Origin of the sequence: Mycobacterium parmense (assembly GCF_010730575.1) — a bacterium.
GTDB classification, from domain to species: domain Bacteria; phylum Actinomycetota; class Actinomycetes; order Mycobacteriales; family Mycobacteriaceae; genus Mycobacterium; species Mycobacterium parmense.
The window spans coordinates 1,776,611-1,891,953 of sequence record NZ_AP022614.1; the positions used below are offsets into that span (position 1 = coordinate 1,776,611).

At 70.8% G+C, this 115,343-nt stretch carries 88 protein-coding genes, 1 tRNA gene and 1 pseudogene (2 of these 90 running past the window's edge); 32 read left to right on the forward strand and 58 right to left on the reverse strand.

Going from position 1 to position 115,343, the window contains the following annotated elements:
- From G6N48_RS28625 to G6N48_RS08140, 4 genes are all read left to right on the forward strand, one after another.
- Nucleotides 1-1,016: the end of a PE family protein gene (locus G6N48_RS28625; protein ID WP_139826003.1), read on the forward strand. 1,816 nt of this gene lie to the left of the window's left edge; the window shows 1,016 of its 2,832 coding nt (coding positions 1,817-2,832); the start codon falls outside the window, past its left edge; it ends in the stop codon at nucleotides 1,014-1,016.
- 178 nt (nucleotides 1,017-1,194) lie between these two features.
- Nucleotides 1,195-2,979: a glycoside hydrolase family 15 protein gene (locus G6N48_RS08130; protein WP_085271621.1), complete on the forward strand. Its 1,785-nt coding sequence runs from the start codon at nucleotides 1,195-1,197 to the stop codon at nucleotides 2,977-2,979.
- Between the two features lie 115 nt (nucleotides 2,980-3,094).
- On the forward strand, nucleotides 3,095-4,201 hold the full coding sequence (locus G6N48_RS08135) for an enolase C-terminal domain-like protein (protein ID WP_085271622.1): 1,107 nt from the start codon (nucleotides 3,095-3,097) through the stop codon (nucleotides 4,199-4,201).
- 42 nt (nucleotides 4,202-4,243) lie between these two features.
- A complete protein-coding gene (locus tag G6N48_RS08140) occupies nucleotides 4,244-6,034 on the forward strand; it encodes an ABC-F family ATP-binding cassette domain-containing protein (RefSeq protein WP_085271623.1) in 1,791 nt (596 codons plus the stop codon).
- Nucleotides 6,035-6,316: 282 nt separating this feature from the next.
- Here the strand turns inward: G6N48_RS08140 and G6N48_RS08145 are convergent, their stop codons facing one another.
- Nucleotides 6,317-7,384, reverse strand: coding sequence for a type III polyketide synthase (locus G6N48_RS08145; RefSeq protein WP_085271624.1), 1,068 nt, complete (start codon nucleotides 7,382-7,384; stop codon nucleotides 6,317-6,319).
- A 585-nt stretch (nucleotides 7,385-7,969) separates the two neighbouring features.
- Between G6N48_RS08145 and G6N48_RS27825 the strand changes: the two genes are divergently transcribed.
- Together G6N48_RS27825 and G6N48_RS28630 are read left to right on the forward strand one after the other, a co-directional pair.
- Nucleotides 7,970-10,642 (forward strand): PE family protein, encoded by a 2,673-nt coding sequence (locus G6N48_RS27825; protein WP_179969859.1) that lies wholly within the window; start codon nucleotides 7,970-7,972, stop codon nucleotides 10,640-10,642.
- A gap of 498 nt (nucleotides 10,643-11,140) precedes the next feature.
- Nucleotides 11,141-13,255, forward strand: coding sequence for a hypothetical protein (locus G6N48_RS28630; RefSeq protein WP_163670807.1), 2,115 nt, complete (start codon nucleotides 11,141-11,143; stop codon nucleotides 13,253-13,255).
- 190 nt (nucleotides 13,256-13,445) lie between these two features.
- Here the strand turns inward: G6N48_RS28630 and argH are convergent, their stop codons facing one another.
- From argH to G6N48_RS08240, 17 genes and pseudogenes are all read right to left on the reverse strand, one after another.
- On the reverse strand, nucleotides 13,446-14,861 hold the full coding sequence (gene argH / locus G6N48_RS08160; protein WP_085271626.1) for an argininosuccinate lyase: 1,416 nt from the start codon (nucleotides 14,859-14,861) through the stop codon (nucleotides 13,446-13,448).
- Complete coding sequence (locus tag G6N48_RS08165; protein WP_085271627.1) at nucleotides 14,858-16,078, reverse strand: argininosuccinate synthase; 1,221 nt, start codon at nucleotides 16,076-16,078, stop codon at nucleotides 14,858-14,860. The genes argH and G6N48_RS08165 overlap by 4 nt, the downstream gene beginning before the upstream one ends.
- Nucleotides 16,079-16,094: 16 nt before the next feature.
- Nucleotides 16,095-16,589, reverse strand: a complete 495-nt coding sequence (locus G6N48_RS08170; protein ID WP_085271628.1) for an arginine repressor — start codon at nucleotides 16,587-16,589, stop codon at nucleotides 16,095-16,097.
- Complete coding sequence (gene argF / locus G6N48_RS08175) at nucleotides 16,586-17,512, reverse strand: ornithine carbamoyltransferase (RefSeq protein ID WP_085271629.1); 927 nt, start codon at nucleotides 17,510-17,512, stop codon at nucleotides 16,586-16,588. The genes G6N48_RS08170 and argF overlap by 4 nt, the downstream gene beginning before the upstream one ends.
- Nucleotides 17,509-18,699 (reverse strand): acetylornithine transaminase, encoded by a 1,191-nt coding sequence (locus tag G6N48_RS08180; RefSeq protein ID WP_085271630.1) that lies wholly within the window; start codon nucleotides 18,697-18,699, stop codon nucleotides 17,509-17,511. The genes argF and G6N48_RS08180 overlap by 4 nt, the downstream gene beginning before the upstream one ends.
- Entirely contained in the window at nucleotides 18,696-19,583 is an 888-nt protein-coding gene (gene argB / locus G6N48_RS08185) for an acetylglutamate kinase (RefSeq protein WP_085271631.1), read from the reverse strand. Before argB ends, G6N48_RS08180 begins: the two co-directional genes overlap by 4 nt.
- Nucleotides 19,580-20,797 (reverse strand): bifunctional glutamate N-acetyltransferase/amino-acid acetyltransferase ArgJ, encoded by a 1,218-nt coding sequence (gene argJ, locus G6N48_RS08190; RefSeq protein WP_085271632.1) that lies wholly within the window; start codon nucleotides 20,795-20,797, stop codon nucleotides 19,580-19,582. Before argJ ends, argB begins: the two co-directional genes overlap by 4 nt.
- Nucleotides 20,794-21,853 (reverse strand): annotated as a pseudogene (argC, locus tag G6N48_RS08195) (N-acetyl-gamma-glutamyl-phosphate reductase). The gene argJ and the pseudogene argC overlap by 4 nt, the downstream one beginning before the upstream one ends.
- A 121-nt stretch (nucleotides 21,854-21,974) precedes the next feature.
- On the reverse strand, nucleotides 21,975-27,488 hold the full coding sequence (locus tag G6N48_RS08200) for a PE family protein (RefSeq protein ID WP_163670744.1): 5,514 nt from the start codon (nucleotides 27,486-27,488) through the stop codon (nucleotides 21,975-21,977).
- Nucleotides 27,489-27,748: 260 nt separating this feature from the next.
- Complete coding sequence (locus tag G6N48_RS28150) at nucleotides 27,749-29,488, reverse strand: PE family protein (RefSeq protein ID WP_085270768.1); 1,740 nt, start codon at nucleotides 29,486-29,488, stop codon at nucleotides 27,749-27,751.
- A 209-nt stretch (nucleotides 29,489-29,697) separates the two neighbouring features.
- Nucleotides 29,698-30,795: a PE family protein gene (locus G6N48_RS08210; RefSeq protein ID WP_085270767.1), complete on the reverse strand. Its 1,098-nt coding sequence runs from the start codon at nucleotides 30,793-30,795 to the stop codon at nucleotides 29,698-29,700.
- 272 nt (nucleotides 30,796-31,067) lie between these two features.
- A complete protein-coding gene (locus tag G6N48_RS28635; RefSeq protein ID WP_197745588.1) occupies nucleotides 31,068-32,840 on the reverse strand; it encodes a PE family protein in 1,773 nt (590 codons plus the stop codon).
- Between the two features lie 181 nt (nucleotides 32,841-33,021).
- A complete protein-coding gene (locus G6N48_RS08220; protein WP_161494238.1) occupies nucleotides 33,022-34,764 on the reverse strand; it encodes a PE family protein in 1,743 nt (580 codons plus the stop codon).
- 369 nt (nucleotides 34,765-35,133) lie between these two features.
- A complete protein-coding gene (pheT, locus tag G6N48_RS08225; protein WP_085270764.1) occupies nucleotides 35,134-37,620 on the reverse strand; it encodes a phenylalanine--tRNA ligase subunit beta in 2,487 nt (828 codons plus the stop codon).
- Nucleotides 37,620-38,663, reverse strand: a complete 1,044-nt coding sequence (gene pheS / locus G6N48_RS08230; protein WP_085270763.1) for a phenylalanine--tRNA ligase subunit alpha — start codon at nucleotides 38,661-38,663, stop codon at nucleotides 37,620-37,622. Before pheS ends, pheT begins: the two co-directional genes overlap by 1 nt.
- 147 nt (nucleotides 38,664-38,810) lie before the next feature.
- Complete coding sequence (locus G6N48_RS08235) at nucleotides 38,811-39,632, reverse strand: rhomboid-like protein (RefSeq protein WP_085270762.1); 822 nt, start codon at nucleotides 39,630-39,632, stop codon at nucleotides 38,811-38,813.
- 9 nt (nucleotides 39,633-39,641) lie between these two features.
- A complete protein-coding gene (locus G6N48_RS08240; RefSeq protein WP_085270761.1) occupies nucleotides 39,642-40,568 on the reverse strand; it encodes an adenylate/guanylate cyclase domain-containing protein in 927 nt (308 codons plus the stop codon).
- 193 nt (nucleotides 40,569-40,761) lie between these two features.
- Between G6N48_RS08240 and G6N48_RS08245 the strand changes: the two genes are divergently transcribed.
- Nucleotides 40,762-41,829 carry an oxygenase MpaB family protein gene (locus G6N48_RS08245; protein ID WP_085270760.1) on the forward strand — a complete coding sequence of 356 codons (1,068 nt, stop codon included), beginning with the start codon at nucleotides 40,762-40,764 and terminating at the stop codon, nucleotides 41,827-41,829.
- Here G6N48_RS08245 and G6N48_RS08250 read toward each other — a convergent pair.
- From G6N48_RS08250 to infC, 4 genes are all read right to left on the reverse strand, one after another.
- Entirely contained in the window at nucleotides 41,826-42,611 is a 786-nt protein-coding gene (locus G6N48_RS08250) for a TrmH family RNA methyltransferase (RefSeq protein WP_085270759.1), read from the reverse strand. The genes G6N48_RS08245 and G6N48_RS08250 overlap by 4 nt on opposite strands.
- An 8-nt stretch (nucleotides 42,612-42,619) precedes the next feature.
- Nucleotides 42,620-43,015, reverse strand: coding sequence for a 50S ribosomal protein L20 (gene rplT, locus G6N48_RS08255; protein WP_085270758.1), 396 nt, complete (start codon nucleotides 43,013-43,015; stop codon nucleotides 42,620-42,622).
- A gap of 81 nt (nucleotides 43,016-43,096) precedes the next feature.
- A complete protein-coding gene (gene rpmI / locus G6N48_RS08260; RefSeq protein ID WP_085270757.1) occupies nucleotides 43,097-43,291 on the reverse strand; it encodes a 50S ribosomal protein L35 in 195 nt (64 codons plus the stop codon).
- Nucleotides 43,292-43,340: 49 nt separating this feature from the next.
- Nucleotides 43,341-43,928 carry a translation initiation factor IF-3 gene (infC, locus tag G6N48_RS08265; RefSeq protein WP_085270756.1) on the reverse strand — a complete coding sequence of 196 codons (588 nt, stop codon included), beginning with the start codon at nucleotides 43,926-43,928 and terminating at the stop codon, nucleotides 43,341-43,343.
- A 462-nt stretch (nucleotides 43,929-44,390) separates the two neighbouring features.
- Between infC and lysX the strand changes: the two genes are divergently transcribed.
- From lysX to G6N48_RS08285, 4 genes are all read left to right on the forward strand, one after another.
- Nucleotides 44,391-47,720 carry a bifunctional lysylphosphatidylglycerol synthetase/lysine--tRNA ligase LysX gene (gene lysX / locus G6N48_RS08270; RefSeq protein ID WP_085270755.1) on the forward strand — a complete coding sequence of 1,110 codons (3,330 nt, stop codon included), beginning with the start codon at nucleotides 44,391-44,393 and terminating at the stop codon, nucleotides 47,718-47,720.
- Between the two features lie 77 nt (nucleotides 47,721-47,797).
- Nucleotides 47,798-49,270, forward strand: a complete 1,473-nt coding sequence (locus tag G6N48_RS08275; protein WP_179969860.1) for an alpha/beta hydrolase-fold protein — start codon at nucleotides 47,798-47,800, stop codon at nucleotides 49,268-49,270.
- Between the two features lie 23 nt (nucleotides 49,271-49,293).
- Nucleotides 49,294-49,533 (forward strand): PspA/IM30 family protein, encoded by a 240-nt coding sequence (locus tag G6N48_RS08280; RefSeq protein ID WP_085270781.1) that lies wholly within the window; start codon nucleotides 49,294-49,296, stop codon nucleotides 49,531-49,533.
- Between the two features lie 2 nt (nucleotides 49,534-49,535).
- Nucleotides 49,536-50,723, forward strand: coding sequence for a winged helix DNA-binding domain-containing protein (locus G6N48_RS08285; protein ID WP_085270754.1), 1,188 nt, complete (start codon nucleotides 49,536-49,538; stop codon nucleotides 50,721-50,723).
- 25 nt (nucleotides 50,724-50,748) lie between these two features.
- On the opposite strand, the gene uvrA is transcribed toward G6N48_RS08285, so the two are convergent.
- The gene (gene uvrA, locus G6N48_RS08290) at nucleotides 50,749-53,670 is read right to left on the reverse strand and encodes an excinuclease ABC subunit UvrA (RefSeq protein WP_085270753.1); all 2,922 of its coding nucleotides are present in this window, start codon (nucleotides 53,668-53,670) and stop codon (nucleotides 50,749-50,751) included.
- Between the two features lie 147 nt (nucleotides 53,671-53,817).
- Here uvrA and G6N48_RS08295 point away from each other — a divergent pair, with 147 nt between their 5' ends.
- Nucleotides 53,818-54,495: an MBL fold metallo-hydrolase gene (locus G6N48_RS08295; RefSeq protein ID WP_161494237.1), complete on the forward strand. Its 678-nt coding sequence runs from the start codon at nucleotides 53,818-53,820 to the stop codon at nucleotides 54,493-54,495.
- A 29-nt stretch (nucleotides 54,496-54,524) separates the two neighbouring features.
- Here G6N48_RS08295 and G6N48_RS08300 read toward each other — a convergent pair whose 3' ends face one another.
- Nucleotides 54,525-54,968, reverse strand: a complete 444-nt coding sequence (locus G6N48_RS08300) for a universal stress protein (RefSeq protein ID WP_085270751.1) — start codon at nucleotides 54,966-54,968, stop codon at nucleotides 54,525-54,527.
- A gap of 284 nt (nucleotides 54,969-55,252) precedes the next feature.
- On the opposite strand from G6N48_RS08300, the gene G6N48_RS08305 reads away from it, so the two are divergent.
- Nucleotides 55,253-56,836 carry a mannosyltransferase gene (locus G6N48_RS08305; protein ID WP_085270750.1) on the forward strand — a complete coding sequence of 528 codons (1,584 nt, stop codon included), beginning with the start codon at nucleotides 55,253-55,255 and terminating at the stop codon, nucleotides 56,834-56,836.
- Nucleotides 56,837-56,864: 28 nt separating this feature from the next.
- On the opposite strand, the gene G6N48_RS08310 is transcribed toward G6N48_RS08305, so the two are convergent.
- The 3 genes from G6N48_RS08310 to G6N48_RS08320 form a co-directional block, all read right to left on the reverse strand.
- Nucleotides 56,865-58,289, reverse strand: coding sequence for an MFS transporter (locus G6N48_RS08310; RefSeq protein ID WP_085270749.1), 1,425 nt, complete (start codon nucleotides 58,287-58,289; stop codon nucleotides 56,865-56,867).
- Nucleotides 58,290-58,326: 37 nt separating this feature from the next.
- Entirely contained in the window at nucleotides 58,327-60,483 is a 2,157-nt protein-coding gene (gene uvrB, locus G6N48_RS08315) for an excinuclease ABC subunit UvrB (RefSeq protein WP_085270748.1), read from the reverse strand.
- 146 nt (nucleotides 60,484-60,629) lie between these two features.
- Entirely contained in the window at nucleotides 60,630-62,723 is a 2,094-nt protein-coding gene (locus tag G6N48_RS08320) for a serine/threonine-protein kinase (protein WP_085270779.1), read from the reverse strand.
- Nucleotides 62,724-62,972: 249 nt separating this feature from the next.
- Here G6N48_RS08320 and G6N48_RS08325 point away from each other — a divergent pair, with 249 nt between their 5' ends.
- Together G6N48_RS08325 and G6N48_RS08330 are read left to right on the forward strand one after the other, a co-directional pair.
- Nucleotides 62,973-65,735, forward strand: a complete 2,763-nt coding sequence (locus tag G6N48_RS08325; protein WP_085270747.1) for an ATP-binding cassette domain-containing protein — start codon at nucleotides 62,973-62,975, stop codon at nucleotides 65,733-65,735.
- Nucleotides 65,736-65,829: 94 nt separating this feature from the next.
- Complete coding sequence (locus tag G6N48_RS08330; protein WP_163670948.1) at nucleotides 65,830-66,273, forward strand: DUF402 domain-containing protein; 444 nt, start codon at nucleotides 65,830-65,832, stop codon at nucleotides 66,271-66,273.
- 25 nt (nucleotides 66,274-66,298) lie between these two features.
- Here G6N48_RS08330 and G6N48_RS08335 read toward each other — a convergent pair whose 3' ends face one another.
- Both G6N48_RS08335 and sigK read right to left on the reverse strand, forming a co-directional pair.
- Nucleotides 66,299-66,997, reverse strand: a complete 699-nt coding sequence (locus G6N48_RS08335) for an anti-sigma factor (RefSeq protein WP_085270745.1) — start codon at nucleotides 66,995-66,997, stop codon at nucleotides 66,299-66,301.
- Entirely contained in the window at nucleotides 66,994-67,557 is a 564-nt protein-coding gene (gene sigK, locus G6N48_RS08340; RefSeq protein WP_085270744.1) for an ECF RNA polymerase sigma factor SigK, read from the reverse strand. The genes G6N48_RS08335 and sigK overlap by 4 nt, the downstream gene beginning before the upstream one ends.
- Before the next feature lie 322 nt (nucleotides 67,558-67,879).
- On the opposite strand from sigK, the gene G6N48_RS08345 reads away from it, so the two are divergent.
- The 4 genes from G6N48_RS08345 (at nucleotide 67,880) to G6N48_RS08360 (ending at nucleotide 71,445) form a co-directional block, all read left to right on the forward strand.
- Entirely contained in the window at nucleotides 67,880-68,431 is a 552-nt protein-coding gene (locus G6N48_RS08345; RefSeq protein WP_139825914.1) for a fasciclin domain-containing protein, read from the forward strand.
- Between the two features lie 114 nt (nucleotides 68,432-68,545).
- Nucleotides 68,546-70,246, forward strand: coding sequence for a cytochrome c biogenesis protein DipZ (locus G6N48_RS08350; protein WP_085270742.1), 1,701 nt, complete (start codon nucleotides 68,546-68,548; stop codon nucleotides 70,244-70,246).
- Nucleotides 70,247-70,357: 111 nt separating this feature from the next.
- Nucleotides 70,358-70,942 carry a fasciclin domain-containing protein gene (locus G6N48_RS08355; RefSeq protein ID WP_085270778.1) on the forward strand — a complete coding sequence of 195 codons (585 nt, stop codon included), beginning with the start codon at nucleotides 70,358-70,360 and terminating at the stop codon, nucleotides 70,940-70,942.
- 89 nt (nucleotides 70,943-71,031) lie between these two features.
- Complete coding sequence (locus G6N48_RS08360) at nucleotides 71,032-71,445, forward strand: hypothetical protein (protein WP_085270741.1); 414 nt, start codon at nucleotides 71,032-71,034, stop codon at nucleotides 71,443-71,445.
- On the opposite strand, the gene coaE is transcribed toward G6N48_RS08360, so the two are convergent.
- From coaE to polA, 4 genes are all read right to left on the reverse strand, one after another.
- Nucleotides 71,434-72,672, reverse strand: a complete 1,239-nt coding sequence (gene coaE / locus G6N48_RS08365) for a dephospho-CoA kinase (protein WP_085270740.1) — start codon at nucleotides 72,670-72,672, stop codon at nucleotides 71,434-71,436. The two genes, G6N48_RS08360 and coaE, sit on opposite strands and share 12 nt — an antisense overlap.
- Nucleotides 72,673-72,684: 12 nt before the next feature.
- Nucleotides 72,685-74,130, reverse strand: coding sequence for a 30S ribosomal protein S1 (gene rpsA / locus G6N48_RS08370; RefSeq protein ID WP_085270739.1), 1,446 nt, complete (start codon nucleotides 74,128-74,130; stop codon nucleotides 72,685-72,687).
- Nucleotides 74,131-74,429: 299 nt separating this feature from the next.
- The gene (locus tag G6N48_RS08375; protein WP_085270737.1) at nucleotides 74,430-74,876 is read right to left on the reverse strand and encodes a DMT family transporter; all 447 of its coding nucleotides are present in this window, start codon (nucleotides 74,874-74,876) and stop codon (nucleotides 74,430-74,432) included.
- 16 nt (nucleotides 74,877-74,892) lie between these two features.
- A complete protein-coding gene (polA, locus tag G6N48_RS08380; protein ID WP_085270736.1) occupies nucleotides 74,893-77,643 on the reverse strand; it encodes a DNA polymerase I in 2,751 nt (916 codons plus the stop codon).
- A gap of 88 nt (nucleotides 77,644-77,731) precedes the next feature.
- On the opposite strand from polA, the gene G6N48_RS08385 reads away from it, so the two are divergent.
- Together G6N48_RS08385 and G6N48_RS08390 are read left to right on the forward strand one after the other, a co-directional pair.
- A complete protein-coding gene (locus tag G6N48_RS08385) occupies nucleotides 77,732-78,175 on the forward strand; it encodes a Zn-ribbon domain-containing OB-fold protein (RefSeq protein ID WP_085270735.1) in 444 nt (147 codons plus the stop codon).
- Nucleotides 78,172-79,374, forward strand: a complete 1,203-nt coding sequence (locus G6N48_RS08390; protein ID WP_085270734.1) for a lipid-transfer protein — start codon at nucleotides 78,172-78,174, stop codon at nucleotides 79,372-79,374. Before G6N48_RS08385 ends, G6N48_RS08390 begins: the two co-directional genes overlap by 4 nt.
- Nucleotides 79,375-79,726: 352 nt before the next feature.
- Here G6N48_RS08390 and G6N48_RS08395 read toward each other — a convergent pair whose 3' ends face one another.
- Nucleotides 79,727-80,341, reverse strand: a complete 615-nt coding sequence (locus G6N48_RS08395; RefSeq protein ID WP_163670808.1) for an ANTAR domain-containing response regulator — start codon at nucleotides 80,339-80,341, stop codon at nucleotides 79,727-79,729.
- Between the two features lie 114 nt (nucleotides 80,342-80,455).
- Between G6N48_RS08395 and G6N48_RS08400 the strand changes: the two genes are divergently transcribed.
- From G6N48_RS08400 to cydC, 8 genes are all read left to right on the forward strand, one after another.
- Nucleotides 80,456-80,532 (forward strand) — tRNA-Leu (locus G6N48_RS08400).
- A gap of 137 nt (nucleotides 80,533-80,669) precedes the next feature.
- Nucleotides 80,670-81,212 (forward strand): PE family protein, encoded by a 543-nt coding sequence (locus G6N48_RS28640; RefSeq protein ID WP_085270732.1) that lies wholly within the window; start codon nucleotides 80,670-80,672, stop codon nucleotides 81,210-81,212.
- A 91-nt stretch (nucleotides 81,213-81,303) separates the two neighbouring features.
- A complete protein-coding gene (locus G6N48_RS08410) occupies nucleotides 81,304-82,632 on the forward strand; it encodes an adenylate/guanylate cyclase domain-containing protein (protein ID WP_085270731.1) in 1,329 nt (442 codons plus the stop codon).
- Between the two features lie 30 nt (nucleotides 82,633-82,662).
- A complete protein-coding gene (locus G6N48_RS08415) occupies nucleotides 82,663-83,265 on the forward strand; it encodes an HdeD family acid-resistance protein (RefSeq protein ID WP_139825913.1) in 603 nt (200 codons plus the stop codon).
- 87 nt (nucleotides 83,266-83,352) lie between these two features.
- On the forward strand, nucleotides 83,353-84,822 hold the full coding sequence (locus tag G6N48_RS08420; RefSeq protein ID WP_085270730.1) for a cytochrome ubiquinol oxidase subunit I: 1,470 nt from the start codon (nucleotides 83,353-83,355) through the stop codon (nucleotides 84,820-84,822).
- Nucleotides 84,823-84,835: 13 nt separating this feature from the next.
- Nucleotides 84,836-85,876, forward strand: a complete 1,041-nt coding sequence (gene cydB / locus G6N48_RS08425; RefSeq protein WP_085270729.1) for a cytochrome d ubiquinol oxidase subunit II — start codon at nucleotides 84,836-84,838, stop codon at nucleotides 85,874-85,876.
- A gap of 74 nt (nucleotides 85,877-85,950) precedes the next feature.
- Nucleotides 85,951-87,564 carry a thiol reductant ABC exporter subunit CydD gene (gene cydD, locus G6N48_RS08430; RefSeq protein WP_085270776.1) on the forward strand — a complete coding sequence of 538 codons (1,614 nt, stop codon included), beginning with the start codon at nucleotides 85,951-85,953 and terminating at the stop codon, nucleotides 87,562-87,564.
- On the forward strand, nucleotides 87,551-89,200 hold the full coding sequence (cydC, locus tag G6N48_RS08435; RefSeq protein WP_085270728.1) for a thiol reductant ABC exporter subunit CydC: 1,650 nt from the start codon (nucleotides 87,551-87,553) through the stop codon (nucleotides 89,198-89,200). Before cydD ends, cydC begins: the two co-directional genes overlap by 14 nt.
- On the opposite strand, the gene G6N48_RS28165 is transcribed toward cydC, so the two are convergent.
- The 11 genes from G6N48_RS28165 to G6N48_RS08490 form a co-directional block, all read right to left on the reverse strand.
- Nucleotides 89,197-90,600: a bifunctional lysylphosphatidylglycerol flippase/synthetase MprF gene (locus tag G6N48_RS28165; RefSeq protein WP_372511153.1), complete on the reverse strand. Its 1,404-nt coding sequence runs from the start codon at nucleotides 90,598-90,600 to the stop codon at nucleotides 89,197-89,199. The two genes, cydC and G6N48_RS28165, sit on opposite strands and share 4 nt — an antisense overlap.
- A gap of 134 nt (nucleotides 90,601-90,734) precedes the next feature.
- A complete protein-coding gene (locus G6N48_RS08445) occupies nucleotides 90,735-91,646 on the reverse strand; it encodes an acyl-CoA thioesterase II (protein WP_085270727.1) in 912 nt (303 codons plus the stop codon).
- 26 nt (nucleotides 91,647-91,672) lie between these two features.
- The gene (gene pyk / locus G6N48_RS08450) at nucleotides 91,673-93,091 is read right to left on the reverse strand and encodes a pyruvate kinase (protein ID WP_085270726.1); all 1,419 of its coding nucleotides are present in this window, start codon (nucleotides 93,089-93,091) and stop codon (nucleotides 91,673-91,675) included.
- A gap of 54 nt (nucleotides 93,092-93,145) precedes the next feature.
- Complete coding sequence (locus G6N48_RS08455) at nucleotides 93,146-93,583, reverse strand: DUF2752 domain-containing protein (RefSeq protein ID WP_085270725.1); 438 nt, start codon at nucleotides 93,581-93,583, stop codon at nucleotides 93,146-93,148.
- Complete coding sequence (locus G6N48_RS08460; RefSeq protein ID WP_085270724.1) at nucleotides 93,573-93,968, reverse strand: TM2 domain-containing protein; 396 nt, start codon at nucleotides 93,966-93,968, stop codon at nucleotides 93,573-93,575. The genes G6N48_RS08455 and G6N48_RS08460 overlap by 11 nt, the downstream gene beginning before the upstream one ends.
- A gap of 54 nt (nucleotides 93,969-94,022) precedes the next feature.
- Nucleotides 94,023-95,264 (reverse strand): prolipoprotein diacylglyceryl transferase, encoded by a 1,242-nt coding sequence (gene lgt / locus G6N48_RS08465; protein ID WP_085270723.1) that lies wholly within the window; start codon nucleotides 95,262-95,264, stop codon nucleotides 94,023-94,025.
- The gene (gene trpA, locus G6N48_RS08470; RefSeq protein ID WP_085270722.1) at nucleotides 95,261-96,076 is read right to left on the reverse strand and encodes a tryptophan synthase subunit alpha; all 816 of its coding nucleotides are present in this window, start codon (nucleotides 96,074-96,076) and stop codon (nucleotides 95,261-95,263) included. The genes lgt and trpA overlap by 4 nt, the downstream gene beginning before the upstream one ends.
- Nucleotides 96,073-97,344 carry a tryptophan synthase subunit beta gene (gene trpB, locus G6N48_RS08475; RefSeq protein WP_085270721.1) on the reverse strand — a complete coding sequence of 424 codons (1,272 nt, stop codon included), beginning with the start codon at nucleotides 97,342-97,344 and terminating at the stop codon, nucleotides 96,073-96,075. The genes trpA and trpB overlap by 4 nt, the downstream gene beginning before the upstream one ends.
- A gap of 69 nt (nucleotides 97,345-97,413) precedes the next feature.
- Nucleotides 97,414-98,232: an indole-3-glycerol phosphate synthase TrpC gene (gene trpC / locus G6N48_RS08480; protein ID WP_085270720.1), complete on the reverse strand. Its 819-nt coding sequence runs from the start codon at nucleotides 98,230-98,232 to the stop codon at nucleotides 97,414-97,416.
- 122 nt (nucleotides 98,233-98,354) lie between these two features.
- On the reverse strand, nucleotides 98,355-99,002 hold the full coding sequence (locus G6N48_RS08485) for a TIGR02234 family membrane protein (protein WP_085270719.1): 648 nt from the start codon (nucleotides 99,000-99,002) through the stop codon (nucleotides 98,355-98,357).
- Between the two features lie 34 nt (nucleotides 99,003-99,036).
- Nucleotides 99,037-100,575, reverse strand: a complete 1,539-nt coding sequence (locus G6N48_RS08490; RefSeq protein WP_085270718.1) for an anthranilate synthase component I — start codon at nucleotides 100,573-100,575, stop codon at nucleotides 99,037-99,039.
- A gap of 124 nt (nucleotides 100,576-100,699) precedes the next feature.
- On the opposite strand from G6N48_RS08490, the gene G6N48_RS08495 reads away from it, so the two are divergent.
- Nucleotides 100,700-101,158, forward strand: a complete 459-nt coding sequence (locus G6N48_RS08495) for a peroxiredoxin (RefSeq protein WP_085270717.1) — start codon at nucleotides 100,700-100,702, stop codon at nucleotides 101,156-101,158.
- 16 nt (nucleotides 101,159-101,174) lie between these two features.
- On the opposite strand, the gene G6N48_RS08500 is transcribed toward G6N48_RS08495, so the two are convergent.
- Both G6N48_RS08500 and G6N48_RS08505 read right to left on the reverse strand, forming a co-directional pair.
- On the reverse strand, nucleotides 101,175-101,609 hold the full coding sequence (locus tag G6N48_RS08500; RefSeq protein ID WP_085270774.1) for a DUF5994 family protein: 435 nt from the start codon (nucleotides 101,607-101,609) through the stop codon (nucleotides 101,175-101,177).
- Nucleotides 101,610-101,843: 234 nt separating this feature from the next.
- Nucleotides 101,844-102,935, reverse strand: a complete 1,092-nt coding sequence (locus G6N48_RS08505) for a calcium:proton antiporter (RefSeq protein WP_085270716.1) — start codon at nucleotides 102,933-102,935, stop codon at nucleotides 101,844-101,846.
- A gap of 97 nt (nucleotides 102,936-103,032) precedes the next feature.
- Between G6N48_RS08505 and G6N48_RS08510 the strand changes: the two genes are divergently transcribed.
- Nucleotides 103,033-104,532: a serine/threonine-protein kinase gene (locus G6N48_RS08510; RefSeq protein WP_085270715.1), complete on the forward strand. Its 1,500-nt coding sequence runs from the start codon at nucleotides 103,033-103,035 to the stop codon at nucleotides 104,530-104,532.
- Here the strand turns inward: G6N48_RS08510 and hisI are convergent.
- The 8 genes from hisI to hisD all read right to left on the reverse strand — a co-directional run bounded on the left by hisI (nucleotide 104,529) and on the right by hisD (nucleotide 111,065).
- On the reverse strand, nucleotides 104,529-104,876 hold the full coding sequence (gene hisI / locus G6N48_RS08515) for a phosphoribosyl-AMP cyclohydrolase (RefSeq protein WP_085270714.1): 348 nt from the start codon (nucleotides 104,874-104,876) through the stop codon (nucleotides 104,529-104,531). The two genes, G6N48_RS08510 and hisI, sit on opposite strands and share 4 nt — an antisense overlap.
- A complete protein-coding gene (gene hisF / locus G6N48_RS08520; protein ID WP_085270713.1) occupies nucleotides 104,873-105,685 on the reverse strand; it encodes an imidazole glycerol phosphate synthase subunit HisF in 813 nt (270 codons plus the stop codon). Before hisF ends, hisI begins: the two co-directional genes overlap by 4 nt.
- A 1-nt stretch (nucleotide 105,686) precedes the next feature.
- Entirely contained in the window at nucleotides 105,687-106,487 is an 801-nt protein-coding gene (locus tag G6N48_RS08525; protein ID WP_085270712.1) for an inositol monophosphatase family protein, read from the reverse strand.
- A gap of 8 nt (nucleotides 106,488-106,495) precedes the next feature.
- On the reverse strand, nucleotides 106,496-107,248 hold the full coding sequence (gene priA, locus G6N48_RS08530) for a bifunctional 1-(5-phosphoribosyl)-5-((5-phosphoribosylamino)methylideneamino)imidazole-4-carboxamide isomerase/phosphoribosylanthranilate isomerase PriA (protein WP_085270711.1): 753 nt from the start codon (nucleotides 107,246-107,248) through the stop codon (nucleotides 106,496-106,498).
- Between the two features lie 82 nt (nucleotides 107,249-107,330).
- Complete coding sequence (gene hisH / locus G6N48_RS08535; protein WP_085270710.1) at nucleotides 107,331-107,951, reverse strand: imidazole glycerol phosphate synthase subunit HisH; 621 nt, start codon at nucleotides 107,949-107,951, stop codon at nucleotides 107,331-107,333.
- A complete protein-coding gene (gene hisB / locus G6N48_RS08540) occupies nucleotides 107,948-108,580 on the reverse strand; it encodes an imidazoleglycerol-phosphate dehydratase HisB (RefSeq protein WP_085270709.1) in 633 nt (210 codons plus the stop codon). The genes hisH and hisB overlap by 4 nt, the downstream gene beginning before the upstream one ends.
- Nucleotides 108,577-109,710 carry a histidinol-phosphate transaminase gene (locus tag G6N48_RS08545; RefSeq protein WP_085270708.1) on the reverse strand — a complete coding sequence of 378 codons (1,134 nt, stop codon included), beginning with the start codon at nucleotides 109,708-109,710 and terminating at the stop codon, nucleotides 108,577-108,579. Before G6N48_RS08545 ends, hisB begins: the two co-directional genes overlap by 4 nt.
- Nucleotides 109,707-111,065, reverse strand: coding sequence for a histidinol dehydrogenase (hisD, locus tag G6N48_RS08550; protein WP_085270707.1), 1,359 nt, complete (start codon nucleotides 111,063-111,065; stop codon nucleotides 109,707-109,709). Before hisD ends, G6N48_RS08545 begins: the two co-directional genes overlap by 4 nt.
- Nucleotides 111,066-111,148: 83 nt before the next feature.
- On the opposite strand from hisD, the gene G6N48_RS08555 reads away from it, so the two are divergent.
- A complete protein-coding gene (locus G6N48_RS08555) occupies nucleotides 111,149-111,571 on the forward strand; it encodes a nitroreductase family deazaflavin-dependent oxidoreductase (RefSeq protein ID WP_085270706.1) in 423 nt (140 codons plus the stop codon).
- A 752-nt stretch (nucleotides 111,572-112,323) separates the two neighbouring features.
- On the opposite strand, the gene nadC is transcribed toward G6N48_RS08555, so the two are convergent.
- The 3 genes in view from nadC to nadA are tightly spaced (at most 2 nt apart) and all read right to left on the reverse strand, a layout consistent with a single transcriptional unit that may run on beyond the window.
- Nucleotides 112,324-113,178 carry a carboxylating nicotinate-nucleotide diphosphorylase gene (gene nadC / locus G6N48_RS08560; protein ID WP_139825917.1) on the reverse strand — a complete coding sequence of 285 codons (855 nt, stop codon included), beginning with the start codon at nucleotides 113,176-113,178 and terminating at the stop codon, nucleotides 112,324-112,326.
- 2 nt (nucleotides 113,179-113,180) lie between these two features.
- Complete coding sequence (locus G6N48_RS08565) at nucleotides 113,181-114,764, reverse strand: L-aspartate oxidase (RefSeq protein ID WP_085270704.1); 1,584 nt, start codon at nucleotides 114,762-114,764, stop codon at nucleotides 113,181-113,183.
- Nucleotides 114,761-115,343 carry the 3' portion of a quinolinate synthase NadA gene (nadA, locus tag G6N48_RS08570; RefSeq protein WP_179969932.1) on the reverse strand. 458 nt of this gene lie beyond the right edge of the window, so only the last 583 of its 1,041 coding nucleotides appear in the window; its start codon lies beyond the right edge, outside the window; it ends in the stop codon at nucleotides 114,761-114,763. The genes G6N48_RS08565 and nadA overlap by 4 nt, the downstream gene beginning before the upstream one ends.

Here is a 115,343-nt window from a genome sequence, read left to right on the forward strand (position 1 = left end):
GCCAAGGCACCGGAAACGCCACCGGCGGCGTCGGCGCCGACGGCACGAGCGGCGGCAGCACCGGAACCGGCGGGGCGGGCGGCACCGGCGGCGCGGCGTCGATCCAGAACACCACCTCGTCGGCGACCGCCACCGGCGGTCACGGCGGCGCCGGCGGCAGCGGGACCACGGGCGGCACCGGCGGCGACGGCGGGGCCGCGGGCACCCTCGGGGCCGGCAACGCCACGGGCGGCGCGGCGGGCGTCGGCGGCACCAGCAGCGCGGACACCGGCGGCGGCGGCGGCACCGGCGGCGCGGCAACCATCTCCAACCCGGCTTCCCCGGCAACGGCGACGGCGACCGGCGGCGCCGGAGCGGCGGGCGGCGCCGGCACCACCGGCGGCACCGGCGGCGACGGCGGGGCCGCGACCACCGCGGGCCTCGGAGCGGCGACCGGCGGCGCGGCCGGCAACGGCGGCACCGGCACCGCCGGCATCGGCGGTGGCGGCGGCACCGGCGGCATCGCGCAAGTCACCAACCTCAACGCGCTGGGCAACGCCGCGGGCGGTCAGGGCGGTAGCGGCGGCAACGGCCTCGTCGGCGGTGACGCCGGCACCGGCGGCGAAGCCGACAACGCCGGGGCCGGACTCGCCACCGGCGGGTTGGGCGGCAACGGCGGCGCGGGCAGCGCCGGCAACGGCGGGACCGGTGGCGGTGGCGGCCTCGCCCAGACAGCGGGAGCCGGAAACGCACAAGGCGGCTTCGGCGGCAACGGCGGTGGTGGTACCGGCACCGGCGGCACCGGCGGTACCGGCGGCAACGCGGGCGCCTTCGGCAGCGGTAACGCCACGGCCGGCAACGGCGGCACCGGCGGCAACGGCACCACAGCCGGGGCCAACGCCGGCGACGGCGGCCCCGGCGGCAACGCCTTCGTCACGTCGGGCACCGCCACCGCCGCGGGCGGCCAGGGCGGACAGCCCGGGACGGCCGGGGCGGGCGGCAACGCCGGCAACGCCGGCAACAACGGGACGCCGTAACCGCGGCGTCCCGCATGGACTGGACCGGCGACCTCTCCCCCACACCGAGGTCGCCGGTCCTTTTTGCCCCGACGGCCTAAGGCCGAAGTCCGAACGATTAAGCCGCCGAAATTCGGGTAACCCCGCCTTGTTTGGGCGGTGACCGGCATGAGCAGCGACAAGAATTGGGTGTAAAGCGTTGGCGGACAAGACCATTGACCTCGAGTCGGCCTTTCCGCCGCGGGTGCTGCGCGAGTACGCGTTGCTGGCCGACGGGGAGCGCGGCGCGCTGATCGGGCCGCAGGGCGAGGTCACCTGGATGTGCGCGCCCCGCTGGGACTCCGACGCCGTCTTCTCCAGCCTCATCGGCGGCGGCGGCATGTACGCGGTCACTCCCACCGACACGCGCCACGTGTGGGGCGGCTTTTACGAGCCGGGGTCCTTGATATGGCACAGCCGCTGGATCACCCACGCGGGAACCGTGGAATGCCGCGAGGCACTGGCGTTTCCGGGCGATTCGGATCGGGTGGTGCTGTTGCGGCGAATCCTCGGCTGCCGTGGGACGGCGCGGGTGCGGGTGCTGCTGCAACCCTGCGCCGGGTTCGGCCGCCACGGTCCGGGGCGGCCGGCGCTTGACGACGGCGTCTGGACCGGCCGCTCGGGATCGTTGCATTGGCGATGGTCGGGCGGGTGCGACGCGAAGACCGCGCGCTCCTCAGGCGGAGAGGACGTGCTCACCTGCGAGGTCACCATCGACGAAGGCCGGCATCACGACCTGGTGCTGGAGTTGTCCGAACGCCCACTTCCCGAGCGACCGCCGGATCCCGACGTCGCCTGGGACGCGACCAGCGCCGCCTGGCGCCGCAGCATGCCGGAACTGAAGTGCACGATCGCCCCGCGCGACGGGGAACACGCCTATGCGGTGCTGCGCGGGCTGACCAGCTCCGCCGGCGGCATGGTGGCCGCAGCCACGATGAGCCTGCCCGAACGCGCCCACACCAACCAGAATTACGACTACCGCTACGCGTGGATCCGGGACCAGGCCTACGCCGGAATGGGTGCGGCGGCCGCCGGCGCGATGGACCTGCTCGACAGCGCCGTCGCGTTCGTCGGCGCGCGTCTGCTCGAGGACGGGCCGGACCTCAAACCCGCCTACACCATCGCCGGGGACCGCGTGCCCGCCGAGGAAACCCTCGACCTGCCTGGCTATCCCGGCGGTGCCGACAAGATCGGCAACTGGGTCAACCGCCAATTTCAGCTCGACGCCTTCGGCGAGGGGTTGCAGCTGCTGGCTACGGCCGGGCGGGTCGACCGGCTCGACGCCGAAGGCTGGGGCGCCGCGCGAGCCGCCATCGGCGCGATCGAAAAGCGTTGGAAAGAACCAGAAGCCGGGATGTGGGAGATCGACGATCAGCGGTGGACACACTCCCGGCTGTCCTGCGTCGCGGGGCTGCGCCGTATCGCCGAGGTGGCCGGCGCCGGTCCCGAGATCTCCGCCTGCTCGTCCCTGGCGGACGCGATCCTCGCCGACACCGCCGCGAGCAGCCTGCACCCGCAGGGGGGTTACTGGCAACGCAGCCCACAACTGACCGACGTGGACGCCTCGCTGCTGCTCCCACCGGTGCGCGGCGCACTGCCCGCCACCGACCCGCGGACACGCGCCACCCTCGACGCCGTCCGCAGCCGGCTCACCGACGACGGCTTCGTCTACCGCTTCCGTCACGACGAGCGTGACCTCGGCGACGCCGAGGGCGCGTTCGTGCTCTGCGGATTCATGATGGCACTGGCCGAACATCAACTGGGGCACGGCCATTGCGCCATGCGCTGGTTCGAGCGCAACCGCGCGGCCTGCGGACCGCCCGGCCTGTTCTGCGAGGAATACGACGTGAGGCAACGCCAGTTGCGCGGCAACCTTCCGCAGGCGTTCGCGCACGCGTTGCTGCTCGAATGCACGGCCACCCTGGCCGACGACGCGCTGCACTGAGCGAACGGAGAACGCACATGACGCAAAACGTGGTGAGCACCGGGGCAAGTGCCGGCGCGCTGACCGGCGGGCCCGGGGCGCTGGCCGCCCCGCGCGCGACCCGGCGGCGGGCGCGATGAACCTCGACGCCCCCATCGACGACGTCACCGCGCAGGTCTACCAGATCCCCACGGACGCACCCGAAGCCGACGGTACGCTGGCGTGGTCGTCGACCACCCTGGTGCTCGCCGAGGTCACGGCCGCCGGCCGGCGCGGGCTCGGCTACACCTACGCCGACGGCGCGTGCAGCCGGCTGATCGCGGGCCCGCTGGCCGCCGCCGCGACCGGGCGCAGCGCGCTCGACATCACCGGCACATGGCAGGCGATGGTCGTCGCGATGCGCAACAACGGCCGCCCCGGCCTGGTGGCGTGCGCGATTTCGGCGATCGACACCGCGCTGTGGGACCTCAAGGGCAAGCTGCTGGACCTCCCGGTGTGCCGACTGCTCGGCGTGGCCCACGCCGAGGTTCCCATCTACGGCAGCGGCGGCTTCACCACCTACGACGACCCGACCGCCCGCGCACAGCTCGAACGCTGGGTCGGCGACTGGCAGATACCGCGCGTCAAGATCAAGATCGGCGAGTCATGGGGTTCGGAGGTTCGTCGCGATCTGGGGCGAATTGCGTTCGCACGCAGGGTAATTGGTCCGAACACCGAACTCTACGTCGACGCCAACGGTGGCTATCGCCGCAAGCAGGCGATCCGGGTCGCCCGCGCCATGGCCGATTTGGACGTCAGCTGGTTCGAAGAACCCGTCTCCTCCGACGACCTCACCGGGCTGCGCGAGGTGCGGGATCAGGTGACGCTCGACGTCACGGCCGGCGAGTACGGCTACGACTTGGCCTATTTCCAGCGCATGCTGGCCGCCGGGGCGGTGGATTGCCTGCAGATCGATGTCACCCGCTGTGGCGGCATCACCGACTGGCTGCGGGCCGCGGCGGTCGCGGCGGCCAACAACGTCGACGTGTCCGGACACTGCGCCCCCAACCTGCACGCCCACGTCGCCGCCGCCGTCCCGAATCTGCGGCACCTCGAATACTTCCACGACCACCATCGCATCGAGCAGATGTTCTTCGACGGCGCCCTCTGTCCCGACGGCGGTGTGCTGCGGCCCGACCGGCAGCGCCCGGGTCTGGGTCTGGAGGTCAAATTCGGCGACGCCGAGCCCTACCGGGTGGCCTGACCGAACGCGGGCGCCGGCGCGCGCTCGTTTAGGGTCGGGCCAATGGCGCACCTCATGGGGGCCGAGGCCGTGCACCTCGAATACCCGAATCAAGTGGTGTTCGAGTCCGTCACGCTCGGCGTGAACGACGGCGCGCGCATCGGCATCGTCGGGCGCAACGGCGACGGCAAGTCCAGCCTGCTGGGCCTGCTGACCGGCCAATTGCAGCCCGACTCGGGCCGCGTCACCCGCCGCAGCGGGCTTCGCGTCGGCGCGCTCAGCCAGGCGGACACGCTGGACCCCGACCACACCGTCGGCTGGACGCTGGTCGGCGACCGGGCCGAACACGAGTGGGCATCCGACGCGCGGGTCCGCGACATGGTGGGGGGCCTGGTCAACGACATCGACTGGGAGGCAACGATTGCCACGCTTAGCGGCGGCCAGCGGCGGCGGGTGCAGCTGGCCCGGCTGCTGATCGGCGACTGGGACGTGATCGCGCTCGACGAACCGACCAACCATCTCGACATCGAGGGCATCACGTGGCTGGCGGGTCACCTGAGGCAGCGTTGGGCGCGCAACGCCGGAGGCCTGCTGCTGGTCACACACGACCGCTGGTTCCTCGACGAAGTCGCCGACACCACGTGGGAGGTACACGACGGGATGGTCGAGCCCTTCGAGGGCGGGTACGCGGCCTACGTGCTGCAGCGCGTCGAACGCGACCGGTTGGCCGCCTCGGCCGAAGCCAAGCGGCAGAACCTGATGCGCAAGGAGTTGGCCTGGTTGCGCCGCGGCCCGCCGGCCCGCACCTCCAAGCCCCGGTTCCGCATCGAAGCGGCCAACCAGCTGATCGCCGACGTCCCGCCGCTGCGCAACAGCGTCGAGCTGGCGAAGCTGGCGACGGCGCGGCTGGGCAACGTCGTCATCGACCTGCTCGACGTGTCGGTCGCCTACGGGGGCCACCAGGTGCTGCGCGACGTCGAGTGGCGGATCGCGCCGGGCGAACGCACCGGCATCGTCGGGGCCAACGGCGCGGGGAAATCGACACTGCTGGGGTTGATCTCCGGCGCCGTCACACCCGACTCCGGGCGGGTCAAGCGCGGCAAGACCGTGCGGCTGGCGGTGCTCGACCAGCAGGGCGAGCGGCTCGCGGCGCGCAGCGGCGACCGCATTGCCGACGTGCTGGGCGAGCTGCGCAGCGGGTACGAGGTCGAGGGCCGGGAGGTGACCCCGACCCAGTTGCTGGAGCGGCTCGGGTTCGCCCGCGGGCAGCTGTCCGCGCGCGTGGGCGAGCTCTCCGGCGGCCAGCGCCGGCGGCTGCAGCTGATGCTCACGCTGCTGGCCGAGCCCAACGTGTTGCTGCTCGACGAGCCGACCAACGACGTGGACACCGACATGCTGACCGCCATGGAGGACCTGCTCGACTCGTGGGCGGGCACGCTGATCGTCGTCTCGCACGACCGCTACCTGCTCGAACGGATCACCGACCAGCAGTACGCGATCCTCGACGGCCGCCTGCGGCACCTGCCGGGCGGCGTCGACGAGTACCTGCGGCTGGCCGCGGACCGGCGGGCGGCCGGGCCGGCCGCCGAGCGCGCCCCGGGCCCGGCACCGTCCGACGGGGCACCGGCGATGTCGGGGGCCGAGCGTCGCGCCGCCGAGAAGGAGCTGGCCGCGATCGACCGCCGGCTGGCACGCCTGGCCGACCGGATCGCGGCCAAACACCAGGAGATCGCCGAGTTCGACCAGTCCGACCACGTCGGCATCGCCCGGCTGAGCCGCGAGTTGCGCGCGCTCGAGGACGAGGTGGCCACGACGGAGGGCCGATGGCTCGAGCTCTCGGAGACGCTCGAGTAGGCGCCCGGTCCGGCGACGCGCCGGCGCGGCCGACGGTTGCGTCGGGTCCTGCGGTAGTGCGGCGCCCGACCCGTCTACGTTGCTGTGGCCGTACCGGCGCCGGCGCCCGCGGCTCAGGTCGCCGGCCCGCGGGCCGATTGCATTCATTCCACCGCCGGCTCGGCAAACTCCCGCGCGTTCGCTTGCGCAGCGCCGACCGCTTCGGCCAAGCCGCGGCGTCAAGCGGCGGGAGCAACGGTGCCGTCGAACGCGGGCGCGCGCCGGCGGTCGCGTAGCCGGCGGTCAGTGCCAGCGCAGCAGGACCAGCTCGGAGCAGAACCCCGGACCCATCGCGAGCATCAGCCCGGGGCTGCCGCTGGGCGGCGGCTTGGCGAGGGTGTCGCGCAGGATGTGCAGCACCGAGGCGGACGAGAGATTCGCGATCTCGCCCAGCGAGCGCCACGTCAATTCCAGTGCCTCCGCAGGCAATTCGAGACTCTTGGTGATCGCTTCGATGACCTTGGGACCGCCGGGATGGCTGACCCAGGCCCCGATGTCGTCCCTCGCGAGACCGTGCTCGGCGAGGAATCCGTCGACGTCGTCGCTCAGATAGCGCTCGATGACGTCGGTGAGGTCGCGCGACAGCAGAAGCTCCAACCCGTGCGCGCCGACGTCCCATCCCATGATGTGCAGCGAATCGGGATAAAGGCGGCTGCAGGAGGCCACGATGTCGGGGCCGCCGGCATGGACCTTCTCGGCGCGCCGGTCGCCAACGGCGACCACCGCGGCCGCGCCGTCGCCGAACAGCGCGGTTCCGACCAGCCCCGACGGCGTCGGATTGGCCGCCACCGCGGGGTAAGTCAGCGAGCAGAGTTCGACGGCGATCAGGACGGCGACGTCGTCGGGCGCACCGCGCAGGTAATCGTGCAGCCGGGCCACGCCGGCCGCGCCGGCGACGCAGCCCAGGCCGTACAGCGGCACTCGCCGCACGTCCGGGCGCAGTCCGATGCGGCCGGCGATCCGGGCGTCCAGCGAGGGCACCGCGATGCCGGTGACCGTCGTGGTGGCGATCATGTCGATGTCCTGGGGCTGCAGGCCCGCCTCGTCGAGAGCGCCGAGCAGCGCTTCGCAGCCGAGGTTCACGGCGTTTTCGATGAAGATGTCGTTGGCTTGCCCGAAATCCGTCAGCTCCGGGTATTTCTCCAGCGGTATCACCAGGTGGCGGCCGTTGACCTTGGCGCTGGCGTGCAGGCGCCGAATGATGTCTTCGTGCGGCTTGAGCCCCGGGAACTCGACGAACTGGTCGGTGACCTCGCGCTGGCTGTACCGGTACGGCGGCAAAGCACCGAAAACACCTGCGATAACGCTCATGCCCTAACCCTCTTCAGGTGCAGACCAGCGAGTCATCACGTCGTCGTCTGGCGGTCTTGCTGTGAAAGTGACAGTGCTGGAATTTTAGCGGTCGCGCAACTTAGCGCAAAGTGGCTTGTATTCAACACATGTCGCATAAGGACACGCTCAGGCCTTCGAGTGCTCTCCCCGTCGATGAGCGGCGCCGAGAGTGTCGCGACCCATCCCTCCGCCCACCCAATTCGCCGCGTCACGCGTCGCCCTGATCCGAAATCGTTTCCCGCAGTGCCGTATTCAGCACATTCCGGCTAGCTGGGAGCCCGGTTCACCGGTGCGCACGAAGCGGCCTGTCGCGTTGCCTGACCGGTGGTCAGCAAATTCTCAACACGGCCGAGGCTCCGGAAATTGCAGGCAAAATCCTTTAGCGGAACACTCCTTTGCGTTGATTTGCCAAAATGCGACTTACGTTTCATTTGTGGCCCGGCGCGCCATTGTTGACCCAACAGGAAAAGACGGAAAAGAGCCGGTACATCACGGGAGCGCCATATAATATCGAGCAGTTATCCAATTACAGTCCGGCGATATCCGTAAAACGCAGGGAGTCACGTGTCTTTTGTATTTATATCGCCGGAGATGGTCGCGGCAGCGGCCTCGCAATTGGAAGGCATCGGTTCGACGCTGATGGCGGCCAATGCCGCGGCGGCCCCGTCGACCACGACGATGCTCGCCGCCGCCGAGGACGAGGTCTCGACCGCGATCGCCGAACTATTCGGCAGCCAAGCCCGGCAATTCCAGGCGATGAACGCCACTGCGGCGGCGTTTCATTCGCAATTCGTCCGGGCACTGGGCGGCGCCGGCAGCGTCTATGCCGCCACCGAAGCGGCCGGCGTCTCGCCGCTGCAGACCATTCAGCAGGACGTCCTTGCCGTCATCAACGCGCCCACCGAATTCCTGCTGGGCCGCCCGCTGATCGGGAACGGAGCGAACGGCCTGCCGGACACCGGCCAACCCGGGGGCGCCGGCGGGATCCTCTGGGGTAACGGAGGCGCGGGCGGGTCCGGTGTGCCGGGCACGGGCCTCACCGCCGCCGGGACCGGCGGGGCCGGCGGGGCGGCGGGCCTGTTCGGTCACGGCGGAGCGGGCGGGACCGGCGGAACGGGGGCGATCGGCCAGGCGGGCGGCACCGGCGGGGCCGGCGGCGCCGGCGGACTCCTGGTCGGGACGGGTGGCACCGGTGGGAGTGGCGGGGCGGGCGGCGTCGCCGGCCTCGGAGTCAACGGCGGCAACGGCGGCACGGGCGGCGTCGGGGGCACCGAGGGCCTGTTCGGGTGGGGTGGTGCGGGCGGCGCCGGCGGGAAAGGCGGGGATGCCGCGGCCGGGCTCTCCGCCGGCAACGGCGGATCGGGTGGTGCAGGCGGATTTGAAGGTGTGCTGGGCGCTGCCGGAGGGGGCGGCTCGGGCGGTGCCGGTGGCGTTGGCGCTGCCGGTTCGATCGGCGGCAACGGCGGCTCAGGCGGAGCCGGAGGCAGCGAGGGGTCCTTCGGCTTCGCCGGGGCCGGCGGGGCCGGGGGGATCGGCGGCACCGGCGAGAACGGGCTCCTGGGCTCCGGCGGTGGTGGCGGCGGCAACGGCGGCGCCGGCGGCGTCGGGGGCAACGACGGCATGATCGGCGTCGCCGGGGCCGGCGGAGTCGGCGGGTCCGGCGGCACTGGCGGGACCGGCAGCACCAGTCTGCTCACGACCGGCGCCGGCGGTAATGGCGGCGGCGGCGGCAACGGCGGTTTCGGTGGAGCCGGCGGCGCCAGCGAGTTCATCGGCCTCGGTGGCGCAGGCGGCAACGGTGGCGCGGGCGGCGTCGGCGGAGTCGGCGGAGCGGGGGCCACCGGCCTGGGGCTGGGGCTGGCCGGCGGCGCCGGCGGCAACGGCGGAGTCGGGGGCAGCGCCGGTGGCGGCGGCGCTGCCGGCGGCGGCGGTCTGCTGAACCTTGCGGGCCACGCCGGCAGCTCCGGCGGGGCGGGCACCGGCGGCAACGGCGGAGCGGGCGGTGCCGGCGACAACGGCGCGACAATCGGCGGCACCCTGAACGGCGGCAGCGGTTTGGACGGCGGTGCCGGCGGTAACGGCGGGGCAGGCGGCAACGGCGCGGCGGGGGTGGCGAACGGCAGCGGCGGCGCCGGTGGCGCCGGCGGGGCCGGTGGGAACGGCTCGGCCGGACTGCTGGGCGCGGGAGGGCTCGTCGCCGGCAACGGCGGCGACGGCGGCGATGGCGGCGGCGGCGGCATCGGTGGGGCCGCGGGCACGGGTGGCCTGACGGGCACGGGAACTGCCGGCACCGGCGGGGCGGGCGGGCTGGGCGGCAATGGCGCCTCCGGCGGGGGCGGAGTGGCGCTGGCCGGGCTGCTCAACAGTGCCGACGGCGGCACCGCCGGCAACGGCGGAACGGGTGGTGCCGGCGGCGCCGGCGGCAACAGTTTCAGCGGTCAGGTCGACGGCAGCGGCGGGGTCGGAGGCAACGGCGGCGCCGGCGGATCCGGCGGGGCCGGTGCCTCGGCATCGACGTTAGGGCTGCTGAGCACCGCCGGCGGCAACGGCGGCAACGGCGGGGCCGGCGGGGCCGCCGGGGCCGGTGGCGCCGTCGGCACCGGTGGTGTGGCAGCGGCAGCAGGGGCCGGGCCCGGCGGCGGGCGGGGGTGGTCGCCAACGGGGGCGGGCAACGGCGGTGGGCTCGGCGGCCGGGGTGAGCGGCGACGGCGGGCACACGGCGGCTGGGCGGAAACGCCGGAGGGGCCGGCGCCACCGACGGCGCCGGCGGGCACGGCGGCTCCGGCGGCACCGGCGGCAACGGCGCCAACGCCGGGTCGAGCCTGGGCCTTGGCGTCGCCGGCTCGGACGGTGGCGCCGGCGGCAACGGCGGCAACGCGGGCGCCGGGGGCGCCGCGGGCAGCATCGGCACGGGCGGGACCGTCGGCGCGTCGGGCACCGCGGGCAACGGCGGCACCGGCGGCAATGGCGGTGCCGGCGACAGCGGCGCCACCGTCGTCGGCACCCTCAACGGCGGCGCCGGCTTCGACGGCGGCGCGGGCGGCACCGGCGGGGCGGGCGGCAACGGTGCCGTCGGGGTGGCCAACGGCAACGGCGGCGCGGGCGGTACCGGCGGGGCGGGCGGAGCCGGCTCCGCCGGCCTGCTGGCCTCCTCCGGCCTGGTCAGCGGCAGCGGCGGCGACGGTGGGACCGGTGGCACCGGCGGCGCCGGCGGGGCGTCGGGCAGCGGCGGGCTGACCGACACCGGAGTCGCGGGCAGCGGCGGCGCCGGCGGCGGCGGCGGACTCGGCGGCAACGGCGGCGACGGCGCCGCCCTCACGGGCCTGCTGGGCAGCCTGAACGGCGGTAACGCCGGCGCCGGCGGCCAGGGCGGCGCCGGCGGCGCGGGCGGAGCCAGCTTCAACGGCGGCACCAACGGCACCGGTGGGGCGGGCGGTCTCGGCGGCAACGGCGGGGGCGGCAACGGCATCTCGGCGGCGCCGCTGAACCTGTCCGGCACCGCGGGCGGCACCGGCGGCAGCGGCGGCGCGGGTGGTCAGGGCGGCACGGGCGGAATCGCCGGAACCGGCGGCAACAACACCGGTAACGCGGGCACCGGTTGGGCGGCAGCGGCGGCGAACCGGCACCGGCACCTCCGGCCACGGCGGCGTCGGCGGCAACGGCGGCACCGGCGGCAACGGCGGCGCGGGCGACAACGGCGCGAACGGCACCGCGGTCATCGGCGGCCTCAACGGCGTGGACGGCTACACCGGCGGTGCGGGGGGCGCCGGCGGAGCCGGCGGCAACAGCTATGACGGCGGCGTCGGCGGCGTCGGCGGCGCGGGCGGAACCGGCGGCGCCGGGGGTTCGGGCGGTTCCGGCGCCTCGGCGCTGAGCCTCGGCCTGGCCGACACCGCCGGTGGAAATGGTGGCAACGGTGCCACCGGCGGCAGCGGCGGTGCCGGTGGGGCTGCGGGGACCATCACCACCGGCACCGGCACCGCAGGTACCGCGGGCGCCGGCGGTCTCGGTGGGGCCGGCGGCGGCGGGGGCAACGGCGCCGACGGCACCGCCGGCGTCAACACGCTGGGCAGCACGGCGGGCGGGGCCGGCGGCGCGGGCGGCAACGGCGGCACCGGCGGGGCCGGTGGTGACGCCGGCGGGCTCGGCGCAGCCAACGGAAGCGGCGGCCGCGGCGGCTCCGGCGGCACCGGCGGCAACGGCGCCAACGCCGGGTCGAGCCTGGGGCTGGGCATCGACGGCTCGGCCGGCGGCGCGGGCGGCAGCGGCGGCAACGCCGGTGCCGGCGGCGCCGCCGGGAGCGGGGGAAGCGGCGGCACCACCGGCGCGTCGGGTATCGCCGGCTCCGGCGGTTCCGGTGGCAACGGTGGCGCCGGCGACGGCGGCGCCACCGTCGGCGGCACGCTCAACGGCGGCGCCGGATTCAACGGCGGCGCGGGCGGCGCCGGCGGTGCCGGCGGCGACGGCGCCCTGGGCGTGGCCAACGGCAACGGCGGCGCCGGCGGCAGCGGCGGCGCGGGCGGGGCCGGTTCCAGCGGCCTGCTCGGTACGGGTGGCCTGCTCGGCGGTACCGGCGGCAACGGTGGGGTCGGCGGCACCGGCGGTGCCGGCGGGGCGTCGGGCAGCGGCGGACTGACCGGCACCGGGGTCGCGGGCAATGGCGGTGCCGGCGGCGGCGGCGGCGACGCGGGCAACGGCGGCAACGGCACGGCGATCGCGGGCCTGTTGGGCAGCCTCGGCGGTGGCGACGCGGGCTCCGGTGGCCAGGGCGGCACCGGCGGCGCGGGCGGGGCCAGCTTCAACGGCGGCGCCAACGGCACCGGCGGGGGCGGCGGCACCGGCGGGGACGGCGGTACCGGCGGCAGCGGCGTCTCGGCCACCACCCTCGGCCTGGCCAGCACCGCCGGCGGCACGGGCGGAGACGGCGGCGCAGGCGGCCAGGGCGGCACCGGCGGGGCGGCCGGCACCGGCGGCAGCGCCGGCAGCGGAGCGGCCGGGGCCGGTGGCCTGGGCGGCAACGGCGGGCTCGGCGGCAACGGCGCCGACGGCACTGCCGGTACCAACGTGCTGGGCAGCCAGGCCGGCGGCGCCGGCGGCGACGCCGGTACGGGCGGTGCCGGCGGCCAGGGCGGCAACGCGGGGGCCGCAGGCGCCGCCAACGGCAACGGCGGCAACGGCGGCAACGGCGGTACCGGCGGCAACGGTGCCGCCGGCGGCACCGGCATCCTGTCGGGCTCCGGAACCACCGGTGGGACCGGCGGGGCGGGCGGGACGGGCGGCGCCGGCGGCGCGGCGGGGGCCGCCGGCTCGACCGGCAATGGGACCGGGGTGGTGGGGACCGGCGGCAATGGCGGCACCGGCGGCACCGGGGGCAGCGGTAGCACCGGGGGCACCGGCAGCGTGGGAGTCCTCGACGCGGGCGACGGGCTTCCTGACTGGTGGCGGAGGGTGGGCAGGAATAGGCGGGAGGGGCGGCGGAATGGCGGTGGTGGCGGCGCTGAGCCCAGGAGGTGGCGGCGGCGGCAATGGCGGCGCGGGCACGGCCGGCGGCACCGGCGGCGGAGCGCTGCTGGGTGCCGGCGGCTCGGGCGGAACCGGTGGGGTCGGCGGAAACGGCGGCACAGGCGGCGACGCCAGCGGTGGAGGCGCCGGCGGGCACGGCGGCAACGGCGCCAACGGCGGCCCGGGCGGCGGGGGCGGCACCGGCGGTTCCAGCGGCGGCGGCGGAGCGGGCGGCACTCACGGCTCGGGCGGCACCGGCACGCCCCCCGGAAATCCCGGCACCGACGGCACCAGCGGTTCGTAAGCGCCATTCGCACGGCCCAATCCCGGCGCGCGGTCTCCTTATGAATTCAAGTGACCGCCAGAATGGCGCGGCAACTGTCGCTCATTCGCACCGGGTTAATGCGTTTATCTTGGACCGCGCCCGCTATCGATCACGCATAATTCGTCGCCGGGGTATGCAAATTCGGGCAGAGCGATACCGGCGGGGCACTGCGGTGGGACGAAGGTGAATCACGGCGCCTTTTGGCAGGTCGGGTCAGCCGCCACGCAGCCAATCCCTGAGCACCTCGCAGCGGGCCACCACCGCATCGAGCTGCTCGGCCACCCGGACCGGCGCGGTTCCACCCCTGGCATCCCGCGCGGACACCGAACCCTCGATCGTGAGCACCTCGCGCACCCGGGGCGTCAGCTCGGGGCTGATCGCCGCGAGCTCGTCGTCGGTCAGCTCGCGCAGACCGACGCCGCGCCCCTCGGCGACGCGGACCGCGGCACCGGCGGCCTCGTGCGCGGATCGAAACGGGACACCCTGTCGCACAAGCCATTCCGCGATATCGGTGGCCAGCGTGTAGCCGGCCGGGGCCAGCGACGCCATCCGGTCGACGTCGAAGGTCAGGCTGCCGACCAGGCCCGCCATCGCCGGCAGCAGCAGCTCGAGCTGGGCCACCGAGTCGAACACCGGTTCCTTGTCCTCCTGCAGATCGCGGTTGTAGGCCAGCGGCTGGGCCTTGAGCGTGGCCAGCAGCCCGGCCAGGTTGCCGATCAGCCGCCCGCTCTTGCCGCGGGCCAGCTCGGCGATGTCGGGGTTCTTCTTCTGCGGCATGATCGAGCTTCCGGTCGACCAGGAGTCGTGCAGCGTGACGTAGCCGAACTCCGTCGAGCTCCAGATGATGATGTCCTCGGCGAGCCGCGACAGGTCAACGCCGATCATCGCCAGGACGAACGCGGCCTCTGCGGCGAAGTCGCGGGCGGCCGTCGCGTCGATGGAGTTGTCGGCGGCGGCCGCGAACCCCAGGTCCGCGGCGATCGCGTCCGGGTCCAGCCCCAGCGACGAGCCGGCCAGCGCGCCCGAGCCGTACGGGGACACCGCCGCCCGCTTGTCGAAGTCGATGATGCGATCCACGTCACGCAGCAGCGGATGGGCGTGGGCGAGCAGGTGGTGCGCCAGCAGCACCGGCTGGGCCGACTGCATGTGGGTCTTGCCCGGCATGATGGCCGTCGGGTGCGCGCCGGCCTGCGCGGCCAGCGCGCCGACGACGTCCAGGGCGCCGTCGGCCACCCGACGCACCGCGTCGCGCAACCACATCCGAAACAGCGTCGCCACCTGGTCGTTGCGCGACCGGCCCGCCCGCAGCCGGCCGCCGAGCTCGGGCCCCACCCGATCGATCAGACCCCGCTCCAGCGCGGCGTGCACGTCCTCGTCGGTGACCAGGGGGGTGAAACTCCCGTCGGCGACGTCGGCGGCCAGGCTGTCCAGCCCGGCCAGCAGGCCGTCGCGCTGTTCCTCGGTGAGCAGCCCGGCGCGGAACAGGACGATGGCGTGGGCCCGCGAGGCGACGATGTCGTAGGGGGCCAGCACCCAGTCGAAGTGCGTGGACTTGCTCAGCGCGGCCAGCGCGGCGGACGGGCCGTCGGCGAAACGCCCGCCCCACAGCGATCCCTCGCGGGTGCTCACGCTTCGGCCGGGCCCGTTTCGGAAGCCCGATCCCGGCGGGACGCGATCTTCGACGACAGCCCGTGAACGTAGACGAAACCCTTGGCCGCCGACTGGTCGAAGCTGTCGCCCTCGTCGTAGGTGGCGAGGTTGAAGTCGTAGAGCGACTCCGCGCTGCGCCGCCCGTTCACCGAGATGTGCCCGCCGTGCAACACCATTCGGATCTCACCGCAGACGTGCTCCTGGGTCTTGGCGACGAAGCTCTCCAGCGCGGACTTCAGCGGCGAGAACCACAGCCCGTCGTAAACCAGCTCCCCCCACCGCTGGTCGGTGTGGCGCTTGAACCGGCCCATCTCGCGCTCCAGCGTGACGTGTTCGAGTTCGGTGTGCGCGGTGATCAGCACCATCGCGCCCGGGGCCTCGTAGATCTCGCGGCTCTTGATGCCCACCAGCCGGTCCTCGACGACGTCGAGCCGACCGACCCCCTGCGCGCCGGCGCGCCGGTTCAGCTCCTCGATGGCCTGCAGCATCGACACCGGCCTGCCGTCGATGGACACCGGCACGCCGCGCTCGAACCCGACGATCACCTCGTCGGGCGTGCTCCAGTTGAGGGTGGGGTCTTCGGTGTAGGCGTAGACGTCCTTGGTGGGGGCGTTCCAAAGGTGTTCCAGGAAACCGGTTTCCACCGCCCGGCCCCACACGTTCTGGTCGATCGAGAACGGCGAGCGTTTGGTGACGTTGATGGGAATGCCATTCTCTTCGGCGAACGCGATCGCCTTCTCCCGCGTCCACGCGTAGTCACGTACGGGCGCGAGCACCTCCAAATCGGGTGCGAGCGAGGCGAATCCGACCTCGAACCGGACCTGGTCGTTGCCCTTGCCGGTGCACCCGTGCGCGACCGTGCTGCCGCCGTGCTCGCGCGCGGCCGCCACCAGATGCTTGGCGATCAGCGGCCGGCTGATCGCGGACACCAGCGGGTAGCGGTCCATGTAGAGCGCGTTGTTCAGGATGGTCGGCAGGCAGTACTGCTCGGCGAACTCGTCGCGGGCGTCGACGACGACGGCTTCCACGGCGCCGCAGTCCAGCGCTCGCTGCCGCACGACCTCCATGTCCTCGCCGCCCTGACCGAGGTCAATCGCAACCGCCACGACCTCCCGGCCGGTCTCCTTGCCGATCCAGCTGATGGCCACCGAGGTGTCCAGACCGCCGGAATACGCCAGGATGACGCGCTCTGACATGAACCAATCTCCTTTGTTAAGTGAGGCTTTCCAGCGCGCTGGCCAGCTCCGCGCCCGTCATCGGCTCGCGGGCTGCCACGAAGACGGTGTCGTCACCGGCGATGGTGCCGACGACGTACGGTAGCGCCGCGCGGTCGATCGCGCTGGCCAGATAGTTGGCACCACCGGGCGGCGTGCGCAGCACCGCGAGGTTCGCGCTGGCGTCGGCCGACACCAGCAGCTCGCCCAGCAGCCGGGACAACCTGGCGGTGCCGCCGGACACCCCGCGCACCGGGCTGCCGTCTTCCGGGACGATGTAGACCCCGACGCCGCCGTCGGCGCCGCGCAGCTTCACCGCGCCCAGCTCCTCGAGGTCGCGCGACAGGGTGGCCTGGGTGACGTCGATGCCCTCGCCGGCCAACCGTGCCGCCAGCTCGCTCTGGCTGCTGATCGACGCCGACGACAGGATCGCCACGATGCGGTCCTGCCGGCCGGCGCGGGTGGTTTCCGCCGCGGCCTTCGAGCGCGTCATCGGGCGCGCTCCAGCAGCCAGACCAGCAGCGCCTTTTGGGCGTGCAACCGGTTCTCGGCCTCGTCCCATGCCACGCTGGCCGGCCCGTCCAGCACGCCGTCGGTGATCTCGTGCCCGCGGTGGGCCGGAAGGCAGTGCAGCACAATGGCTTCGGGATCGGCCAGGCCCAGCAACCGCTCGTTGACCTGGAACGGGCGGAACGGGCCGATGCGGTCGCGCCCGTCGTCCTCCTGACCCATCGACGTCCAGGTGTCGGTCACCAGGATGTCGGCGCCGGCCGCGGCCGCGTCGGCGTCCGCCGTCAGGCTGACCGACGCCCCGGTCTCCTCGGCGCGCCGCCGGGCCGCGGCCACGAAATCCGGGTCGGGCGCGAAGCCGTCGGGCGCGGCGACGGTGACGTGGATGCCGGCCGTCACCCCGCCCAGCATCAGCGAATGCGCCATGTTGTTGGCGCCGTCGCCGAAGTAGGACAGGCGCAACCCGGTCAGCGAGCCTTTGCGTTCGGCGACGGTCTGCAGGTCGGCGAGCACCTGGCAGGGATGGAAGTCGTCGGACAGCGCGTTGACCACGGGCACGGTCGCGGCCTCGGCCATCGCCTCGAGCCGCTCCTGGCCGAACGTGCGCCAGACGATCGCCTCGACGTAGCGCGACAACACCTGCGCGGTGTCCTGCAGGGTCTCGTCGCGTCCCAGCTGGGTGCTGTGGCTGTCGACCACCACGGCGTGCCCGCCGAGCTGCGCGATGCCCACCTCGAACGAGAACCGGGTCCGGGTGCTGTTCTTGTCGAAGATGACGGCGACACCGCGCGGCCCTTCCAGCGGGCGGCAGCACAGCGGGTCTTTCTTGAGGGTCGCCGCCAGCGCCAGCACCTCGGCCTGCTCGTCGGGCGAGAGGTCGTCGTCGCGCAGAAAGTGCCGAATCATGCTGCGGCCGCGGCGGTGTCGAGAATATCCGGCAGCGCGGCGACGAACCCGTCGAGCTGAGCCTCGGTGATGATCAGCGGCGGCGCCAGCCGGATGACGTCGGGGGCGGGCGCGTTGACGAGATATCCGGCGTCGCGCGCGGCGGCTTCGGCCTCCTTGGCCCGCGGCGCGGTCAGCACCACGCCCCACAGCAGCCCCCGTCCGCGCAGGTGGTCGACGAGGGGGTGGTCGAGGGACTCGACGCCGTGGCGCAACGACTTGCCCAGCACTTCGGCCTGCCGGACCAGGTCGTCGGCCGCCAGCGTGCGCAGCACCGCCAGCGCCGCCGCGGCGCAGATCGGGTTGCCGCCGAAGGTGCTGCCGTGCAGTCCGGGGGTGAGCAGGTCGGCGGCCGGCCCGACGGCCAGGCACGCACCGATGGGCAACCCGCCGCCGAGCCCCTTGGCCAGGGTCACGACGTCCGGGGTGATCCCGTCGTGCTGGTGGGCGAAAAACGCTCCGGTGCGGCCCATCCCGGTCTGCACCTCGTCGAGCACCAGCAGCGCGCCGTGCCGGGAGGTGATGTCCCGCGCGGCGGCCAGGTAGCCCTGGGGCGGGACGACGACGCCGCCCTCGCCCATGATGGGTTCGAGGAACACCGCGGCGGTGCCCTCGTCGACCGCGGCGGACAGAGCGTCGACGTCGCCGTAGGGCACGTGCGTGACGTAACCGGGCAGCGGCTCGAACGGCGCCCGCTTGCCGGGCTGGCCGGTCAGGGCCAGCGAACCCATGGTCCGGCCGTGGAATCCGCCTTCTGCGGCAACGATTTTCGTGCGGCCCGTGAGCCGGGACAGCTTGAACGCCATCTCGTTGGCCTCCGTCCCGGAGTTGCAGAAGAACACCCGCGCCGTTGATTCGGCCGCGAGCAGGGCGACCAGCTCCTCGGCCAGCGCGACACCCGGTTCGTTGGCATACAGGTTGGAGGTGTGTCCCAGCGTCGCCGTCTGCCGGGTGACGGCCTCGATGATCGCGGGGTGGCGGTGGCCGAGCACGTTGACCGCGATGCCGCCGAGCAGATCGAGATACGTCCTGCCGTCCACGTCGGTGACGACGGCGCCATCGCCACTGGCGAGCGCCACCGGCGGGGTGCCGTAGTTGTCCATCATCACGGCTTCCCAGCGCTGCCTCAAGGCATCCGTGTTGGTCACGCCCTCACCACCTTCGTTCCGGTGCCCGCATCGGTGAAAAGCTCGACCAGCACACAGTGTTTGACCCTTCCGTCGATGACGTGCGCGCTCGGCACTCCCCCGGTGACGGCCCGCAGGCACGCCTCCACCTTCGGAATCATGCCCGCCTCCAGCGCGGGAAGCAGTTGCGCCAACGTGGCGGTGTCGATCTCGCTGACCAGCGACTCGCGGTTGGGCCAGCTGGTGTAGAGCCCTTCGACATCGGTCAGCATCAACAGTTTTTCGGCGCCCAGCGCTTCGGCCAGCGCCGCTGCGGCGGTGTCGGCGTTGATGTTGTGCACCACCCCTTCGGCGTCCGGGGCCAGCGTCGACACCACCGGAATACGCCCTGCCGCAATCAGATCCAGGACCGCGGCGGTGTTGACCAGCTCGACGTCGCCCACCAGGCCGATGTCGGTGGCCACCCCGTCCACGGTGACGCTGCGCCGTATCGCGGTGAACAGCTGCGCGTCCTCGCCGGTGATGCCGACGGCGTAGGGCCCGTGCGCGTTGATCAGGTTGACCAGTTCGCGCCCCACCTGACCGAACAGCACCATCCGCGCCACGTCGAGCACTTCGGGTGTGGTGACACGGAATCCGCCCTTGAAGTCGCCCTCGATGCCGAGCCGGCGCAGCATCGCGGTGATCTGCGGGCCCCCACCGTGCACGACGACGGGATGGATGCCGCAGTTGCGCAGGAAGGCCATGTCGGCCGCGAAGGCGTGCCGCAGGGCGTCGTCGGTCATGGCGTTGCCGCCGTACTTGATGACGACGATCCTGCCGTGCAACTGCTTGAGCCACGGCAGGGCCTCGGCCAACACCTCGGCCTTGACCCCGGTGGGCAGCGTCTCTGTGTCGGCGGTCATGAGCTGTAGGCCGAGTTCTCTTCGACGTAGCCGTGCGACAGGTCGGTGGTCCGCACCGCCGCGCTCCCCTCACCGACGCGAAGGTCGACGGTGATGTCGATGTCGGCCGCCGACAGGTCCACCTCGCGCGCGCCCGGGGCGCCGACGCCGTCGATACACACGGCGGAACCGTTGAACGACACGGCGATTCGATCGGGATCGAGCGTCACCGGTGCCATGCCCACGGCCGCGAGGACCCGGCCCCAATTCGGGTCCGACCCGAACACCGCGGTCTTGACCAGGCTGTCGCGGGCCACCGCCCGCGCGGCGACCAGCGCGTCGTCGTCGGAGGCGGCGCCCGTGACCGTGACGGTGACGCGTTTGGTGACGCCCTCGGCGTCGGCTTGCAGCTGGGCGCACAGGTCGTCGCAGACCCGCAGCACGGCGTCGTCGAGGTCGGCCTGCGACGGGGTGATCTCGCTGGCCCCCGACGCCAGCAACAGCACGGTGTCGTTGGTCGAACAGCAGCCGTCGATGTCGAGCCGGTCGAAGGTGAGCGCGGTGGCGCGCCGCAGCGCCTTGTCGAGGGCCGCGGGTTCGGCGGCGGCGTCGGTGCTCAGGACGCACAGCATGGTGGCCAGCGACGGGGCCAGCATGCCGGCGCCTTTGGCCATCCCGCCGACGGTCCAGTCGTTCTGGTGATGCAGTGCGGCCTGTTTGGGCACGGTGTCGGTGGTCATGATGGCCCGTGCCGCGTCGTCCCCGCCGCTCAGCCCACCGGCCATGTCCTGCACGATCGCCCGCACCCCGGCGAGCACCTTGTCCATCGGCAGCCGGTCACCGATCAGCCCGGTGGAGCACACCCCGACCTCGATGGCCCCCGTCTCGGTACCCCAGTCGGACAGCGCCGCCGCGACGGCCTCCGCCGTGGCGTGTGCGTCCTGGAAACCGCCCGGCCCGGTGCAGGCGTTGGCGCCGCCGGAGTTGAGGATGACGGCGCGCAGCCGGCCCGTGGTCAGCACCTGCCGGGTCCACAGCACCGGCGCGGCCTTGACCTTGTTGCGGGTGAACACCCCGGCCGCGGCGTAGTCGGGCCCTTCGTTGAACACCAGCGCGAGGTCGCGGGCGCCGGAGGCTTTGATGCCGGCGGCGATCCCGGCAGCCCGGAACCCGGCCGGGGCGGTGACGCCCTGCTCGCGCAGCAGCCGCGCCGACGCGGCGTCCAGATCCGTCACGGCGCCACCCCGACCACCGAGAGTCCCTCCGTCTCCGGCCACCCCAGCGCCAGGTTCATCGACTGCACGGCCGCGCCGCCGGTCCCCTTGACCAGGTTGTCGATGGCGGCGATCGCCACGAACGTCTCGGCCGCCTCGTCCACCGCGACGGCGACGTGCGCCGCGTTGCTGCCGATCACCGCCCCCGTGCGCGGCAGCTGACCTTCTGGCATCAGGTAGACGAACGGCTCTGCGTCGTAGGCCTTTTCGTAGGCGGCCCGCAGCTGGGACAGCGGCGCGCGGGTGCGCGCCGTGCACGTCGCCAGGATGCCCCGGGACGCCGGTATGAGAACCGGGGTGAACGACACGGTCACGTCGCGGTCGGTGACTGCACCGAGGCCCTGGGCGATCTCGGGGGTGTGACGGTGGGCCCCGGCGATGTTGTAGGCCCGCGCGGACCCGATGACTTCCGATCCGAGCAGGTCGGTTTTGGCCGCGCGACCCGCTCCGGACGTTCCGCTGACGGCGACGACGGTGACGGCGGGCTCCACGAGGTCTTCGGCCACCGCCGGCAGCAGGGCCAGCAGGGCCGCCGTCGGGTAGCAGCCCGGGACGGCGATGCGCCGTGCGCCCCGCAGGGACTGGCGCCCGCCGGGCAGCTCCGGCAGCCCGTACGGCCAGCTGCCGGCGTGCGGGGAACCGTAGAAGCGCTCCCAGGCCGCCGCGTCGGTGAGCCGGAAGTCGGCGCCGCAGTCGACGATCACGGTCTCGGGGCCCAGCTGCTCGGCCAGGGCGGCCGAGTTGCCGTGCGGCAGAGCCAGGAACACGACGTGGTGGCCGGCCAGCACCGCCGGCTCGGTGGGCTCGACGAGGCGCTGCGCGAGCGGCGTCAGGTGGGGATGATGCTCGCCCAGCGTGCTGCCGGCGCTGGCTGCGGCGGTGAGGGAGCCGATGGTGAGGCGGCCGTCGGCAAGTGCGGGATGGCCCAGCAGCAGCCGTAGGATCTCACCGCCGGCGTAGCCGGTGGCACCGGCTACCGCCACCTTCAACTCGTCGGCCATTTCGACGATTCTGCATGGTTATGCAACAGTTTGCAAATTCATTCCGGGCGTTCGAACGCGGAGGCAGAAAAGGCCGCGGTGCTGGGCTCCGCACGGGAGCCCAGCACCGACGAGAGCGCTCGTAGGCGATGTCCGGACTAGACGGACACCCCGATGCCGAGGCTGGCGTTGATGGCGGCCTCGAGGGACAGTCCCAGGTCCCGCAGGGCCGTCACCACGGAGGTCACCAGGGTGTTGCCGGTCTGCGCGAGGCCGAAGGTGACCGCGGCCAGGCCGGACGCCAAGGTGGCACCCGCGCCGATCAGGCCCGGGAACGCGACGCCGAGGCTTCCGGAGAAGGCCCCGCTGAGCGCCGAGCCGATCTGAGCCGCTGCGTTGCCCCAGATGCTGGCCAGCGCCGCGCCGGTGCCACCGAGGCCGGCCAGGCTGCTACCCAGCGTCCCCAGCAGCAGTTCGCCGGTGTTGACCAGGCCGGCGAAGCCGCCGGTCAGGCCGCCGGTCAGGGCCGCCAGCGACGCACCCAGGCCGTTGAGGCCGGCCGCCAGGTTGACGCCCAGGTTGAGCATCAGGTTGGCGTTCAGGCCGGCCAACGCCGCACCCAGGTCGGCGCCCAGGGTGGCGCCGAGGTTGAGCAGCCCGTTGAGCCCGCCGCCGAGATCGGCCGCGATCGTGGCGCCGAGGTTGCCCAACCCGTTCAGTCCGGCTCCCAGCTCGGCGGCCAGCGTGGCGCCCAGGCCCGTCAGGTTGCCCAGCCCGGTCAGGCCGGCCCCAAGGCTGGCCTGCAGGGCCGCACCGAGCGTGCCGCCCAGCCCGCCCAGCGCGGCGCCGAGGTTGCCCGCCAGGTTCAGGCCGCCGTTGAGCAGGCCGGTCAGGCCGGCGCCGAGGTCGGCGGCCAGGGTGTTGCCCAGGTTGACCAGGCCGCCCAGGCCGCCGGTGAGGCCGGCCTGAATCGCCGCGCCCAGCGGGCCCAGGCCCGCCAGCGAACCGGACAGCCCCAGAGCGAGCGCGGCGCTCAGCGACCCGCCGAGGCCGTTCAGCGCCCCGGCAATGTCGGCGCCCAGGCCACCGCCAAGGCTCAGCAGGCCGTTCAGACCCGCACCCAGGTCGCCCGCCAGCGTCGCTCCGGTGTTGATCAGCCCGTTGAGCCCGGCACCCAGGCTGGCCGCAATGTCGGCCGGCAACCCGAGCAGCCCACTCAGCCCGGCCAGGTTGCCGCTCAGCGCCAGGTTCAGCGCCGCACTCAGCGACCCACCCAGACCCGACAGCGCCGCACCGAAGCTGCCCGCCAGGTTCAACCCACCATTGAGCAGACCGCTCAAACCGGTCCCCAGGTCGGCGGCCAGCGTGTTGCCCAGGTTGACCAGGCCGGACAGGCCACCGGTCAGCCCCGCCTGCAGCGCCGCCGCCAGCGGAGCCAGGCCCGCCAGCGAGCCGCTCAGCGCGAGGTTCAGCGCCCCGCTCAGGCTGGCACCCAGCGGACCCAGCGCCCCGGCCAGGTCCCCGGCGATCGCGGCACCGGTGTTCACCAGCACGCCCAGGCCGTTGGCCAGGTTGGCCGCCAGGCCGGCACCCACGTTCTCCAGGCCGGTGAAGCCCGCTTCCAGGCTGCCGGCCAGCGCGGCGGGCAGGCCACCCAGGCCCGCCAGCCCGCTCAGGCCGGCCGCCAGGCTGCCGGTGATGGTCGCGCCCAGCGTCGCACCGAGGCCACTCAGACCACCGGCCAGGCTGCCCGCCAGGTTCAGACCGCCGTTGAGCAGGCTGCTCAAGCCGGTACCCAGGTCCGCGGCCAGCGTGCCACCAAGGTTCACCAGGCCCGACAGCCCACCGGTCAGACCCGCCGCGATGGCCGCCCCCAGCGGGCCCAGCCCCGCCAGCGAACCGGACAGCCCCAGCGACAGGGCCGCACTCAGGTTGGCGCCCAACCCGTTCAGCGCCCCGGCGATGTCCAGACCCAACGGCCCGGCAAGACCCAGCAGGCCGTTCAGACCCGCACCCAGGTCGCCCGCCAGCGTCGCTCCGGTGTTGATCAGCCCGTTGAGCCCGGCGCCCAGGCTGGCCGCAATGTCGGCCGGCAACCCGAGCAATCCGCTCAGCCCGGCCAGGTTGCCGCTCAGCGCCAGGTTCAGCGCCGCACTCAGCGACCCACCCAGACCCGACAGCGCCGCACCGAAGCTGCCCGCCAGGTTCAACCCACCATTGAGCAGACCGCTCAAACCGGTCCCCAGGTCGGCGGCCAGCGTCGCGCCCAGGTTGACCAGGCCGCTCAGGCCGCCGGTGAGGCCGGCCTGAATCGCCGCGCCCAGCGGGCCCAGGCCCGCCAGCGAACCGGACAGCCCCAGCGACAGGGCCGCACTCAGGTTGGCGCCCAACCCGTTCAGCGCCCCGGCGATGTCCAGACCCAACGGCCCGGCAAGACCCAGCAGGCCGTTCAGACCCGCACCCAAGTCGCCCGCCAGCGTCGCTCCGGTGTTGATCAGCCCGTTGAGCCCGGCGCCCAGGCTGGCCGCAATGTCGGCCGGCAACCCGAGCAGCCCGCTCAGCCCGGCCAGGTTGCCGCTCAGCGCCAGGTTCAGCGCCGCACTCAGCGACCCACCCAGACCCGACAGCGCCGCACCGAAGCTGCCCGCCAGGTTCAACCCACCATTGAGCAGACCGCTCAAACCGGTCCCCAGGTCGGCGGCCAGCGTGTTGCCCAGGTTGACCAGGCCGGACAGGCCACCGGTCAGCCCCGCCTGCAGCGCGGCCGCCAGCGGAGCCAGGCCCGCCAGCGAGCCACCGAGCCCGAGGCTCAGGGCCGCGCTCAGGCTGGCACCCAGCGGGCCCAGCGCCGCGGCCAGGTCAGCCGCCAAGCCGGCGCCCGTGCCCAGCAGCACGCCCAGGCCGGAGCCGAGGTTGCCGGCCAGCGCCGCGCCGACGTTTTCGAGGCCATTCAGGCCCGCGCCCAGGGTGGCGGCGATCGAAGCCGGCAGACCGCCCAGGCCCGCCAGCCCGCTCAGGCCGGCCGCCAGGCTGCCGGTGATGGTCGCGCCCAGCGTCGCACCGAGGCCACTCAGACCACCGGCCAGGCTGCCCGCCAGGTTCAGACCGCCGTTGAGCAGGCTGCTCAAGCCGGTACCCAGGTCCGCGGCCAGCGTGCCACCAAGGTTCACCAGGCCCGACAGCCCACCGGTCAGACCCGCCGCGATGGCCGCCCCCAGCGGGCCCAGACCCGCCAGCGAACCACTCAGCATGGCCGACAGACCCAGGCCCAGCGACCCACTCAGACCGTTCAACGCCCCGGCGATATCGGCGCCCAACGCGCCACCGAGGTTCAGCAGCCCGTTCAGCCCGCCACCCAACGCCGTCGCCAGGTTCACCCCCGTGCCCAGCAGGTCGTTCAAACCGGCGTTGAGCGCACCCGCGAACTCCGCACCCAGCGGCCCCAGGGCCGCCAACCCGCTCAGACCCGCGGTCAGGCTGCCCGCCAGCGACGCGGACAACGCGCCGCCCAGGCCCGACAGCGCCGCGGCCAGGTTGCCGCCGAGCGCCAGGCCGCCGTTGAGCAGCCCCGTCAGACCATTGGCGAAGTCGGCCGCCAGCGTGCCACCGAGGTTCACCAGGCCCGAAAGCCCACCGGTCAGACCTGCCGCGATGGCCGCCCCCAGCGGGCCCAGGCCCGCCAGCGAACCGGACAGCCCCAGCGACAGGGCCACGCCCAGGTTGGCGCCCAACCCGTTCAGCGCCGCGGCGATGTCCAGACCCAACGGCCCGGCAAGGCTCAGCAGGCCGTTCAGACCAGCACCCAGGTCGCCCGCCAGCGTCGCACCGGTGTTGATCAGCCCGTTGAGCCCGGCGCCCAGGCTGGCCGCGATGTCGGCCGGCAACCCGAGCAGCCCGCTCAGCCCGGCCAGGTTGCCGCTCAGCGCCAGGTTCAGCGCCGCACTCAGCGACCCACCCAGACCCGACAGCGCCGCACCGAAGCTGCCCGCCAGGTTCAACCCACCATTGAGCAGACCGCTCAAACCGGTCCCCAGGTCGGCGGCCAGCGTCGCGCCCAGGTTCGCCAGGCCGGACAGGCCACCGGTCAGCCCCGCCTGCAGCGCGGCCGCCAGCGGAGCCAGGCCCGCCAGCGAACCACCAAGCCCGAGGCTCAGGGCCGCGCTCAGGCTGGCACCCAGCGGACCCAGCGCCCCGGCCAGGTCGCCGGCGATCGCGGCACCGGTGTTCACCAGCACGCCCAGCCCGTTGGCCAGGTTGCCGGCCAGCGCCGCGCCGACGCCGCCGAGGCCGTTCAGGCCGGCGGCCAGGCTGGCCGCCAGCTCGGCCGGCAGACCGCCCAGGCCCGCCAGCCCGCTCAGGCCGGCCGCCAGGCTGCCGGTGATGGTCGCGCCCAGCGTCGCCCCGAGGCCACTCAGACCACCGGCCAGGCTGCCCGCCAGGTTCAGACCGCCGTTGAGCAGGCTGCTCAAGCCGGTACCCAGGTCCGCGGCCAGCGTGCCGCCAAGGTTCACCAGACCCGAAAGCCCACCGGTCAGACCCGCCGCGATCGCCGCGCCCAGCGGACCCAGACCCGCCAGCGAACCGGACAGCCCCAGCGACAACGCCAGACCGAGGTTGGCGCCCAGGGGCCCCAGCGCCCCGGCGAGGTCGGCGGCCAGCGTGCCGCCAAGATTGGCCAGGCCGTTCAGCCCGCCGGCCAGGTCGGCCGCCAGCATCGCGCCGGTGCCGAGCAGCCCGTTCAGGCCAGCGCCCAGCGTGGCGGCCAGCGAGGCCGGCAGTCCGAGCAGGCCGCTCAGGCCCGCGAGGTTGCCACTGAGCGCCAGGTTCAGCGCGGCGCTCAGCGAGCCACCGAGGCCGGACAGGGCCGCGCCGAAGCCGCCGGTCAGCGCCAGACCACCGTTGATCAGGCCGGACAGGCCGCCGCCCAGGTCGGCGAGGAGGGTGGATCCGAGGTTGGCCAGGCCCGACAGGCCGCCGGTCAGGCCGGCTGCCAGGGACGCCCCCAGCGGACCCAGGCCCGCGAGGCTGGCCGAGATGGCCGCGTTGAGCCCGCCGTTGAGGAACGCGGAGATCGCGCCGCCGGCCTGTGCGCTCAACTGCGCGCCGAGCGCCGACATTGCCGCGCCGCTGGCCTCCAGCGACGTCCCGAGGCTGGCGATGGCATTGCCTGTCTGCACCAGCGCGCCGCCGACGTTGGTCAGCAACGTGCCACCGGCCTGCAGGGCGAGGCCCTCCAACTCGGCCCCGATCGGCCCCAGCGCGGCGTTGAGCCCCAGACCCAGCCCGCCCGACAGGTTGACCCCCAGCGCGCTCGTGGCCTGCGCGGCAGCGGCGACCCCGTGGCCGGCGCCCACCATCAGCGAGCCACCGCCGCTGAGCATCGCCGCGGCGTTGGCGACCTCGGCCTCCAGGTAAGCGGTGGCGCCCCCACTCAGCGTGCTGACGAACGCGCTGTGAAAGGCCTGCACCTCGGCGTTCAGGGCCTGGTATTCCTGCCCGAAGTTCCCGAAGAGGGCCGCGATCGCGGTCGACACCTCATCCTGCGCCGCTGGCATCAGGCCAGTCGTAGGGGCCGCGATGGCCTGGGTGACCTCGTCCAGCGCCGAGCGGATTCCCGCCAAATCTTGGGCTGCCGCCTGTACTGCATCCGGCAACGCGGTCAAAAAGGACATGTTCATCTCCCCACGACAAATGAACGGCATATGCGCGTCGGTGAGCGTAATTCACCAAGGCAGACTGAGATTAATCAGATACCCCCTCCGCAGAATAGAAAACGGCCGTTTTCATGGCCCACGGCGTGGGCAGTCTCACAATCCCGGCGCTGCTCAGCCCGCCCCCGCAGGTCGGCGCCGCGGCTACCGCCTCGATGATCCTGCACCGCAGGCGAATCCGCGACCCGTCGGCCCCATCAGCACAGGGCCCTCGAAGGGGTCTAGAGCGGTATGGAGATCAGCGGCGGCGGCGACGCGGGAGCTCCGATGGCAATCGCCAGCTGGTCGGGTGCGTAGTTGATCAGGAAGGGCAGCAGGCCGCTGAACGGCGTGCCGCCGACACCCGCGTTCAGGGTGATCGGCCCGAGGCCCAATCCATTGAGGCTGCCGCCGAGCACGTCGAGCGAGACGGTGACCGGATAGTAGCCCGGTTGCACGAGGAGCCCGTCGAGCGGGAAGTTGGCGACCACGCTGAGGTCCGCGATGTCGCTGAGGTTCAGGCCCAGCGGCGTGGTCAGGCCCGATAGCGTCAACGCGTACGGGAAGGTTGCCTGTCCGTTGAGGAAGCCGTTGGCGATGACGGCGGGTGCGTCGATCAGCGCCGCGGCCGCGGCCGACGCGTTTCCCGCCTGAACGGCGCTCATGAAAGCCGAGGCGCTGGACCCCGCCGCCTCGATGGTGCTGACGGGCGCACCCAGCAGGTCGATGCCGGCGACGATCGGCAGGCCGACCAGATTGTCGATGGTCGCACTCAGCGGTGCCGGGTTGGTGCCCAGTGTCAACACCGGCGTGATCGCCGTATTCGTGGCCGTCTGAACGACATTGGCGAAGTTCTGCGCGATGTGGCCCGGGATGGTCGCGATGGGCGTCAGCGCCGGCCCGACGCCCGAGAAAGCGGTTTGCAGGTCGACCAGGCCGCCCGCGAAGTTGCCGGCCGCGAACGCTTGCGAGGCGGCCTGGAAGGCCGCCGAATTCGCCAGGACGGACTGCCCGGCGTTCTGCAGCGACGACAGGACCGTCTGGCCGTAGACCATCTGGTTGGCCACGAACTGGCGTAGCAAGGGGAACGGATTGGCCAGGAACGAGGAACCCAGCGCTTGCAGGTTGTTCCACGTGTTGTAGACGAGCGCTTCGTACGGCCCGGCGATGCCGGTGAAGAACGGGCCGACGTCCCCGACGTTCACCTGGACCAGGCCCGGCAGCAGATTGTTCACGATGCCGGTCAGCTGGTTCTCCAGCCCGGTCACCAGGCCCGGGAGGCCGGGGAGGGCGCCGGACACAAGCGAGGTCAGTCCGCCGCCCAGCGAATCCAGGGTGCCGCCGAGCGAACCGATGCCGCCCAGCAACCCGCCCAGACCCGTGCCGCCGGTCAGCCCGCCGAGCAGCCCGGTCAGACCACCCGCGCCCCCGGTGAGGCCGCCCAGCAACCCGGTCAGACCACCCGCGCCCCCGGTGAGGCCGCCCAGCAACCCGCCGAGACCTGTGCCGCCGGTCAGGCCGCCGAGGACGCCGTTGATGCCGCTGGTGCCACCGCCGCCGGAACCCCCGCCGAGGATGCCCGTGAGGCCGCCGAGGAGCCCCGCGGCGGGATTGCTGGATGCGGCTGCGCCGAGGGACGCGCCACCGCCGAACACCGCGCGCGCCGGTGCGGCAGCGACGTTCGCCAGCGTCTGCTCGGCGTTGGCCACCTCGGTGCTGAGGTAGGCGCCGGCGCCGGCGTTCAGCACGTTGACGAACTCCGCGTGGAATGCCCGCGCCTGGGCGCTGGCGGCCTGGAACTCGGCGCCGTAGTTGCCGAACATGCCCGCGATGGCGGCCGAGACCTCGTCGGCGGCCGCCGGCACCAGACCGGTCGTGGGGGCCGCCACGGTCGAGGCCGCCTCGGCGAGCGATTGGTGCAGGCCGGCCAAATTCTGGGCCGCGCCTTGAACCAGGTCCGGCACCGTCATGACGAATGACATCTGTCCGACTCCCCTCCGTGAATACCGAACATCGCAGAGCGACCGAGAACGGTGTTGAAAACATTAATGAAACGCAATGCAGCGCGCAGGAAATCTCGCGTTTTTATGGCGTTAACTTGCTTAGAACACCAAAGGGGAGTTTGCGGGGCGGCAACGCCCGCGGGACTCGGGTCCTCCGCCGGGTCCCGCACGCCGTGAGTCGCGAGGAATTAGCCGTTGAGCGCCGTCGCGATGATCTGGGGCGCGTACTCGACGAGGCCGGGAATCAGGCCGCCGACGGGCGGAGCGGTAATCGTGATCGTCGACAGAAGTGACGATCCCGGAACCGTCGTCGTCGTCGTCGAGAACGGCGCGAGGGGAGTAAGAAGGCCGCTGAAACGCACGGGTGCCGTCAGCGCCAGCCCGGTGAAGGGCAGCTGCACCGGCAGTGTCTCCGAGCCGTTGAGGAAGGCGTTGGCGATGTTGGCCGGAGCATCCAGCAACGCGACGGCGGCTGCCGTGGTGTTGCCCGCCTGCAGGGCCCCGAAGAAAGCCGCGCTGCTGGCCACGAACGCGCTGGCGGCGTTCACCGGTGCGCCCAACGCGTCGTAGGCCAGCACCTGCGGCAGGCCCAGTCCGACGGCCAGGGTCGCCGTCGACGGACTCAGCGCCGTCACCGACAGCGACACGGGCACGGTGAGCTGTTCGATCAGGTTCGCGTACCCCTGGCCGATATGACTGGCGATCGCCACTGCCGAAGGCAGATTCCCGGTTTCCAGGGCACTGAGGAGTTGCATCGGGTAACCGGCCTGGGCGCCGAGCGACTGCAGCAGAGCGGGCCCGGCGCCGGCGGACCATGACCGGCTGATGGCCTGCAGGTTCGCGGAGGTGTTCGAGAACAGGCTTTGGTAGGGGCCGAGGACCTCGCTGACGATCGCGGGGATCGCCGGCATCTTCGACGTTGTGGCCGCGGCGGTCCCGAGCACCGACGGCCCGAGCAGGAGCTGCGCGGGCTCGGTGGCCTCGTTGATCAGCGCCTGCTGCGCGTTGGAGACCTCGGTGCTCAGGTAGGCGGCCGCGCCGGAATTGAGCAAATTGGCGAATTGCTGGTGAAACGCCTGGGCCTGGGCGCTGATCTCCTGGAACGCCTGGCCGAACCTGCTGAAGACGGACGCGATCCCGGCCGACACCTCGTCCTCGGCCGCGGCGATCACGGCGGTCGTGGGAGCGGCTGCCGACGCCGTCGCCTCGCCCAGCGTCGAATGGATGGCAGTTAAGTCCTGGGCCGCAATCGACACCATGTCCGGCATCGTGAATACAAACGACATGAGCGCCTCCAATCAAGTTTTTGGTTCCGGTCATCCCGGCGACGCGAGCGTAAAACTACGCTATTAGACGTGTGTGAAAATACGAATTCTCGAAATTGGCGGCGTGTCATTTTTATGGACCACTAATACACCGGTTTGGTACAATTCTCGACCGGGAGTATTGAATTCGATCAAAAGAAGCCCCAATATAACTTTGCGGTATAGTACGGCGCCCCACACGATTCTTTCGGTCTGCATCAGACCGGCCCGTTAGACGAAGTGTCTGACGCGGTTCAGCTCGGCGTTATCGCCAGCGCGAGCTGCTCGGGCAGGTAGTTCAGCAATCCCTGAGCGAGGCCGCTCAGCGGCGTGCCGCCGGCCGGAACGGTGACCGTGCCGAAGGGCGGCCCGAGGGTGACGGCAGCGGTGTAGGGAGTCGTGGGCACGAGAAGCCCGTTCAGGGGAAGGTTGATGGTGGAGGGGAAGCCCGCGAGGTTGAAGCTCAACGGCACCGTCGTCTGCCCGTTGAGGAAACCGTTGGCGACGACGGCCGGCGCGTCGATCAGGGCGGCGGCCGCTCCGAACCCATTCCCGGCTTCCGCCGCCCCGACGAACGCCTCCCCCGTCGCGTTGAACGCGTTGAGCCCGTTGATGGGAGCGCCCGCGGCGTCGAAGACCAGCGCCATCGGCAGCCCGAGTGTGTTGGTCAGGGAGACGCTGAACGACGGCGGGAGAATCGTGATGCCGATGACCGGCACCGCGGTGATGCTCGTGTCCGTCACGGTGTCGAGGATGTTCGTGAAGTTCTGGGACATCTGCGCGGCGATCGAGCCGGCCGGCAGCAGGTTGGTGAAGTTCTGCGCCATCTGCCCGGGGATGGCCAGGATGGGCAGCAGATCGCCGATGGTCCCCGTCACGGAGACGCTGACGGTCGTCCCGACGGTCGTCACGGCGAAGCCCGTGACGAACAAGCTGCCGAACCCCTGCACGATGTCGGAAATCGCGCCCCCCACGTTGCCCGCGGCGAGCGCCTGGAAAGCCGACTGGAACGCCGCCGGCAAGGCCTGCAGACCGATTCCGAAGTCGTGAGCCGCGTTCTGCAGCGACATGGAGATGATCTGGGCGTAGGCGATCTGGTTGTCGATGAACTGCTCGACGTACGGGGCCGGATCGAACGCCAGCAGCGACTGGAAGGCGGCCGAGATGTTGGCAGGCAGGTTGGCCAGCACCGTCGGGAAGTTCTGCAGCAGGTATTCGACGCCCGCCGCGACCGTCTGCGCGTAGCCGACCTCGTTGGTGACGAGCTGGTGCAGGAAGGGTGCCGGATTGGCGGCCCACGTTGTGCCCAGCGTCTGCAGGTTGGCGACCGTGTTCGCGAAGAGGGCCTGGTAGGGGCCCTCGACGGCGGCGAGGCCGTTTGCCGCGCCGGCCTGCAGCAGGCCGGGCGCGAACGCGGCCTCCAGTGAACGCAGCGCGCCGGAGAGGCCGACGAGGTTGCCGGAAAGGGGCTGCAGGGCGGCCTGCACCTGGCCGGACAGCAGCGACGCGGCACCGCCGCCTTCCAGCGCGGTCACCATGGCGCCGGCGTGGTTGACGCTCTGGCCCACCGACGAGCCGAGACCGCTGAGCAGCGATCCGAGCGGCGCCGCGCCGATCGGCAAGATCGACGACTGCGCGGTGTGCAGGCTCGAGGCGAGTGCACCGGCGGTCCCGCCGGGCTGCCCGAGCAGACCATTGAGGGTTGCGAGGGAGCCGCCGCCGGCGTTGAGCGCGTTCTGCTCGGCGTTGGCGATCTCGGTGCCGAGGTAGGCGGCCGCGCCCGAGCTGATCAGGTTGACGAACTGCTCGTGAAACGCCGTCGCCTGGGCGCTGATGGCCTGGTATTCCTGGCCGAAGGTGTCGAACATCGCCGCGACCGAGGCGGACACCTCGTCCTGCGCGGCGGCCACCACTCCCGTCGTGGGTACGCCGGCCGACGCGCTGGCCTCGACGAGTGCGGAGCGGATACCCGCCAGTTTCTCGGCTGCCGCCTGCACCGCATCCGGCGTCGCGACAACGAACGACATGACCGTCTCCCATCGACTACGACGGCCGCCCGACGGCCATCGTGGCAAGGTGAGCCTAGTCACATGTCGAATAGGCCGCTGCAAATTCGGTGTTTCGGTGCGCTGCATCCGCCCACAGAAACGGGCCGCGACCGACTGGGGGCGGGACGCCGATCGTGACGGCTTCCCGCCCCGACAGCGGCTAGAAGACGAACGACGGCAGGACCGGGCTGGGCAGGGCGATGGCCAGGGCCAGCTGGGACCTGAAGTCCAGCAGAGCAGGGATGATGCCACCGATCTGGGTGCCAGCCAGCGGGCCGAGGACATCGCTGACGACGGGGCTCAACGGAGTGAAGAGTCCACCCAACGGCAGTGACGCCGTGGTTGTGGTGACGAGCAGGTTGCCGACGTTCACCGTGAGCGGCGGCAGGTTCAGCAGCGCCTGGCCGTTGAGGAAGCCGTTGGCGACGGCCGCCGGGGCGTCGAGGACCGATGCGAGTGCCGCCGACACGTTGCCGGTCTGCAACGCGCCGACGAAGGCCACGGCGCTGGAGTTCAGCGCACTGAGCGCGCTGGCGGGCGCGCCGATCCCGTCGAACAGGAGCTGCAGCGGCAGACCGAACGAGATGCCCAAATCCGCCGAGTTCAGTGACGACCCGAAGTTGGTGAAGGCGTCCACCAGGTTGGTGAAGTTCTGCGCCATCAGGGCCGGGATGGAGCCCGCCGGCAGCAGGTTCGTGAAATTCTGGGCCATCTGACCCGGAATGGCGAAGATCGGAGCCAAGTCGCCCAACGGACCGAGCGGGGTGATGGGGAACTCGCCCGGCAACCCGAGGTCGGCCAGCGGGATGAACACCTCTTGGAAGCCGGGCAGGACGACGTTCTCGAGGCCTTGTGCGACGGCGTTCACCGCGCCCTGGAAGTTCCCGGCCAGCAGGGCCTGACCCGCGGCCTGGAAGGCCGCCGGCAATCCGAGCAACCCGGTGCCCAGGTCGCGGGCCGCGGCGATCGGGGCGGTGATGAGGGTCTGGGCGTAGCCGATCTGGTTGTTGATGAACTGCTGCAACAGGGCGCCCGGATTGAAGGTTGAAAGACCTTGCAGCGCAGCCTGAATGGTTGCGGGCAGGTTGGCCAGCTCGGCGGGCAGGTTGGCAATGCCCGTTCCGATCGCCCCGGCGATCGACTGCGCATAGAACACCTGGTTGTTGACGAATTGGTGCAGGAACGGGAACGGGTTGGACACGAACGTGTTCGCGATCGCCTGCAGGTTGGTGACCGTGTTGGTGACCAGCGCCTGATACGGCCCCACGATGCTGGCACCGAACACGCCCGCGCTGTTGACCAGCCCCGGGAATCCGCCGGTCACCAGCGCCCCGAGCTGAGCCTGGAAGCCGCCGACCGCCTGGGAAATAGCCTGTCCCCCAGTCTGAATCGCGGCCGACACGCCCGCGGGAGCGCCGGCGATCGCCGACGACACGGCGTTGACGTCGGCTTGGATCTGGCCGGCCACCGCGGCGCCCAGGCCGCCGTTACCGAGCGCGATGAGGGTGCCGCCGACGCTCTGGCCGACCTGGCCGAAGGTCGATCCGGCCCCGGAGAGGGCGCCGCTGATGCTCTGCTCGACGTTGCCGAAGACCCCGCCGCCGAGCGCGACCTGCCCGGCGTTGGCGGCCTCCGCCGCAACGTACGCCCCGGCACTCGCGTTGACCAGGCTGACGAAGTGTTGGTGGAAGGCCTGCGCCTGCATGCTGAGCGCCTGGAACTCCTGGCCGACGTTTCCGAACATCGATGCGACCGCGATCGAGACCTCGTCCTGAGCCGCGGCCGCGATGCCCGTCGTGGGCCCGGCTACGGTCGTGCTGGCCTCGGCCAGCGACGAACGAATGGCCGCCAGATCTCCGGCCGCACTCTGGACCAGGTCTGGCGTTGCGATCACAAACGACATTTCCATCTCCCTCCGACACACTGCTGAGTCGAACTGACGAGTAACTTACTGGTGGGTCAACTTACTGCAGGGTAATGACTGTTGTGCTTGTGTACAAGAGGGCGTTCCCTTTCCGCCTTACCCCAGCTCAACAGCCTGATGACCGCCGGTCATCGTCTTTGCGACATGAGCGCAGAAGGGCCTCGCGCACGCACGTGCGCGAGGCCCCCCTCACTTACTTCGCAGTCGGTTACCTGCCGGTAACCAAGACAAAGGTGAGCCTAATCACGGCTTCTCGAGGCGACAAAAGACAACGAACGTTGTCACATAATCCTCTTAGGGAAGCAAACGATCGCCCCCGGCAAACAATGGGGCGGCAGTACCGGCTGGCTAACTGCGCAGCTCCGCGCCGAGTGTCTCGGCGGCGCGTCGCACGGCGCCGTCGCGAGCCGCGCTGGCGTCGTCTTCGGTGAGCGTGCGATCCGGCGCACGGAACCGCAGCGCGAAGGTCAGGGATTTGCGGTCCTCGCCGACCTGCGGCCCGGTGAAGACGTCGAAGAGCTGAATGTCCTCCAGCAGCTCTCCCGCGCCGTCCGCGACCGCGTCCGCGACGGCCTGGGCCGGTACGTCCGCGTGCACCACGAGGCTGAGGTCCTGGAACACGGCCGGAAACGGAGAGACTCGCGGCGCGGGCAGTGCCACAGGGACCGGGATCACGCTGAGGTCGAGCTCGAATGCGCACGTGCCCTTGGGAAGCCCCGAGCGCTCGATCACCGCGGGATGCAGCTGACCCGCGTGGCCGACCGGCGTGTCCCCGACAAGCACCTCGGCGCACCGGCCGGGATGCCACGGCAGGTACTGCGCGGCCCGGAACCTGACGTCGATTCCGCTGGCGCGCGACACAATTCGCACCGCCTCGAACGCGTCCGTCGCATCGGCCCGCCGGCCCGGACCCCACGGGCCCCGCCGCTCACGCAGACCGGCCAGGACACCGGCGACGTGCTGCGGCTGCCGCGGCAGGGAGGCGTCGAGCGCCGCGATCTCGGCGTCGGTGGGCCGCCGGTGCACCGGGATCAATTCGACGCTTCGTGTGTGCTCGGTGGGCTGGACGACCTGCGCCAGCGCATACAGCGCGACGTCGACCAGACCTCGGGATACGTTGCGAACCAGCGCTTCCAGCAGAGCCGGCAGCAGCGTCGTGGCCAGCTGGGGACGGTCGGCCTCGAGCGGGTTGAGCACGTGCGTGGTGTCGCGGCGCGGGTCGTCGTCGGGCAACCCCCACTGGTCGAACACGCCCGCGGGCAAAAACGGCGTCGGCAGGATCTCGACGTACCCGGATTGCGCCAGCGACCTGCCGATGGCACGGCGACGCTTCTGCAGCGCGGTCAGGCCGCGGCCCGGCGGGGCCGGCGGCAGCACCGACGGGATGGCCTCGAGGCCCTCCAGCCGCAGCACCTCCTCGACCAGGTCGGCGGGCTGCAGCAGGTCGGGCCGCCAACTGGGCGGCGTGACCGTCAGCGCCTCCCCCTCGTCGGCCACCAGCGCACCGATCTGCGACAACCGCCTGGAGGTCACCCCGGGGGCATAGGCCACCCCCGCGAGGCGGTCGGGCAGGTCGGCGGCGATCCGGATGGGCGGGAGCGACCAGTTCTCGCGCGGCGGGTCGCCCCGCCAATCGGTCAGTTTGTCCGACACCGCTCCTCCCGCGATGTCCACCAGGAGCCCGGCGCAACGGTCCAGGGCCGCAACCGAAATGGCCGGGTCGATGCCGCGTTCGTAGCGACGGGCGGCCTCGCTGGGCAGGTGCAGCCTGCGCTGGGTCCGCGATACGGCGGCCGGGTCCCACACCGCGGCCTCCAGCAGCACGTCGGTGGAATCGGCGCGCACCTCGGTGCTCGCCGCGCCCATCACGCCGCCGATCGCCGCGGTCGCCGCGTCGTCGGCGATGAGGACGTCGCCCGGAGCCAGCCTGCGCTCGATGTCGTCCAGGGTGACCACGGTCTCCCCGGGCCGCGCGAAGCGCACCTGTAAGCCGCCGGTGATGCGGTTGCAGTCGTGGGCGTGCATCGGGTGGCCGAGTTCGAGCATCACGTAGTTGGTGACGTCCACGGCCGGCGAGGTCGCGCGGATGCCCGCCAGCAGCAGTCGCCGCTGCAGCCACCACGGCGACACCGCGGCGGGGTCGATCCCGGTCACCGGGCGCAGCGCGAAACGGCGCACGCCGGTCTCGCCGTCGACCTTCAGCGGCCACGCCTCCCCTTCGGCGGGCAGCGGTTTCACCCCGGCGGGGTCGACGAAGTCCAGGTCATAGGCGCACGCGACCTCGCGCGCCAGCCCGCGCACCGACATGCAGTAACCCCGGTCGGGAGTGATCGCGAGGTGGAACACCACGTCGTCGAGCCCCAGCACCGCGGCGCCGTCGGCTCCGGGTTCGGCGGTCCCGGCGGGCAGCACCAGGATGCCGGAATGGTCTGCGCCCATGCCGAGTTCGGCTGCCGAGCAGATCATCCCGTCGGAGTCACGGCCGTAGGTCTTGCGCGCCGTGATGGTGAAACCGCCGGGCAGCGTGGTGCCGGGCAGCGCCACCACCACGGTGTCGCCGACGACGAAATTCGTTGCCCCGCAAACGATGTGGCGGGGCGCACCCTCGCCGACGTCGACCAGACAGGCCCGGATCGGCTTCTTGAAACCGGTGAGCTCCTCGATGTCGGTGACCCGTCCCACGGTCAGCGGGCCGTCCACCGGGCCGAGGGTCTGCACCTCTTCGACCTCGTGGCCTATCCGCACCAGCGTCTGCTCGAGATCGCCGGGGGCGACGTCCCAGCCCGGGGCGCCGGCCGCCACGACCTCGCGCAGCCAGCTGTAGGGAACGCGCATCAGGCACCCACCCCGAACGGCAGGCAGAACCGGACGTCGCCCTCCACCATGTCCCGCATGTCGGGTATCCCGTTGCGGAACTGCAGGGTGCGTTCCAGGCCCATCCCGAACGCGAACCCGGAGTAGACCTCGGGGTCGATTCCCGCGGCGCGCAACACGTTCGGATGCACCATGCCGCAGCCGCCCCACTCCACCCAGCCGGCGCCGCCCTTCTTGCCGACGAACCAGACGTCGACCTCGGCGGACGGCTCGGTGAAGGGGAAGAAGTGCGGCCGGATCCGGGTGCGAGCCTCGGGACCGAACTCGGCCCGCGCGAACGCGTCCAGCGTTCCGCGCAGATGCGCCATGGTCAGGCCGCGGTCCACCGCCAGCCCCTCGACCTGATGGAAGACCGGCGTGTGGGTGGCGTCGAGTTCGTCGGTGCGGAAGGTGCGGCCGATCGAGACGATGTAGACCGGCAGCTCGTGCGCCAGCAGGGTACGAACCTGCACCGGCGAGGTGTGGGTGCGCAGCAGCTGGCGGGAGTCCTGAGGCGCGATGTAGAAGGTGTCCTGCTCGCTGCGCGCCGGGTGATCGGCCGGGAAGTTCAGCGCGTCGAAGTTGAACTGCTCGGCTTCGACCTCCGGCCCCTCGGCAAGCTCCCAGCCCATCGCGATGAAGGTGTCGGCGATGTGCTCGGCCAGGATCGTGATCGGGTGTCGGGCGCCGGGCGGCTGCCGGGTCGACGGCAGCGTCACGTCGATCCCCTCGGCGATCAGCACCGCCGCGTCGCGCTCGGCGCGCAGCTCGGCCAGCCGCTCGTCGAAGCTCCGCTGGGCCGCCGCCCGCGCGGCGTTGACCCGCTTGCCCGCGTCCGCGCGCTCGCCTTTGGGCACGGCCCCCAGCGCCTGCCGCGCCAGGGCCAGCGGCGAGCGGTCGCCGAGGTGCTCGGTCTTGACGCGGGCCAGCGCCTCGAGATCGTCGGCGAGTGTGATGGCCTGCCGAGCGGCGTCGACCGCCTCGGCCAACGCCTCCGGTGACAAGTCCACGGGTTGCTCACCCACGCGACGACACTCTCCTTGCTGACGAAGCTGTCGGGGCTGCCCGCATGCGGCACGGGTCGAGTGCCGATCATAGTGATTCCGTGTCGGCCGCCCGGCAGGCGCTTGGGGCCGGTGCCGGCCTCAGGCGCCGGCTCGGCGCCGGGGCGGCTAGCCGGTCGCGACCGGCTCGGGACCGGTCAGCGCGTCCCCGACCGCTGCGGGCAGCACGGGCACGGACCTACGCGCCGTGACGAAATTCGTGAGCTTGTAGGCCGCGAACGCACCCACCAGACCGAATACCGGGGCCGCGGCCATCGTCCCCCAGTGGTGGGCCAGGACGAGGAAGCCGAACCCCGACGAGGCGGCCAGCATCAGGCACCGCACCGGGGTCCAGTGAATCGGCTGCCGGAACCGGGCGGACACCAGCACCCCGAGGATCACGGCGACGGTGTGGCCGGCGTCGGTGAAATCGCCCCCGATGATCGCCGAGGTCAGGCCGACGGCCATCCACCAGCCGACCCACGCCGGCCGCCAGCGCTGCGGCATCGCCGCGGTCATCGCCCCGAGCACCGCCAGCGCGCCGTAGCTCATCCCCACGTCGCTGGCCCGCGTGATCGACAGCGGCAACCAGCCGAATTCGACCGCCCCGGCGAGGGCGGCGGCGACCACCAGCGTCGCGCCGATGTGGCCGACGAGGAACGCGACCATGAGCCGGATGGTGCTCAGGTGCAGCTCGGCGAGCGCGAGCAGGCAGGTCAAAAACGGCAGCCAGAAGTAGAGCGGCCCGGCATCGACAACGAGCGCGCTGCCCAGCAGCGTCCCGAGGTGGCCGTGGGCCAGGTTGTGCACGTTGGTGCTGGCGCGCTGGACGATGACGTCATGCGCGTGCGGGCCGAGGGCGAGGATCGCGCAGCTGATGGCCAGCAACACGGCCGCATACGCGACGGTGAATTGGACCCGGGCGAGCCGGGACAGAAGTGCCGCTATCATCGCCGTCCATTATGGCTGCGGATTCGTTTGAGCAGAGCCATCGGAGCCTGTCCACTCCTTAAGAGTCTTGAGGCGATAAATCGCCACGTCTGCCGGCATCCCGGCGGGTTTGGGGCCGAACATCGGCCGGCGCGCGCGTTTGGCAACGACGCCCAACGCGTCCAGTTCGCTCTGAGGTATCAGGTCCAACGTAGAACTCGACACCATGATTCCACCTTTTGTGGCGCGTTCCATAACGCGAGCGGCCACGTTGACGTCGACACCGAGCCAATCCGCCGCCAGCCGCTGGGGCCGACCAGTGTGAATGCCCACCCGCATACGAGGTGTGAAGCCCGCCACTTCGACGGATTTGAGTGACTCTTTGGCGGCCAGAACCGCCCGCACCGCCACCGTCGGGTCGCCGAACACCGCCATCAGCCCGTCGCCCATCCGCTTGACGATGTGCCCGCCAGCGTCCAGCAGCGGCGGCTCGATGGCACGCGCGACCTGTCGCAGCAGGCTCAGCGCCGCCTCGTCGCCGGCCTGTAGGGACCAGGCGGAGAATCCGACAAGGTCGGTGAACACCAGCGTCACCTCGGGGTTGGCGGGCCGTCGCGACACCGTCTCGGTCAGCGCCTGCCACACCTGCAGCACCCCGAGGCTGACCTCGCGCGACACCGCGTCACGATCGCCGAGCAGCCGGTCGGCAGCTCGGGCGGCGGCGCGCGGACCCCCGTCGCCGGCGGTTGACAACGGGTCGCCGAATTCCGGGTCACCGGGCAGCAGCCGACGCGCCCGCCGGACGAAGGCCACCGCGCCGGGGCTGTGATTCCGGCCGTGCAACCACTGCGTCGCGTTGTGCACAGACGCCGGGGCACGCCGTCCAGGAGCGGGTGACTCCGCCGCGGTCACCGGTTCGGCCTCGTCGGGATCCGGTTCGCGATGCGCGAGTTCCACTTGGCCAGATTATTTCGTCCCGGCGCAGCCCGGCAACGACGGTCCCGGCGGCTGCGTCACACGGCGTCCGATCACGGGACCGCGACGCCCGGATGCAAACTCGGTAACGCCCGCCGCGGACGCCGCCCGGGCGATAGATAACGTGCGTTGTCAAAGTTATCGTGAGCGCAGTCAGGAGCACGAGGAGCCCGCGATGACGCGCACATCGACGCAGTCCGCCGAAACGACGGCCACCGCCGGGCCGCTGGGCCCAGAATCCCTGACCTGGAAGTACTTCGGCGACCTCCGCACAGGAATGATGGGCGTCTGGATCGGCGCGATCCAGAACATGTACCCCGATCTGGGCGCGGGGGTCGAGCAGCACTCGATCCTGCTGCGCGAGCCGCTGCAGCGGGTGGCCCGGTCGGTGTACCCGATCATGGGCGTCGTCTACGACGGCGAGCGCGCGGCCCAGACCGGACGGCAGATCACCGGCTATCACCGCACCATCAAGGGCACCAACGCCGCGGGGCAGCGCTATCACGCGCTCGACCCCGAGACGTTCTACTGGGCGCACGCCACATTCTTCATGCTGGTCGTCAAGGTGGCGGAGTACTTCTGCGGGGGCCTGACCGAGTCGGAGAAACGGCAGCTGTTCGACGAACACGTGCAGTGGTACCGGATGTACGGCATGAGCATGCGCCCGGTCCCGCAGTCGTGGGAGGAGTTCGCGCGGTACTGGGACCGGGTGTGCAGCGAGGTGCTCGAGGTCAACCCGGCGACGCGGGAGATCTTCCGGATGCGGATCCCCAAGCCGAAGTTCGTGCTGCTGCCGACCCCGGTGTGGGACCAACTGTTCAAGCCGCTGGTCGCCGGCCAGCGCTGGATCGCGGCGGGGTTGTTCGAGCCCGCGGTCCGCGAGAAGGCCGGCCTGCGCTGGACGCCGGGCGACGAGATTCTGCTGCGGCTGTTCGGCAAGGCGGTCGAACTCGCATTCCTGGCGGTGCCCGACGAGATCCGCCTGCATCCCCGCGCGCTGGCGGCCTACCGCCGCGCCGAAGGCCGGCTGCCGAGCGACGCGCCGTTGGTCGAGGCGCCGGCCTTCGTGGGTCCGCCGCGCGACCGGCGCGGGCTGCCGATGCACTACCACCCCCGCGGTTCGGCGCTTTCCACCGTGCTTCCCACCAAGGCGTTGATGGAACGCGCCGGCTCCCTGGTGCACACGACCCTGTCGCTGGCCGGGCTGCGCGCCGCCCGGGGCCGCCGCACGCAGGCCGCCTAGGCCTGCGCGAGCAACCCGAGCGCGTGCGCGCTCTCATACAGGCAGATGGCGGCGGCCGCGGCCACGTTCAGGCTCTCCGCGCCGCCCGCCATCGGTATGCGCACGCGCCGGTCGGCTCCGTCGGCGATCTCCGTCGGCAGGCCGTGTGATTCGGGCCCGAACAACCAGGCCGTCGGCGCGGTGAGGTCGGCTTCGTCAAGAGGTGTCCGCCCGTCCAGGGTGCTGGCCAACACCTGCAGCCCCACGGAGCGCAGCGCGGCAATCGCCGCCGCGACGTCGGGCGCGGTCACGACGGGTATCGAGAAGATGCTTCCGGCCGAGGCCCGCAGACACTTCCCGTTGTAAGGGTCGACGCCGGTGCCGCCCAGGATCACGCCCGCCGCGCCCATCGCGTCGGCGATCCGGACGATCGTACCGGCGTTGCCCGGTTCGCTGATCTCGACGGCGACGGCGATCAGCCGGGGCGAGCCGGCCAGGACCTCCTCGAGCGCGGTGTCCGGAATCTCGCAGACGGCCACCAGCCCGGCCGGGGTCACCGTGTCCGAGAGGGCCTTGGCGGCGCGCTCACTGACCACGTGCACCGGGGACCGCTGCCGCGAGAGCAGGCCCGCGTACCGTTCGGCCGCCGACTCGGTGACGAAGACGTCGCGGACCAGGCCGCGATTGCCCGCGGCCTCAACGAGATTGGGGCCTTCGGCCAGAAAGCGGCGGGTTTTGCGACGGCCGGCATGGCGATGCAGTTTGACCGCCGCGGCCACCCTGGCCGAACGTTCGGTGAGCACCCGCGGGGCTAGGCGGCCTCTCCGGAATCCGACGGGGCGTTGACGTCCTCGGGCAGCGCCGCGCGTGCCACCTCGACCAGCGCGGCGAACGCCGCCGGGTCTGCGATCGCGATGTCGGCGAGGTTCTTGCGGTCCACCTCGACCCCCGCGGCCTTAAGGCCCTGGATCAGCCGGTTGTACGTGATGTCGTTGGCCCGCGCCGCCGCATTGATCCGCGAGATCCACAACTTACGGAACTCGCCCTTGCGCGCACGGCGGTCGCGGTAGGCGTAGTTCAACGAATGCAGTTGCTGCTCTTTGGCTTTGCGGTAGAGCCGGGACCGTTGGCCGCGATAGCCCTTCGAGGCCTTCAGGATGCTGCGCCTCTTCTTGTGGGCGTTGACCGCCCGCTTCACGCGTGCCATGGGATGTTCCTACTCTCGTTCAGACGTAATCGGTTTGGGTGCCGCATGCGGGCCTGGCCGCCCGGCACTGGGTTGGTGGGGTCAGCCGTTCAGCAGCGCGTTGATGCGCCTGGTGTCGTTGGCCGCGACGGTCGTGCGGCCATCCAGCCGCCGGGTCCGCCTGGACGACTTGTGCTCGAGCAGGTGGCGCCGGTTGGCTTTCTGTCGAACGATCTTGCCGGTTCCGGTGCGCCGGAACCGCTTTGAAGCACCGCTGTGGGTCTTGGCCTTGGGCATGTTTCCTCTAGTCCTTGGGTTCTGCTGTGGTCGCTGGGGGTGGGGACGGTCAGGCGTCGTCCGACTCGTCCGTCTCGGGCAGTGCGCCGCCCCCCTCGGGGTGCCGCGCGCGCGCACGAGTCTTCGCGCCGCGGTGGGGTGCCAGCACCATCGTCATGTTGCGGCCGTCCTGCTTGGCGGAGGTCTCGACGAAACCGTAGTCGGCGACGTCGGCCCCCAACCGCTGCAGCAGGCGGTAGCCCAGCTCGGGGCGGGACTGCTCGCGTCCGCGGAACATGATGGTGACCTTCACCTTCGACCCCGCCTCCAGGAAGCGGATGACGTGGCCCTTCTTGGTCTCGTAATCGTGATCGTCGATCTTCGGTCGCAGCTTCTGCTCTTTGACGACGGTCTGCTGCTGGTTACGGCGGGATTCGCGCGCCTTCTGCGCCGCCTCGTATTTGAACTTGCCGTAGTCCATGATCTTGCAGACCGGTGGCCTGGCGTTCGGGGCGACTTCGACAAGGTCGAGATCGGCGTCTGCGGCGACGCGCAGTGCGTCTTCGATGCGCACTATGCCTACCTGCTCTCCCCCGGGGCCGATCAATCGAACTTCAGGTACGCGGATGCGCTCGTTGACGCGGGTCTCAGTGCTGATGGGGCCTCCCTTGTTGGGCTTTCGGGTCCTCTGGTGATCCAGTTCGCGACCGGCACCGGGGGGCCGTCGGGATTCAGCGGCGAAGACACCACGCCATCAGCAAGAAAGCCCTGCAAAAAGCAGGGCCCGGTGCCGACCGATCGCGGCTTCGAGCCGCCCGCGTTGCCCGCGGAACAGGCGTACACAACGCCTGTGACCGGACCGCTGCGCCCTGAAGAACTCCGAAAAGTTTCATGGCCAGCGGTGGGAGTGGGACTCCACTTAACTGTTCCTGGCGTTAGCCGGAATGGTCGCAGTGGTCAGTTTAGCAGCCGCGGCAGGCCTTTTTGCACTTCAGCTGTCGCGGGACGGCCGACCGGGCGCCCGGGCCTGCGCTGCCGGTCCGGCCAGACCCGGCTGGTGTTAGCAACTCTTGGCGCTTCGTCAGGCTTTTCACGGAGTGAGGGCATATCCTCGCGGTCTGTGACACTCACTCACCGTCTTTCGGGGCCACGCCTCGGTAGCCGGTCGCGGTCCCGGTACCACTGGGTACCGGCGGCGGCCGGCTGGACCGTCGGCGTCATTGCGACCGTGTCACTGCTGGCCAGCGTGTCGCCACTGATCCGGTTCCTGATCAAGGTCCCGCGCGAGTTCATCAACAGCTACCTGTTCAACTTCCCCGACACCAGCATCGCGTGGTCTTTCATCCTGGCGTTGCTGGCGGCGGCGCTGACCGCGCGCAAGCGCGTGGCGTGGCTGTTGCTGCTCGGCAACATGATCCTGGCCGCCGCCCTCAACGTGGCCGACATCGCCGCGGGCGACAACACCGCAGCCGAGACCCTCGGCGAGAATCTCGGCTTCGCCCTGCACGTCCTCGTGATCGTTCTGCTGGTGCTGTCCTACCGGGAATTCTGGGCCAAGGTGCGCAAGGGCGCGCTGGTCAAGGCGGCCATCGTCCTGGTCCTGGCCGACCTGGTCGGAATCCTGGTGGCCTGGGGCCTGGTCGAGGTGTTTCCCGGAACGCTGGAGCGTCAGGACCGGCTGCCGTACGTGGTCAACCGGGTGATCGGCTTCGCCATCGCCGATCCCGACCTGTTCACCGGCCGGCCGCACACCTTCCTCAACGCCATGTTCGGCCTCTTCGGCGCGCTCGCGCTGATCGCCGCCACGATCGTGCTGTTCCAGTCCCAGCGGGCCGAGAACGCGCTGACCGGTGAGGACGAGTCCGCTATCCGCGGGCTGCTCGAGCTGTACGGCAAGAACGACTCCCTCGGTTACTTCGCCACCCGCCGCGACAAGTCTGTGGTGTTCGCGCCGAGCGGTCGCGCCGCCATCACCTATCGGGTCGAGGTCGGCGTCTGCCTGGCCAGCGGCGACCCGATCGGTGACCCGAGGGCGTGGCCGGGGGCCATCGACGCCTGGCTGGGGCTGTGCCAGACCTACGGCTGGGCGCCGGGGGTCATGGGCGCCAGCACGCAGGGAGCCCGGGCCTACCGCGGGGCAGGCCTCAACGCGCTGGAACTGGGCGACGAGGCCATTCTGCGGGCCAGCGACTTCAAGCTGTCCGGCCCGGACATGCGCGGCGTCCGGCAGGCCGTGACCCGGGCCCGCCGGGCGGGATTGACCGTGGGTATCCGACGGCACCGCGACATCTCGGCCGACGAGATGGACGACACCATCGCGCGCGCCGACGCCTGGCGCGACACCCAGACCGAACGCGGGTTCTCCATGGCGCTGGGCCGGCTCGGCGACCCGGCCGACGGCGACTGCCTGCTGGTCGAGGCCAGGGACCGCGATGGCACGGTCGTCGCGATGCTCTCGCTGGTCCCCTGGGGCACCACCGGCGTCTCGCTGGACCTGATGCGACGGTCCCCGCAATCCCCCAACGGGACCATCGAACTGATGGTCAGCGAGCTCGCGCTCAATGCCGAGAACCTCGGCATCAGCCGCATCTCCCTGAACTTCGCGATGTTCCGGTCGGCCTTCGAACAGGGCGCCCAGCTGGGCGCCGGCCCGGTCGCCCGGCTGTGGCGCGGCTTCCTGCTGTTCTTCTCGCGCTGGTGGCAACTCGAGACGCTGTACCGCTCGAACATGAAGTACCAACCCGAATGGATTCCGCGCTACGCCTGCTACGAGGACGCGCGGCTGATCCCCCGCGTCGGGGTCGCCTCGGCGCTCGCCGAGGGCTTTCTGGTGTTGCCGTTCAACCGCCGCGACAAGGAGCACACCGGCCACCACACCGCGGTGCCGGAGCGCCTGGTGGCGACCGGCCTGCTGCACCACGACGGGTCGGCGCCGGACGTCAGCGGGCTGCAGGCCCAACAAGACCCCGAGTCGCCGGAGTCGACGTCGCGCCTGCCCGAGCAGGTGCGGGTGCGGCTGGCCAAGCTGAAGATCCTGCGGCGTCAGGGCATCGACGCCTACCCCGTCGGGTCTCCGCCCAGTCACACCGTGGCCCAGGCGCTCGACGCCGACGACCAGGAGACCGTCTCGGTGGCGGGACGGATCCTGCGCATCCGGGACTACGGCGGGGTGCTGTTCTCCCAGTTGCGCGACTGGTCCGGCGAAATGCAAGTGCTGCTTGACAATTCGTGCCTGGGCAGCGGGCGGGTCGCCGATTTCACCGCGGCCATCGACCTCGGCGACCTGGTCGAGGTGACCGGGCACATGGGCTTCAGCAAGAAGGGCACCCGCTCGCTGATCGTGCACGACTGGCGGATGACCGGTAAGTGCCTGCGGCCGTTGCCGAACAAGTGGAAGGGCCTGACCGATCCCGAGGCGCGGGTGCGGACGCGCTACGTCGACCTGGCGGTCAACCCGGAGTCGCGTGACCTGCTAAAGGCTCGCAGCGGTGTGTTGCGTTCGGTGCGCGACACGTTGTTCGCCAAGGGCTTCATCGAGGTCGAGACCCCGATCCTGCAGCAGATCCACGGCGGCGCCACCGCGCGGCCGTTCGTCACGCACATCAACACCTATGACATGGACCTGTTCCTGCGCATCGCCCCGGAGCTGTACCTGAAGCGGTTGTGCGTCGGCGGCGTGGAGCGGGTGTTCGAACTGGGACGAGCCTTCCGCAACGAGGGCGTCGACTTCAGCCACAACCCGGAGTTCACCCTGCTCGAGGCCTACCAGGCGCACGCGGACTACACGGTATGGATCGACGGCTGCCGCGAGCTCATCCAGAACGCCGCCCGGGCCGCTCACGGCGAGGAGGTCGTGCTGCGGCCCCGCGCCGACGGCGGCGGGGTCGAGCCGGTCGACATCTCGGGCCCGTGGCCGGTCGTGACCGTGCACGACGCGGTGTCGGCGGCGCTGGGCGAACAGGTCGATCCGCAGACGTCGTTGAGCACGCTGCGCAAGCTGTCCGACGCCGTGCACATCCCCTACCGGGCGCACTGGGACGCCGGCGCCGTGGTGCTCGAGCTCTACGAGCACCTCGTCGAGGACCGGACCGAGAAACCGACGTTCTACATCGACTTCCCGACGTCGGTGTCGCCACTGACGCGGCCGCACCGCAGCAAGAGCGGGGTGGCCGAGCGCTGGGACCTGGTGGCGTGGGGTGTCGAACTCGGCACCGCCTACAGCGAGCTGACCGACCCCGTCGAGCAGCGGCGCCGCCTGCAGCAGCAGTCGCTGCTGGCCGCCGGCGGAGATCCCGAGGCGATGGAACTCGACGAAGACTTCCTGCAGGCAATGGAATACGCCATGCCCCCGACCGGCGGGCTGGGCATGGGGATAGATCGGCTCGTCATGCTCATAACGGGTCGCAGCATCCGCGAGACGCTGCCGTTCCCGCTGGCCAAGCCGCACTGACCGGGGCCGCGAATCCCAACGAGTCCACAGCGAACACGTCGGTGAATTTGTTCCAGGGGCGTTAACAATAGATCACAATGAATGACGTGACAGCGTCCGATCACCCGCAGTTGCTGGCGAGTGGTCACACCTCTTTGATGCACGGCTGGGTGCCCACCACGATCCAGCTCATCGCCGCGGCAGTCCTGATGCTGGCCGTCGGCCGGCGGTCGCGACGCTGGCGCGTGCTCTGGCTGCCGGTCGCCGCCCTGGGCGGCGCCGCCGCCGCGTACCTGACGCACTGGTACATCGTCGACCGCGGCCTGTCCGAGGAGCCCGCACCCCCGGCGCTGTGGCTCTGGATTGCCTTGACCGGCATGGCGGTCGGGGTTTCGATCCTGGGCTGGCGGCGCGCGCGCCCCTGGCGGCGCGGCGCCGCGCTGCTGTCCGTGCCGTTGTGTCTGCTCAGCGCGACGCTGGTGCTCAACTTGTGGGTCGGTTACTTCCCCACCGTGCAGGCGGCGTGGAGCCAGCTCACCGCCGGGCCGCTTCCCGACCAGACCGACAGAGCCACTGTCACCGCGATGGCAGCGCGCGGCGCCCGGCCGCCGCACGGCAGCGTGGTGCCGGTGCTGATCCCCTCCGACGCATCGCGTTTCAAGCACCGCGGCGAGCTCGTGTACCTACCACCCGAATGGTTCGCGACCAGCCCGCCGCCGAAGTTGCCGACGGTCATGATGATCGGCGGGCAGTTCAACACGCCGTCGGACTGGACACGCGCGGGCAACGCGGTCAAGACGATCGATGATTTCGCCTCCGCCCACGACGGCAAGGCGCCGGTCCTGGTGTTCGCCGACTCCGGGGGCGCGTTCAACAACGACACGGAGTGCGTCAACGGCGTCCGCGGCAACGCCGCCGACCACCTGACCAAAGACGTTGTGCCGTTCATGATCTCGAACTTCGGCGTCAGTCCCGACCGCACCCACTGGGGCGTCGCGGGCTGGTCGATGGGGGGGACCTGCGCGGTGGACCTGACGGTCATGCACCCGGAGTTGTTCAGCGCCTTCGTCGACGTCGCGGGCGACTTCTCCCCCAACGCCGGCACCAGGGCGCAGACCATCGCGAGGCTGTTCGGCGGCAACGCCGACGCATGGGCGGCGTTCGACCCCACCACGGTGATCGAACGGCACGGGCCGTACGCGGACACGGCCGGCTGGTTCGCGATCTCGTCGGACGGTCCGCCGCGCCGCGACATCACGATCACCGACAGCGGTGCGATCCGCCTCGCCGCCCGGGAGGCGGCCGCCAACCCCGGCAACCAGACCGCGGCGGCCTACTCGCTGTGCGCGGCGGGCCGGGCCAAGGGGATCGACTGCGCGGTGATCCCCCAACCCGGCAAGCACGACTGGCCGTTCGCCGACCGCGCCTTCGCGGCGGCCCTGCCGTGGCTGGCCGGCCGGCTGGGCACGCCGGATGTTGCGCGCACGGCATTACCCGCGGCGTCGGCCCCGACGGCGGCCGCCGGCCCGGTGGTGGTCCCGGCCCAGCGCTCCGGCCCCACCACTCGATAGCCGCGCCCAGTAGCGTGATCGGCATGCCCGGGCAGCCACCATCGACTCCTGACGACCCCGGCTACGACAGCGCGGGCGTGCCGACGTGGGACTCCGTGCGGGAGAAGGTCGAGGACCGGTTCGCGACGGCGCAGGGCGCGGCGGAACTCGACGCGGAGTCACCGGAGGGCCGGACCGTCGACCGGGAATTCGAGGAACGGCAACGCGCCGCGGCCGAGCGGCTGGCCCAGATCCGCGAAACCATGCGCGACGGCGAGCGTTGAGCTTGCGCGCATTCACCGTCGCCGAGCGGCGAAACCGGCTGGCGCGCAGACACTTCCTGGCCGACGCGGAAGCGGTTTCGGTCGCCACGATCACCACGGCGCTCGTCGGCCTGCATGCCACCGATCCGGCCACCCCCTACCTGTCACTGTGGGCCCGGTCCCCGGGATTCGTCACGACGGACCTCGATGCCGAGCTGTACGAGAAGCGTTCCGCCCTGCGGCATCTGGGGATGCGGCGGACGCTGTGGGTGGTCAACGCCGGCGACCTTGCCCGGGTTCAGTCGGCGGCCAGCGACCGCGTCGCCCACACCGAGCATCGCCGCCTGGTCGGCGACGTCGAGCGGTCCGGGGTGGCCGCCGACGGTGCGCAGTGGGTGCGGCGGGCCTGCGCGGCGGGGTTGCGTCACCTGAAAGAGCACGGCCCCGCCACCAGCACGGAACTGCGGGCCGCGCTGCCCGAACTCGCGGGAACCTACGACCCCGCGCCGGGGAAACCCTGGGGAGGCAAGGTGCCGCTGGCCCCGCGGGTGCTGACGCTGCTCTCGGCGCGCGGCGAGATCGTCCGCGGGCCCAACGACGGGGCGTGGACCACGTCGCGACCACGCTGGGCCGCCACCCCGGCGTGGCTGGGGCGCGTGGGTGAGCCGGCGCTCGCCGACGACGCGCAAGCCGAACTGACCCGCCGATGGTTGCGGGCCTTCGGCCCGGCCGGCGCGGCGGACCTCAAGTGGTGGTTCGGCACCACGCTGACGGCCGCGCGCAGGGCCCTGGCCCACGCCGGCGCGGTGGAGGTGGACCTGCACGGCGGTCCGGGCTTCGTGCTGGCCAACGACACTGAGCCAGAACCGGATCCGCCACCCTGGTGCGCGCTGCTGCCGGGACTGGATCCCACCACCATGGGCTGGTTCGAGCGCGACTGGTACCTGGGCGCGCACCGTGGGCAGGTCTTCGACCGCACCGGAAACGCCGGCCCGACGGCGTGGTGGAACGGTCGCGTGGTGGGCGGCTGGTGTCAGGACGACGGCGCACGGGTGCGGCTGCAGCTGCTGGAAGACCCGGGCCGCGACGGGCGGGCCGCCCTGCGGCGACGGGCCGACGAGCTGACGTCGTGGCTGGACGGCGTGCGCGTCAACCCGCGCTTCCCGTCGCCGCTGTCCAAGGCCGGCCCCACGGCGGGGTTGGCGATCTGATCGCGCCCAGCCCGCCGGCCGCCGATCAGGCGGTGGCCTTGCGCTTTCGGCCGGGCCGCCGCGGCGCGCTCGATGCCGCGCCGGAGCGCCCGATGACCTCGGCCAGGAACTTCCCGGTGTAACTCTCGGGCACCGCGGCGACGTCCTCGGGAGTGCCCTGCGCGACGACGGTTCCGCCCTCGGCGCCACCCTCGGGGCCCATGTCGACGATCCAGTCCGACGTCTTGATCACGTCCAGGTTGTGCTCGATGACGATGACCGTATTGCCTTTGTCCACAAGCCCGTTGATGACTTTCAGCAACTTGCGGATGTCGTCGAAGTGCAGGCCCGTGGTGGGCTCGTCGAGGATGTAGACGGTGCGGCCCGTCGAGCGCTTCTGCAGCTCGGCGGCCAGCTTCACCCGCTGGGCCTCGCCACCGGACAACGTGGGCGCGGGCTGGCCGAGCCGTACGTAGCCGAGGCCGACGTCGACCAGCGTGCGCAGGTAGCGATGGATGCCGCTGATCGGCTCGAAGAACTCGGCGGCCTCCTCGATCGACATGTCGAGCACCTCGGAGATGGTCTTGCCCTTGTAATGCACCTCGAGGGTTTCCCGGTTGTAGCGCGCGCCATGGCAGACCTCGCACGGCACGTACACGTCGGGCAGGAAGTTCATCTCGATCTTGATGGTGCCGTCGCCGGTGCAGGCCTCGCAGCGGCCGCCCTTGACGTTGAAGGAGAACCGGCCGGGTTGGTAGCCACGCACCTTGGCTTCGGTGGTGGCCGCGAACAGGGTGCGGATCTTGTCGAACACCCCGGTGTAGGTGGCCGGGTTGGAGCGCGGCGTCCGGCCGATGGGCGATTGGTCGACACGCACCAGCTTGTCCAGGTGGTCCAGGCCGGTGACCCGGGTGTGCCGTCCCGGGACCTGCCGGGCGCCGTTGAGCCGGTTGGCCAGCACCGCGGCCAGGATGTCGTTGACCAGGGTCGACTTGCCCGAACCCGACACGCCCGTGACTGCGGTCAGCACGCCGAGCGGGAACGACACGTCGATGCCGCGCAGGTTGTGCTCGCGGGCGCCCACGACGGTCAGCTGACGCCGCCGGTCCACCGGCCGCCGGACCGCGGGCATCTCGATACTCTCGCGGCCCGACAGGTAGGCGCCCGTCAGGGACTCCCGGTTCGCCAGCAGCTCGGCGTAAGTGCCGCTGTGCACGATGAGGCCGCCGTGCTCGCCGGCCCGCGGTCCGATGTCGACGATCCAGTCGGCATGGGCGATGGTGTCCTCGTCGTGCTCGACGACGATCAGCGTGTTCCCCAAATCCCTGAGGCGGGTGAGGGTTTCGATGAGCCGACGGTTGTCGCGCTGATGCAGACCGATCGACGGCTCGTCGAGCACGTACAGCACGCCGACCAGCCCGGAGCCGATTTGAGTGGCCAGCCGGATGCGCTGGGCCTCGCCGCCGGACAGCGTGGCCGCGGCCCGCGACAGCGACAGGTACTCGAGCCCGACATCGAGCAGGAAGCCGAGCCGCGACTGGATCTCCTTGAGCACCTGCCCGGCGATCGCCTGTTCGCGGGTGCCCAGGGTGAGCGCGTTCAGGAAGTCTGCGCAGTCGGAGATGGACAGCTCGCAGACTTCGGCGATGGATTTCTTGCCGTGCTTGCCCGCCGCCAGGGTTACCGCGAGAATCTCCGGCTTGAGGCGGGTCCCCTCGCACACCGGGCAGGGCACGTCGCGCATGAAGCCCTCGTAGCGTTCCTTCATCTGCTCGGACTCCGTCTGCGCCATCTTGCGCTGCAGGAACGCCAGCACGCCCTCGAAGTCGGCGTAGTAGGACCGGGTGCGGCCGTACCTGTTGCGGTAGCGCACGTGCACCTGGTGGTCGGACCCCTCGAGGATCGCCTTGCGCGCCTTGGCCGGCAGCTCGCGCCACGGGGTGTCGACGTCGAAGCCCAGCTCGTCGCCGAGCCCGGCCATCATCCGGGTGAAGTACTCCGCGGTGTGTCCGGCCGACCACGGCGCGACCGCGCCCTCGGCGAGGGTGCGCTCCGGGTCCGGGATCACCAGGTCGGGGTCGACCTCCTTGCGGATGCCCAGGCCGCTGCACTCGGGGCAGGCGCCGTACGGGGAGTTGAAGGAGAAGGACCGCGGCTCCAGGTCGTCGACGGCCAGGGGGTGCCCGTTGGGGCAGGCCAGCTTCTCGGAGAACCGCTGCTCGCGGTGATGATCCGGCTCGTGGCCCACGTGATCGGGAAACTCCAGCACCACGATGCCGTCGGCCAGGCCCAGCGCGGTCTCCACCGAGTCGGTGAGCCGCTGCTTGGCGCTCGCCTTGACCGTGAGGCGGTCGACCACCACCTCGATGTCGTGCTTCTCCTGCTTCTTCAGCTTCGGCGGGTCGGTCAGCGGGTACACCACGCCGTCGACCCGAACCCGGCTGTAGCCCTGGGCGTTGAGCTTCTCGAAGAGGTCGGCGAATTCGCCCTTGCGCGTGCGGACCACCGGCGCCAGCACCAGGAACCGGGTGCCCTCCGGCATCGCCAGCACCTGGTCGACGATTTGCTGGGGCGTCTGGCGGGCGATCCGCTCGCCGCAGACCGGGCAGTGCGGGGTGCCCGCGCGCGCGTACAACAGCCGCAGGTAGTCGTACACCTCGGTGATCGTCCCGACCGTCGACCGGGGGTTGCGGTTGGTCGACTTCTGGTCGATCGACACCGCGGGCGACAGCCCCTCGATGAAGTCGACGTCGGGCTTGTCCATCTGGCCCAGGAACTGGCGGGCGTAGGCCGACAACGACTCCACGTACCGGCGCTGCCCCTCGGCGAAGATCGTGTCGAAGGCCAGCGAGGACTTTCCCGACCCGGAGAGCCCGGTGAAGACGATCAGCGCGTCGCGGGGCAGGTCGAGATCGACGCCGCGCAGGTTGTGTTCGCGGGCGCCCTTGACGATCAGGCGGTCAGCCACGCTGCCCCTCTCAGTGAGACTGTGACGTGCCGGTGGCGGTCCTTCGGAGACGAGGTCGCGCGCGGCGCTTTCCATGCATCGCGCACGGCGCACTCCATGCTATGTGCCCGTACCGACAAGCAACGGACGACCAGTAACGTGGCCCACATGAGCGTCCTGGACGACAACTACACCGGACACGTCGAGCCCGGCACCGCCGCCCGCCGCTGCCTGCCCGGCGCCACGATCCTCAAGGCGTCGGTCGGCCCCATGGACAACAACGCCTACCTGGTGACGTGTTCCGAGACCGGGGAAACGCTGCTGATCGACGCCGCCAACGACGCCGACACGCTGCTCGGGCTGATCCGCGACCACGCCCCGAAGGTGTCGCTGATCGTCACCAGCCACCAGCACTTCGACCACTGGCAGGCGCTGGAAGCGGTGGCGGCCGCCACCGGCGCGCCGACGGCCGCCAACGAGATCGACGCCGGGCCGCTGCCGATCAAGCCCGACCGGTTGCTGTCGGGCGGCGACACCGTGCAGGTCGGCAAGCTCAGCTTCGACGTGATCCACCTGCGCGGGCACACGCCCGGATCGATCGCCCTGGCCCTGGACGGCCCCGCGACCGGCGGCGTCACCCAGTTGTTCACCGGAGACTGCCTTTTCCCGGGCGGTCTCGGGCGGACCACCAAGGCGGCCGAGTTCGATTCCCTCTACCAGGACGTCAAATCCCGGGTATTCGACCGCTTCGGCGACGACACCGTCGTCTACCCCGGCCACGGCGACGACACCACCCTGGGCGCCGAGCGCCCACACCTCGAGGAGTGGCGGGAACGGCGCTGGTGACCGACGCGGCGGCAGCCGTGGACTTGGACTTACGCGGTGGTGTGCACGATCAGCACATCGGTCTTGGCCCGCCGGGACACGTTGGCCGGCACCGACCCGAGCAGCCGGCCCGCGATGGTGCTCAGACCCACATTGCCGACCACCAGGAGATCGGCCTGCACCTCCTCGGCCAGGTGCACCAGCGCATCGACCGGGGCGCCCACGACCGGTCGCTCCTCCACGTTCTTGGCGCCGGCTGCGTGTGCGCGGTCCCTGGCGTCGCGCAGAATCGAGTAGATCGGCGCCGTGCCCGAGACCTTGTAGCTCTCGTCCCGCAAGACGTCGGCGGCGCGCGCGTCTTCGTGCTGGGGTAAGTACGCCGACGCGACGATCAACTTGGCGTCGGCACCGGCGATAGCGGCCGCCCGGTCCACCGCGCGCAAGGATGAATCCGATCCGTCGGTCCCCACCACCACGGTCCGATAGGCACTCATTTACCCTCCCAGTTTCGGTTGGTCAGCCAACCCCAGACAGTATCGTGTTTGCCGTTTACACAGTGGTCAGATTGGCGACACAGCGCGGCGTGGCGAGTGCGGCATCAGGGGGCCACGCTGCATCAACGCACAATATTGCCCATGGAAACGCAATCGAATCCCGGCGCCGCCGGTGGAAAGTATTGCATTACCCGACTTTTCGTAAAATGGCGGGCGCGCGGTGCGAATGCGAGGGGCTCTTTCGTGAGCCGGTTCGTCGCCTCAGCCTTAAAGTGACAAGCATCATGACGATGCCGACCGCCGAGCCCAACCTCGAGCAGCGCGCCCCGGACGTCGTCGCCGAGCCCGTGGCGGCGCCGCCTGCGGGCCGGTTCCTCGACCCGTGGGCGATTGCCGTCGTCGCCACCGTGATCAGCGCCGCCTGGGCCTGCCGGCCGTCGTTCTGGTTCGACGAAGCCGCCACCATCTCGGCGTCGGCCAGCAGGACTCTGCCCGAGTTGTGGCGGCTGCTCGCACACATCGACGCCGTGCACGGCCTGTACTACCTGTTGATGCACGGCTGGTTCGCCGTGTTCCCGCCGACCGAGTTCTGGTCGCGGTTCCCGAGCTCCCTGGCGGTCGGGGCGGCCGCCGCCGGCGTCACCGTGTTCGCCCGGCAGTTCTCCGGACGCACGACTGCGGTGTGCGCGGGCCTGGTGTTCGCCATCCTGCCGCGCACCACCTGGGCGGGCATGGAGGCGCGTTCGTACGCCATGTCGGTCGCCGCGGCGATCTGGCTGACGGTGCTGCTCGTCGCTGCGGCCCGCCGTAACCGCCCGCGGCTGTGGCTGTCCTATGCGCTGACGTTCATGGTCTCGATTCTGCTCAGCCTCAACCTGATCCTGTTGGTGCCGGTCCACGCCGTGCTGGTGGCTCTTTCGGCGCCGGACAAACAGGCCAGATCGCCGTTGGTTCGGTGGGCCGTCGCCTCGGCCGTCGCGGTCGGGCTCATGACGCCGTTCATCATGTTCGCCCACGGCCAGGTGTGGCAGGTCAACTGGATCTACCCGCTCAGCTGGCATTACGCGTTCGACATCGTCCAGCGCCAGTACTTCGACCACAGCGTTGCGGTGGCCGTTCTCTCGGCGGTCACCCTGGTCACGGCGGCGGCGGCCCGGCTGGCCGGCGCCCGCGGCCCCGCGGGCGACATGCGCCGGCTCGTGCTCATCTGCCTGGCCTGGATCGTCGTCCCGACCGTCCTCGTGGTCGTCTACTCCGGGGTCAGCGAGCCGATCTACTACCCCCGCTACCTGATCCTCACCACGCCGGCGATGGCCATCCTGCTCGCCGTGTGCATCGTGACGCTCGCGCGCCGGCCGGGGCTCGTCGCCGTCGGCGTCCTGCTGTTCGCCGCGGCCGGACTGCCGAATTACCTGTTCGTCCAGCGGTGGCCGTACGCCAAGGAGGGCTGGGACTACAGCCAGGTGGCCGACCTCGTCAGCGCGCACGCCGCGCCCGGCGACTGCCTGATGGTGGACAACACCGTCCCGTGGCGGCCCGGCCCGATCCGGGCCCTGCTCGCCGCCCGACCGGCCGCCTTCCATTCGCTGATCGACGTCGAACGCGGCGCGTACGGGCCGGCGGTCGGCTCGCTGTGGGACGGGCACGTGGCCGTGTGGCTGACGACGGCCAAGCTCAACAAGTGCGGCGTGATCTGGACGATCACCGACCGGGACGGGTCGCTGCCCGCCCACCAGGCCGGTCGGTCGCTGCCGCCCGGTCCGGCTTTCGGCCGCTCCCCCGCGTACCGCTTCGCCGGCTACCTCGGCTTCCGCATCGTCGAACGCTGGCAGTTCCACTACTCACAGGTGGTCAAGTCCACGCGGTGACCGCCGTCAAACGACGAGAAGGGCTCAGTCAGCGCAGGCTGTCGACCCGGTCTGTCGGGCGGGCGCCGCGGGTCGCGCTGTAGGAGGCCGCCAGACCGACGACGCTCAGGGCGGTGAACGCGGTGAACAACCAGCGGGCCGCCAGCAGGTCGTCGCCCATGGAGGAGTTGACCACGACGCCGGCGAGGCCCGCACCGAACGCGGCGGAGACCAGCTGCACGGTGTTGATCGCCGCCGCGGCGGCGCCGCCCTCGGCCGGATCGTCGACGGAGGCCATCGCGCGCACCGACAGGTGCGGCCACGCCATGCCGATGCCGATGCCGGCGACCAGCAGCGCCACCGCCCACAGCGCGGAGGTCCACACCGACGATTCGGTGTGCCGGGCCGCCACGCCCAGCGCCAGCCCCGACGCCACCACCATCGGCGAGACGCCGATGACCCGGCCGATCAGGCGCTGGTTGGTCAGTGACGCGCTGACGATCTCGCTGACCGTCCAGCCCAGAGCCAGCGCCGCGCCCAGGAAGCCGGCCGCGAGCGGGCTCAGGTGCGCCAGCCGCTGCCCGAAGAACGGCACGTAGGTGGTCACCATCGCGGCGCCCATCAGCACCGCCATGGTCAGGTAGATCGACTTCAGCGGCCCGCGACCGAACACGCTGGGCGGCAGCACCGCGGCGTGCATACGCCAGTCGACGATGACGAACAGGCCGAACAGGACGATGCTCGCCGCGAGCAGCCCGACCGTGGCCAGGAAGTCGGACGGAATCTCGGCGACGCTGACCGCCAGCGCGGCCGCGCCGATCAGCAGCAGCGACCACACCGGAACCTTCACCACCGTGCTGTCCGGGTTCGGGTCGACCGTGGTCGACGACAACGCGGCGGGCACCAGCATCGCCATCAGTGCGGCCAGCACCGCCATCGCGGCGAACGCCCACCGCCACAGGCCGAACTGCGCGAACAGGCCGCCCGTAGCCGGCCCGACCACCGTGGCCACACCCCACATCGCCGACACCAGCGCCGAGCCCCGCGTCCACAGGTAGCGGGGCAGCGCGGCGTTGATCACGGCGTAGCCCAGACCGGCGAGCAGGCCGCCCGCCACGCCCTGTAGGGCGCGCCCCGCTATCAGGACCTCCATGTTCGGGGCCGCCCCGCACACCAGGCTGGCGGCGCCGAACACCGCGAGCCCGGTCAGGTAGGACGTGCGCGCGCCGACGCGCAGCAGCATCGGGTTGACCATGGTCGCGGCCACCACCGAACCCACCAGGTACAGGGTCGTCACCCACGCGTACAGGCGGCTGCCGCCGATCTCGGCGAGGGTGTTGGGCAGCAGGCTGCTGGTCAGGAACTCGTTGGTGGCATACAGGGCGACACCGCCGGCAAGCACTATCGACGTGCCCAGATACCTGCCGCCGAGCAGTTCGCGCCAGCTGGCCGGGGGGCTGGCGATGTCCGTCACGCCTCCACCGTATGGGGTACCCCCGCTGTGACGAGCGTCACTTCAGCCCGGCGGCGTCCATTCCCCGCAGCTCTTTCTTGAGGTCGGCGATCTCGTCGCGGAACCGCGCGGCGAGCTCGAACTGCAGGTCACGGGCGGCGGCCATCATCTGCGCGGTGAGGTCTTTGATGAGGTCGGCCAGCTCGGCACGCGGCATGTTGGCCGTGTCGCGGCCCTCGAACACCCCCGCACTGACGGCGCGTCCGGGCTCGCCCTGAGCGCGCCGGCCGCGTGAAGCGTTGCGGCCCGAGCCGCCGACCCCCACGTCGGTATCGTCGGCCTCGCGATAGACCTGGTCGAGGATGTCGGCGATCTTCTTGCGCAGCGGCTGCGGGTCGATGCCGTTGGCCTCGTTGTAGGCGATCTGCTTGGCCCGCCGCCGTTCGGTCTCGTCGATGGCCTCTTTCATCGAGTCCGTCATGGTGTCGGCATACATGTGGACTTCACCGGAGACGTTGCGCGCGGCGCGGCCGATGGTCTGGATCAGGCTCCGCGACGACCGCAGGAAGCCTTCCTTGTCGGCGTCGAGGATCGACACCAGCGAGACCTCGGGCAGGTCCAGACCCTCACGCAGTAGGTTGATGCCGACCAGCACGTCGTACTCACCGAGCCGCAGCTGGCGCAGCAACTCCACCCGGCGCAACGTGTCGACCTCGGAGTGCAGGTAGCGCACCCGGATCCCCATCTCCAACAGGTAATCGGTGAGGTCTTCGGCCATCTTCTTGGTCAACGTCGTCACCAGCACCCGCTGGTCGGCCTCGGTGCGCTTGCGGATCTCGCCGATCAGGTCGTCGATCTGGCCCTTGGTCGGCTTGACCACGACCTTCGGGTCGACCAGGCCGGTCGGGCGGATCACCTGCTCGACGAACTCGCCCGCGGACTGGCTCAGCTCGTAGGGACCCGGCGTGGCCGACAGGTACACCGTCTGCCCGATCCGGTCGGCGAACTCCTCCCAGGTCAGCGGGCGGTTATCACAGGCCGACGGCAACCGGAACCCGTATTCCACGAGGTTGCGCTTGCGCGACATGTCGCCCTCGTACATGCCGCCGATCTGCGGCACCGTGACGTGTGACTCGTCGATGACGAGGAGGAAGTCCTCCGGGAAGTAGTCGAGCAGCGTCGCCGGCGGCGAACCCGGCCCGCGGCCGTCGATGTGGCGCGAGTAGTTCTCGATCCCCGAGCAGAACCCGACCTGGCGCATCATCTCGATGTCGTAATTGGTGCGCATGCGCAGCCGCTGGGCCTCCAGCAGCTTGCCCTGCGCCTCGAACTCGGCGAGGCGCTCGGCCAGTTCCGCCTCGATGGTGGAGATCGCCTGGGCCATCCGCTCCGGACCGGCCACATAGTGGGTGGCCGGGAAGATGCGCAGCGAGTCCACCTGGCGGATGACCTCGCCGGTCAGCGGGTGCAGGTAGTACAGCGCCTCGATCTCGTCGCCGAAGAACTCGATGCGCACGGCCAGCTCTTCGTAGGACGGGATGATCTCCACGGTGTCGCCGCGGACGCGGAACGAGCCGCGGGTGAAGGACAGGTCGTTACGCGTGTACTGGACGTCCACCAGCAGCCGCAGCAGGCCGTCCCGGGCCACCTCGTTGCCCACCTGCAGTTCGACCGAGCGGTCCAGGTAGGACTGCGGCGTGCCCAGGCCGTAGATGCACGACACCGACGCGACCACCACCACGTCGCGGCGGGACAGCAGCGACGACGTCGCGGAGTGCCGCAGCCGCTCCACGTCGTCGTTGATGGAGCTGTCCTTCTCGATGTAGGTGTCGGTCTGCGCGATGTACGCCTCGGGCTGGTAGTAGTCGTAGTACGACACGAAGTACTCGACGGCGTTGTGCGGCAACATCTCCCGCAGCTCGTTGGCGAGCTGGGCGGCCAGCGTCTTGTTCGGGGCCATCACCAGCGTGGGCCGCTGCAGGCGCTCGATGAGCCAGGCCGTGGTGGCCGACTTACCCGTTCCCGTGGCGCCCAGCAGCACCACGTCACGCTCCCCCGCCCTGATCCGGCGCTCCAGTTCGTCGATGGCGGCCGGCTGGTCGCCCGCCGGTTTGTGCGGGCTGACCACCTCGAAGCGCGCGCCACTGCGGACTACCTCCTCGACGGCGCGGTACTCCGAGTGGGCGACTACCGGATGTTCAGTGGCGAAAGCCATATCACCAGGGTAGAACGACGCACCGACACGATCCCTTCCGCAAGCGCTGTCCGCGAGGGCGCGCAAACTCTCACGCCGCTCGGCGTGTCGGCGTACAGACACGCGCCCTCGCGGCCGGAAAGGGCCGGAAGGGGCAGGCCGGACGGCTATCCGGCGGGACGGGTCCAGGTCCGGGTGACCGGGTCACATTCGAGCAGATGACCGTCGTTGGACGTCGTCATGGCGAACGCCGGCAACCCCGGCTTGTCGCACGAACTGCCGGAGGCGTGTACCCCGTTCGCGATCGGGGCCCGCGCCCAGGTGTTGCCCTCGCAGACGATCTGCTCGTTGTTGGTCGGGTCGTAGGCGAGCTTGTCGATGTCGGTGCACATCCCGCCCAGCACGGGCGGGCCCCCGGGCGCCGACGGCGGGTTGGTGGTGTTGACCGCCTGCGTGGGGTCGGCGAGGTTCACCCCCGCCGGCACGTCACCCACCCGGGTCGCGACCACCGGCACCCGCACCACCGCGCCCTGCGCGCTGCACTCGTTGCTGAGCACCGTCTCGGTCATGGTCCCCCGCAGGGTCCCGTTGGCCTGCGGCGCCAGCGACCACGCGATGGTCTCCTGCTGGGTTGCCCCGGCCTGTCCGTTCGGCTGGGTGCAGCCCACCCGCGCCTGCTGGGGCGAGCCCTGCCAGTAGCCGCCGACGAAGCGCAGCGCGTCCGTGTGACCGCCGTCGACGCTGCTGGCGACCTGGTGGTTGGTGTCGTCGAGCTGTGTGCCGGTCGCCCCGCAGCCGTTGGTGGTGCACGCGGAGCGGAACGCCCACCAGGCGGTGCCGGCGTCGTCGGAGCGGATCGGGATGCCGTTGGTGGTCTGCTTGGTGTGGTCGAAGGCCAGCTGGTAGGTGCCGTTGAGCGTCGGCCCGCCGGTCCTCGCCGGCGCGGCGCCGGGCGCCGGAACCGACGGTTTGGACGCGAGCGCCGGGTTGGCCGGCGAGTTGTCCGGTTGGAACGAGTACAGGATCGACCAGGTGGCGGCCACGGCGACCAGCACCGCGCAGATCAGCGCGGCGGCCCACCGGGTCCGCGACGAGACCTTGTGGTTCAGCGCCGTGACGACGCCGCGGACCCCGCGCCGCCGGGGCGCCGCCTCCGGCTCGGCGTCGGACTGCGCGCCGTCGTCGGTGTCGTCGGGCACCCGCTCGCCGACGGCGGCGGCGAACGCACGGCACCGGCCGAACCGGTCCGCGGGTTGTTTGGCCAGCGCCTGAAAGAACACGTCGTCGAGTTCCGCCAGTTCCGGCCGGTAGTCGCTGAGCCGGGGCGGGTCCTCGTGCAAATGCTGGCTGATGACCGCGATCGGGTTGGAATGCTGGAACGGCGGCGCGCCGGTGAGCAGGTGAAAGGCCGTCGCCGCCAGCGCGTACTGATCGGCCCGGCCGTCGATGTTGGCGCCCGTCAGCTGCTCGGGCGCGGCGTAGGCCACGGTCCCCACGGCCACGTTCGTCTCGGTGATCCCGCTGATGTCGCCCAGGTGCCGCGCGACACCGAAGTCCGCCAGCACGATCCGGCGTTCGCCGTCCTCGGGATGGGTGAGCAGGATGTTGGCGGGCTTGACGTCGCGGTGCAGCAGGCCGCGATCGTGGGCATAGTCCAGCGCGCTCGCGACGGCCCGCACGATGGCGCAGACCTCGTCGATGGTCATGCCGTCGGGGTAACGCTCGCGCATCAGTCGGGCGGCGTCGGTGCCCTCGACGTAGTCCATCGAGATCCACAGGTGGCCGTCGAATTCGCCGCGGTCGTGGACCCCGACGATGTGCGGGTGCCACAGCGTCGCGGCGAGGTCGGCCTCGCGGTTGAACCGCTCACGGAATTCGCGGTCCGCCGTGACCGCCTCGGCGAGGACTTTGATGACGTCGCGGCGCGGCAACCGGGGGTGCAGGGCCAGGTAGACCTCGGCCATGCCGCCGGCGCCGAGTTGCCGCAGGATGGTGTAGCCGGCGAACGGCGTGCCGTTGGTGACGGCCAGCCGCGCCCCGCTGGGCTCCCCGCGCTGCTGCTGCGCCTCGGGCGCGGACGCGGGCTGAGGCTCCACGTTCGGGGTCGACTCCACCGGCGGGATGCGGCGCAGCAGATGCGCGAACGTGCCCGAGGGCAGCGAGTGCAAGCCCGCGCGCAGGGCCTCGCGGGCCAGCCGCGGGTTGCTCAGCAGCCGCCGGCCGGCGCCCAGGCGCCGGGTGGGTTCCCGGTCTTCGTCCATCGCTGTCACCCCCTCGTCGCCCGGCGCCACGTAACCGCTGTCGGCGCCCCGCTGTCCGCGGCGCGACACCGCGGGCAGCAGGCCCTAGTCCGTTGTCCCCTCGTGCCTCACCGTCGAATCATGCCGGATCCGGGTAGGCGATCAATCTCAGCAAGCTATGAAGCCGCTATGAGTGGGCGAAATCGAAACAAAGCGAAATCACAGGCGAGTCCGTGCGACCCGCCGAGGGCGCGGGCCGATACTTGAAGGGTGACTCGACCCGCCCCGCCTGTCCTGACAGTCCGGCACAACGGGTCCCAACGTACTTTCGCTGCAGGCCACGAGGTGGTCATCGGCCGCGATGCGCACGCCGACGTGCACATCGCCGACCCGCGGATCTCCCGGGCGCACCTGCTGGTGCGGTTCGACCAGGGCCGATGGCTGGCGATCGACAACGGCTCGCTGAACGGGACCTACCTCAACGGCTACCGGATGCCGGTCATCGACATCCACGACGGCCAGAGCATCCACGTGGGCAATCCGCGCGGACCTCTGCTGACCTTTGCGATCGGCCCGCAGCAGGGCCGGACCAACCGCCCGGCCCAGACCAGGCCGGCGCGCGACTCCGGGCCGCCCACCCTGGCCTGGTCCGCGCTGCCGGAGCAGACGACGAATCCCACCCAGCCGCCACCGCCGCGCACCCCGTCCGGCGGCCCGCCCCGCGGTCCCGCCCGCAGCGGCCCCACCGCCGCGCCGGCGCGCCCGGCGCCGCCCAACCGGCCGGCGACTTCCACCAATCCGCCACGGCGACAGCCTGTTCCGCCGCCGCGTGAGGCCCGTGCGGCCCCGCCGCAGGCGAGGATCCAGACATCGGGCATGCCGCCCCGCGGGGCGCCGCCCGACGAGCTGACCCTGGTCAACGCCGGCTCGGCCGACGTGCCGGCTTTCCCCCCATCGGCCGACGGCGCCGAGGCGCCCCCGCGCCCCGACGCGACCCCGCCCGCCGAGTCCACCGTCATCAACGCCAAGACCGCCGACGTGTCGAACCTGGCGACCCGGATGGTGAAAATCCTCACCCCGCACGCCTCGGCGGCCGGCAAGGCCGGCATCGAAGGCACCGCCACCATCGGTCGCGCCGCCGACAACGACATCGTGGTCTCCGACGTCCTCGCCTCGCGCCGGCACGCGGTTTTGGCGCGCACGCCGCTGGGCACCGAGATCCGCGACACCAGCGTCAACGGCACCTTCGTCAACGGCACCCGGGTCGGCTCGGCGATCTTGAGCGACGACGACGTCGTCACCATCGGCAACGTCGACCTGGTGTTCCGCGACGGCACCCTGACCCCGCGCAGCGAGGCCGCGTCACGCACCGGCGGGCTGGAGGTTCGCGGGGTCAGGTACGTCGTCGACAACGGCAAACAGCTGCTGGACAACATCTCGCTGGAGGCCCGGCCCGGCACGCTGACCGCGGTGATCGGCGGGTCGGGCGCCGGCAAGAGCACCCTGGCCAGGCTCATCGCCGGCTATGCCCGCCCCACGTCGGGCTCGGTCAGCTTCGAAGGCCACGACATCCACGCCGAGTACGCGTCGTTGCGCAGCCGGATCGGGATGGTGCCGCAGGACGACGTCGTGCACCGGCAGCTCACCGTCAACCAGGCGCTGGGTTATGCCGCCGAGCTGCGCTTGCCGCCCGACACCAGCAAAGCCGACCGGGCCAAGGTGGTCGCGAAGGTCCTCGACGAACTCGACCTGACCAAACACGCCGACACCCGGGTCGACAAGCTGTCGGGCGGGCAGCGCAAACGCGCCTCGGTGGCGCTGGAACTGCTGACCGGGCCGTCGCTGCTGATCCTCGACGAGCCGACGTCGGGTCTCGACCCGGCGCTGGACCACCAGGTCATGATGATGCTGCGGCAGCTGGCCGACGCCGGGCGCGTGGTGATCGTGGTCACGCACATGCTGTCCTACCTGGACACCTGTGACCAGCTGCTGCTGGTGGCCCCCGGCGGCAAGACCGCCTACTGCGGGCCGCCCGACCGCATCGCCGACGCGATGGGCACCAGCAACTGGGCGAAGATCTTCACCCAGGTGGGCGCCGACCCCGAGGAGGCCAACCGGCGCTTCCTGGAACAGCGCGACGCGCAGCGGCGGCCGCAGAAGCTGATGCCCGACGCGGCCGACGAGCCGGGCGACCTGGGCGAGCCGGCCCGCACCAGCGTGCGGCGCCAGATCTCGACCGTCGCCCGCCGGCAGGTCCGCCTGATCGTGTCCGACCGTGGCTACTTCATCTTCCTGGCGTTGTTGCCGTTCATCCTGGGCGCGCTGTCGCTGACCGTGCCGGGCAACACCGGTTTCGGGGTGCCGGGCCCGAACGCGGGCACGCCCGACGAGGCCGCGCAGATCCTGAGCCTGCTGCTGCCCGCCGCGGCGTTCATGGGCACCGCGCTGACCATTCGCGACCTGGTCGGCGAACGCGCCATCTTCCAGCGCGAACAGGCGGTGGGGTTGTCGACCACGGCCTACCTGCTCGCCAAGACCGCGGTGTATTGCGGGTTCGCGATCGTGCAGTCGGCGGTCGTCACCGCGATCGTGGTGGTGGGCAAGGGTGCCCCCGCGCGGGGCGCCGTGCTGCTCGGCAACGCCACTTTCGAGCTGTTCACGACGGTCGCCGCGGCCTGTGTCGCCTCGGCCCTGCTGGGCCTGGCCATCTCGTCGCTGGTGCGCTCCAGCGAGCAGATCATGCCGCTGTTCGTGGTGTCGGTGATGGCGCAGCTGGTCTTGTGCGGCGGCATGGTGCCGGTCACCGGCCGGCTCGGGCTCGACCAGCTGTCGTTCGGGACGCCCGCGCGCTGGGGCTATGCCGCGGCCGCGTCGACGGTCGACCTGCGGCACCTGGTGCCCGGCTCTCTGGTGCCCGAGGACCGGTTCTGGCAGCACACGCGGCAGATCTGGCTGATCGACATGGGCATGCTCGCGGGGCTGTCGTTGTTTTACGCCGGCTTCGTGCGGTGGCGGATCCGGCTGCGTCGCTAGGGGTTCGCGGCGCCGGTAGGCTCACACCATCCACCCCCCGAAGCACGAGACGTTCGATTTGGTCGCCGGCACCAACACCGATCCCAAGGGCATCGTGCGGGCGGTCGACGAGTACGCGCTGCGCCCGTGGGGTCTCTACGTCGCGCGCCCGACGCCGGGCCGGGCGCAGTTCCATTTCCTGGAGTCCTGGCTGCTGCCGTCGCTGGGCCTGCGCGCCACGGTCTTTCACTACAACCCGGGGCACGAGCGCGATCACGACTACTACCTCGACGTGGGCGAGTACACCCCGGGCCGCGACGCGTGGCATTCCGAGGACCACTACCTCGACATCGAGGTCCGCGCCGGGACCGGGGCGAGGCTGGCCGACGTCGACGAGCTGCTGGACGCGGTGCGGCACGGCCTGCTGGCACCCGAAGTGGCCGAGCGGGCGGTGCGGCGCGCCGTGCACGCCGTCGACGGGCTGGCCCGCAACGGCTACGACCTCGCGCGCTGGCTGGCGGGCGACGGGATGGAGCTGACCTGGCGGCCGCGGCACTGAACACCGCGGCTGTCCGGTGGGTGGCTCAGGCCAGGGGAAGTTCGAGGAACGGCGCGGTGGTCGGATGGGTGGAGCCATGGCCGGGCTCGACGGTGAGCGCCAGTGCGTCGCTGTGCCCCAGGTCCCTGAGCACCGCCGTGGTCGACGGCTTGACGGTCTCGGCGTCCATGGTCCCGGCGGCCCGCGGTCCGTCCCGGGCGATCAGCCACATCTCGTAGACCGTGCCGGGCCCGGGCGGGGTCACGTCGTTCATCAAGACCACCGCCGCGTTGCGTTCCCGGGAGTAGACGACGGTCGCGGTGCCTCCGGACGGGAGTTTCGCGGTCGAGGTGTGCACGTCTGGCGCGGCGAAGACCTGTTCGGCCGTCGACACCGACGGCGCGGGTCGCAGGGCCAACGTGATCCCGGCAGCGGTGATCACGGCGGCGATGACGGCCGCCGCCGCCACTAACGCTGTGCGCCAATGCTTTCGGCGATTGCTGTCCGTCCGTACGGCCGTCAGGATCTTCTCCCGCAGCATCGGCGGGGGCTCGAGCTCGGTGTTGGTGGACACGACCGCCAACGCCTCACGGACCGCGCGCACTTCGGCGTGAAACGCCTCGGCGATCGGTGGCGGTGCGGCAGCGACGCGTTGCTCGATGTCCGCGCGTTCGCTGTCCGGGATGGCGTCCAGCGCATAGGCGGTCGCCAGGTCGAGCAGCGTCAGATCCGACGGGTCGCTCATGAGACGTCCAGACAACGGCGCAACGCGCGCAGCGCATCTCGCATCCGTGACTTGATGGTCGACGGGTTCTGCGCCAGCCGCTGCGACACCTGCGCGTAGGTCATTCCCTGGTAGTAGGCCATCTCGATGCATTCCCGCTGAACTTCGGTCAGCGCCTGCAGACATCCCACCACCCGGTCGCGCTCGTCGCGGGCGATGGCCGCGTCGACGACGACGTCGCGCGCGCGTTCGACGTGGTTGGCGCCATATCGCGATTCGCGGTTGGTGGCGGCTTGCTCGGCGCGCACCCGGTCGACCGCCCGGCGGTGCGCCAGTGACAAGATCCACGCCACGGCGCTCCCGGCCGCCGGGTCGTAAGCCGCGGCGTTGCGCCAGATCTGCAGATACACCTCCTGTGTCGTCTCCTCGCTGTACCCGGCGTCACGAAGGACCCGGAACACCAGGCCGTATACCCGCGAGCGGGTCTGGTCGTAGAGCGCCGCGAACGCCTCGACGTCCCGCTCGGCGACTCGCCGCAGCAGCGAGTCGAGCTGGCCGCCGGTGCGCGCCGCACTGCCCATGGCGCCACAGCGTAACGAGTCCCCCCGCGCCCGCTGCACCGGCTGCGCCCTGCGACTCGCGGTCACGACGAATCCCATACCTCTTATTCGTGGCCGAACCCCTTCCGGATGCCGTGCCCGATTTCCGTCCGCGGCCGTGAGGTCTCCGAATGACTTCCGTCCGCCCAGAAACGGCGGCCTGAAGCCGCCAACGACGAAGGAGTCGATCGCAATGATGAATGCACGGGTCGCCGCGACAGGTCTCGCGGCCTCCGCACTGGTCGTCGGGTTGTCAGCATGTTCGGGCAGCACATCGGCGACCGGGCCCACCACCGTCAGGAGCATGGCCGGCAGCAGTATGGCGGCTCCCGCCACCACCTCGGCCTCCGTCGATCCCGCCGCGGACCTCGTCGGACCCGGCTGCACGGACTACGCCAACCAGAATCCGACCGGCCCGGGCTCCGTCGCGGGTATGGCCCAGGACCCGGTGGCCACGGCCGCGTCGAACAACCCGATGCTGACGACGCTGACCTCGGCCCTGTCGGGCAAGCTCAACCCGCAGGTGAACCTCGTCGACACCCTCAACAACGGCCAGTACACGGTGTTCGCGCCGACCAACGCGGCTTTCGACAAGCTGCCGGCGGCCACCCTCGACAAGCTGAAGACCGACGCGCCGATGTTGAAGAGCATCTTGACCTACCACGTGGTGCAGGGGCAGGCGAGTCCCGCCAAGATCGACGGCACTCATGCGACCTTGCAGGGCGCCAACGTGACCGTCACCGGCCAGGGCAACGGCTTGAAGGTCAACGACGCCGGCCTGGTGTGCGGTGGGGTGCACACCGCCAACGCGACGGTGTACATGATCGACACCGTGTTGATGCCCCCGGGGCAGTAACCCCCGCCGCGCGTAGACCGAGGGCAGCCGGGCCACCACCCGGCTGCCTTCGCGCATCTGCGGCGGGCCGGGCTTCAGTTCGATCCGCGGGCGGGCCGGCGGCGAATAACGGTTATGTTGACTCTCGCGCTCATCGGGTTCGTCGGCGGTCTGATCACCGGCGTTTCCCCCTGCATCCTGCCGGTGCTGCCGGTGATCTTGTTCTCCGGTGCCCCCGACGGCGACGCAAGCGCGCAGCAGCCCGGGCGGCTGCGCCCCTACCGGGTCATCGGCGGCCTGGTGATCAGCTTCAGCGTCGTCACCCTGCTCGGATCGACGCTGCTGTCTCTTGCGCACCTGCCGCCGGACGCCCTGCGCTGGGTCGCGCTGGCGGCGTTGGTCGCGATCGGGTTGGGACTCATTTTCCCCCGCTTCGAGCAACTGCTGGAGCGTCCGTTCTCGCGCCTCCCGCGAAAGCAATTCGGTTTGGCCGGCAACGGATTCGGGATCGGTCTCGCGCTCGGTGTGCTCTACGCTCCCTGCGCGGGACCGGTCCTCGCCGCGATCGTGGTGGCCGGCGCCACCGCGTCGATCGGACCGGGCACGGTGGTGTTGACGTCCGCGTTCGCCCTCGGCGCCGCCGTGCCGCTGCTGGTCTTCGCCCTGGCGGGACAGCACGTGGCACAACGCGTGAGCGCGTTCCGCCGTCGCCAGCGTCCGATGCGGATCGCCGCGGGCATCGTGACGATCCTGCTCGCGGTGGCGCTCGTCCTCAACGTGCCGGCGTTGCTTCAGCGGGCGGTTCCCGACTACACCGCCGGACTGCAGGACAAGCTCGCCGGCGATCCGCGGGTCCGCGAGAAGCTCGATCTGGGCGGCATCGTCAACGACCAGAATGCGCAGCTGTCCAACTGCACCGACGGAGGCTCGTCGCCGGAGAATTGCGGGCCGGCTCCCGACCTCGAGGGCATCGTCGGCTGGCTGAACACGCCCGGCGATCAACCGGTCACCCTCCGATCGCTGCGCGGCAAAGTCGTTTTGATCGACTTCTGGGCCTACTCCTGCATCAACTGCCAGCGCGCCATCCCACACGTCGTTGGCTGGTACAACGCCTACCGTCACGACAACTTCGAGGTGATCGGCGTGCACACTCCCGAGTACGCCTTCGAGAAGGTGCCCGCCAACGTCGCCAAGGGCGCCGCGGACCTCGGCATCACCTACCCCATCGCGCTGGACAACGGCTTTTCCACCTGGACCAACTACCGCAATCGATACTGGCCCGCCGAGTACCTGATCGACGCATCGGGCACCGTGCGCCACATCAAGTTCGGTGAGGGCGATTACGACGTGACCGAAAAGCTCATCCGGCAGCTGCTCCGCCAGGCCGACCCCGGCGCCGGACTTCCCCCGCCGGTGGACTCCACCGATCTCACGCCCCGGTACACCACCACGCCAGAGACGTATCTCGCCGTCGGCAAGGTAATCAATTACGGTGGCGCCGGTCGATACGACGAGGGCACGGCGACCTTCGACTATCCACCGGTGCTCGCCGCCGACAGCTTCGCCCTGCGCGGCCCGTGGTCCCTGGATTATCAGGGAGCAACGGCCGAGGGTGAACGGTCCAGCATCGAACTGCGTTACCGCGCACGAGACGTCTACGTCGTGGTCGGCGGCACGGGAACCCTCACCGTGACGCGTGGCGGGCGGTCCACCTCGATGCAGATCACGGGCCCACCGACGGCGCGCCAGATCGTTGCCGGCGACCATTTGGAAAACGCAACGCTCGAGGTGCAGCCAAGCAAGGGGCTGCAGGTGCACTCCTTCGCCTACGGCTGATCGGCACCGAATCGCGTGACGAACAATCCAACGCCGCAGCGGCTCCGAATCCCCGATGTCACCGACGGCGGCACCAGGCCGGCGTCGACCACTTTCGAGGAGCCCAACGCGATGAAATTCAGCAGAAAATCGACCGCGGTAACAGGTCTTGCAGCCGCGACCATCATGGGCCTGGCGGTCGCCGCGTCGCCGGTGGCGGCGGCGTCCGACCTGGTCGGCCCGGGATGCGCGGACTATGCGAGCGCACACCCGAACGGTCCGGCGTCGGTGCAGGGCATGTCCCAGGTGCCGGTCGCCGTGGCGGCATCCAACAACCCCATGCTGACGACCCTGACCTCCGCGCTCTCCGGTCAGCTCAACCCGCAGGTCAACCTGGTCGACACCCTCAACAACGGTCAGTACACGGTGTTCGCGCCCACCGACGACGCGTTCAACAAGCTGCCGCCGTCGACGATCGACCAGCTGAAGACCAACTCGGCGATGTTGAAGAACATCCTGACCTACCACGTCGTCCAGGGTCAGCTCAGCCCCGCCAAGGTGATCGGCATGCATCCGACGCTGCAGGGCGCCACCGTCAACGTCACCGGCCAGGCCAACAACCTGAACGTCAACAACGCCGGCGTCGTCTGCGGCGGTGTGACGACCGCCAACGCGACCGTGTACATGATCGACACGGTGTTGATGCCGCCCGCTTGAGGCCGGTGCCGGCGGTCCCGCGTTCACACACCGGGCCGCACACCAAACGGCCTGGTCAGGCACTGACGCCGGGCGTAATCTCGGGTTTCATGGGCCCGACGAGGAGCAGGCCGCTGCCGGTTGTCACCGCGACGCTGGTGGTGGCCTGCTCGCAACTGAGTCCCGCGATCGCGCACGCGGACATGCACAACATCACCTACATCGCCAGGATCGACGGGGTCGCCCCCGGCAGCCAGGCCACGTTCGTGATCAACGGCGGCCAGACCGACAGCGCGCCGCTCAGCGCCATGCCGGGCCAGGTCTTCGAGGCCGACGAGGTGCTGGCCGATCCGCAGCGGGCGGGCTTGCAGGTCGCGCTGCACTGGCCGTACTCGGCGAATGTGCACTGCGAGATCGACGTCGACGGCAACGTCGCCACCCAGGTGGACCGGGTGGTCTCGCCCAAGCAGGGAAGCGACCCGAGCACCGGCGTATTGGGTTGCGGCGCACCGCTACCCGGCTGAGGCGGGCCGCCAGCCGGTCGAGTCAGCCCATTCCCACGCGCGCCGGTAGGCCGCGGAGAACCACGGTTCCTTGGCGTCGGCGTAGGCCGCGGCGTCGCCCGGGGCGGCGCGTTCTTCGGCCACCCGCTTGACCGACAGATAGTCGTCGCGCGCCTCACGATCGGCCGTCAGCCAGTCGACGAACAGCAGCGCGAACTGCTGATTGGGCCAGCCGTCCACCCGCACATGCACGTTGGTCGGGCGGCCGGGGTCGGCGGATGCGTGAATCCGCTTGTGCCACAACCCCGGATCGTCGCTGCGCTCGAAACCCTCGACGGTGCTGCGGGCTTTGACTTCGGGGGGCTTGGCGACGTCGGCGGTGATGCGCTCCAGGCGCGGGTAGCCCGCGGCGAGCAACGGCTCGGCGAGTTCGTCGGCGACGGCGAGCGATTCGACGGTGATCTGGACGTCGATGACGTCCTTGGCCCAGAAGTCCGGCACGGCCGTCGAACCGATGTGGTCCACCCGCAGCGCCCGGTGCCCGCACGCGGTCTGCAACCGGGCCAGGATGCGTCGCGCCTGGTCCGGCCAGCCGGGATCCGGCGGCACCAGCACCGCCGGCGCCTGCGCGGGCTGCCGGGCGGCCAGGTTGTGCGCGAACGGCGCGATCCGGTGGTCCCACAGCTCGTGCGCGAGCCGGGTCAGCTCCTCGGGGGTGCAGGAGTTGTCCACCCAGACATCGGCAACGGCACGGCGCTGGTCGTCGTCGGCCTGCGCGGCGATCCTGGCGCGGGCGTCCTCCTCGGACATGCCCCGCTGGTCGACCAGGCGTCGTATCCGGACCTCCACGTCGGCGTGCACGATGACCACCAGCGGGAACAGCGGCGCCATCCCCGATTCGACCAGCAGCGGAATGTCCTCCACCACAACGGAATCGTCGGGAACCGACGCGATGATCTCCGCACGCCGCTTGCCCACCAGGGGGTGCACGATCCCGTTCAGCGTCTTGCGGGCCTCGTCGTCGCGGAAAGCCTTGGCGGCCAGCGCCGGCCGGTCCAGCGATCCGTCGGGTAGCAGGATGTCGTCGCCGAACGCCTCGACGAGCGCGGCCAGACCTTCGGTCCCCGGCCGGACCACCTCGCGGGCGATGACGTCGCCGTCGACGATGACGGCACCGCACTGCGCGAAGGTGGACGACAGCGCCGATTTTCCGGCGCCGATGCCGCCGGTCAGCCCGATACGCAGCATGCGCGGACGACGTTATGCGTTGCCGGCGAGCTTCTCCCGCAGCGCGGCCAGTTGAGCGTCGCTGGCCAGCGACCCGCCCGCCTTCTCCGGGGGCGCGCCGTTGCCCGGCGACTGGTGGTCGCCGGCTCCGTGCCCGGCGGCCTCGGCCTCGGCGAACTTCTCCATCTGCGCGGTGTGCATCTTGTGCCGGCGCTCCGCCTCGGCGTAGCGCGCCTCCCACTCGGCCCGCTGCTTCTCGAATCCTTCGAGCCACTCGTTGGTTTCGGCGTCGAAGCCCTCGGGGAAGATGTAGTTGCCCTGCTCGTCGTAGCTGTCGGCCATGCCGTACTTGGCGGGGTCGAACTCCTCGGTGTAGTCCTCGTTGGCCTGCTTGAGCGACAACGAGATCCGGCGGCGCTCCAGGTCGATGTCGATGACCTTGACCATCGCGTCGTCGCCCACGGCGACCACCTGGTCGGGCACCTCGACGTGGCGCTCGGCCAGCTCGGAGATGTGCACCAGGCCCTCGATGCCCTCCTCGACGCGGACGAACGCACCGAACGGAACCAGCTTGGTGACCTTGCCCGGCACGATCTGGCCGATGGCGTGGGTGCGGGCGAAGTGGCGCCACGGGTCTTCCTGGGTCGCCTTGAGCGACAACGAAACCCGCTCGCGGTCCATGTCGACGTCGAGCACCTCGACGGTGACCTCGTCGCCCACCTGCACCACCTCGGACGGGTGGTCGATGTGCTTCCAGGACAGCTCGGAGACGTGCACCAGGCCGTCCACACCGCCCAGGTCGACGAACGCGCCGAAGTTGACGATGGAGGACACGACGCCCTTGCGGATGGCGCCCTTCTGCAGCTGGTTGAGGAACTCGCTGCGCACCTCGGACTGCGTCTGCTCGAGCCAGGCCCGGCGGCTCAGCACCACGTTGTTGCGGTTCTTGTCCAGCTCGATGATCTTGGCCTCGATCTCCTTGCCGATGTACGGCTGCAGATCGCGCACCCGGCGCATCTCGACCAGAGAAGCGGGCAGGAAGCCGCGCAGCCCGATGTCGAGGATCAGGCCACCCTTGACCACCTCGATGACGGTGCCCTTGACGGCCTCGTCCTTCTCCTTGAGCGCCTCGATGGTGCCCCAGGCGCGCTCGTACTGCGCGCGCTTCTTGGACAGGATCAGGCGGCCCTCTTTGTCCTCTTTGGTGAGGACCAGGGCCTCGACCTCATCGCCCACGGTAACGACCTCGTTCGGGTCGACGTCGTGCTTGATGGAGAGCTCGCGGGCGGGGATGACCCCTTCGGTCTTGTAGCCGATGTCGAGGAGCACCTCGTCCCGGTCAACTTTGACGATGGTGCCCTCGACGATGTCGCCATCGTTGAAGTACTTGATCGTTTTGTCTATTGCTGCGAGAAAATCCTCGCTCGAGCCAATGTCGTTGACGGCTACTTGCGGGGAGGTGACGGCGGGACTCGGCATGTGGTGGGTTGCTCCGGACAGGTTGGGTCGTAGGGACAAAATTGGGATTTACCTGTTGAGGCTACTCGACCGGCACACGCTGGCCAAACTCAGCCGCGATTCCTTAAATGCGAACATCGCGACGCCGGTGGCGCCCACCTTGGCACGCCCGGGCATGTTTGCGCAGGTGGTGTGGTCAACGCGGCCCGATCCGGTGCCGGCCCGGCGTTCCGTGCCTGCGATATCGGCGCGTCGGGGCCCGGCCGCGGACATCGGAAAGTCGAAAAATAGTTCGCCGCGATTTCATCGGCCGTTCGCCGTCAGAACCTGGCGATCAGCGCGACCCCGCAGACCATGAGCAGACCGCCCAGAGCCCGCCATCCGGTGAGCGGGTGCGGAGTGACCCGCAGCCAGCCGAAATGGTCGATCAGCAGGGACATGATGAGCGCCGCCGTGACCGTGAAGCCCATGAAGGTGCCGGCCCCAACCCGGTTGACCAAGGTCAAACCGGCGTACACCTGCACGGCGCCCACCAGTCCGCCGATCACGGCCCACCAGGGCATCGACGCGATGTCCTTGGCGGCGGGCAGCGGCCTGGGCATGATCATGAAGGCCGCGATGAAGAAAATGGTAATCAGCGCAAAGGAAATCGCCGACGCCAGCCAGGGGTTGACGATGTGTTTGTAGAGCTGGCCGTTCATGGCCGCGCCGCATGTCTGCAGCGCGCCGCCGAGGATGATGAACGGAATCATCCACACCGGATTCATTGCCCCCCTCTCGGGTTCAGTGCGCCGCAGCGTCCCAGCTGCGGCCGTAACCGACGGAAACCTCGAGCGGGACGTCAAGCGGGTATGCGCCACCCATCTTGTCGCGCGCCAGAGCCTCAACCTGCTCCCGCTCGCCCGGCGCGATCTCGAACAGCAGCTCGTCGTGCACCTGCAGGAGCATCCGGGACTTCAGCCCGGCCTGCCTGATGGCCTTGTCGACCTCGATCATCGCCACCTTGATGATGTCGGCCGCGCTGCCCTGGATGGGCGCGTTGAGCGCGGCCCGCTCGGCGGCCTCGCGCACCTGGCGGTTACTGCTGTCCAGTTCGGGCAGGTAACGCCGCCGGCCCAGCACCGTCGAGGTGTAGCCGTCCTTGCGGGCCTGTTCCACGATGTTCATCAGGTAGTCGCGCACCCCGCCGAATCGGGCGAAGTACTGGTCCATCTGGACTTTCGCCTCCTCGGTGGAGATCTTGAGCTGCGCGGCCAGTCCGTACGCGCTCAGCCCGTAGGCCAGCCCGTAGGACATCGCCTTGACGCGGCGGCGCAGCTCGGCGGTGACCTCGTCGATCGGCACCCCGAACGCGCGGGAGGCGACGAACGAGTGCAGGTCCTCGCCCGTGTTGAACGCCTCGATGAGGCCTTCGTCGCGCGAAAGATGGGCCATGATCCGCATTTCGATCTGGCTGTAGTCCGCGGTCATCAGCTCGGCATAGGAGAAGCCGGGGCCCTTGCCGACGACGAACGCGTCGCGGATCTGCCGGCCCGCGTCGGTGCGGATCGGGATGTTCTGCAGGTTGGGTTCGGTCGACGACAGCCGGCCGGTGGCCGCGATCGTCTGGTTGAACGTGGTGTGGATGCGGCCGTCGGCGGCCGCCGAGTTCAGCAGCCCGTCGACGGTGACTTTCAGCCGGGTGACGTCGCGGTGGGCGAGCAGGTGTTGCAGGAACGGGTGGCCCGTCTTGTCGAACAGCGACTGCAGGGCGTCGGCGTCGGTGGTGTATCCGGTCTTGGTGCGCTTGGTTTTCGGCATGCCGAGCTCGTCGAACAGCACCACCTGCAGCTGCTTGGGCGACCCCAGGTTGATCTGCTTGCCGATCACCGCGTAAGCGGCCTCGGCGGCGTCGCGGATCTGGTCGCCGAATTGGCTTTGCAGCTCGCCCAGCAGCTTGAGGTCGACAGCGATGCCGACGCTTTCCATGTTCGACAGCACCCGTTGAACGGGCAGCTCCATGTCCCGCAGCAGGGCCGTGGAGTCGATGCGGTCCAGCTCGGAGTCCAATGCCTCGGCCAGGTCCACCACGGCGCGGGCCCGCAGGATCAGCGTCTGGACGGCTTGCTCGTCCACGCCGTCCATATCATCGAGAAGCGAAAGTTGTTGCTGCTCATCGGTTTCTGCGCGCAGCTCGCGACGCAGGTAGCGCAGCGACAGGTCGTCCAGAGTGAAGCTGCGCTGCCCGGGGCGCACCAGGTACGCGGCCAGCGCGGTGTCGGAGGTGACGCCCTCGAGCGTCCACCCCCGGCCCGCCAGGTCGTGGAACGCCAGCTTGGCCTCGTGCAGGGCCTTGGGCCGGGCGGGGTCGCCCAGCCAGGCCGCCAGCGCGGAGTCGTCGTCAGGGGTCAGCGTCGAGGTGTCGATGTAGGCGCCCTCCCCGTCGGCGGCGGCGACGGCCAGCGCGGTGGCATCCCCGCCGTGCGGCAGGTGGGTGCCCGCCACTGCCAGCCCGGCGCGACGCCCGTCGCTGACGTGCGCGGCCAGCCAGCCGCCCACCGCGCCGGGCTCGAGCGCCGCGCCGCGCACGTCGAACCCCTCGTCGACCTCGGGCTCGACCGCGGCGAGGGTCTCGAACAGCCGGTCCCGCAGCACGCGGAACTCCAAATCGTCGAAGAGCCGGTGGATCTGGTCGCGGTCCCACGGCTGCAGCCGCAGCGTGTCCGGGGTCTGGGCCAGCGGCACGTCCTTGACCAGATCGGTGAGCTCGCGGTTGCGGATCACGCCGGCCAGGTTGGCGCGCAGCGCGTCGCCGACCTTGCCGCGCACCGAGTCGACGTTGTCGACCAGGCCCTGCAGCGAGCCGTATTCGACGATCCACTTGGCGGCCGTCTTCTCCCCCACGCCGGGGATGCCGGGCAGGTTGTCGCTGGGATCGCCACGCAGAGCGGCGAAGTCGGGATATTGCCGGGGCGTCAGCCCGTATTTCTCGACCACGGCTTCGGGGGTGAACCGGGTCAGCTCGCTGACGCCCTTACGCGGGTAGAGCACGGTGACGTCGTCGCTGACCAGCTGCAGGGAGTCGCGGTCGCCGGTGACGACCAGCACGCGATAGCCCTCGTGCTCGGCCTGGGTGGCCAGGGTGGCGATGAGGTCGTCGGCCTCGAAGCCCGGCTCCGCGAGCACCGTGATGCCCAGCGCGGCCAGCACCTCCTTGGTGATGTCGATCTGACCGTGGAATTCGTCGGGCGTAGTCGACCGGTTGGCCTTGTATTCCGGGTAGCGCTCGGAGCGGAACGTCTGCCGGGACACGTCGAACGCCGCGGCCACGTGCGTCGGGGCCTCGTCACGCATGAGGTTGATCAGCATGGCGGTGAAGCCGTACACGGCGTTGGTGGTCAGCCCGCCGCGGGTTTTGAAGTTCTCGGCGGGCAGCGCGTAAAACGCTCGGAACGCCAGCGAATTGCCGTCGAGCAGCATCAGCGTCGGCTTCGTCTTGTCCTCGCCGGCCTTGGTCGCGGCTGTTGCGGCAGTCACGGCTCTCACTCTAGGCATCGGGTACGACGACGCACCGCCCCTACTGATCCATCGGCGGAACTGCAACACGTTTCAGTTTCGCGCTCCCGGCGGATACGCTGGCCCGGTGTCAGAGCTCACTCGTGAAGAACCGGCCATCGATGGATGGTTCGCCACCGACAGCGCCGGCAACCCGTACCTGATCGGCGGCAAGTGCCCGCGGTGTGGCACCTACGTGTTCCCGCCGCGGGAGAACAACTGCCCCAACCCGGCCTGCACCAGCGACACGCTGGAGTCGGTCGCGCTGTCGAGGCGGGGAACCCTGTGGAGCTACACCGAGAACCGGTACGCACCGCCGCCGCCGTATCCCTCGCCCGACCCGTTCGAGCCGTTCGCCGTCGCCGCCGTGGAGTTGGCCGACGAGGGGCTGATAGTGCTGGGCAAGGTGGTCGAGGGCACGCTGGCCGACGACCTGAAGGTGGGCATGACGATGGAGCTGGCCACCATGGGACTGTTCGTCGACGACACCGGCGTCGAGCGCGTCGTCCACGCGTGGAGAATCGCCTCATGAGCACCCCCGCACCGCTCTACATCCTCGGCGCCGGCATGCACCCCTGGGGCAAGTGGGGCAACGACTTCACCGAGTACGGGGTGGCCGCCGCGCGCGCCGCGCTGAACGAGGCCGGGCTGGACTGGCGCCAGATCCAGCTGGTGGCCGGCGCCGACACCATCCGCAACGGCTACCCGGGATTCGTCGCCGGCGCGACGTTCGCGCAGAAACTCGGCTGGAACGGCGTGCCCGTGAGTTCGAGCTACGCCGCGTGCGCCAGCGGTTCGCAGGCCCTGCAGAGCGCCCGGGCCCAGATCCTCGCGGGCTTCTGCGACGTCGCGCTGGTGATCGGCGCCGACACCACCCCGAAGGGCTTCTTCGCGCCCGTCGGCGGCGAGCGGCGCAACGACCCGGACTGGCAGCGCTTCCACCTGATCGGCGCCACCAACCCGGTGTACTTCGCGCTGCTGGCCCGGCGCCGGATGGACCTCTACGGCGCCACCCTCGAGGACTTCGCGCAGGTCAAGGTGAAGAACTCGCGCCACGGCCTGCAGAATCCGAACGCCCGGTTCCGCAAGGAGACGTCGATCGAGGACGTGCTGGCCAGCCCGATGGTCGCCGACCCGTTGCGGCTGCTGGACATCTGCGCGACCTCCGACGGCGCGGCGGCACTGATCGTGGCGAGCGCCGACTTCGCCCGCAAGCACCTCGGCTCGCTCGACGGGGTTCCGTCGGTGCGCGCGGTCAGCACCGTCACCCCTCGCTATCCGCAGCACCTGCCCGAATTACCTGACATCGCAACGGATTCCACCGCCGTCGTGCCGGCGCCGGATCGGGTGTTCAAGGACCAGATCCTCGACGCTGCCTACGCCGAGGCGGGCATCGGGCCGGAGGACCTGAGCGTGGCCGAGGTGTACGACCTGTCGACGGCGTTGGAGCTCGACTGGTACGAACACCTGGGCCTGTGCCCCAAAGGCGAGGCCGAGGCGTTGCTGCGCAGCGGCGCGACCACCATCGGCGGCAAAATCCCGGTCAACCCGTCTGGCGGCCTGGCGTGCTTCGGCGAGGCCATCCCCGCCCAGGCGATCGCGCAGGTCTGCGAGTTGACCTGGCAGCTGCGTGGCCAGGCGACGGGCCGGCAGGTGGAGAACGCCACGGTCGGCGTCACGGCCAACCAGGGGCTGTTCGGGCACGGCTCGTCGGTGATCGTGGCCCGCTAGGGCCTCGCTTCGGGCGCTGGGCTCGCTTCGGCTCTCGGGGCGTCGGGCGTCGGGCGTCGGCTCTCGGGGCGTCGGGCGTCGGCTCTCGGGGCGTCGGGCGTCGGCTGTGCAACGTTGGCGTTGAGTGTGCAGCCACGGCGGCCTTCTGCGGCGTGTCGCCGCCCTGAGCGCACACTCAACGCCAACGTTGCACACTCAACGCCACGGCCGCACACTCGACGGCCATACCGCACACTCAACGCCGCGGCCGCACACTCAACGCCACGGCCGCACACTCGACGGCCATACCGCACACTCAACGCCGCGGCCGCACACTCAACGCCCCGCGCGCCGGCACGGCGCCGTGGCGTGGCTACTCGTCGTCGGTGTCGAGGGTCTCCAGCACGACCTCGGCAACGCGCTTCATGGTGGTGCGCCGGTCCATGGCGGCACGCTGAATCCACTTGAACGCCTCGGGCTCGGTCATGCCCTGCTTGGTCTGCAGCAGGCCCTTGGCGCGCTCGACGAGCTTGCGGGTTTCCAGCCGGTCGGACAGGCTCGCGACTTCGCGCTCCAGCTCGGTGATCTCGGCGAACCGGCTTACGGCCAACTCGATGGCCGGGATCAGGTCGCTGATCGTGAAAGGCTTGACCAGGTAGGCCATGGCCCCGGCGTCGCGGGCCCGCTCGACGAGGTCGCGCTGACTGAACGCGGTGAGCACCACGATCGGCGCGATGCGCTTGCTGGCGATCTCGGCCGCGGCGTCGATGCCGTCGCGGCGCGGCATCTTGACGTCCATGATGACCAGATCGGGCTGGTGCTGCTCGGCCAGTTCGACGGCTTCCTGACCGTCGCCGGCCTCGCCGACGATCTCATACCCCTCCTCTCGCAGCATCTCGGCGAGGTCCAGCCGGATGAGCGCCTCGTCTTCCGCGATCAGGACCCGGCGCGGCGCGGCGGTGTCGGTGTCGGTCATGGGGCCTGTCATGACGGACATTGTGTCGTGAACCGCTCAGACCAGCGACCTCGGGGGCGGTGAGACGGCCGAGACAACCAGATCCTCTATGGTGGGAGGCTGCCTCTAAGGTAGGAGGCCGGGTCAGCCCTCGTATCCCAACTGGCAGAGGAAACGGATTCAAAACCCGTCCAGTGTGAGTTCGAATCTCACCGAGGGCACCACGCTTTCGAGGCCGCTCGTCAAGCCGCTCGTCAATCCGCTTGGGCTCCAAGCAACGAAGGCTTAGAATCTGTTGGTTCTGACGGGTGGAGGACCGCCGGGCTGGCAATAATCAGGGGCTGGCTAGGAGCGGACCGACATGTCGTTTGTGAGCGTGGCGCCAGAGCTGATGACCTCGGCGGCAACGGATTTGGCCACCATCGGTTCGAACGTCAGCGCCGCGCACGCGGCAGCGGCCCCACCGACACTCGCGGTGCTGCCCGCCGCGGCCGACGAGGTCTCGGCCGGGATCGCTCAGGTGTTCTCTCAGCACGCCGCGAGCTATCAGGCGATGGCCGGGCGGGCGGCGGCGTTCCAAAGCCAGTTCGTGCAGAACATTGCCGCGGGCGCGGGTGCCTACGCCGGCGCAGAGAGCTCCCTGGCCAATTGGTTGCAGTCCGTCGAGTTGGGCGCGGAGTCGTTTGTCAGCAACATCGACGCGAACGCCAGCATCGCCGTCGGCTCGCTGCTGGTCGGCACGGGCGGGTACTTGCTCGGCGGCATCGGAGCGCCGGGTCTTCTCCCCCAGACCGCCGCCAACCTCTTCTTCTCCATCGGCATAAACCCGACGCTCATCCCGGTCGCCGTTGCGCTATTGCCGCTGGTATTGGTCTACGAAATCGAAACCCTGCAAATACCCTGAACACCAGTACGAGCGCACGGGGCCGAACCGGCGAAATCGGTGCGTCGAATTTGCGGCCGACAATGGCGGTCGCAGCGGTTAGTCTTGATTCGTGGCGGCGAAGAAGTGCGGTGCCCCACGATCGTCGGATGGGACACCGAGACGCCCGGACTGCGTTGCCGCGGTGCGGGCCCAGACCCGCGACCGCAACCGGCACTACGCCGACAGCGCCGCGCGCCGGGCGCGGGTGCTCAACATCACCGCGTTGCTGGCGGTGGCGGTAAGCGCCACGTTCGTGTTCGAGCAGATCGTCACCGACACCTGGTCCTGGCAGATCGGATCGATCAACCTCGGCGCCATGGCCGTCTTCGCCTCCGTGCCCCGGCTGCACAAGTACGGGGAACTGGTTGCGCCACTTACTTTTGTCGCTGCGGCCTACGCCTCGGTCTTCGCCACCAGCTGGGATGTGGGCCGCGATTCCGGGTCCGAGTTGTTCTTCCTGGTCGGCGCGTGCCTGGTGGTGCTGCTCCTCGGGATCGAGCACATCGTGCTGGCGTCGGCGCTGGCGGCCGTGTCCGCCGCCCTGATCATCACCCTGCGGTTCGTCGTCCCCCACGACACCGGGCTGCAGCCTCCCTGGGCCCAGGCGCTGGGCTTCGTCGTGACCACCATTTCCGCCGTGGTCATGGTCGTCGTGACGGTGTGGTTCGCCCTGCGCGACACGGCGCGCGCCGAAGCGGCCATGGAGGCGCAATACGATCGCTCGGAGGCGTTGCTGGCCAACATCCTGCCCGCCAGCATCGCCGAGCGGCTCAAGGCAGACGACCGCAACATCATCGCCGACAAGTACGACGAGGCATCCGTCCTGTTCGCCGACATTGTCGGTTTCACCGAGCGCGCCAGCAGCTCGCCGCCGGCCGAGCTGGTGCGGTTTCTCGACCGCCTCTACAGCGCCTTCGACGAACTGGTGGACAAGCACGGGCTGGAGAAAATCAAAGTGAGCGGCGACTCCTACATGGTGGTCAGCGGGGTCCCGCACCCGCGACCCGACCACGCCCGCGCCCTCGCCGACTGCGCGCTCGACATGGCCGACGCGGCGGCCCGCCTGAAGGACGCACACGGCCGTTCGGTTCCACTGCGCATAGGCATGGCGACCGGCCCGGTCGTCGCCGGGGTCGTGGGATCGCGCCGCTTCTTCTACGACGTGTGGGGCGACGCCGTCAACGTGGCGTCGCGCATGGAATCCACCGACTCGGTGGGACGCATCCAGGTCCCCGAGACGACGTATGAACACCTCAAACACGAGTTCGTGCTTCTGGAGCGCGGCCGCATCGACGTCAAGGGAAAGGGCATGATGCGCACCTGGTATCTGATCGGCCGCAGGGCGGATGAGGAACGCGGCGACATGCTCGCCGACCAGACGCGCGCGGCCAACGTCTGAGCCGAAAGTCCCTTCCGACGGCAGCGCCGCCTGTGTCACACTTCGGCCATGCAAACCAACACTGGGACTGCTTCCGTTCCAAGCCTGTTGCCCCATCTGTGGAAGTCCACGCTGGTTTCGGGAATCCTGTCGCTGGTCCTCGGCGTCATGGTGCTGGCGTGGCCTGGAATCTCGATCCTGCTCGCCGCCATCGCCTTCGGCGTGTACCTGCTCATCACCGGTGCCGCGCAGGTGATCTTCGCGTTCGCCCTGCACGTCTCGGCGGGCAGCAGGATCCTGCTGTTCATCAGTGGCGCGGCCTCGCTGATCCTGGCCGTGCTGGCGTTCCGCCATTTCGGCAGTGACCAGTTGACCGCAATCCTGTTGCTGGCCATATGGATTGGCATCGGATTCATCTTCCGCGGTGTGGCGACGACGATTTCGGCCATCAGCGACCCGAATCTGCCGGGACGCGCCTGGTCGATCTTCGTCGGCTTGATCAGCCTGCTCGCCGGCATCGTCGTGTTGGCGTCGCCGTTCGCGTCTATCGTCACGCTCGCGGTCGTGGTCGGTGTCTGGTTCGTGGTCATCGGCGTGTTCGAGATCGTGTCCTCGTTCGGTATCCGCAAGGCGTCGAAGACGCTCAACGTGTGAGGTGATCGACATGGCGCCGAATCCGGCCCGTCTACTACGATGCGTAGTAGCGGTACCCCTAGGCATCCGCAGTTCAGGAGATGGCAGATGAATGTCGTCGATGTCTCGCGATGGCAGTTCGGTATCACCACCGTCTACCACTTCATCTTCGTGCCGCTCACAATCGGTTTGGCGCCGCTGATCGCCATCATGCAGACGGTGTGGGTGGCCACCGGCAACGCCGCGTGGTACCGCCTCACGAAGTTCTTCGGCAAGCTGTTCCTGATCAATTTCGCCCTGGGCGTGGCGACGGGGATCGTGCAGGAATTTCAGTTCGGCATGAACTGGAGCGAGTATTCCCGGTTCGTCGGCGACATATTCGGCGCGCCGCTGGCCATGGAGGGCCTGGCCGCCTTCTTCTTCGAGTCCACCTTCATCGGGCTGTGGATCTTCGGCTGGAGCCGGCTGCCGAAGGTGATTCACCTGGCCTGCATCTGGATCGTCGCGATCGCGGTCAACGTCTCCGCGTTCTTCATCCTGGTGGCGAACTCGTTCATGCAGCACCCGGTCGGCGCCCATTACAACCCGGTGACCAAACGCGCGGAGTTGGACAGCATCGTCGCCCTGCTCACCAACAACACCGCGTGGGCGGCGTTTTCACACGTTTTCGCCGGGTCTTTGTTGACCGCAGGAACTTTCGTCGCGGCCGTGAGCGCGTGGTGGCTGGTCCGTTCCCGTAAGCCGGGGACAAACCCGGCCACCGGCTCGGACGCGCGCACGATGTTCCGGCCGGCCGCCATCCTGGGATGCTGGGTCGCGCTGTTCGCCACGGTGGGGTTGTTCTTCACCGGCGACCACCAGGGCAAGCTGATGTTCGTCCAGCAGCCGATGAAGATGGCGTCGGCGGAAGCGTTGTGCGACACCCAGACCGACCCCGACTTCTCCCTGCTGACCATCGGCACCCACAACAACTGCGCGAGCGTCACCGAAGTGATCAAGATGCATTACGTGCTGCCCTTTCTGGCCGAGGGCAAGCTGAGCGGCGTGACCCTGCACGGCGTGAACGACCTGCAGCGGCAGTACCAATTGCGGTACGGAGTCGACGACTACCGGCCCAACCTCTTCGTCACCTACTGGTCGTTTCGCGCCATGATCGGGCTGATGGCCATCCCGGTGCTGTTCGCGCTGACGGCTCTGTGGCTGACCCGCGGCGGCCGGACGCCCGGCGGGCGGTGGTTCTCCTGGTTCGCGCTGCTGACCATCCCCACCCCGTTTTTGGCCAACATCGCCGGCTGGGTGTTCACCGAGATGGGCCGGCAGCCTTGGGTGGTGGCTCCCAACCCGAACGGTGACCAGTCGATTCGGATCACCGTCCGCGAAGGCGTGTCGAGTCACGCTCCCGGCATGGTCGTGACCTCGCTGGTGACGTTCACCCTGGTTTACGCGGTGCTCGCGGTGGTCTGGTTCTGGCTTCTCAAGCGCTACATCGCCGAAGGGCCGCAGGAACACGACGCCGAACCGGCCCCGCCGCCGGCGCCCACCGAGGACGAGGTGGCCCCACTGTCGTTCGCCTACTGAAAGGGGCAGACCGGTGCAACTGCAAGAGGTGTGGTTCGGCATCATCGGATTGCTGTTTCTCGGATTCTTCGTCCTCGAGGGCTTCGACTTCGGTGTCGGCATGCTGATGGAGCCGCTCGCCCGCGTCGGCACCGGCGACGCCGAACCGGTACGCCGCACAGCGCTCAACACCATCGGACCCGTGTGGGACGGCAACGAGGTGTGGCTCATCACCGCCGGCGCGGCCATGTTCGCCGCCTATCCCGGCTGGTATGCGACGGTGTTCTCCACGCTGTACCTGCCGCTACTGGCGATCCTGTTCGGGATGATCGTGCGCGCCGTGTCCATCGAATGGCGCGGCAAGATCGACGACACCCGGTGGCGGGGCTGGGCCGACCTCGGCATCGCGGCCGGGTCCTGGTTGCCCGCCGTGCTGTGGGGCGTCGCGTTCGCCATCCTCGTGCGCGGCCTGCCGGTCGACGCCGCCGGTCACGTTCACCTGTCGATCACCGATGTGCTCAACGCCTACACACTGCTGGGTGGGCTGGCCACGGCCGGGCTATTCCTGGCTTACGGGGCGGTGTTCATCGCGTTGAAGACGTCGGGCTCCATCCGCGACGACGCCTACCGGTTCGCGGTGTGGCTGTCGCTTCCCGTCACCGGACTGGTCGCGGCCTTCGGTCTTTGGACGCAGCTGGCGTACGGCAAGGAGTGGACCTGGCTGGTGCTGGGCGTCGCGGTGGTGGCGCAGCTGGTGGCGGTGGCGCTGGTGTGGCGCCGCGCATCCGACGGCTGGGCCTTCGCGTGCACCGCGATTGTCGTTGCGGCCGTGGTGGTGCTGCTGTTCGGGGCGCTTTACCCGAACCTGGTGCCCTCGACTCTGGACAAGGCGTGGAGCGTGACCGTCTACAACGCCTCGTCGACGCCCTACACCCTCAAGATCATGACGTGGGTGACGGCCATCATGGCCCCATTGACGGTGGTGTATCAGGGCTGGTCGTATTGGGTGTTCCGGCAACGGATCTCGGCCGAACGCATACCGCCGTCCATTGGCCTGGCAAGGCGTGCGACCTGAGCGCAAAACGCAGCCAACCGGCCTCCACAGCCGCGCCCCCGCTGGATCCGCGGCTGTGGCGGGCGTCCCCGGCGCTGCGGCGATACCTGGGCGCCTCGGTGGGATGCGGCGTGGTGATCTCCGGCTGCGCGATCGGCTCGGCGGTCGTGCTGGCAGGCGTCGTCGCGGGTGTGGTGGGCGAGCGCTCCCGGCACGGCCTGCGTGACTGGGCGGGCCCCCTGTCGGTCCTGGTCGCCCTGTGGGCCGTTCGAGCGGTCACGCAGTGGCTGCAGGCGCGCCTGGGGCAGCACGGCGCCAACGCGGTCATCGCCGACCTGTCGGGCCAGGTACTTCGGGCGGTCACCGCGCGGCAGCCCGCCGAACTCGCGGCGCAGCGCGATGCCGCCGCCGTGGTGGTCACGCGCGGCCTGGACGGTTTGCGCCCGTACTTCGCCGGATACCTGCCCACGTTGCTGCTCGCGGCGATCCTGACCCCGGCGACCGTGGCCACCATCGCTGCATACGACCCGAAATCGACCGTGATCGTGGTGATCACGCTGCCGCTGATACCGGTTTTCATGATCCTGATCGGACTCGCGACGGCCGACCGCTCGTCCGCCGCGCTCGCCGCGATGACGACCCTGCAGGCGCGGTTGCTGGATCTGATCGCCGGGATCCCCACGCTGCGGGCGCTGGGCCGCAGCCGCGGCCCGGAGCACCGGATCGCCGAACTGGCCGCCGCACATCGGCGTTCGGCGATGGCGACGCTGCGAATCGCCTTCCTCTCGGCGCTGGCGCTCGAGTTGCTGGCCACCCTGAGCGTGGCGTTGATCGCGGTGAGCATCGGGCTTCGCCTGGTGTTCGGGGAGATGACCCTGACCGCGGGCCTGACGGTTCTGCTGCTGGCGCCGGACGTCTATTGGCCGCTGCGTCGGATCGGCGTGGAATTTCACGCCGCACAGGACGGGCGAGCGGCCGCCGACAAGGCGTTCGCACTGATCGGCGAACCCCCCGCCCCGAAGATCCGGAATGCGACGGTCGCCGCGCGCGGCGCGGAGATCCGGTTGCAGAACCTCAGCGTGGCCGGCCGCGACGGCCGCGCGCCGTGCGACCTGACCGCCGTCATCTCCCCCGGTGCGGTGACGGTGTTGACCGGCCGCAACGGTGCCGGCAAAAGCACCACGCTGCAAGCGATCGCCGGCATCACATCCCCGTCGTCGGGCCGAGTCACCGTGGCCGGTGTCGACGTTGCCGACCTGGAGCCGGCCGGCTGGTGGCGACAGCTGTCGTGGCTGCCGCAGCGGCCGGTGCTTCTCCCGGGCACGGTGCGCGACAACCTCGCGCTGTTCGGACAGCTGAACGACGTGGACAGCGCCTGCGCCGCATCGGGTTTCGATTCGGTGCTGGCGGAGCTGCCCGACGGAATGGACACCGTGCTCGGGCGGGGCGGCGTCGGGCTGTCGTTGGGGCAGCGGCAACGGCTCGGCCTGGCCCGTGCGCTGGGATCGCCGGCGCCCGTGCTTTTGCTCGACGAGCCCACCGCGCACCTGGACGGCCCCACCGAGGAGCGGGTGTTGCGCGCCATCGTCGCGCGTGCCCGCGGGGGCGCGACGGTGATCGTCGTCGGCCACCGGGACCCGGTCGTCGCCATCGGTGACCGCGTCGTCGAGGTGGCCGCCGCGGAGGGAGCGCTGTATGCGCGAACCTGAGCGCCGCATTGCCACCTCCGGTCTGCTGCGCCCGCGCCTTGGCCGTGTCCTGGCCGCGATCGCGCTCGGGGTGCTGTCGCTGGGCAGCGCGCTGGCGCTGGCGGGTGTTTCTGCCTGGCTGATCACGCGTGCCTGGCAGATGCCGCCGGTGCTGGACCTGTCGGTCGCGGCCGTGGCGGTGCGCGCGTTGGCGATCTCGCGGGCGGTGCTGCACTACTGCGAGCGGCTGGTCACGCACGACACCGCGCTGCGCGCGGCCGGCACCGCCCGGGCGCAGCTCTACCACCGCCTCGCCCGCGGGCCTGCGGCGGCCGCGGTGCGGCTGCACAGCGGCGAGCTGGCGGCGCGGGTGGGCGCCGACGTCGACGAGCTGGCCAACGTGCTGGTGCGCGCCGTGATACCGATCGGCGTCGCGGCGGTGCTGGCCGTGGCGGCGACGGCGGTGGTGGGCGTGATCTCGCCGCCGGCGGCGGCGGTGCTGGCGGCGTGCCTGCTGGTGGCCGGCTTCGTCGCCCCGTGGCTGGCCGGCAGGGCAGCGGCCACGCAGGAAGAGGTTGCCCGCCAGCAGTATTCACAGCGGGATACCGCGGCGATGATCGCCCTGGAGCACGCGCCCGAGCTTCGCGTGGCCGGTGCTCTGTCGGGCGTCATCGCCGAATCCGTGCGCCGCCGGCGCTCCTGGGGCTCGGCCCTCGACCAAGCCGCCCGGCCGGCCGCGATCGCCGAGGCCCTGCCCACCGCGGCCGTCGGGGCGAGCGTGCTCGGCGCGGTCGTCGCCGGCATCGGCCTGGCGCCCGCCGTGGCTCCCACCACGCTGGCCGTGCTGATGTTGTTGCCGCTGTCGGCGTTCGAGGCGATGACGCCGTTGCCCGCCGCCGCCGTCCAGTTGACGCGGTCGCGGATCGCCGCGCGCCGGCTGCTGGACCTGACCGCGGCGGACCACTCCGTTGAATCCATCGAACAGGTGCCGGACGCGGCGGCACCCGCCGGCACCCCCCGGTTGTCCGCCGACATCCGATCCGGGCACCCGGCTGCGTCCGCATCGACCAGGGTGGCGCTCGAGCTCGCTCCGGGCGCGCGGCTGGCCGTCACCGGCGCCAGCGGGTCCGGCAAGACGACCCTGCTCATGACGCTCGCCGGACTGCTGCCCGCGCTGCAGGGCCGGGTGCTGCTGGACGGGGTCGAGGCGAGCCGGTTCGACGAAGACGACTTGCGTTGCGCCGTAAGCTTCTTCGCCGAGGACGCGCACGTCTTCGACACCACCGTGCGGGACAACCTGCTGGTGGCGCGCGGCGACTGCGGCGACGACGAGCTGACCGCGGCGCTGGACGCCGTCGGGCTCGGCGGGTGGCTGGCCGGTTTGCCCGTGGGTCTGTCCACGGTGCTGACCGGTGGCGCGCAGGCGCTTTCGGCGGGTCAGCGCAGGAGGATGCTGCTGGCCCGCGCGGTGCTCTCCCCCGCTCGGATCGTGTTGCTCGACGAGCCCACCGAACACCTCGACGCCCTGGACGCCGAACGTGTCCTGCGCGATCTCCTGGCCCCCGGCTCGGGGCTGATGTCCGCGGACCGGACTGTGGTGGTGGCAACCCACCACCTGCCCACGGGGATCGGCTGCCGCGAAGTGCGTATGGACTAGAGGTGCCGACGGCGCGGCATGAACTCCACCGTCAACATCACCAACACCAGCCAGCCCAGCTGGGTCATCGACACCAGCGCGTAGCGCCGGGCGTCCAGCGCATGGAATTTGCGCACATACCGGTACAGCGACTCCAGCGAGATGAGCGGGTCGAGGGTGTGGATCAGGCGGTAGAACACGCGCTGGGCCCGGCTGCGGTCCTTGTCGTCGAAGATCTCCGGGAAGGCCGCGAAGGCCAGCGATAAGCGTTGCGCCCCGGCTTGTTTGGCGGCCATGATCATGTCGACGCTGAGACGCTCGTCCATCCCGTTGGGTGCGCCACGGCGCCGCCACGGGATGTCGAGGCTGATGTCGCTGCCCCCGCCTGCGGTGGCGTAGCGGTGGAATGCCTGCACCCGTCCCGCACCGTCCCTGCCGATGATCAGCTGAATTCCGGGGAAGCGGCCCTCCAGCACGCCGTCCAAATTCATGAAGAAGCCGCGGTCGGTGCTGGTGCCCCGTGCCGAATCCCGCACCACGTCGGTCAACTCGGCGAGCCGCGGGCCGTCGATCGCCTGCTCGGCCACGATCTCGGTCGTGATCCCGCAGTTGTGGCTGCGCTTCACCGCCTGGCGCAGGTTGCGGAACTTGCGGCCCACCATGTCGAAGCCGGCCACGTCGACCACGACGTCGCGGCCGATGGGCACCGCGCGCAGCGATTGGCCGATCACCGCCCTGTCCCGCCACAACCCGAGCCGGCGTTCGGTGCAGCCCACCACGGCGATCCGCCAGCCCCGGGCGCGGCAGACGCCGGCGAAGTCGGCGACCAGCTGCGGGAACTTCTCCTCATCGCCGATCGGGTCGCCGGCAACCACCGCGAACCCCATCCGCGTCCGGTAGGCCAGCGCGGCCGAGCCGTCGGCGCTGAACTGATAGCACTTGCCGGTCTGCATCGCGAACGGCGCCAGCGGGTCGTTGGTGGTGGCGTTGATCAGCGCCCACGCCCGGGGCAGATCCCGCGGACGCGGGTGTGCCGACGTCGGCCACATCAGCGCGATCCCCGACCCGACGATCAGCAAATTGCCGAGCAGGTCGAAGGACAGGACGTGCGCGCCCAACCCCGCCAACACGAAAAAGGCTGCCGCGGTGGCGTGTTCCGCCGTCACGGGGCGCCCGAGGAAGACGCCGCGGGCGACGAAAGCGACCGCGCCGAGCACGGTCAGCGACCAGTGCAGCCGGTCGACGTAGTACCAGTCCGGATCCTGGTGGTGGTGGGCGAGGATCACGACGAGCCAGGCCGCCGCGCACAGCAACGCCAGGGCACCGGACCACCGGGCCGCCATCGAATCAACGTGGACGACAACATGTTCACGCGCGCGGGGCTTCGCGGCGATGTCGGGCGCCGATCGGTTCACGTTCACCTCCCGATGCGCTGATTTCAGCTGGGCGGCTGCTACCGCCTCTGCACCGAATACCCGGCTGCCTGCAACTTACGCCGGACGGCAACCGTGTTGGGCGGAAACCCGACGGTTGTTATCAGGTTGCTCGCAGTCGCTCAGCCCGAGGGCGGGAAATAGATCACGACGCCCTCCTGCACCACGGTGGCAACGACCCGCCCGGAGCGGTCGAAGAAATGCCCGGTGCCCAGCCCGCGTGACTCCGCGGCCACCGGCGACGACGTCGAATACAGCAGCCAGTCGTTGAAGTCGACCTGACGGTGAAACCAGACCGAGTGGTTGGCCGATGCCGCGAAGATCCGGTCGAAGCCCCAGGACAGGCCGTGGGTGGTGATCACCGAATCCAGCACCGTGGTGTCCGAGGAATAGACCATGGCCGCGGTGTGCAGCACCGGGTCGTCGGGCACCGTGCCCAGCGCCTTGACCCACACCCGGTTGTGGGGCAACCGATCGCCCTTCTCCCGCATCACCCAGGCCGGGTCGTTGGTGAAACGCCATTCGATCGGCTGCAGGGCGTTCACGAAGTGCGGGACCGTCTTCTCATAGCCGCGCAGCAGCTCGCCGATCGTCGGCTGTGTGTGAGGCTCGGCCACCTCCGGCGGCTTGACGCCGTGTTCGAGGCCGCTGCCGGCGGCCATGTAGGAGATCAGCGCCGACGACAGCAGCGTAGGGCCCTGCACCGCGTCGACGCGCCGGTTGGCGAAGCGACGCTCGTCGCGCAGCCGGGTGACGCGGAATTCGATGTCCTTGGTGATGTCCCCGCCGTTGACGAAGTGCACCGACAGGGCGCTGGGCGGCAGGCCGGCCGCCGACAGCGTGCGGCTGCTGGCGACCAGCGACTGCGCCATCAGCTGGCCACCGAACGTTCGCATCGGGTTCTTGCTCGGATGGGAGCCGATGAAGACGTTGTCGTCGGTGCGGTCGAGGTCGAGGATCCTCAGCAGTTCGGCGAAGTCCGAGCCGGTGCTGGTTGTGGCATGCGGGGCATTCGACTCGTTGCCGACCGGCACGGGCTCTCCTCAGCTCTAATCGCCTGCTAGACGTCGTCCTCCCCGATCCGGTGCACATGGATCAGGTTGGTCGAGCCTACTGTGCCGGGTGGCGCGCCCGCGACGATGACCACCAGGTCACCGCGCTTGTACCGGCCGAGTTCCAGCAAGGACTTGTCGACCTGGCGGATCATGCCGTCGGTGGAGGTCATCATCGGGACGATGAACGTCTCGGTGCCCCACGTCATGGCGAGCTGGCTGCGCACTTCGGGCCACGCGGTGAAGGCCAGCAGGGGCAGCGGGGTGTGCAGGCGGGCCAGCCGTTTCACGGTGTCACCGGATTGGGTGAAGGCGACCAGGGCCTTGGCGTCGAGCCGCTCGCCGATGTCGCGGGCGGCGTAGGAGATCACCCCGCGCTTGGTGCGCGGCACGTGCGTCAGCGGCGGCGCGGCCGTCGAATTGTCCTCGACCGCGCAAATGATGCGCGACATCGTCCGGACCGCGGCCAGCGGATACTTGCCCACCGACGTCTCCCCCGACAGCATCAGCGCGTCGGCGCCGTCGAGCACCGCGTTGGCGACGTCGGAGGCCTCGGCCCGCGTGGGGCGCGAGTTCTCGATCATCGAGTCGAGCATCTGGGTGGCCACGATCACCGGCTTGGCGTTCTCCCGGGCCATCTGGATGGCCCGCTTCTGCACCAGCGGAACCTCCTCCAGCGGCAGCTCCACACCCAGGTCGCCGCGGGCCACCATGATGGCGTCGAAGGCCAGGACGATGGCCTCCAGGTTGTCGACGGCTTCCGGCTTCTCCAGCTTGGCGATCACCGGCACGCGGCGCCCCACCCGATCCATCACCTCGTGGACCAGCTCGACGTCGGACGGCGATCGCACGAACGACAGCGCGACGAGGTCCACGCCGAGCCCCAACGCGAAGTTGAGGTCCTCGATGTCCTTGTCCGACAAGGCGGGCGCGGACACGTTCATGCCGGGCAGCGAGATGCCCTTGTTGTTGCTGACCGGTCCGCCCTCGGTGACCGTGCAGACGACGTCGTCGCCTTCGATGTCCGCGACCACCAGGCCGACCTTGCCGTCGTCGACGAGCACGCGGTCGCCGACCACGGCGTCGCGGGCCAGCGTCTTGTACGTGGTCGAGACACGGTCGTGCGTGCCCGTGCAGTCGGCGACCGTGATCCGGACCGTTTCGCCGTCGGCCCAGTAGGTGGACCCGGTGGCGAAGCGGCCCAGCCTGATCTTCGGGCCCTGCAGGTCGGCGAGCACGCCGACCGCGCGCCCGGTGGCGTCGGAAGCGGCCCGCACCCGCTCGTAGGCCGCCTTGTGATCGGCGTAGTCGCCGTGGCTGAAGTTCATTCGGGCGACGTCCATTCCGGCTTTGACCAGCGCCAGAATCATCTCGTCGGAGTTGGTAGCAGGGCCAAGGGTGCAGACGATCTTTCCGCGTCTACTCACGCCGACCCAGCATAGTCGTGCAAGGCCGACACGGCCGGGCTTATCCGATCCGGTTCACCCACCCTGGATCACCGGGACCAACGGAAAGCCCGGCAGGTTCCGCACCACCGTCCACACCAGCGCGGCGAGCGCGATCGTCAGGGTTGCCGCCGGGGGCGCCGGCGCCATCCCGTTGCGCCGGCGCGCCAGCACCCACACGCCCAGCAGCGGCAGGCCCAGCAGCACGAAGACGTTGTCGTTGACCGCGGCCGCCATGTCGGCGTGCAGCAGGTCGTGCGTCATGCGCAGGCCGCCGCAGAAGGGGCAGTTCCAGCCGGTGAGCCACTTGAAGGGGCACAGCGGATACGCCGAGCCGGTGTCGTGCGGGTCGGCCAGGCCGACGTAGCCGAGCGCGCCGGCCAGCAGCACGCAAGTGCCGGCCGCGGTGGCCAGGCGACGACCGCCGACCCGGGAGCGCCGCGCATACACTGGCGCGGGCGGGTCAGGTGGCATCGCGCAGCGGGAAGCCCCGCGGGTCGTTGACCTTGCCGGTCAGAATCAGCACGGCGTCGATGACGCCCCAGATCACGGCCCCGATGCCGCAGGTGACCAGGCCCACCACCAGCTGCGCGATGCCCAGGCCGGTGTAGCCGAGGTAGATGCGGCCGATCCCCGCGATCGAGAACAGTCCGAGCAGCTGGAGCAGACCCGCGACGGTCTTGGACTTGTCCGAATAGGGCTGACCCGTCAGGGGATGGCGACCGTAGGGTGCGGACGGGTCGAAGTAGGGCCCGGGCGGCGGGTACTGCGGGTGGGGCGGCGGATAGCCGGGCGGCGGTAGGTATCCGCCGGGTTCACTGGGAGTCGGCCACGACGGATCGGTCACGCCTGTCAGCATGCCAGATCCACGGCTGTTCACCCAGGTGTCAGGGAGCCCGGGGGCCTTGGCGGGCTAGGAGCCCGACGACCGTTTCCGCGGACGCGGCCACCGCCTCTTCGATCCCCCGCCGCCCTCGGTGGCTTTCGCGGGTTCGTCGGCCCCGGGTTCGGCCTCGGAAGCCTCGGAAGTCTCGGGCTCCGAAGTCTCGGGCTCCGAAGCCTCGGCCTGGGGAGGCTCGGCCTCGGAAGTCTCGGGAGCGTCCTCGTTTTCCTCGGGCGCCGCCTCCTCTTCGGCTGCGGCCGTCTCGGCAGCTTCGGCCTCGCGGGGCGCGACCTCCGGCGACTCCACCACGACCGTCGCCGGTTCGGCTTGCACCGCGACCGTCGCGGGCTCGGCGAGAGCCTCGGTCGCGGGCTCCGGCCGCTGCTGGGGCTCGCCGGCCGAAAAGTCGTTGCCGTGCAAGCTCTCGGGGGCTTCGCGGCCCTTGGGGGCCGCCATCATGTAGACGACGGCGCCGATGAAAACGAACGTCGCGGTGAAGACGTTGATCCGGATGCCGGCGATGTGGGTGGCGGTGTCGTCGCGCAGCAACTCCACGCAGAAACGCCCCACGCAGTAGCCCGCCACGTACAGCGCGAACAGCCGCCCGTGACCGAGCGTGAACCGCCGGTCCGCATAGATGAGCACCGCGAAAACCAGGAGATTCCAGAGCAATTCGTAGAGGAACGTCGGCTGGACGACGAAGGCGAGCTGCCCCGTCGAGACACCGTCGAGCGAATGCGGGTCGACGTATCCCGACGGGTCCCGGCGGTAGAAGATCTCCAGGCCCCACGGCAGCGTGGTCTCGCGGCCGTACAGCTCCTGGTTGAAGTAGTTGCCGAGCCGGCCGATGGCCTGCGCCAGGATGAGTCCCGGGGCCAGAGCGTCGGCGAAGGCCGGCAGCGGGATGCCGCGACGGCGGCACCCGATCCAGGTGCCGACACCGCCGAGCGCGACCGCGCCCCAGATGCCCAGGCCGCCGTCCCAGATGCGCAGCGCCGCGCCGAACCCCGCGCCGCCCGGACCCCAATAAGTCCGCCAGTCCGTTGCCAGGTGGTAGAGCCTGCCGCCGACCAAGCCGAACGGCACGGCCCACAACGCGATGTCGTAGATGACCCCGCGCTCGCCGCCGCGCGCCGCCCAGCGCCGGTCGCCGAGCACCAGGGCGACCACGATGCCGGCGATGATGAACAGCGCGTAGGCGCGGATGGGCAGCGGCCCGAGATGCCAGACGCCCTGCGGCGGGCTGGGAAAGTACGCGGGCAGCACGGTCACGAGGCGGCCTCCCCGTCCCGGACCCCGGCGGCGAGTTCGGCGCTCAGTGCGCGCAGCGCGGGCAAGCCGCCGGCGCCGAGCGCCGACACCAGGGCCGACCCGACGATGACACCGTCGGCGTAGCCCCCGATCTCGGCGGCCTGTTCCCGCGAGCGCACCCCCAGCCCGACGCCGACCGGAATGTCGGACACCTCCTTGACCCTGCGCACCAATTGCGGTGCCGCGTTGGACACCGCGTCGCGCGCCCCGGTCACTCCCATCGTGGACGCCGCGTAAACGAATCCGCGCGACGCCTCGACAGTCATCACCAGCCGCTGCTGCGTCGACGACGGCGCCACCAGGAAAATGCGATCCAACCGGTGCGCCTCGGATGCCGCGAGCCACTGCCCGGCTTCGTCGGGGATGAGATCGGGGGTGATGAGGCCGTGCCCGCCGGCCGCGGCGAGATCCCGCGCGAACGCGTCGACCCCGTACCGCAGCACCGGATTCCAGTACGTCATCACCACCGCGCGCCCGCCGGCCGCACTGATCGCCTCGACCGCGGCGAGCGTGTCGCGAACCCGCACGCCCCCGTCGAGCGCGACCTCGGTGGCCTTGGCGATGGTCGGGCCGTCCATCCCTGGGTCGGAGTAGGGAACCCCGACTTCGATGATGTCGCAACCGGATTCGACGAGGGCGATCATGCCGGCCACCGACGTCGCCACGTCGGGATAGCCGGTGGGCAGGTAGCCGATCAGGGCCGCCCGGTTCTCGGCGCGGCAGGAATCGAAGACGGGCCCCAGCCGGCTCGTTTGGCTCTGTTCCACGGTCATCGTTCGTCGGGGCCCAACAGACCGAACCACTTCGCCGCGGTCTCGACGTCCTTGTCACCGCGCCCCGAAAGGTTCACCACGATGACCGCGCCCCGCCCCAATTCGCGACCGAGCTTGAGGGCTCCGGCGACAGCGTGCGCGGATTCGATTGCCGGGATGATGCCTTCGGTGCGGCACAGCAGGCGCAACGCGTCCATGGCCTCCGAGTCGGTGATGGGCCGGTACTCGGCCCGCCCGGTCTCCCTGAGCCACGCGTGTTCGGGACCCACCCCGGGGTAATCCAAACCAGCTGAGATGGAATGGGATTCGATGGTCTGGCCGTCCTCGTCCTGCAGCAGGTAGGAGAACGATCCCTGAAACGCGCCGGGCGAGCCGCCGCTGAAGGTGGCCGCGTGCCTGCCGGTTTCGACGCCGTCGCCCGCCGCCTCGAAGCCGACCAGCCGGACACCGGGGTCGTCGATGAACGCGTGGAAGATCCCGATGGCGTTGGATCCGCCGCCGACGCAGGCGGTGACGGCGTCGGGCAGCCGGCCCGCCGCGGCCTGGATCTGGACGCGCGTCTCCAGGCCGATGATGCGCTGGAAGTCGCGCACCATGGTCGGGAACGGATGCGGCCCCGCCGCCGTGCCGAAGCAGTAATAGGTGTTGTCGGCGTTGGTGACCCAGTCGCGGAACGCCTCGTTGATGGCGTCCTTGAGGGTTTTCGAACCGGTCTGGACCGAGACCACCTCGGCGCCCAGCAGTCGCATGCGCGCCACGTTGAGCGCCTGGCGCGCGGTGTCGACGGCGCCCATGTAGATCACGCAGTCCAGCCCCAGCAGTGCGCACGCGGTGGCGGTAGCGACCCCGTGCTGGCCGGCCCCGGTCTCGGCGATCACCCGGCGCTTGCCCATCCGCTGGGCCAGCAACGCCTGGCCGAGCACGTTGTTGATCTTGTGAGAACCGGTGTGGTTCAAGTCTTCCCGCTTGAGGAAGATGCGCGCCGAACCGGCGTGCTCGGACAGCCGGGCGGCCTCGTACAACGGCGACGGCCGGCCGGTGTAGTCGGCCTGCAGGCGATCCAGCGTCTGCAGGAAGTCGGGGTTGACGCGTTCCTTCTCGTAGGCGGCGGTGACCTCCTCGATCACCGCCATCAGCGCCTCGGCGACGTAGCGGCCGCCGTACACGCCGAAGTGCCCACCCTCGTCGGGGTCGTGACGGGTGGGTTCGGCGATGGCCGCGCTCGAAAGCGGAAGGTCCGGACGGGACCGGCGGGAGATGTCTACCATCGCCAAGGCTCAACGCGCGGATGGCTCATCGGGTTCAACGTTTCGGCGCAGGGCTCTTCTAGTGGATGACTAGCGAGCCGGTTTCGGACAGGACGGGTGGGTGCCCGCGGTGACCAGATCGGCAACCGCGGCGCGGGGGTCGCCACTTTTGACCAGGCCCTCGCCGACCAGGACGGCGTCGGCGCCGGCGCCGGCGTAGGCCAGCAGGTCCCCGGTGCCCCGCACACCGGACTCGGCGATCCTGATCACGTTGCTGGGCAGCCCGGGGGCGATGCGCGCGAAGCAATCCCGGTCGACGTGCAACGTCGCCAGGTCGCGGGCGTTGACGCCGATCACCCTGGCGCCGGCCTTCAGCGCGCGGTCCGCCTCCTGCTCGGTGTGCACCTCGACCAGCGCTGTCATGCCCAGCGATTCGGTGCGGTCGAGCATGGCCACCAGCGCCGACTGATCCAGCGCGGCGACGATCAGCAGCAGCATGTCGGCGCCGTGCGCCCGGGCCTCGTGAATCTGATAGGGCTGCACCACAAAGTCCTTGCGCAGCACGGGGATTGATACGGCGGCGCGCACCGCGTCGAGGTCGTCGAGCGAGCCGTGAAAGCACCGCTCCTCGGTCAGCACGCTGATGATGCGGGCGCCCCCGTCCTCATAGGCGCGGGCCAGCTTCGCCGGATCGGCGATGGTCGCCAGGGAACCCGCCGAGGGGCTGGCGCGCTTGACTTCGGCGATGACGCCGATCCCGGGCTCGCGCAGGGCGGCCATGACGTCCAGCGGCGGCGCCGCCGCCGCCGCGGCCGCTTTGATCTCGGAAAAACTGATCAAGGCTTCGCGCGCGGCAACGTCGGCCCGGACTCCCTCGAGGATGGAGTCAAGCACTGTTGCCGGACTCATGCCTGTCGTTTCCCTTCGCCCTGTGACTGATCGTCACCTACGGCACTGCGTCGTCTGCAGGTCGCCTGACAACCTGTTGCGACGACGTCACTGAAGGGTAGCGGCCGTCGGCTCATGGCCCGTCACCGACCCTCGGTGTCCGGGCCGCCCGGGCGGTCGGTCGGGTCGCGACCCTCGTCCAGCGCGTCCCAGAGCACCCGCTCGGACACCTCCTGTTGCGCGGGCTCCCCCGCGGGACCGGCCGCGTCGGCGTCCCCGCGCCGTGCCGCCATCGAGCGGCGCGTCGCGGGCGCCGCGTATCTGTCCGCGCTCAGCCGCGACGCTCCGGAATCCGAAGCCGACCGCATCAACAGCACCGCCGCGACCAAACTGCACACGGCCGCGCCCACCGCGACGCCGGCGCCGACGTAACGACGCTCGCTGCCGACCAGCCACACCACCGACAGGTGGGCCAACTCGGCGCCGCGTACGGCGACGTCCGGGACCTTCCACAGGCTGATTCCCAGGTACGCGATCGCCAGGCTGGCCACCGCGAGCAGTCCCGCCAGCACCCGCAGCGGCCAGCCTCGCACGGCGATCGCGGCGACGGCCGCGGCCAGCATCAGCAGCGCCAGCGGCACCAGCGCCGTCGACCAGGCCGCGCCGGACAGGGTGACCTCCTTTGGCGGGCCGAGCCCGTCGAAGGACCGGACGATCACCCACGGCAGCCGCGACGCCACCCACAGCGCACCGGCGGCGAGGACCAGCAGCAACTGGGCGGCCCGCAGCATCACCCCGCCGGAGGATCCGCGGCCCGGCGCGGCGTCAACCATCTCGGCCCGCGTCCGGTGCGGCCAGCGTCTCGGCCGCCGCGATCGCGCTGAGCACCGCGCGGGCCTTGTTGCTGGCCTCGGTGAACTCGTACGGGCCGTTCGAGTCGGCCACCACCCCGCCACCGGCCTGCACGTAGGCGGTGCCGTCGCGCATCAGCGCGGTGCGGATGGCGATCGCGAAATCGGCGTTGCCGGCGAAGTCCAGGTAGCCGACCACACCGCCGTACAGGCCGCGGCGCGTCTTCTCGACCTCCTCGATGAGCTCCATGGCGCGCACCTTCGGCGCCCCGGACAGCGTGCCCGCGGGAAAGCAGGCCGTCACCGCGTCCAGGGCGGTCCGGCCCGCGCCGAGCATCCCGGTCACCGTCGACACCAGGTGCATGACGTGGCTGTAGCGCTCGATGTGGCTGTAGTCGTCGACGCGCACGGTGCCCGGCGCGCAGACCCGGCCGAGGTCGTTGCGGCCCAGGTCGACCAGCATCAGGTGCTCGGCGCGCTCCTTCTCGTCGGCGAGCAGCTCCTTTTCCAGCAGCTGATCCTCTTCCTCCGACTGCCCGCGCCACCGGGTGCCCGCGATGGGGTGGGTCGTCGCCCAGCCGTCGCTGACGGTGACCAGCGCCTCCGGGCTGGATCCCACGATCGAAAAGTCGGTCGCGCCATCGCCGTTCGGCACGTGCAGCAGGTACATGTACGGGCTGGGGTTGGTGGCCCGCAGCATCCGGTAGACGTCGATCGGGTCGGCGGGGGTGTCCATCTCGAACCGTTGCGAGGGCACCACCTGGAACGCCTCGCCGGCCGCGATCTGCTCGACGAGGTAGTCGACGATCTTGGTGTACTCCTCGGCGCTGCGCTGGGACCGGTGCCGGGGTCGGGGCCTGGCGAACGTCGCGACCGTCGACGGCAGCGGCTGACCGAGCGCCGCCGTCATCACGTCGAGGCGGGCGGTGGCGTCGTCGTAGGCCTCGTCGACGCGCTCGTCGGTGCCGTTCCAGTTCACGGCGTTGGCGATCAGCGTGATGGTGCCCTCGTGATGGTCGACCGCCGCCAGGTCGGTAGCCAGCAGCAGCAGCATCTCGGGCAGTTGCAGATCGTCGACGACCAGTTCCGGCAGGCGTTCCAGGCGGCGCACCATGTCGTAGGAGAAGAAGCCGACCATGCCGCCCGACAGCGGCGGCAGGCCGGGCGGCGCCCCGGTGGCCAGCAGTTCCAGGGTGTCCCGCAGCGCCTGCAGCGGCTCGCCGCCGGTGGGCGCGTCCCGGGGCGCGGCGCCCAGCCAGACCGCCTCGCCGTCGCGCACGGTCAGCGCCGACGGCGCCCCAGCCCCGATGAAGGACCACCGCGACCAGGACCGACCGTTCTCGGCGGACTCCAGCAAAAACGTCCCCGGGCGGTTGGCGGCGAGTTTGCGGTAGGCCGACAGCGGCGTCTCGGCGTCGGCCAGCACCTTGCGGGTCACCGGAACGACGCGGTGTTGCGCTGCCAGCAGGCGGAACTCCTCACGGGAGGTCGTCGCGGCGAGATGGTCGTGCACCGACCTATTTTCGCAGACGTCGGGAAAACACCCGCGACCGTGACGTCATGGCGCTTTCGACGGCGGTTTTTGGCCGAGCCGTCACGCTCGCGCCCGCCCTGGGCCCCGGCGTAGCGTCACCGCCATGAAACCTGGTGACACCGTGGCCGACTTCGAGCTTCCCGACCAGACGGGGACGCCGCGCAAGCTCAGCGACCTGCTCTCCGGTGGACCGGTCGTCCTGTTCTTCTACCCGGCCGCGATGACGCCCGGCTGCACCAAGGAGGCGTGCCACTTCCGCGACCTGGCGGCCGAATTCGCCGACGTCGGCGCCAACCGAGTCGGCATCAGCGCCGACCCGGTGAGCAAGCAGGCCAAGTTCGCCGACCTGCGCAACTTCGACTACCCGCTGCTGTCGGACGCCGACGGCGCGGTCGCCGCGCGATTCGGCGTCAAGCGCGGCCTGCTCGGCAAGCTCATGCCCGTCAAGCGCACGACCTTCGTCATCGACACCGATCGCACGGTGCTCGACGTGATCTCCAGCGAGTTCAACATGGACACCCATGCCGACAAGGCGCTGGCGACGCTGCGGGGACGCGCTTAAGAGTCTGCGCAGGGGTTCAGTGAGCGCCGGCGGCCAGTTGTTGCCGCACGGCCTGCAGTATCGAGCCCGCGGCGAGGAACGCCGGTTTGGTCTGGTCCGCGGATTCGACGGGAAGGTCGGCGGCGCGACGCAGCACCATCAACGCGAGCGCGGTGTACGTCGCGTACGGCACGATCAGGAAGTTGGCCCGGGCCTGCGCGCCGTTGACCGTCATCACGTGCTGGCGCTTGTGCTCCCACCCGCGCCAGTTGAAGTCGGGCGGCCGTTGCAGCGGCGGCCAATTGACGTTGATCGAGCCGATCTCGCCGAGCAGCGGCGTCAGCACCGCGATCAGGCCGGGAAGTTCGTTGGTCATGCGGTCCGTGCGCGGCCACCACGCACCGTCGATCTCGCGGCCGAGCTCGCGCGCCACCGAAAGCCTCAGCGAGTCGACTTTGCGCCGGCCCCTCAGCGGGTAGGTCACCGGAAGTTTCGCCGCGCGGAGCGCCTGCTGGTTATCGCCACGGTCAGCGGTTCCTTCCTCGACCGGCGTCGACCACCCCGCGGGCGCGGGACGACGGAGGAATCGCATTGCCCGCGGGTACCACCCGCCCGGTGGCGGTCGACCGCCACCGCCGACAACGAAACGGCTCAGAGGCGACATTACGCCACGGCGGCGCCGTCAGCCCGGCACCCGGGGTCCGGCTCAGGGATTGATCGCCAAGAACACATAGGCGGCGAGCAGCACCAGGTGCAGCTCGCCCTGCAGCCGGGTGGCCCGCCCCGGCACCACGGTGAGCATGCTGATCACGACGGTCAGCGCCAGCAGGACCAGCTGCAGGGCGCCGAGCCCGAGGACCAGCGGCCCCTTCAGCCAGATCGACGCGAGGGCGATCGCCGGGATGGTGAGCCCGATGCTGGCCAGCGCCGAACCGTAGGCCAGGTTGAGGCTCGTCTGGATCCGTCCGCGCCGCGCCGCGCGCACCGCCGCGAGCGTCTCCGGCAGCAGCACCAGGGCCGCGATGACCACGCCGACGAACGTCTGCGGAAAGCCGGCGGCGGTCACCGCGTGCTCGACGGCCGGCGATTCCTTCTCCGCCAGGCCCACCACCGCCAGCAGGGCGAGCAGCAACAGCGCGAGGCTGCCCAGCGCCGCGCGGTTGGAGGGCGGATCGGCGTGGCTCTCGCCCTCGAGCAGGCGCTTCTGACCGCGCTGCGCGACCGGCAGGAAGAAGTCGCGATGCCGGATGGTCTGGGTGAAGGCGAACAACAGATACAGCCCCAGCGAGGCGACCGCGGCGAATGCCAGCTGGCCGGGCGAGAATTCGCGGCCGACGTGGCTGGTGGTGAACGCCGGCAGCACCAGGCTCAGGGTCGCCAGCGTGGTGAGGGTGGCCAGCGCGGCCCCGCTCCCCTCGGCGTTGAACAGGGTCACGCCGTAGCGGCGCGAACCCAGCAACAGCGACAGCCCGGCGATGCCGTTGGTGGTGATGATCACCGCGGCGAACACGGTGTCGCGGGCCAGCGTCGCCGCCTCGTTCCCGCCGGAGGCCATCAGCTCGACGATGAGCGCCACCTCGATCACGGTCACGGCGGCGGCCAGCACCAGCGACCCGAAGGGCTCGCCCACCCGCGCCGCGACCACCTCGGCGTGATGGACACCGGCCAGCACCGCGCCGATCAGCAGCGCCGCGGCCAACACGACCAGCGCCGGGCCCAGCTCTGCGCCCCAGATCAGTGCCAGCACGACGACCGAGAGCGGGGGCACCACCGCGGTCCAGGACACCCGTTTCAGCATCGCCCGCCATTCTTGTGTAAAGCGGCGGCGAGCGCTCGGGGCGACGCGGCGGAACGAACCGCGGTGGCCGCCGGGACCGGCTCAGTAGCATGCTCACATGCCGCGACCCGAGGGCCTCCGCGAGAACGAGGTGTTCGCCGGTTACACCATCATCCGGCGTCTGGGGGCCGGCGGGATGGGCGAGGTGTACCTGGCGCAGCACCCGCGGCTGCCGCGCCGGGACGCCCTGAAGATCCTGCCGCCGGATCTGACCGCGGATTCCGAATTCCGGCAACGGTTCAACCGCGAGGCCGACCTGGCCGCCGGTCTCTACCACGAGCACATCGTCGGTATCCACGACCGCGGCGAGTACGACGGGCAGCTGTGGATCTCGATGGACTACGTCGACGGCATCGACGCGGACAAGCTGATGCGCGCCCAGTACCCCGGCGGCATGCCTCGCGACCAGGTGGTCGAGATCGTCGCCGCGGTCGCCGACGCGCTCGACTACGCCCATGCCCGCGGGCTGCTGCACCGCGACGTCAAACCCGCCAACATCCTGCTCGGCTCCGCGCAGTCCGCCCGGCGCCGGATTGTGCTGGCCGACTTCGGCATTGCCCGGGAGCTCGGCGAGATCAGCGGCCTGACAGCCACCAACATGCTGGTGGGTACGGCGGCGTATTGCTCGCCGGAACAGCTGCGGGGTTCCGATCTCGACGCCCGGGCCGACCAGTACGCGCTGGGATGCACGGCGTTGCACCTGTTGACGGGGTCAGCCCCGTTCCAGCACGCGAATCCGGCGGTGGTGATCGGTCAGCATCTGTCGGCCCCGCCGCCGCGCGTCGGCGAGCGGCGACCCGACCTCGCCGACCTCGACCCCGTCATCGCCAGGGCGCTGGCCAAAAGCCCGGACGCCCGCTACCCGACGTGCGCGGAATTCGCGGCCGCGCTCGCCGGCGGCACCGCGCCGGCCGCCGCACCCACCGAGGTCATCTCGTCGCCGACGCAAGTGATCCCGGCGGCCACCCCGCCCGCCGCGCCGACGGCGCGGCGCGGCCGCCCCGGGCGCGCGGCGATCGTCGCGGCGCTGGTGGCCCTCGCGCTGGTCGGGGTCGCCGTGGCCGTCGGTGTGCGCATCTCCGGTGGCCATGCCGGCCACGGCACCCGGCCCGGCGCCTCCGCACAGCCGGCCGCGCCGGCGCCCGGCGCCGGCGTCCCGCCGTCGTCGTCGATCACGCTGTCCAACCAGGTGACCGACCAGTCGGGCGTCCTGACCCCGGCCGAGCGCCTCGCGGTCGAACGGGCGGTCACCAAGCTCTACAACGCGCGCGGCACCCGGCTGTGGGTGGTCTACGTCAAGAGCTTCGGCGGCCTCAAGCCGTTCCGGTGGGCCGAGCAGACCATGCGCGCCAACGGTTTCACCGACACCGACGCGATGCTGGCGATCGCCACCGACCAGCCGTCCTTCTCTTTCCGGGTACCGGGCGCGGTGGTCAACGGCAAGGCCATCGACGTGGAAGTGATTCGCCGCGACCGCATCGAGCCGGCCGTGGCGCGCCGGGAGTGGACGCGCGCGGCGCTGGCCGCCGCCAACGGGCTGGACGTGGCGCCCGCCTAGCTCTCGGATTCCATCAGCACGTCGGCGTCGAAGCAGCTGTGGTCGCCGGTGTGACAGGCCCCGCCGACCTGGTCGACCGTCAGCAGCACCGCGTCGCCGTCGCAGTCCAGCCGCACCGAGTGCACGCGCTGGGTATGCCCCGACGTCGCCCCCTTGACCCACTGCTGGGAGCGGGAACGCGAATAGTACGTGGCCTCGCGGGTTTCCAGCGTGCGGGCCAGCGCGTCGTCGTCCATCCACGCGACCATCAGCACGTCGCCACTGCCGCGCTCCTGCACCACGGCGGTGAACAGACCGTCGGCGTTGCGCTTGAGCCGCGCCGCGATGGCGGGATCCAGGGTCATCGCACCGTGATCCCTTCCGCGGCCATCGCGGCCTTGACCTGCCCGATGGTCAGCTCCCGGAAGTGAAAGACGCTGGCCGCCAACACCGCATCGGCGCCGGCGGCGACGGCGGGGGCGAAGTGCTCCGCCGCCCCGGCGCCGCCGCTGGCGATCACCGGCACCGTGACGGCCGCGCGCACCGCCTGCAGCATCGCCAGGTCGAACCCGGCCTTGGTGCCGTCGGCGTCCATCGAGTTCAGCAGGATCTCCCCCACCCCCAGCTCGGCGCCGCGGGCGGCCCACTCGACGGCGTCGATCCCCGTTCCGCGCCGGCCCCCGTGGGTGGTGACCTCCCAGCCCGACGGAGTCGGCTCGGGCCCGTCCGGCCCGATCGGCACCGTGCGCGCGTCGACCGACAGCACGATGCACTGGGAGCCGAATTGGCGTGCCATGTCGGCGAGCAGGTCAGGACGGGCGATCGCGGCGGTGTTCACCGAGACCTTGTCGGCGCCGGCGCGCAACAGCACGTCGACGTCGGCGACCGTGCGCACCCCGCCGCCGACAGTCAGCGGGATGAAGACCTGCTCGGCCGTGCGGCGCACCACGTCGAGCATGGTGGCGCGCCCCGACGAGGACGCGGTCACGTCGAGGAACGTGAGCTCGTCGGCACCCTCGGCGTCGTACGCGGCGGCCAGCTCCACAGGATCGCCCGCGTCCCGCAGGTTTTCGAAGTTGACCCCCTTCACCACCCGTCCGGCGTCGACGTCCAGGCAGGGTATGACGCGCACGGCAAGCCCACTGGCAGCTGAGTTCGCGGGCGGCCTGGACATCTCAGTAGTCCTCCGGTGTGCCCGTGCCGCGCAGGATCTCGAGGATCTCGGCGTGCGTGGTGGGCGCCGCGGCCAGCGCCGAGCGCGACGACGGAGTCCACGGTTCGCCGGCCAAATTGGTGACCATGCCGCCCGCTGCCTGCACCAGCGCCACCCCGGCGGCGTGGTCCCACACGTGGCCGCCGAAACTGATTGCGGCACCGAGTATCCCGTCGGCGACGTAGGCGAGGTCCAGGCCGGTGGAGCCGTGCATGCGCAGGCGCGAGCACACCCTGCTCAAGTTCTCCAGCACCGCGATGCGGTAGCGCCCCGGATACAGTCCCCGGGCGTCGGCGCTGAACGAACCGGCGCCGATCAGCGCGTCACCGAGCCCCACGGGGGCCAGCGGGGGTTGCGGGACACCGTTTTTCACCAACGGGCCGCCCGCCACCGCGGTGTATCGCTGACCGGTGAACGGCAGCCACGTCAGGCCGGCCACCGGTTCGCCGTCGTGCAGCAGGCCCAACAGGATCCCGGTCATCGGCGAGCCGGCCGCGTAGTTGAACGTGCCGTCGACCGGGTCGAGCACCCACACCCACTCCGAGTCGACGTCCTCGCCGCCGAATTCCTCGCCGTGCACGCCGATCCCGGTCGCCTCGGTGAGCGCGGCGACCACCTGGCGTTCGATGGCCAGGTCGACGTCGGTGGCGAAGTCGTTGCCCTTCTTGCGCACCGCCGAATCGGCGCGGTGGCCCGCGAGGAACGGCTCCGCCGCGTCGTCGAGGATCGCCGACGCCTTCTCGACCAGCGCGTCCAAGTCCATCGCGGCCCTTACTCCCCCACCGCGGCCAACGCCTGCGGCAGCGTGAACCGCCCGGCGTAGAGCGCCTTGCCGACGATGGCTCCCTCGACCCCGCGGCCGGCCGGGGTGACCAGGTCGGACAGGGCTCGCAGGTCGTCCAGGCTCGACACACCGCCGGACGCGATCACCGGCACATCGGTGCGGTCCGCGACCGCGGCCAACAGCTCGAGGTTGGGCCCACCGAGCGTGCCGTCCTTGGTGACGTCGGTAACCACGAAGCGTGAACAACCCTCGCGGTCAAGGCGATCCAGCACTTCCCACAGGTCTCCGCCGTCGGTCTCCCAGCCGCGTCCTCGCAGCCGGTGCTCACCTTGCGGGTTGCCCTTGTCGATCTGCACGTCGAGCCCCACCGCCACTCTGTCGCCGTGTTCGGCGATCGCCTTCGCGCACCACCGCGGGTTCTCCAGCGCCGCGGTCCCGAGGTTGACCCGCGCGCAGCCGGTGGCCAGCGCCGCGGCCAGGGAGTCGTCGTCGCGGATCCCGCCGGACAGCTCCACGTTCACGTCGAGCTTGCCCACCACCTCGGCGAGCAGCTCGCGGTTGGAGCCGCGACCGAACGCGGCGTCCAGGTCGACCAGGTGGATCCACTCGGCGCCGTCGCGCTGCCAGCCCAGCGCGGCGTCGAGCGCCGAGCCGTACTCGGTTTCGCTGCCGGCCTTGCCCTGCACCAGGCGCACGGCGCGGCCCTCCACGACGTCGACCGCGGGCAACAGAATCAACACGCCTTCTCCTTCGCGCCGAGACCGCAACCGGCGACGCGTCCCCTCGATATCCGCCTGGCGGAGCGCAATTTTGCCCCGTTCATCACAGTCCCTTCACCCAATTGTTCAGCACGGCCGCACCGGCGTCACCGCTCTTCTCGGGGTGAAACTGCGTGGCCGACAGCGCCCCGTCCTCCACCGCGGCCAGGAACCTGTCGTGATGGGTGGCCCACGTCAGCAGCGCCTCCGGTGAGCCTTCCCAGCGCCGGGCGGCGTAGGAGTGCACGAAGTAGAACCGGGTGCCGGCGTCCAGACCCTCGAACAGCGCGCTGCCGGGGGCGGAGGCGACGACGTTCCAGCCCATGTGGGGGATCACCGGGGCGTCGAGCCGGGTGACGGCTCCCGGCCACTGCCCGCAGCCCTGCGTCTGGACCCCGAACTCGACGCCGCGCGCGAACAGGATCTGCATCCCGACGCACACCCCGAGGACGGGACGCGCCCCGGCGACCCGCTCGGCGATGATGCGCTCGCCCTCGATCTTGCGCAGGCCGGTCATGCAGGCCTCGAAGGCGCCGACGCCGGGAACCACCAACCCGTCGGCGTTGGCGGCGGCGTCGGCGTCGGCGGTCACCTCCACCGACGCGCCGACCCGCTCCAGCGCGCGCTGCGCCGAGCGCAGATTACCGGAGCCGTAGTCCAGGACCACGACGGATTTACTTGTCACAAAACACCTTTGGTGGAGGGCACGCCGGACACCCGCGGGTCGGGTTCGACGGCCTGGCGCAGCGCGCGGGCCACCGCCTTGTACTGCGCCTCCGTGATGTGGTGCGGGTCGCGCCCGTAGAGAACCCGGACGTGCAGCGCGATACGGGCGTTCATCGCGAGCGTCTCGAACACGTGCCGGTTGATGACCGTGTGGTAGGGCACCGAACTGCCCGCAATCGTGGTGTGCTGCAGGTGGTCCGGCTCCCCGGTGTGCACGCAGTACGGCCGGCCGGACACGTCGACCGCGGCGTGGGCCAGCGTCTCGTCCATCGGAATGAACGCGTCCCCGAACCTGCGGATGCCCCTCTTGTCACCCAGCGCCTGCCCCAGCGCCTGACCCAGCACGATCGCGGTGTCCTCGATCGTGTGATGCCCCTCGATCTCGACGTCGCCCTTGGTGCGCACGGTCAAATCGAAGCTGGCGTGGCTGCCCAGCGCGGTCAGCATGTGGTCGTAGAACGGCACTCCGGTGTCGACGTCCACCCGGCCGGTGCCGTCGAGGTCGAGGTCGACGACGATGTCGGATTCCTTGGTGCGGCGCTCGATTCGCGCGCGCCGCGCGGTCGTTCCGGTTTCGGTGGCGGTCACGGTGCTCCTACGGGGGTGGCGGGGGCCAGCTCGGTGACGGCGATGTGGGCGCTGGCCCGCAGCAACGCGTCGTTCTCCTCGGCCAGGCCCGTGGTGGCGCGCAGGTAACCCGGAATGCCGACGTCGCGGATGAGCACCCCGGCGTCCAGGTAGCGCCGCCAGGCGGCCGGCGCGTCGGCGAACTCGCCGAACAGCACGAAATTCGCGTCGCTGGGGATCACCCGGAAGCCCATGCCGCTCAGCGCTTTTGCGACGCGCTCGCGTTCGGCGATCAGCGCCGCCACGCTGCCCAGGGTGTCGTCCGCGTGCCGCAGCGCTGCGCGGGCGGCCGCCTGGGTGACCGACGACAGGTGATAGGGCAGCCGCACCAACAGCATCGCGTCGATCACCGCCGGGGTGGCGATCAGGTACCCCAGGCGGCCGCCGGCGAAGGCGAACGCCTTGCTCATGGTGCGGGTGACGACGAGCTTGGCCGGATACTCCCGGACCAGCGCGATCGCGCTGGGCTGCGAGGAGAACTCCGCGTACGCCTCGTCGACGATCGCGATGCCGGGCACCACGTCGAGCAGCCGCCGCAGGTCCTGCAGCGAAACGCTTTGACCCGACGGGTTGTTGGGGCTGGCGAGGAACACCACGTCGGGTCGGTATTCGACCACGGCGGCGACGGCCTTCTCGATGTCGAGGCTGAAGTCGTCGGCGCGGGCCGCTTCGAGCCAATCGGTGCGGGTGCTGTCGGAGATGATCGGGTGCATCGAGTAAGACGGCACGAAGCCGATGGCGCTGCGTCCCGGCCCACCGAACGCCTGCAGCAGCTGCTGCAGGATCTCGTTGGAACCGTTTGCCGCCCAGACATTCTCGACACCCACGGCAACCCCGGTCTGCGCGCTCAGGTAGGCGGCCAGGTCGTCGCGCAGGGCCACCGCGTCGCGGTCGGGATAGCGGTGCAGGTCGGCTGCCGCCTCGGCCACCGAACGCACCACGTCGTCGACCAGCGCCCTGCTCGGCGGGTGCGGGTTCTCGTTGGTGTTCAGCCGCACGGGGACGGCCAATTGCGGTGCGCCGTACGGGGATTTGCCCCGCAGGTCCGCGCGCAGCGGCAGGTCGTCCAGGGTCGGCTCGGGTCCGGTCATCGTTCGAACCTCCGCCGCACCGCCTCGCCGTGGGCCGGCAGGTCTTCCTCCCTGGCCAGGGTGACGACGTGGCCGGACACGTCCTTGAGCGCCGCCTCGGTGTAGTCCACGACGTGGATGCCGCGCAGGAAGGTCTGCACCGACAGCCCGCTGGAATGCCGGGCGCTGCCCGCGGTCGGCAGCACATGATTGGATCCTGCGCAGTAGTCGCCGAGGCTCACCGGCGAGTAGGGACCGACGAAGATCGCTCCGGCCGAGCGGATTCGGCCGGCCACCCGGTGGGCGTCCGCGGTCTGGATCTCCAGGTGTTCGGCGGCGTAGGCGTTGACGACCGTGACGCCCGCATCCAGGTCGTCGACCAGGATGATCGCCGACTGCGGCCCGCCGAGCGCAGCGGTCACCCGTTCGCGGTGCACGGTGGTCCGCAGTTGGGCGGCCACCTCGGCGTCGGTGGCGGCGGCCAGGTCCGCGCTCGGCGTGACCAGCACGCTGCCCGCCATCTCGTCGTGCTCGGCCTGGCTGATCAGGTCGGCGGCCACATGCGCCGGGTCGGCGGTGTGGTCGGCCAGGATCGCGATCTCGGTGGGGCCGGCCTCGGCGTCGATGCCGACCTGCGAACGGCACAGCCGCTTGGCGGCGGTGACGTAGATGTTGCCGGGGCCGGTGATCATGTCGACCGGCCGCAACTGCGTCCCGTCGGTGTCGGTGCCGCCGTAGGCCAGCAGCGCGACGGCCTGGGCACCGCCGACGGCCCACACCTCCTCGACCCCGAGCAGCCGGGCCGCGGCCAGGATCGTCGGGTGCGGCAGGCCGCGCAACCGGCCCTGCGAGCGGGCCTGCGGCGGGCTGGCCACCACCAGTGAATCGACGCCCGCGGCCTGGGCCGGCACCACGTTCATCACCACGCTCGACGGGTAGACGGCGTTGCCGCCCGGCACGTAGAGCCCGACGCGCTCGACGGGGACCCATCGCTCGGTCACCGTCGCGCCCGGGCCCAGCGTGGTGGTGACGTCGGCACGACGCTGGTCGGCGTGCACCGCGCGGGTGCGGTCGATCATCACCTGCAGGGCGTCGGAGACGTCGGGGTCCAGCGCGGCCAGCGCCGCCTCCAGCGCCTCGTCGGGCACTCGCACGGCCGGGGGCCGCACGCCGTCGAAGGACTCCCCGAACTCCAGGGCCGCTTCGGCCCCGCGCTCGGCGACGGCCTCGACGATCGGGCGTACCCGTGGCAGCACGGCCTCCACGTCGGCGCCCCCGCGCGGCAGCGCCGCCCGCAGCCGCGCGGCCGTCAGCTCCGCGCCCCGCAGGTCGATGCGGGCCATCGGCGACGGTTGAATGGTGGTCACGTTGCCCATTGTCCCAGAGCAACTCAAGTCCATTTCGGACCGGTACAGTGCCGGTGAGCAGGCCCACACCCCCGCTTCCAGAGGGAGCCGTCATGTCCGCGAAAGATCATCCCAACAACGCCCCGGGCGTCCCGATGGTATTCCCGGTCTGGTTCGAGCGACTCCAGATCAAATACATCAATCCGGCGCTGCGGCCCGTCGCGCGCTTTCTACCGGCAACGGCGACGATCAAGCATCGCGGTCGCACCTCCGGCAAGTCTTACGAGACGATCGTGACGCCGTATCGCAAGGGCAACGTGCTCGCCATCGCGCTGGCCCACGGGAAGACGAACTGGGCCAAGAACGTGCTGGCCGCCGGCGGTGCGGACGTGCAGTTCAGCGGCCGTCGAAAGGTGCACATCACCAATCCGCGGATCCTGCCCGCCGGCTACGACGGCCCCGACGCCGCGGACCTGCCGCGCATGGCGCGTATGCAGCTGCGCCGGGTCGGGGTGTTCGTGGGCGACATCGCCTGAGCTTTGCTCGGGCGATGTGCGCCGAGTGTGCTGTGGCGGCGTTGAGTGTGCAGTGGCGGCGTTGAGTGTGCAGTGGCGGCGGCGAGTGTGCAGTGGCGGCGTTGAGCGTGCAGCCACGGCGTTGAGTGTGCTGTGGCGGCGTTGAGTGTGCAGCCATGGCGGCGACACGCCGACAAACCCCGCCAAGGACGCACACTCAACGCCCAGAACGCACTCAACGCGGGAAGCGGCCGAGACACCCGGCCAGATCACCTGAGCTCGCCATCGCCTGAGCTCCGCCGCTTCGCGGCCCGTCGGGCGGCGGCGAGTGTGCAGTGGCGGCGCCGAGTGTGCTGGGGCGGCGTCGAGCGTGCAGCCGCGGCGTCGAGTGTGCAGCCACGGCGTCGAGCGTGCAGCGATGGCGGCGACACGCCGACAACCCCGCCAAGGACGCACACTCAACGCCCAGAACGCACACTCAACGCAGGAAGCGGCCGAGACACCCGGCCAGATCACCTGAGCTCGCCATCGCCTGAGCTCCGCCGCTTCGCGGCCCGTCGGGCGGCGGCGAGTGTGCAGTGGCGGCGTTGAGTGTGCTGGGGCGGCGTCGAGCGTGCAGCCACGGCGGCGAGCGTGCAGCCACGGCGTTGAGTGTGCAGCCACGGCGGCGACACGCCGACAAACCCCGCCGAGGACGCACACTCAACGCCGAGAACGCACACTCAAGGCCAAGAACGCCCAAACCGCAGCGAGCCGGACGAGGAGCCCGCGAATCACATGTCCAGGCCGATGTCGAGCACTCGCACCGAATGGGTCAGCGCCCCGACGGCCAGGTAATCGACACCGGTCGCGGCGTACGTCGCGGCGTTCTCGAGGCACAGGCCCCCGGACGACTCGAGCAGCACCGCGGGCGCCTGGGAGTCCCGGCGCTGGACGGCTATCTGCGTCTGCCACACCGGGAAGTTGTCCAGCAGGACGAGTTCGGGTTTCTCGGGGAGCACCTCGTCCAGCTGCTCGAGCGAGTCCACCTCGACCTCGCATGGCAGGTCGGGCGCGGCTTCGCGCACCGCACGCAGCGCCTCCACCACCGAACCGGCGGCCGCCACATGGTTGTCCTTGATCAGCGCCGCGTCGCCCAGCCCCAGGCGGTGGTTGACGCCGCCGCCGACCCGCACCGCGTACTTCTGCAGCAGCCGCAGGCCGGGCAGGGTCTTGCGAGTGTCGCGGACCTTGGCCTTGGTGCCGTGCACGGCGTCGACCCAGGCGGCCGTCGCGGTGGCGATCCCCGACAGGTGGCAGATCAGGTTCAGCATGGTCCGCTCCGCGGTCAGCAGGCCGCGGGTCTCGGCCCGCACCGTCAGCACCGCGCGGCCGGGCTGCGTCCGCGCCCCCTCGTCGACGCGGTCCAGCACTTCGTAGCCGCCGGCGCCCAGCACCTCGTCGAGCACCAGCAGGGCTACGTCCAACCCGGCGATCACGCCCGCCTCCCGCGGCACCATCGCGGCCGTGGCCCGAACGCCGGCGGGTACCGTCGCGACGGTGGTGACGTCGGGCCCGTAGCGCAGGTCTTCCTCGAGGCCGCGCCGCACGGTGTCCTTGGCGACGGCCAGTTCGGCGTCGGTCAGCATGGTCAACCCACCACCGCCAGCGCCTCCACCAGCACCGCGTTCCCGTCGGCCGCCAGCCGCAGCACGCTGCTGCGCGCCTGCTCGGCGGCGGTGTCCGGGTACTCCGCGCGGTGGTGGCACCCCCGGCTCTCCTTGCGGGCCAGCGCCGCGGCGGTCACCGCGCGGGCGGCCATCGCCAGTGCGACGTCCTCGAAGTCGCGGCGGCTCGCGACCGTGCGGCGCCCGGCCCCGGACAGCATGTCGGACAACCGGCCCAGGCCGACGGCGTCGCGCACCACCGAGGCGTCGCGGCTCATCGCGCCTTGCAGCGCGGCGCGCTCGGGGGCGGTGTGGGTGAACGGCTCGACGGTCCCGACGGGCACCGGGCGCGCACCCCCGACGGCCGCGGCATGCCCGGCCGCGGCCCGGCCGGCGCGCCCGCCGACCACCAGGCCCTCCAGCAGGCTGTTGGAGGCCAGCCGGTTGGCGCCGTGCATGCCGGTGCGGGCCACCTCGCCCGTGGCGTAGAGGCCGGGCAGCTCGGTCTGGCCGCACACGTCGGTGACGACGCCGCCGCAGCTGTAATGGGCCCCCGGCACGACGGGGATGGGCTGTCTGACGGGGTCGACGCCGGCGGCGCGGCAGGCGGCGGTCACCGTGGGGAACCGGGCCGCGAAGCCGTCGATGCCGCGGGCGTCGAGGAACACGCACGGGTCCCCGGTCGCCTTCAGCCGGGCGTCGATGGCCCCCGCGACGACGTCGCGCGGCGCCAGGTCGCCCATCGGGTGAACGCCCGCGGTCACCGGATTGCCTTGGCGGTCAACCAGTTTCGCGCCCTCACCGCGGATGGCCTCGGTCACCAGCGGGCGACGCCCGCCGGCGCGGCCGGCGTAGAGCATGGTCGGATGGAACTGGATGAACTCCAGGTCGCTGACCGCGACGCCGGCCCACAGCGCCAGGGCGATTCCGTCGCCGGTGGAACCCTCGGGGTTGGTGGTGGCGCTGTAGAGGTGGCCCAGCCCGCCGGACGCCAGGATCACCGAGGGCGCGCTGATGACCCCGTATCCGTCCTGGTTGCCGACCACCACCCCGGTGACGCCGCCGTCGTCGTGCAGCACCCGTAGCGCCACGTGGCCGGTGCGGACGTCGAGGGTGGCCGCGGCGTGGTCGAGCGCGCGCTGCACCTCGGCGCCGGTCGCGTCGCCGCCGGCGTGCACGATGCGGCGCCTGGAGTGCCCGCCCTCGCGCGTCAGCGCCCACTGCCCGGGCAGCGATTCGTCGAACCGCGCCCCGGCACCGACCAGGTCGGACACCGCGCGGTAGCCGTCGGCGACGATCGAGCACACCGCGTCCGGGTCGCACAGACCTGCCCCGGCGGCCAGGGTGTCGGCGACGTGCGCCTCGACGGAGTCGTCGTTGCCGGGCAACACGACCGCGATGCCGCCCTGTGCGTAGTGGGTCGCGGTCACCCCGCGGGCCTGGTCGGCCTTGCTCAGGACGACGACGCGGCGACCGGCGCGGTGCGCGGCGAGCGCGGCGGCCAGTCCCCCGACGCCGGTTCCGATGACGACGACGTCGGCGGAGTCCGTCCAGCCGCGGGCGATCATTCGCCGCCGCCCGGCTGGCCGATCGCGATCATGCGCTGGACGCTGCGCCGGGCCGCCGCGGCGATCTGCGGGTCGACGTCGACTTCGTCGGCCCCCTCGACCAGGCAGCGCAGCAGCGCCGCCGGGGTGATCATCTTCATGTACTTGCAGGACGCCCGATCGTTGACGGCCCGGAAGTCGACCTGCGGTGCGGCCCGCCGCAGCTGGTAGAGCATGCCGACTTCGGTGGCGACCAGCACCTGGCGGGCCCGTGTGGCGGTCGCGGCGTCGAGCATGCCGCCCGTGGACAGGATCTTCACCCGGTCGGCCGGGAAGGCTCCCTCCCCGGCGAGGTACAAAGCCGAAGTGGCACAACCACATTCGGGGTGGACGTACAGCTCGGCGTCGGGGTGCGCGCGGGCCTGCTCGGTGAGCTCCTCGCCGTTGATGCCGGCGTGCACGTGGCACTCGCCCGCCCACACGTGCAGGTTGGTGCGACCGGTCATTCGGCGCACGTGGGCGCCGAGGAATTGGTCCGGGCAGAACAGCACCTCGCGGTCGGGGTCGATGGATGCGACCACGTCGACGGCGTTGGACGAG

Excerpts from the sequence above, each read along its gene's own strand:
- G6N48_RS08505 (WP_085270716.1), bottom strand. The coding sequence starts at position 102,935 with ATGCTGAAACGGGTGTCCTGGACCGCGGTGGTGCCCCCGCTCTCGGTC.
- G6N48_RS08345 (WP_139825914.1), top strand. The coding sequence starts at position 67,880 with ATGGCCGGCAGCAGTATGGCGGCTCCCGCCACCACCTCGGCCTCCGTC.
- rpsA (WP_085270739.1), bottom strand. The coding sequence starts at position 74,130 with ATGCCGAGTCCCGCCGTCACCTCCCCGCAAGTAGCCGTCAACGACATT.
- rpmI (WP_085270757.1), bottom strand. The coding sequence starts at position 43,291 with ATGCCCAAGGCCAAGACCCACAGCGGTGCTTCAAAGCGGTTCCGGCGC.
- G6N48_RS08220 (WP_161494238.1), bottom strand. The coding sequence starts at position 34,764 with ATGTCGTTTGTGATCGCAACGCCAGACCTGGTCCAGAGTGCGGCCGGA.
- G6N48_RS08390 (WP_085270734.1), top strand. The coding sequence starts at position 78,172 with ATGAGCACCCCCGCACCGCTCTACATCCTCGGCGCCGGCATGCACCCC.
- G6N48_RS08355 (WP_085270778.1), top strand. The coding sequence starts at position 70,358 with ATGAAATTCAGCAGAAAATCGACCGCGGTAACAGGTCTTGCAGCCGCG.
- pheT (WP_085270764.1), bottom strand. The coding sequence starts at position 37,620 with ATGCGCGTTCCCTACAGCTGGCTGCGCGAGGTCGTGGCGGCCGGCGCC.
- hisD (WP_085270707.1), bottom strand. The coding sequence starts at position 111,065 with ATGGGCAACGTGACCACCATTCAACCGTCGCCGATGGCCCGCATCGAC.
- G6N48_RS08395 (WP_163670808.1), bottom strand. The coding sequence starts at position 80,341 with ATGACAGGCCCCATGACCGACACCGACACCGCCGCGCCGCGCCGGGTC.
- G6N48_RS08135 (WP_085271622.1), top strand. The coding sequence starts at position 3,095 with ATGAACCTCGACGCCCCCATCGACGACGTCACCGCGCAGGTCTACCAG.
- G6N48_RS08495 (WP_085270717.1), top strand. The coding sequence starts at position 100,700 with ATGAAACCTGGTGACACCGTGGCCGACTTCGAGCTTCCCGACCAGACG.
- rplT (WP_085270758.1), bottom strand. The coding sequence starts at position 43,015 with ATGGCACGCGTGAAGCGGGCGGTCAACGCCCACAAGAAGAGGCGCAGC.
- G6N48_RS08320 (WP_085270779.1), bottom strand. The coding sequence starts at position 62,723 with ATGGACGAAGACCGGGAACCCACCCGGCGCCTGGGCGCCGGCCGGCGG.
- hisI (WP_085270714.1), bottom strand. The coding sequence starts at position 104,876 with ATGACCCTGGATCCCGCCATCGCGGCGCGGCTCAAGCGCAACGCCGAC.
- trpB (WP_085270721.1), bottom strand. The coding sequence starts at position 97,344 with ATGGTAGACATCTCCCGCCGGTCCCGTCCGGACCTTCCGCTTTCGAGC.
- trpA (WP_085270722.1), bottom strand. The coding sequence starts at position 96,076 with ATGACCGTGGAACAGAGCCAAACGAGCCGGCTGGGGCCCGTCTTCGAT.
- G6N48_RS08165 (WP_085271627.1), bottom strand. The coding sequence starts at position 16,078 with ATGTCAGAGCGCGTCATCCTGGCGTATTCCGGCGGTCTGGACACCTCG.
- G6N48_RS08140 (WP_085271623.1), top strand. The coding sequence starts at position 4,244 with ATGGCGCACCTCATGGGGGCCGAGGCCGTGCACCTCGAATACCCGAAT.
- G6N48_RS08555 (WP_085270706.1), top strand. The coding sequence starts at position 111,149 with ATGTCCGCGAAAGATCATCCCAACAACGCCCCGGGCGTCCCGATGGTA.
- G6N48_RS08350 (WP_085270742.1), top strand. The coding sequence starts at position 68,546 with ATGTTGACTCTCGCGCTCATCGGGTTCGTCGGCGGTCTGATCACCGGC.
- G6N48_RS08245 (WP_085270760.1), top strand. The coding sequence starts at position 40,762 with ATGACGCGCACATCGACGCAGTCCGCCGAAACGACGGCCACCGCCGGG.
- G6N48_RS08375 (WP_085270737.1), bottom strand. The coding sequence starts at position 74,876 with ATGAATCCGGTGTGGATGATTCCGTTCATCATCCTCGGCGGCGCGCTG.
- G6N48_RS08525 (WP_085270712.1), bottom strand. The coding sequence starts at position 106,487 with ATGGACTTGGACGCGCTGGTCGAGAAGGCGTCGGCGATCCTCGACGAC.
- G6N48_RS08295 (WP_161494237.1), top strand. The coding sequence starts at position 53,818 with ATGAGCGTCCTGGACGACAACTACACCGGACACGTCGAGCCCGGCACC.
- hisF (WP_085270713.1), bottom strand. The coding sequence starts at position 105,685 with ATGTCCAGGCCGCCCGCGAACTCAGCTGCCAGTGGGCTTGCCGTGCGC.
- argB (WP_085271631.1), bottom strand. The coding sequence starts at position 19,583 with ATGACCGCCGACACAGAGACGCTGCCCACCGGGGTCAAGGCCGAGGTG.
- coaE (WP_085270740.1), bottom strand. The coding sequence starts at position 72,672 with ATGCTGCGTATCGGGCTGACCGGCGGCATCGGCGCCGGAAAATCGGCG.
- G6N48_RS08510 (WP_085270715.1), top strand. The coding sequence starts at position 103,033 with ATGCCGCGACCCGAGGGCCTCCGCGAGAACGAGGTGTTCGCCGGTTAC.
- G6N48_RS28640 (WP_085270732.1), top strand. The coding sequence starts at position 80,670 with ATGTCGTTTGTGAGCGTGGCGCCAGAGCTGATGACCTCGGCGGCAACG.
- G6N48_RS08335 (WP_085270745.1), bottom strand. The coding sequence starts at position 66,997 with ATGAGCGACCCGTCGGATCTGACGCTGCTCGACCTGGCGACCGCCTAT.
- G6N48_RS08235 (WP_085270762.1), bottom strand. The coding sequence starts at position 39,632 with ATGATAGCGGCACTTCTGTCCCGGCTCGCCCGGGTCCAATTCACCGTC.
- G6N48_RS08275 (WP_179969860.1), top strand. The coding sequence starts at position 47,798 with ATGAATGACGTGACAGCGTCCGATCACCCGCAGTTGCTGGCGAGTGGT.
- cydC (WP_085270728.1), top strand. The coding sequence starts at position 87,551 with ATGCGCGAACCTGAGCGCCGCATTGCCACCTCCGGTCTGCTGCGCCCG.
- sigK (WP_085270744.1), bottom strand. The coding sequence starts at position 67,557 with ATGGGCAGTGCGGCGCGCACCGGCGGCCAGCTCGACTCGCTGCTGCGG.
- G6N48_RS08460 (WP_085270724.1), bottom strand. The coding sequence starts at position 93,968 with ATGCTGACAGGCGTGACCGATCCGTCGTGGCCGACTCCCAGTGAACCC.
- argF (WP_085271629.1), bottom strand. The coding sequence starts at position 17,512 with ATGATTCGGCACTTTCTGCGCGACGACGACCTCTCGCCCGACGAGCAG.
- G6N48_RS08170 (WP_085271628.1), bottom strand. The coding sequence starts at position 16,589 with ATGACGCGCTCGAAGGCCGCGGCGGAAACCACCCGCGCCGGCCGGCAG.
- G6N48_RS08360 (WP_085270741.1), top strand. The coding sequence starts at position 71,032 with ATGGGCCCGACGAGGAGCAGGCCGCTGCCGGTTGTCACCGCGACGCTG.
- G6N48_RS08545 (WP_085270708.1), bottom strand. The coding sequence starts at position 109,710 with ATGACCGGACCCGAGCCGACCCTGGACGACCTGCCGCTGCGCGCGGAC.
- uvrB (WP_085270748.1), bottom strand. The coding sequence starts at position 60,483 with ATGGCTTTCGCCACTGAACATCCGGTAGTCGCCCACTCGGAGTACCGC.
- polA (WP_085270736.1), bottom strand. The coding sequence starts at position 77,643 with ATGCCTAGAGTGAGAGCCGTGACTGCCGCAACAGCCGCGACCAAGGCC.
- G6N48_RS08300 (WP_085270751.1), bottom strand. The coding sequence starts at position 54,968 with ATGAGTGCCTATCGGACCGTGGTGGTGGGGACCGACGGATCGGATTCA.
- G6N48_RS08210 (WP_085270767.1), bottom strand. The coding sequence starts at position 30,795 with ATGTCGTTTGTATTCACGATGCCGGACATGGTGTCGATTGCGGCCCAG.
- G6N48_RS08145 (WP_085271624.1), bottom strand. The coding sequence starts at position 7,384 with ATGAGCGTTATCGCAGGTGTTTTCGGTGCTTTGCCGCCGTACCGGTAC.
- G6N48_RS08565 (WP_085270704.1), bottom strand. The coding sequence starts at position 114,764 with ATGATCGCCCGCGGCTGGACGGACTCCGCCGACGTCGTCGTCATCGGA.
- nadC (WP_139825917.1), bottom strand. The coding sequence starts at position 113,178 with ATGCTGACCGACGCCGAACTGGCCGTCGCCAAGGACACCGTGCGGCGC.
- G6N48_RS28150 (WP_085270768.1), bottom strand. The coding sequence starts at position 29,488 with ATGTCATTCGTCATGACGGTGCCGGACCTGGTTCAAGGCGCGGCCCAG.
- G6N48_RS08485 (WP_085270719.1), bottom strand. The coding sequence starts at position 99,002 with ATGCTGCGGGCCGCCCAGTTGCTGCTGGTCCTCGCCGCCGGTGCGCTG.
- G6N48_RS08200 (WP_163670744.1), bottom strand. The coding sequence starts at position 27,488 with ATGTCCTTTTTGACCGCGTTGCCGGATGCAGTACAGGCGGCAGCCCAA.
- G6N48_RS08455 (WP_085270725.1), bottom strand. The coding sequence starts at position 93,583 with ATGCCACCTGACCCGCCCGCGCCAGTGTATGCGCGGCGCTCCCGGGTC.
- trpC (WP_085270720.1), bottom strand. The coding sequence starts at position 98,232 with ATGAGTCCGGCAACAGTGCTTGACTCCATCCTCGAGGGAGTCCGGGCC.
- G6N48_RS08305 (WP_085270750.1), top strand. The coding sequence starts at position 55,253 with ATGACGATGCCGACCGCCGAGCCCAACCTCGAGCAGCGCGCCCCGGAC.
- G6N48_RS08280 (WP_085270781.1), top strand. The coding sequence starts at position 49,294 with ATGCCCGGGCAGCCACCATCGACTCCTGACGACCCCGGCTACGACAGC.
- G6N48_RS28635 (WP_197745588.1), bottom strand. The coding sequence starts at position 32,840 with ATGTCGTTCGTTGTCGCGACGCCGGATGCGGTGCAGGCGGCAGCCGAG.
- G6N48_RS08420 (WP_085270730.1), top strand. The coding sequence starts at position 83,353 with ATGAATGTCGTCGATGTCTCGCGATGGCAGTTCGGTATCACCACCGTC.